This is a genomic window from Bacteroides sp. LFL-34 (genome assembly GCF_027257075.1).
GTDB lineage: Bacteria > Bacteroidota > Bacteroidia > Bacteroidales > Bacteroidaceae > Bacteroides > Bacteroides ovatus.
The window spans coordinates 1-115,343 of the sequence record NZ_JAPQKZ010000009.1 but is presented as its reverse complement, the minus strand read 5'-3'; the positions used below and the strand labels follow the sequence as shown (position 1 = coordinate 115,343).

The window sequence follows — 115,343 nt, the reverse complement described above, 5'->3', positions numbered from 1 at the left end:
GAGGAATTACCTTTAACTTTTCGTTATGATATGCAATTGATTTTACCGGAGATTCATGGCAAAATATTAGTAGACAACTATGGTTATAATGCTGATGGTTATCAAGATCAAGATCAAGTACTAAAAGATGGTATTCATATATATCCGTCTGATTATTTTGATTCACCACGATATAATACTATGAAGAATGTAGTATGTATTCATCGGGCACAAGGGGGATGGAGACCTAACTCCAATGCTGGTGAGTTTGATTATTCATCAACAAATGCTGCAAAGAAGAATTTGTATTATTATATTTTTCAGTTATATGATAAGTTGAACGGTTTTAGTTACAAATATTTAGGATTTGGTATATCAAAAGGTAAGCGATGAAAACTAAGATTAATATACTATCACCAGGAAGATTCCATGTGCTTGATTTAGCTCGGGAGTTAGACAAAAATGGATTTGATGTAAAATTCTATTCTTTTGTGCCCACTAAGCGTGCTATGCGTTTTGGGCTACCTAAGCATTGTTCTGCATCTATTTTTGTATTGATGTTGCCTTTTTTAGCTTTATGTAGAATTTTTAATCGAAGTCAACAGATCAAGCGATTGCGTATCAATGTCCAAGATTACATAACCGCTTGGATCATGCGCAAATCAGATGTGGTAATTGCTATGAGTGGTGATTTTGTATATGCACCTAGAAGAGCGAAAAAAAAGGGAGCATTAGTCATTTATGAACGAGGCTCTAAACATATTCTAGAGCAAAAAAGAGTAATGGAATCTATACCTTCAAATAAAGGGGTGAAACCTATTCCAGATGTGAATGTTAAACGTGAGTTAGAAAGCTATGTGATTGCTGATTATATTGCTATTGCCTCTAAACATGTTTATGAGAGTTTCATGATACATAACTATCCCAAAGAAAAATTGTTCGTTAATCCTTATGGAGTTGAACTTTCAGATTTCTATCCAGATATGACTCGACAAAGAAACTATGACGTAATAATGATAGGAGGATGGAGTTATAGAAAAGGGTGTGATTTAATTATTGAAGCAATAAATAGAACTGGTTACTCCTTCCTTCATGTAGGTGGACTTGTTGATATGGAGTTTCCTAAGATGCCGAACTTTACACATCATGGTATAGTTGATCAAAAAGAGTTGATCAATTATTATCATCAAGCAAAAGTATTTGTTTTGCCTTCAAGGGAGGAGGGATTAGCTATGGTGCAAGCACAAGCTGTCGCTTGTAATCTTCCTGTTGTTGGCAGTAAGGATTCTGGTGCAGAGGATTTAAAAAGATTTGTTGAGCAGCCAGATAATATCATTATTGTAGAAGAATTTACTGCAGAGGCTGTTGTCCATGCTCTACATGAAGCTATGGAACAATATGACAAGCTCGGTCTCACTATATATGCAGGAACAGCCAAGGAACAGTTAACATGGTCTTCTTATGGTAAAAGATATACAGATTTTTTAAAAAAAATATTGAAACATGAGAATACTCTCAATAGGCCCGATGGACGGGTTGAGTAATACTTGTTTGCATCGGCATTGGGCATTGACAAAATATGCTGGCCTAATTGATGTAGTAAATACATCTGGTGTCAAAAGTTCATTATGGTATAAGATATCCTATCACCTATTTTTATATGGTATTCCTATAAGGGTACCGGAAAGTAATCATGAGAATGATAATATCCGTTTTTTAGTGGATAAGAATCTTTATGATCTAGTTTGGGTCGACAAAGGGATTACGATCTATCCTGAAACATTACACTATATTAAGCAGAAGCAACCTAATGCAAAGCTTGTTAGTTATTCCCCTGATAACATGGCGCTGCGTCATAACCAGACACAGCAATATTTAGAAAGTGTACCTTTATATGATTATATTATTACTAATAAATCGTATATTTTAGATGATATGCGGCAGTTGGGTGCTAAAAATATTTATTTTGTGAATAATAGTTATGAAACAACCTTTCACCACCCCCGTGCATTAACAGAAGAAGATTATAAAAACTATGGTGCTGATGTCGGATTTATAGGAGCTTGGGAACAAGAGCGTTGTACCTCTATTCTTTATTTGGTGAATCATGGAATAAAGGTCAGAGTGTTTGGTGATGGTAAATGGAATGATTATAAAAATTATAACTCAAATTTGATTGTAGAAGGGGCTGGATTAAGAGGTGAGGATTATTGCAAGTCATTACAGGCGACTCGTATTAATCTTTGCTTTCTGCGGAAAATTAATTTTGATCAACAGACCACGCGTTCTGTTGAAATACCAGCTTGTGGTGGTTTTATGATGGCAGAACGAACAGCAGAACACTTGGCCATGTTTGAAGAAGGAAAAGAAGCTGCATTTTTCAGCAACAACGAAGAATTATTGGATAAATGTAGTTATTATTTGGCTCACGAACAAGAAAGAGCAGTTATAGCTGAACTTGGCTTAAAACGTTGTATAGCTTCTGATTATTCTAATAGAGGAATGATTCGTAATATTTTAAAGGCAATTTATGGCTCGTAAAAGTTCGGTACTTTTCATCAAGAAGTGGGGGAACAGGATTATTATTGTTGCCATTATTTTGGAAATGTTTTTTTGGCCTTCTTTGGAGAATCTAGCAGGATGTGGTATGACATGGATTTGTTGGAGTCTATTTAGAAAAATAGGACTCAATGAAACTATTATTAAAGAACACATTTTTGTTTGGCTGGTTTTTTTATCTATGAGTTTATATAGGATACTTCCCCTTTTGGCAACTTTGGTTGAGTTCAATTCTATTGGATATAATTTCAGAGTTCCATTTGATACTTATTTGGGGGAGACAGTATTGTACCTTTTTTCTGCTTTAGCATTTTATTGCGCTACACGATCTCACAATGCTTTGCGGAAGTTGAAAAGTCTTTTATATCGATATGGACTATATGATCGTGTGTCGAATAAGACTATTTGGATTTTAGGCTTGATGGGGTTAGCTATTCGTTTCTATTTGATGGGTACTCATGTACAGATTGGTGATGTGATTGGTAAAACATTAGCAGGTTTTTTATTTTTTCAATATGCTCCTTTAATATTATTTTTTCCTTCTTTATATAGTAATTCTCAAAAACAAAATGATATTGTTGTGAGAAACAGGTTGGCTACTTTTTATTTCATATTTATTATATTATTGGCTTTTTCGACGAATAGTCGCTATGCTATTCTTGAGCCATTTGGAACTTTTGCTCTTCTTTTTGTACTGTCTTATGTCCAACATAAAACTAGTACTCGGCAGTTAATAAATAAGAAATATATTATTTATGCAGCCTTGGCAATCATCTTTTTTGTTCCATTTGTTAGTGATGTTTCACTTGCAATGATTGCTAATCGAAATATTCGTAGTGAAGTATCTGCATCAGAATTATTAAAAAGCACGTTAAACACTTACCTTGATAGAGATAAAATGGAACTTTTGAGACGACTTAAGGAACAGAAGGGAGTTGAAGGTTTGAAAGAAGAAGAATGGACTGAAATATATGTTAGTAATTTTGCTTTAAATCGTTATTGTAATCTTAAGGTAACTGACAATACTTTATATCATGCAGAACGTGTAGGTTTTAATAATGAGGTAATGTATAATGATTATTGGAATAGGGTGTTGGGATTATTGCCTATGCCTATATTAAAGGAGTTGGGGATTAATTACAATAAAAATGAGATCTTCTCTCGTGGCGATTTGTTAAAATCATTGTCGTTGAATGTTCCAATATTTGCTTCTCTTCTGGTGACTAGTCATTTGGCTGATGGTCTTGCAACTTTTGGCTTCTTTTATTTTCCTCTTGAATGCCTTTTGATGTATTTAAGGTTTCTTTTTCTAGATACCTTTTTAATTATCAGAAATAATAGGGTTCAATATTCAATATTGGGTTTAATAACAATATTTTCTTTTTTGGCCATGTTCCGAAATGCTAGTGGTGGTTGTGATAGTTTGGGATATTTATTGAGGGGGTATTGGCAAGATGTTATTCTATTTATTATTTGTTTTTTTATTATAAAACGGATAAGTCGTTGATTTCTACTAATATTATTTACCATTTAACACAATCTAATAAAATCATAATATGATAGTAAGAAGTAAAGCACCCCTTCGCTTAGGTTTAGCAGGAGGAGGTAGTGATGTATCACCCTATAGTGATATGTATGGTGGACTGATTCTTAATGCTACGATTAATTTATATACTTATTGTACCATTGAAGAAACGAATGATGGGTTGATAACTATTGATAGTGATGATGCGCAGTGTCATGAGTCATATCCTTTAGAAAGATATTTGGAAATAGATGGTAATGCAAGTTTGATTAAAGGTGTGTATAACAGAGTTATAAGAGATTTTGATATTGTACCTCGTAGCTTTAAGATTACTACTTATAACGATGCTCCTGTTGGATCAGGTCTTGGTACCTCTTCTGCCATGGTAGTATGTATCCTTAAAGCGTTCATTGAATGGCTTACTTTACCGCTGGGTGACTATGAAGCTTCACGTTTAGCTTACGAGATAGAACGCAAAGATTTGGATCTTTCTGGAGGTAAGCAAGATCAGTATGCTGCCGCTTTCGGAGGATTTAATTTTATGGAATTTTTGAAGAATGATCTTGTGATTGTTAATCCATTGAAGATAAAACGATGGATAATAGATGAATTAGAGGCTTCTATGGTTCTTTATTTTATAGGTGCTTCACGAAGTAGTGCCGCTATCATTGACCAACAGAAGAAAAATACTTCTTCAGGTAATGAGAAGGCGATTGAGGCTATGCATAAGATTAAACAGAGTGCTATTGATATGAAGCAGGCATTATTGAAGGGGGATATGAAAGAGTTTTCTCGGATTCTGGGCGAAGGTTGGGAAAATAAGAAAAAGATGGCAGATAACATTACTAACTCTATGATTCAAGAGGTGTTTGATCTTGCTATTTCTGCTGGAGCAGTGGCTGGAAAAGTCAGTGGTGCAGGTGGAGGAGGATTTGTGATGTTGATGGTGGAACCAACTCGTAAAAAAGAGCTAATAAATGCATTGAAGAAGCTTAATGGGTTTGTGATGCCTTTTCATTTTACTGAAGGTGGTGCGCATGGATGGAAAATTTATTCAACCAATAAAGTTTAAATATGAGCAATCTTGATTTGTTAATAATGAGATATCCTCATTTGGAATGTTGCAAGGGTAATATTATAATAGCTTTCGAATTTATTAGAGATTGCTATAAAAATGGTGGTAAATTATTGGTTTGTGGTAATGGAGGAAGTGCTGCTGATGCTGAACATATTGTGGGGGAGTTGATGAAAGGATTTAAGAAAGCTCGTCATCTTGCTTCAATTGAGGTAGAAAAATTAGTGGAAATTGATAGCTTAATGGGGAGGACTCTAGCAGACAATCTTCAAGGTGCTCTTCCTGCAATAGCACTTGACGGTCATCCTGCTCTAACTACTGCCTATATGAATGATTGTGAACCAATAATTTGTTTTGCTCAACAAGTGTATGGATATGGTTGTAAGAATGATGTTCTATTTGCTATTTCTACATCAGGTAATAGCAGGAATGTGTTGTATGCAGTTGTTGCAGCAAAAGCAAAAGGAATGGTTGTAATAGGCCTTACAGGTGAGAATGATAGTAAGCTGTCTGCCATGTCTGATGTCTGTATTCGTGTGCCTAGTACAGAAACCTATCAAATTCAAGAACTCCATTTGCCAATTTATCACTGCCTCTGTCTAATGCTTGAAGACTATTTTTTTAATTCATAAATTACAATGTAATGGAAGTAATTATTTTAGCAGGGGGATTGGGGACACGTTTACGTTCAGCTATAGGCAATGAAATTCCCAAATGTATGGCTCCAATAGACAATAAACCATTTTTATGGTATTTACTTCGATATTTAACTCGTTATGATGTAAGTCGTGTGGTGCTTTCAGTGGGCTACTTACGAGAAGTGATATATAAATGGGTTGATGATGTGAGAGATGATTTCCCTTTTTTATTTGAATATGCTGTAGAAGAAACTCCTTTGGGTACTGGTGGAGGAATTAGAGAAGCACTGAAACATTGTTTGAATGATAATGTTGTAATTCTTAATGGCGACACATTTTTTGATGTTGACTTGGTTCGATTGATGAACGAGCATATACGCATGGATAGCTATTTAACTGTGGCGCTGAAATCTATGCGAAATTTTGAACGTTATGGAGCTGTGGAATTGGCAACTGATGGGCATATTATTGCTTTTCATGAGAAAACTTATTGTTCTGCAGGGCTAATCAATGGTGGAGTATACGTTATTGACCGTGTTAAGTTATCTATGAATGAATATCCGGAAAAGTTCTCTTTTGAGACTGAGGTTATGGAGAAACAGTGTGAGGTTGGTACACTCCATGGGATTACTTCTGATGGCTATTTTAAGGATATTGGTATCCCGTCTGACTATATTCAAGCCAATATTGATTTCAAATTATTGTTTTAAAATCATGTTATTAAAAGATATTGATATCACAGGCTATAGTACTATTTTGCTTGATCGTGATGGTACTCTTAACCGTCAACGTCAAGGTGATTATGTAAAGTGTTGGGAGGAATTTGAATTCCTTCCTGAAGTCTTAAATACATTAGCCCGATTTGCATTAACAGCCAAATATATTTTTGTAGTTACTAATCAGAGAGGGGTGGGCAAAGGGTACATGACAGAACAACAATTAAGTGATATTCACAGTCAAATGATATCTGAAATTGAAGCTGTTGGTGGGCGAATCGACAAAGTGTATTATTCGGTTGGAGTGAGTGATGAAGATTTAACACGTAAGCCAAATGTTGGAATGTGGCAACAAATATGTTTAGATTACCCGGATATAAATGTTGCTACTACACTGATGATTGGAGATGGGGATTGCGATATGGCCTTTGCTCATAATTGTGGAATAGATTTTATAAAAGTAGACCGTCAACAAGTGGTATTTATTAAAGAAACAACAGATTGATATGAAAATTGTTTTTTTTACGCGTTCCAAGGATAGTGCGATAAGTATTGGTAAGGCTTTTGCTGTATTAATAGATGAGATAAGTAAATCACAGCAGGTTAAAAGCTATTATGTGCCTTATGCTTCTTATAGTCTATATAAGATGTGGAGGAACATCTTATATGTCTATCGAAATAGGACGAAAACTGGTATAAATCATATTACTGGGGAGATTCATTTTTGCATGTTTGCTTTGATAGGGGTAAAATCTGTACTTACGGTGCATGATTTAGGATTCTATACCAATAAGCCTATGTCAAAAATAAAGAAAGCTTATTTATATCTGTTCCAACTCTATTTCCCTTTTTGTTTGGCTGACAAGATTGTTGCTATTAGTGACTTTACACGAGATGAAATCATTCGTTTGGTACCTTCTGTTGCTAATAAAGTGGTGAGAGCCAACCATCATAGTGTAGATGAATATATCTATACTCCTAAAATAACCATCAATAAAGATAAACCTGTTATTCTTCAGATAGGTACGGGATCTAATAAGAATCTTGAGACAACTATGCGTGCTGTAAAAGGTTTGAATTGCCATTTACGTATAATACGGAAGATGACAGAAACACAGGTTCAACTTGCTCAAGAACTTGGCATAGATTATAGTAATGATTGGAATCTTTCAAATGAACAGTTGGTTGCTGAATATCAAAATTGTGATATTGTATGTTTTCCTTCTATATACGAAGGATTGGGGGCTATAACTATTGAAGCACAGGCAGTAGGGCGTGCTGTTATCTCAACAAATAAGGAACCAATGCGTTCAGTTGCGGGAGGTGCAGCCATCCTTGTAAATAATCCTAAAGATGCAGAAGAACTTAGAAGTGCAATTTTGTCGTTAATTAGCAATGATTCATTACGTAACGACATAGTAGCGAAAGGATTGAAGAATGTTGAAAATTATAAAGTGGCAAGTTGTGCCCAACAGTATATAAATATATATAAAAAACTATGAAGATATTAGATTGTACTCTCCGTGATGGTGGTTATTACACCAATTGGGATTTTGATTCAAAGATAGTTGACGTTTATATTCAAGCTATGAATGTTCTGCCTATTGATTATATTGAGTTAGGTTACCGTAGTATCCCCACTAAGGAGTATATGGGAAAGTTTGGTTATTCACCAGTTTCAGTTCTTCGTCATATCAAAACTACTTGTATTAAGAAGATTGCTGTAATGTTAAATGAAAAAAATACGCGTCCTGAAGATCTGGATACCTTGTTGGTTCCTATTCAGGGATTGGTAGATATGATTAGAATAGCTGTTGACCCTAATAACTTTGATAGAGCAGTTATTTTAGCTCAATCTATTAAGACTTTAGGCTTTGAAGTGGGATTCAATACCATGTATATGTCTAAGTGGGATGATTATGAAGGCTTTTTATCAAAGTTGAATAAGATAAATAAGGTTGCTGATTTGTTTTGTATGGTTGATTCATTTGGTGGCGTATCACCTGAAGAATTGAAAGCAATCTTTCAAACAGTTAAGCAGAATACAACTTGTCCAGTAGGTTTTCATGGGCATAACAACTTGCAGCTGGGATTGGTAAATACTCTGACAGCTATTGAATGCGGGATAGATTATGTGGATGCCACAATTTTGGGGATGGGACGTGGTGCAGGGAACTTGAACATGGAATTGTTACTTACTTACTTGAACAAAGGAGGGTTGGAAGTTGATTTTAATGTGTTAGGTGATGTGATTACAGCTTTCCAATCACTTCATGATAAATATCAATGGGGTACAAACTTGCCTTATATGTTGTCTGGTGCCAATTCTATTTCTCAAAAAGAAGTGATGGATTGGGTAGCCAATCGTACTTATAGTTTTAATAGTATTGTTAGAGCTTTGGACAATAAACGAAATAAGGTCAAGGATAATGCGCATTATTCAGTGTTAAGAGCTGATAAAGTAGAGAAAGTATTGATTATTGGAGGGGGGAATAGTGTACTGGAACATCAGGAAGCTATAAAGGAATATATTCATAATAATCCTGATATGCCGTTACTTTTTGTTACGGCTCGGCATGCAGCTTTATATAATGAAGTTGTTAATAAGAAATATTATTGTTTGGTGGGAAATGAAGCCAAACGACTGTCGCAAAATATAAGTGGAACTGATTTTAAGGGTGAGTGCCTTCTGTCTCCTTATCCTCGGACAATGGGTACTGAAGTACCAGTATATGCGGAAAAGTGTACACAAGAACTTTCGCAGATATCTTTTACAAATACATACATGGATTCGTGTACTGCAGTTGCTCTTCAGACCGCCATTGAACTCCAGGCTGATAAAATTTATCTCATAGGTTATGATGGTTATCAAGGACAAGTACTCTCTGAAAAGGAAATGGATCTAACAAATGAAAACCGTACTCTTTTTTTGAGTTTTACAAATGTAACGGGTAAAATCCTGACCTCTTTAACACCCTCTTTATACAAAGAATTAAATGTAGAATCTATTTATCAATATTTGTAGGCTTGTTGTAAATTTATTTTCACTACTAATATTATCTATCAGTTACATTTTTAATCGAATTAATAAAACCATAACAATATGGATAAAATAGCTTTTTTCCTCCCTGCTCGAAAGGGTAGTGAACGTGTGAAAAATAAAAATACCCGTTCGTTTGCAGGCATTGAGGGTGGTTTGGTCGAAAATAAAATTAGGCAATTGCTTAGTACTAAACATGTGGATGAAATTATTCTTTCTACCAATGATGAAGTTTGTATGGAAGTGGCGCAGAAATTTACTTTAGATAGTCGCCTTCGCATAGTTGCCCGTCCTGACAATCTCTGCCTTAGTTCAACCAATTTACAAGATTTAATATGCTATGTGCCTACTATTACTGATGCTGATCACATTCTTTGGGGGCATGTCACTACTCCTTTGGCTGGTGCAAACGAATATGATAAAGGTATTGAACTTTATTTATCCAAACTTCATGAAGGTTATGATTCATTGGTTGGGGTAACTGAATTGAAGAATTTTCTATTGAATCGTGAGGGTAAACTTATTAATAATACTACGAACATTCCTTGGCCTAGAACGCAAGATTTGGAACCTTTATATGAAATTAATCATACCATGTTTCTGGCAAAACGAGAGGTGTATATAGAGCAGAAAAATCGTATTGGTGTGAATCCTATGCTACATGTGATGGATGAGATTCACTCCTTTGATATTGATTGGGAGGATGATTTTACTATTGCTGAAGTAATGTATAAAAATCTGTATCGATGAAGAAGGTAGTGACTTTTGGTGAAATTATGCTTCGTTTAGGAGCTCCTGATTATCTTAGGTTAACACAATGTCATCAGTTGGATATGACTTATGCGGGTGCTGAAGCGAATGTGGCGGTCTCATTGTCGAATTATGGCATAGCAGTGGATTATATTACCAGATTACCCGATAATCCTATTGCCGATAAATGTATTATGGAACTCCTCTCTCATCGTGTGGGTATAGATCATGTGATTCGTGGTGGTGAACGTATCGGAATTCTGTATCTAGAAACTGGATCAAATGCTCGTCCTTCACGCATATTTTACGATAGAGCAAATTCTTCTTTGGCTACTATTGAACTAGGAGTTATTGATTGGAAAGAAATTTTTAAAGATGCATGTTGGTTTCATTGGACAGGTATTACTCCTGCTTTGTCTGAAAATGCGGCTAAAGTATGTTTGGAAGCTATACAGGCTGCTAATGAAATGAATATTACAGTATCTTGTGATATTAATTACCGGGCTAACCTTTGGCATTATGGTAAAACTGCAGCTCAAATTATGACACGGTTAGTTGAAGGATGTGATGTTATTATTGGCAACGAAGAGGATTGTGAGAAGGTTTTTGGTATTAAACCTGAAAATTTTGATGCAGGCAAAACCAATGGCAAGGTGAATCAATCTGCTTTTGAATCAGTGTGTCATCAAATGATGAACAGGTTCACTCGTTGTAAAATAATGGCTGTAACACTTCGCGGTGCAATAAATGCAAATCATAATACTTGGCGTGGAATTCTTTGTGATGCAGGTACATTCTATCATTCTAAAATTTACGATATTACAGATGTTGTGGATAGAGTAGGGGGTGGTGATTCCTTTATGGGTGCTTTGATTTATGGTTTGCTAACTTATACTGACAATAAGCAGAAAGCACTTGATTTTGCTGTGGCTGCTTCATGTTTAAAGCATACCATTAAAGGAGATTATAATATAGTTACTAAACAAGAAGTTGAGAACTTGATGGATGGGGATGGTTCTGGACGTGTAAAAAGATAATTAGAATGGATTTTTGGTCTTTAATGATTATAAAGGATGATTGGATAATTTCCTTTGCTGAAGGGTTGCGCAATTTGAAAAGCAAAGTGAGTCCTGCTTTAAGTAAGGTAAGAAAACAAATGCAGGCATTGCCTTTGGAAGGTGAGGGCAAAGATATCTATGTGATATTGAATGCTCCTTCTTTGAATACTCAAGATTTGAGTATGTTGAAAGGTAAATGTACTATGTTTGTAAATCGTGGTTTTATGCATCCACTATATGAAGAATTACAGCCGACCTACCATGTTTTTGTTGATCCGAAAATGCTCAATGGAGTATGGCCGGTTTCATGGTTAGGTGAAATATTGAAAAAGAGTCCAAATACAAAAATATTAATGCCTTTATTGTGGAGCCAAAAGGAAATGTTTGAACCTTATAGAGCGCATATTATTTGGATAACTTGGAGGCTGCCATTTTACAATTTGGGCGTTTCTGGTGAGTGTTTTTCATTTGCTATCCAGCAGAAATATTCTCATATTTATTTCACAGGTTTTGATGCTACGGGTATTGGCCATGAGATGGTGAAAACTGCGGATAGTCATTTCTATGGTAACGATAAAGAGTTGGAAAATAAAACAACTACTCAATTTGTGATTGATTTGATGATGCATTCTCGCCATCTCCATGATTTGAATCGATTGTCTAATTATTGTAAAAAGCGTGGGATAAAGGTTATCAATATTACAAACGGTGGATTGTTGGATATGTTTCCACGTGAGTCGGTCTTACCTGTTTTTGAAAGCAAATAATGACACAATATCAAAGTGATAAAATTAAGATAATCTCTTTTCTCTCGATTATCTTGGTGCTCTATATTCATTCTTCTTTTCATGATTATCCTCATGAAATACAAGGTATGCTGTTCAATCATTATCTGCAGGTAACTATATCGCAATGTTTGGGGCAGTGTGCAGTTCCTATGTTCTTTGCTATCTCGGGTTATCTGTTTTTTCTTGGTGTAAAAGGGGTAGATGATGTATGGAAAAAAATGAATAAACGAGTATGGACAATCTTAATGCCTTTTCTTATTGCTGCATGGTTCTTGCCATTGTTTTATATCGTTATAGAAAATATACCTGTTGCTGCTATTTTTATGAATGGTGGAGGTTTTACAGAACAATTCACTTGGAAGAATTGGGCGAATATAGTAGAAGCTGTATATATTGAGGCCCCATATTCACCTAGCCCATGGGGATTTCATCTCTGGTTTATGCAGGATTTGATTATTATAATAATTATAAGTCCTTTGCTTTTCTATCTTCGTAAAGCTTTATTTCTTAATAAGTTAGCAGGAGTGATGATTTTGCTTTTTGTTAGTGCGTTATCTTTATCATTTATTCCTTTGCGTAGCATTTGCTGGTTTATGTTAGGTGATTTATGTTTATCAAAAGAAGGCAAATCTTTGAATTTTAAAATGGATATTGGGGTAATTGTATTCTTATTTGTCATTCTTTGTATTTGTCAAGCTAGCTTTGTAATATCAAATAGTGTTTTTACAATTTTAACTACTGCCTGTGGATTAGTTGCTCTGTGGAAGTGCTATGACCTTGTTGTCTCTTCTTCGTTCATATTGAAAGAGCACAAGTGGCTATTATTGGCTTGTAACTATACGTTTTTTATTTATCTATATCATGAACCTACCTTGAATATTGTTAGAAAACTGTTGGTTGTTCCGTTTGGACATAATTGTTTGAGCTTTGCTATTTCTTATCTACTATCACCTTGGATATTTACAATTATATGGGTCGGGGTAGGTGTATGCCTTAAGCGAATGATTCCTAAAGTCTATGGAATCTGTGTCGGTGGGAGGTAATATGTTTTGTTAGTTAATATTATATTTTCATGAAAATAATTCATTATATTCCCAGCTTAGATCGGGCATCGGGGGGGACAGCTGCTTATATGCAATTACTTGCTAAGGAGTTAGGAAAACTTGTGGAACTTCATGTGGTGAGTCATACCAGTAACAATCCTATGAAAATGGAAAACTGTGAGGTGCACAATGTGGCATCCATGTGCCATCCTTTAGAAATGAATCGTCAATGGACATTTTTGCTGCACGAGATACAACCTGATGTAGTGCATGTGAATTGCTGTTGGATACCGGCTTGTGCTTTCATACAAAAGTGGGTGCAGGATCTAGGATATAAAGTGGTACTTACTCCGCATGGAATGTTGGAACCGTGGATTATGAAGCGACATTATTGGACTCGTAAGTTACCGGCATTGTGGTTTTATCAAAAGGCGGCAGTGATGAGGGCGGATGTATTGCACGCTACTGCAGAGAGCGAGAAGGAGAATTTACTGAAGTTGGGCTATAACGATAGGATTAAGATCATTGCTAACGGTATTGATGTGGAGGATATAGAGATGAAGTCATCATGGAAGCGGAATAAGGAGATTCTTTTCTTGAGTCGTGTACATGTGAAGAAGGGGATTAACTTTCTTCTTGAGGCAGTTGCTCAATTGAGGGAACAGATAGAGGGGTACGTGATACGTATTGCTGGTGAAGGAGATGCTAGCTACATTGATGAGTTAAAGCAATTAACAGAACGTCTTGGTATATCGAAACTAGTCATCTTTGAAGGTGGTGTATATGGCAAGCGTAAATGGGAACTATTCCGTCAAGCGGATCTTTTTATATTACCTACACACAGCGAGAATTTTGGTATTGTGGTGGCAGAGGCATTGGCTAGTGGTACACCTGTGATAACAACAACGGGCACACCATGGAGTGAGTTAGAAAGTCGGCGGTGTGGCTGGTGGACGAAAGTAGGTACAGAGGCAACCGTACAAGCACTTCGTAACTTTTTATCGCTTACTGAAAATGAGTTGGAGATGATGGGATGTAATGGTCGTAAACTGGTAGAGGAGAAGTATTCGGTACGTAAGGTGGCAGAGGAATTTGTGGAAATGTATAAATCAATTTTATGAAAAAGGATTTGATGGAATTTAAAACTCCATATTCTAAGAGGAATAAATTTCGCAGATTGGTATGGAGTATGGTTTGGACTTGTCTTGCCCGTCCGTTTCCTCGCTCTATGGCAATGGGATGGAAACGTATGTTGCTTCGTGCATTTGGCGCAAAGATCGCATCTACAGCGATGGTGTATGCCACCGCCCACGTGTTTCAGCCGTGGCTGTTAATAATGGATGATTATGCTTGCTTGGCAGAGGGGGTAGATTGCTACAATACAGTATTGGTACGTATTGGACGTAATGCTACAGTTAGTCAACGGGCTTTCCTTTGCACGGCAGGGCACGATATTACCGACCCGCATCATCATCAAACAGATGCTCCGATAGTGATTGGGGATAGAGCTTGGGTGTGTGCCGAAGTTTTCGTTGGTCAAGGAGCAACGGTAGGGGAAGGGGCTGTATGCGCGGCCCGCGCAGTAGTGATTAAAGATGTAGAACCATGGACTATGGTGGGAGGAAATCCTGCCAAATTTATTAAAAAGAGAAAAATTAAGTGACTTTAATTGTAAATTATTACAACCAAATAGGGGGGGTAAAAACAGGGGCGTTATTCTCTTGAAATTCTTAGCCGCCTTATTGATTACCTATTCCCACATGGGGCTGTTGTTTCCTCAATATGGTGGGTTAGTGACGGGGGGGGCCATAGGTGATGGCTTGTTCTTTTTTTGTTCCGGTTTTACATTGTTTTTAGGAAGAACTGATAATTTTCCTAATTGGTACAAACGTAGAATAAATCGTATTTATCCTACTATAATTATGTGGGCTTTGCTCTCTAGTCTCTTTTTTGATTGGAACTGGTATGTTGAGGAATTAATTATTCCTCCTCGTTATTGGTTTGTTCCTTGCATCATGGTTTATTATGTTATCTTTTATATAATACGGACTTTTTTTATGAATCATCTAAAGTGGGTTTTTACGATTTTCTTTGTTGTCATAGCCTTGAGTAGTATTTGGCTGTTGGACTATACAAAATCTGTTATGTATGCGGATGTTTCTTTTATGAGGGTTTATTATTTCCTTTTTATGTTGCTAGGGGCTATGACAGCTATTAGTAAAAGGAAAGAACGTACTCCTCTGCGTGCAGGAGTATATACCATAATTTCGGTAGGGCTATATTATGTATGTATGGGAAGTTACAAATTGGATTCTACGTTATGCAGGTTTCAACTGATATCATTAATGCCACTATTATCTACTATCTACTGGTTGTTTGTGTTCTGTGATGCGGCGAAAGTAGCTCGTATATTTGATAAATCATGGATGGGTAGACCTGTCTATTTTATTTCAACTTTGACGCTTGAAGTATATATGGTGCAATACGCACTATTTACTGATAGGTTTAATGACATTTTTCCTTGGAATATACTCCTTACTTATATTGTAATATTTCTAATAGCATATTTTCTAAAATGCTCTTCCAATTTGTTTTCCTTGCTTTTTAAGGAAGATCGAATAACATGGGAGAAAGTATGCCAAGTGTAATCATCCAGTTTTATGAATAATTCTATTGCTGCCATCATTCTTACTAAGAATGAGGCAAAACATATTGTGCGTTGCATAGAGTCATTACAAGATGTGTGTGATGAAGTGATTGTAGTGGATTCTTTGAGTACGGATAATACGTGTGAACTAGCTGAAAGTATGGGTGCACGGGTTTATAAGAATCCATGGAAAAACTATGCCACGCAGTTTAATTATGGGGTGTATGAATGTGATATTCAGTCGGAATGGATTTGGCGCATTGATGCTGACGAGTTCTTAGAAGGTAACTTAGGTGATTCCATGAAGAGAACATTGGCGCAGTGTGATGTGGATGTAAATGGTGTTTATGTGCGCAAACGTATAGACTTCATGGGGCGTCCGTTATTACATGGAGGATGGTATCCATCATATCACTTAAAGGTGTTTCGTAAGGGACATGGTGACTGTGAAAATCGATGGATGGATGAGCATATCCGCCTCTTTGATGGTAAAGCGATTACTGTGAATGAAGGTAATCAGGTGGATGCCAATCTTAATAATTTGACTTGGTGGACGGAAAAGCATAACGGGTATGCAACTCGTGAAATGGCTGATATGCTGATGATGGAGTATGCTATGGATGCTAAAGCACAGGAAGTAGTTCCTAAACTTTTTGGGATGGAGGAGCAACGCAAACGTTGGCTAAAAATAAAATACATTAAGTCACCTCTTTTCATACGACCTTTTGTCAACTTTACTATCCGTTATATTTTGAAAGGCGGGTTTCTTGATGGAAAAGAAGGTTTCATTTGGCACATCTTACAAGGTTTTTGGTACAGAATGCTGGTAGATGCAAAGGTGTATGAATTGAAGAAGCAATGTGGGTGGAATGAAGAAATGATAAAGACATATTTGAAAGAGAAATTCCTATGATCTTTTAATATGTGTAGGGTCTTTGATGTATAATAAAATTTTATGAAAGTATCTATAATAACGTCGTGCTTTAATCGTGCGGCGACGATTCGTGATGCCATAGAGAGCGTATTGGCACAGGACTATAATGACATAGAGTTTATTGTTGTAGATGGGGCGAGTACGGATGGTTCGTTAGAGATTATTAGAGAATATGAAGGTCGTATCTCAACTATTATCTCGGAGCCTGATCATGGAATGTATGAAGCCATTAATAAGGGAATTCGTGTGGCTACAGGTGATGTAATCGGATTACTACATTCGGATGATTTCTTCTATGATAATGGGGTCATAAGCCGCATTGTGGAACACATGAAGACTACTCGAGCAGATTTTCTGTATGGTGATGGACTTTTTGTGAATCCTGATAATACAGACAAGGTAGTACGTAACTGGATTGGCGGTGATTATCGTTTATGGAAGGTACGTCATGGCTGGCTTCCATTACATCCTACTTGTTATATTCGCCGCGAGGTAATGATGAGACTAGGTCTTTATAACGAAAGTTATAAGATTGCTGCGGATAGTGAACTGTTGGTGCGTTATCTGATGACGGGCGGACTTTCTGTTACTTATTTGAAAGAGTATGTTGTACGTATGCGCATGGGAGGGCTTTCTACCGATAGTGCTAAGCGTAAGAAAATGTGGGGAGAAGACATTAGAGTGTACTCCTCTCACGGTCTATGGCCTACTCTGACTAAATTAGAGAAGATGGCATGGAAAGTACCACAGTTTGTGTTGGCATTATTGAAAGGATAATGGTAATTAAATGAGATTGATCGTTGATTTGTGTTGATCAACTAGCCACTTTCTAAAAATAAACTTCTGAAGATTATTAGCCTATAATATAACGAAATATGTAGGTCCCTAACTTCATGCTACACACATGAATCCCCTACATTCTGCAGGTTGGGAAAAATACAGCGGTATATTCCTGATCTGTCCCCTCATATTGGCAAAATGCTGATATGTATTCTAAATATATCAACTGTCTGTGAAGATCGTTGATATATTGTTTTTTTAATACCATGCTTATTGATTAAAGATAATATTCAGATTTCTAGTTTTGTATAATAGAAAGAATTAGAATATTTTTTATTGATTATCTATTGTGTTTTTGAAAGAAAATGCATTTCTTTGTAATATAGATAAAAGCAATTTATTATGTTGACTACTGTAGAATACTTATCTTTGCTTCGTGAGTATATGCGCAAGAATGCTGCTAAATATGGTATTTCTCGCATGGGGATATTTGGCTCCGTTGCTCGTGGTGAACAACATGAGGGTAGTGATGTCGATATTTGTGTTGAAATTGATAGACCTTCTATCTTTACTTTAGTTCATATTAAAGAAGAATTGGAAAAACTATTGAAATGCCCTGTTGATCTGGTTCGGTTGCGAAATAATATGGATGAATTATTGAGAGGGTGTATCAATAAAGATGGAATTTATGTGTAAAAGTCAGATAATAGAATCATTGCTAAAGAAAATTTTCCAAACGGTGGAAAGGATATTAGCGAACTCGGAAACTATTACTTCCCCTTCTTTTTATTTATTGACTCCATCCGGAATGGAAAGACTAGAGAGTACTTGTATGTTATTAATAGCCATCGGTGAAGGAGTGAAAGGTGTTGATAAATTAACAGATAAAAAGTTATTATCTTTCTATCCAGAGATGGATTGGAAAGGTGTAATGGGAATGAGGGATATAATCGCACATCATTATTTTGATTTAGATGCTGAAGTTGTTTATGACGTGATAAAACATGATTTGCCGAAGTTAAAAGATGTGTTGCAACAAATCATAGACGATTTGAAAATATCCAATCAAGCGATTGACTAAATGGTTTTTATCTCAAATTTCTAAAATACGCCCGTATCTTCCGCATAATCTTGATTCCCATCACTACGCCATCAAATACAGCCATACCGGTATTGAACGAACGCATGAGTGCATCCGCCTTGTTGGTTGCCGGAGCAAGCGGGGCGAATATTTCGCGTGTAGTAGCTGTCATGGCCTTTTTTTGAGCATGGATTTCATTTAAAAGCTTCTTTTTACGTTCGGCAATCTCTTCTAATGTAAATTTCTGCGGGGTCTGCGCATTCATAATTTATTTATTTGAATCAGTTAAAAATAAATTAGCGAGGAAGTTCACCATCGGAGAAATGATGAGCTGCTTGCGGAAAATAATAACCAGGGCGATGAGAACAACATTGATGCCTGCTATGATGGCGAAACTCGACATCAGACCGCCCACTAAAGGCTCCAATATATAAGCAAGAGCAAAAAGCAGATAAAACAGGGCAACCATGCCAAGGATAATAAGTACTAATATCATAATTAACGTGGAAAAAAGTATGGTTAACTTCTCCGTCAATTCTAATTTGGTATATTCTTTTTGAAGCTCCAGATATTTCTTGAACTCGAAAAACAACTGCTGAAAATTCTCAATACTTTTATCGTCTGCAAACATGGTCGCTCTGTTTTTAGTCTTTGGTTACTCACTTATTCTGCTATTTCTCCCTTCATCTCGGCAGCGATCTCGTCAACGAGAGTTTCCATTTCACTGCGATTAAGCTTGATTCCTTTTTTACGAAGAATCTCTGCGATTTTATGACGGGTATCTTCTCCCTTTTCAGGAGCAAATAAAATACCAAGGGCTGCACCTACGGCTGCACCACCCAGAAAAGCTGCTAAAACATTCAATCCTTTCATAATGTATAATGTTTAAAATGATTATGATACAACAAATATAACATTTTTATGGAAAGGTTGTTCGTGAAAACTGAAATTTTTTGCTACGTTTTATAATTCTTTTTTTCTTTTATGGTTTAATCTTATTTAACTGACTTTCGTAGCTAACCTTTGAAGGTTAAGGCGTACTTTTGTTTTCGAATATTGTAAATCAAAACATAATGGAAGCTAAGATTGTTTTTATAACTGGCGCCAGTAGCGGAATTGGTGAGGGTTGTGCCCGTAAATTTGCGAGGGAGGGATGGAATCTGATTCTGAATGCCCGTACCGTATCGAAACTGGAAGAACTGAAAGCTGAACTGGAAGGGGCGTATGGTGTCCGGGTTTATATATTGCCTTTTGATGTGCGCGACCGGAAATTGGCTGCCGCCTCTTTGGAATCATTACCCGAAGAATGGAAGGCGATTGATGTGTTGGTGAACAACGCCGGACTGGTGATCGGTGTGGATAAGGAATTCGAGGGTAGCCTGGATGAATGGGATATCATGATCGATACGAATATAAGGGGACTGTTGGCTATGACGCGTTTGGTGGTGCCCGGTATGGTGGAACGCGGACGCGGACATATTATTAATATAGGATCTATTGCGGGGGATGCCGCTTATCCGGGCGGAAGTGTGTATTGCGCAACGAAAGCTGCCGTGAAGGCTCTTTCGGACGGACTCCGGATTGATCTGGTGGATACTCCATTGAGAGTGACGAATGTCAAACCGGGAATGGTGGAGACAAACTTTACAGTGGTGCGTTATCGGGGAGATAAGGAAGCTGCCGATAATTTTTATAAAGGGATTCGTCCGTTGACGGGAGATGACATTGCAGAAACGGTTTATTTTGCCGCGTCGGCTCCTGCACATATTCAGATTGCGGAGGTACTTTTGATGCCTACTTATCAGGCAACAGGCACTATTTCGTATAAGAAGAAGCCGGAATAGACGTTTTTTTGACGGATTTCTTTGCCGGATGATAAAATTTCTATTATTTTGTTGCCCGAAACTAAATATAATAGACGAGAATATTGAATTATTAATTAAAACAGAGTATAGGATTATGAAAAAATTAGTCGTATTAGGAATGGGAGTATGCTTGGTGCTAGCATTTGCATCTTGTAAATCCAGCGAAAGTGCCTATAAGAAAGCTTACGAAAAAGCAAAACAGCAAGAATTGGCAGAACCGCAGGTGGAAGCTCCGGTAGAGGTTACTCCGGTGGTTGCAGCTCCTGTGACAACTACTAAAGTGGCAGATACATCCGGCGTTCGTCAGGAAAAGGTTACAGTGGTTTCCGGTAACGAAGGATTGAAAGATTATAGCGTTGTAGCAGGTAGCTTTGGTGTGAAAGCGAATGCTGAAGGCCTGAAAGATTGGTTGGACGGACAGGGATATCACTCTACGATTGCATTTAATGCTGATAAGGCAATGTATCGTGTGATTGTGAACTCTTTTGCTGACAAGACTGCTGCTGCTGAAGCTCGCGATGCATTCAAGGCTAAATACCCGAACCGTTCGGATTTCCAGGGTGCTTGGTTGCTGTATCGTGTATATTGATTTCTTTTTGGTAATATATATTGGAAAGAACGAACGTTTTTTTCCGAATAAGAAGGCGGTAACTGGGAAGTTACTGCTTTTTTATTGAAAATGAGTGGCTTTTTCGTTTAGATATTTTTATCTTTCTACTAAAAGAAGTTATAAATCATAGTGGGGAAACTTTTATAGCAAAGAAAGTTTTTACTTTTGTCAACTCTTAATTTGGAGGATGTTTTGCCTGAATGTGAATAGGGCATTAATTTAGAGATTGAATGGAACAAAAATATGTAATGGCTGCTATCGACGCGGCTCTAAAAGCAGGTGGAAAGATTCTTTCTATTTATAATGATCCGGCATCGGACTTTGAAATAGAGAGGAAAGCTGACAACTCTCCGCTAACTATAGCAGACAGAAAAGCGCATGAAGCGATTGTGGCTATTCTGAACGATACTCCTTTTCCTGTTCTTAGTGAAGAAGGGAAGCATTTAGGGTATGAGATCCGTCGAGGATGGGATACTTTATGGATTGTAGATCCGCTGGATGGAACGAAGGAGTTTATTAAGCGCAATGGAGAATTTACGGTAAATATCGCTTTGGTGCAGAACTCTGTACCTGTATTCGGTGTTATTTATGTGCCTGTTAAAAAAGAACTTTATTTCGGGATCGAAGGTGTAGGGGCTTATAAATGTTCCGGTATTGTCAGTTTGGAAGATGACGGCGTGGCATTGGAACAACTGATTGGGAAGTCGGAACAGATACCTTTGAAAGAGGTGCACGATCATCTGATCGTGGTTGCTTCCCGTTCGCACCTGTCGCCTGAAACGGAATCATATATTGCAGATTTGAAGAAGAAACACGGCAGTGTGGAGTTGATTTCGAGCGGAAGTTCAATTAAAATCTGTCTGGTTGCTGAAGGTAAGGCTGATGTATATCCGCGTTTCGCTCCGACGATGGAGTGGGATACGGCTGCCGGGCATGCGATAGCCCGTGCTGCAGGGATGGAAGTATATCAGGCTGGAAAGGAAGAACCTCTACGATATAATAAGGAGGATTTATTGAATCCGTGGTTTATCGTTGAGCCAAAAAGAGAACACTAAATAATGTTTATATGACATTTGAAATTGTATTTGTACTATTATCCCTATTAGGAATGGTAGCGGCTTTGATAGCAGATAAGATGCGTCCGGGCATGATACTTTTTTCGGTAGTGGTTTTGTTTCTGTGTGCCGGCATTCTGACTCCTAAGGAGATGTTGGAAGGGTTTAGTAATAAAGGGATGATTACCGTTGCTCTGCTGTTTCTGGTGAGTGAGGGTATTCGTCAGTCGGGCACATTGGGACAAGTGATTAAGAAGTTGCTTCCGCAAGGAAAGACGACAGTATTTAAGGCACAGTTGCGTATATTACCTTCGGTGGCATTTATTTCTGCCTTTCTGAATAATACGCCTGTTGTGGTTATTTTTGCCCCGATTATCAAGCATTGGGCTAAGTCGGTGAATCTTCCGGCTACGAAGTTTCTGATTCCTCTTTCTTATGTGACTATTTTAGGAGGTATCTGTACCTTGATCGGTACTTCTACCAATCTGGTGGTGCACGGTATGATATTGGAGGCCGGATTTGAAGGCTTTTCTATGTTCGAGCTCGGAAAGGTGGGTATTTTTATAGCTATTGCCGGAATCATTTATATATTTCTTTTCTCCAAACGTCTTTTGCCGGATGCACGTCCGGATACGGCTGTGCCGGATGAAGAAGTAGAAGAAGGGGAGAAGTTGCATCGGGTAGAGGCTGTTTTGGGTGCCCGTTTTCCCGGTATCAATAAAAAACTGAAGGATTTTAATTTCCAGCGTCATTACGGTGCGGAGGTAAAAGAGATTAAAACACGTAACGGACAACGTTTTGTGTCGAATCTGGAGGAAGTGGTACTTCACGAAGGGGATACATTGGTGGTGATGGCGGATGATACGTTTATTCCGACATGGGGGGAATCTTCTGTGTTTGTCTTGTTGACGAATGGGAATGAGCCGGATACTACCGGGAAGAAGAAGCGTTGGTTTGCTTTGTTGTTGCTGGTGCTGATGATTGTGGGTGCAACGGTAGGGGAGCTTCCGGTAACGAAGGAGATGTTTCCGGATATCAAGTTGGATATGTTTTTCTTTGTGTCTATTACTACTATTATTATGGCATGGACGAATCTGTTCCCTGCCCGTAAATATACTAAATATATTTCGTGGGATATTCTGATTACGATTGCCTGTGCCTTTGCTATCAGTAAGGCGATGGTGAACTCCGGCGTGGCGGATAGCGTTGCGAAGTTTATTATCGGATTGAGTGATGATTACGGCCCGCATGTGTTGCTTGCAATGGTATTTATTATCACGAACTTGTTTACGGAATTGATTACTAACAATGCGGCAGCGGCTTTGGCGTTTCCTTTGGCACTGTCAATCTCTGCCCAATTAGGAGTGAGCCCTACGCCTTTCTTTGTGGTGATCTGTATGGCTGCATCTGCCAGCTTCTCGACACCGATCGGTTATCAGACAAATTTGATTGTGCAAGGTATCGGTAACTATAAGTTTACGGATTTTGTACGTATCGGGTTGCCGCTTAATATTATCACTTTCTTAATCTCTATTATTCTGATCCCGTTGATCTGGAACTTTTAAATAAAATTGTAAATGGAAGAAAAGAACCATATATATCCGATATTTGACCGCATGATGACGCGGCAGGACAAAGAAGAGCTTTTGGGGCAACACAGTGTGATGATCTGGTTTACCGGATTGAGTGGTTCCGGAAAGAGCACGATTGCCATCGCATTGGAACGTGAACTTCATAAGCGTGGATTGCTTTGCCGTATCCTGGATGGGGATAATATCCGTAGTGGAATTAATAATAACCTGGGATTCTCCGAAACGGACCGGATGGAAAATATCCGTCGCATAGCGGAAGTGTCGAAGTTGTTTCTGGATAGTGGTATCATTACGATTGCTGCATTTATCAGCCCTAATAATGATATTCGCGAAATGGCTGCAAACATTATTGGTAAGGATGATTTTCTGGAGGTTTTCGTTAGTACTCCGCTGGAGGAATGTGAGAAACGTGATGTGAAAGGATTGTATGCGAAGGCACGGAAAGGGGAAATTCAGAATTTTACAGGAATTTCCGCACCTTTCGAGGTTCCCGAACATCCGGCTTTGTCACTGGATACTTCCAAATTGACTTTGGAGGAGTCGGTGAACCGTTTGTTGGAGCTTGTTTTGCCAAAAGTGAAGTGTATAAAATGAAATAAATATGGAAGAATATAAATTAAGCCACTTGAAGGAGCTCGAAGCCGAGTCTATTCATATCATCCGCGAGGTGGCGGCGGAATTTGAGAATCCGGTGATGCTTTACAGTATCGGAAAGGATTCCTCGGTGATGGTACGCTTGGCTGAAAAAGCGTTTTATCCGGGTAAAGTGCCATTCCCGTTGATGCATATCGATTCGAAATGGAAGTTCAAGGAGATGATTCAGTTTCGTGATGAATATGCGAAGAAGTACGGATGGAATCTGATTGTTGAAAGTAATATGGAGGCTTTTCATGCAGGGGTAGGACCTTTTACGCATGGAAGCAAGGTGCATACGGACTTGATGAAGACGCAGGCTTTGCTTCATGCGTTGGATAAGTATAAGTTTGATGCTGCATTTGGTGGTGCCCGTCGTGACGAGGAGAAGTCACGTGCGAAGGAACGTATTTTCTCTTTCCGGGATAAGTTTCACCAATGGGACCCGAAGAATCAGCGTCCTGAATTGTGGGATATTTATAATGCCCGCGTGCATAAGGGGGAAAGTATTCGTGTATTCCCGATTAGCAACTGGACTGAATTGGATATTTGGCAGTATATTCGCTTGGAGAATATTCCGATCGTTCCGTTATATTATGCTAAGGAGCGTCCGGTAATTAATTTGGATGGCAATATTATTATGGCGGATGATGACCGTTTGCCTGAAAAGTACCGTGACCAGATTGAAATGAAGATGGTTCGTTTTCGTACGTTGGGCTGCTGGCCTCTGACAGGGGCAGTGGAAAGTGGAGCTGCTACGATTGAAGAGATTGTGGAGGAAATGATGACTACGACGAAGAGTGAACGTACTACCCGTGTGATTGACTTTGACCAGGAGGGTAGTATGGAACAAAAGAAGCGTGAGGGATACTTTTAATTGTAACTAGTTATGGCAGATAATAAATTAGATATAAAAGCTTTTCTGGACAAGGATGAACAGAAAGACTTGTTGAGACTGTTGACTGCGGGTTCGGTAGATGATGGAAAATCAACGTTGATCGGACGCTTGTTGTTTGACAGTAAGAAACTGTATGAGGATCAGTTGGATGCACTGGAGCGTGATAGTAAACGTGTGGGGAATGCGGGCGAGCATATTGACTATGCGTTATTGCTCGATGGATTGAAGGCTGAACGTGAACAGGGTATTACGATTGACGTGGCTTATCGCTATTTCTCAACGAATGGTCGTAAGTTTATCATCGCGGATACTCCGGGACACGAACAGTATACCCGTAATATGATTACCGGGGGATCTACGGCTAACTTGGCTATTATCTTGGTGGATGCTCGTACCGGAGTGATTACCCAGACTCGTCGCCATACTTTCCTGGTGTCTTTGCTAGGAATCAAGCATGTGGTGTTGGCTGTCAACAAGATGGACCTGGTGGGTTTCTCGGAAGAGCGTTTTAACGAGATTGTGGCTGACTATAAGAAGTTTGTTGCTCCATTAGGTATTCCTGACGTCAACTGTATTCCACTTTCTGCATTGGATGGGGATAATGTGGTGGATAAGTCTGAACGTACTCCGTGGTACAAGGGGATTTCTTTGCTCGATTTCCTTGAAACGGTTCATATTGATAATGACCATAATTTTACGGATTTCCGTTTCCCGGTTCAGTATGTGCTTCGTCCGAATCTGGATTTCAGAGGATTCTGTGGTAAAGTTGCATCCGGTATCGTTCGCAAAGGGGATACGGTGATGGCGCTTCCTTCCGGAAAAACATCTAAGGTGAAGAGTATCGTGACTTATGACGGGGAATTGGATTATGCTTTCCCACCGCAGTCTGTGACCTTGACATTGGAGGATGAGATCGATGTGTCGCGCGGCGAAATGTTGGTGCATCCTGACAATCTGCCAACGGTGGATCGTAACTTTGATGCTATGATGGTCTGGATGGATGAAGAACCGATGGATGTAAATAAGTCGTTCTTTATTAAGCAGACTACCAATTTGAGTCGTACGCGTATTGATACGATAAAGTATAAGGTGGACGTGAATACGATGGAGCATCTGTCTCTGGAGAATGGTCAGCTGACTAAAGAGACGTTGCCTTTGCAGTTGAATCAGATTGCCCGTGTGGTGCTGACTACGGCTAAGGAATTGTTCTTTGATCCTTATAAGAAGAATAAATCTTGTGGCTCATTTATCCTGATTGACCCGATCACTAATAATACTTCGGCAGTAGGTATGATTATCGACCGCGTGGAAATGAAAGATATGAGTGACACGGAGGATATTCCGGTATTGGATATGGCAAAACTGGGAATTGCTCCGGAACATTATGAAGCGGTAGAGAAAGCTGTGAAGGAACTGGAACGTCAGGGCCTTGCAGTGCGACTAATAAAATAGATTGTTCAACAATAAATTGAAAACTGAAAATGACAGCATTCTGTCGTCTTTAATTTTTAATTCTTAATTTCTAATTAATAAAGTGGGATTACTCGAATTTAATAAACTTCCGATTAATACATTGGTAGGTGCCGACTGGAAGACATTCAAGGCTATCACCGCCGGGCGTGAAATTGACGCAGCCTACAAAGGTAAATACCGATTGACGAAGGCTGTGTGCCGATTGCTTTCTCCACTGGCGTCATTACAAGACAGGCGTTACGAGAAGTTGCTGGCTAATCAGCCATTGGAGCATGATCCGGTGTTCATTTTGGGACACTGGCGGAGTGGAACTACATTTGTACATAATGTGTTCTCTTGTGACAAGCATTTTGGGTATAACACTACTTATCAGACTGTATTTCCTCATCTGATGATGTGGGGACAGCCTTTCTTCAAAAAGAATATGAGTTGGCTGATGCCGGATAAACGTCCGACGGATAATATGGAACTGGCAGTGGATCTTCCCCAGGAAGAGGAGTTTGCTTTGTCGAACATGATGCCTTATACATATTATAATTTCTGGTTCCTGCCGAAATATCAGCAGGAGTATGCCGATAAGTATCTTTTGTTTGATGATATAACGGATGCCGAATTGAAGGTGTTTGAAGAGGTGTTCACGAAGTTGATTAAGATTTCTTTGTGGAATACCCAGGGAACTCAATTCCTTAGCAAGAATCCTCCGCATACCGGAAGGGTGAAGGAACTGGTGAAGATGTTCCCGAATGCTAAGTTTATCTACCTGATGCGTAATCCGTATACCGTATTCGAATCTACACGCAGTTTCTTTACAAATACGATTCAACCGTTGAAGTTGCAGGATGTCAGCAATGAACAATTAGAGGAAAATGTCCTTTCTATCTATGCAAAACTTTATCATAAGTATGAATCGGATAAGAAATTTATTCCGGAAGGTAACTTGATGGAAGTGAAATTTGAAGATTTCGAAGCGGATGCGATGGGAATGACGGAGAATATTTATCAGTCTCTTTCTATCCCTGGATTTACCGAAGCACGTACTGATATAGAAAAATATGTGGGCGGAAAGAAGGGATATAAGAAGAATAAGTATAAATATGACGACCGTACGATTCGTTTGGTAGAAGAGAACTGGGATTTTGCTTTGAAACAATGGGATTATAATTTATAAGAAGAAAAAGAAAGGAAAAGTATTGATGATTCAGAAAAGCGTTCATCGCCTGTTGATGACAGGTTTCGTTGCATTTATTTCTTCCTTGTCTTTGATGGCGCAACATAAAGTTGAAATGCTTCCTTTTGGGGACATGGATCAATGGGTGGACCGTCAGATAAAGGAATCGAGCATTATCGGTGGGAATACAAAGAATGTATATGCGATAGGGCCGACGACGGTAATTAAGGGAGATCAGGTTTATAAGAATATGGGCGGATCGCCTTGGGCTACTTCAAATGTGATGGCGAAAGTTGCTGGTATTACGAAAACTAATACTTCGGTATTCCCGGAGAAGCGGGGAGATGGATATTGCGCCCGTTTGGATACGCGCATGGAGAGTGTGAAAGTGTTGGGACTGGTTAATATTACGGTGTTGGCGGCTGGCTCTGTCTTTACCGGTTCGGTGCATGAACCGATTAAGGGTACTAAAAATCCACAGAAAATGTTGCAGACCGGTATTCCGTTTACCAAAAAGCCGGTGGCTCTTCAGTTTGACTATAAAGTGAAGATGTCCGACCGGGAGAATCGTATTCGCGCTACCGGTTTCAGTAAGATTACGGATGTTCCCGGAAAAGATTATCCGGCAGCTATTCTGCTTCTGCAAAAACGTTGGGAAGATGCCAATGGAAATGTGTATGCAAAACGGATAGGGACTATGGTGACTTATTACTATCATTCTACAGACTGGAAAAATAATGCGACCTATGAAATTATGTACGGTGACATCACGAATCGTCCGGAATATAAGTCGCACATGATGCGTTTGCAGGCGACTGAAAGTTATACGGTGAACAGTAAGGGTGAAAGCGTGCCTATTCATGAAGTGGTCTGGGGAGATGAAAATGATGTTCCGACTCATATGTGTCTTCAGTTCACGTCCAGTCATGGAGGAGCCTATATCGGTTCTCCGGGAAATACACTGTGGATTGACAATGTAAAACTGGTATATTAACTAAAGTATATAGACAAAGAATAGAAATAGTCAGTGATCTAATTTCATCACTGACTATTTTTTTTTGTTTTAATTCTTCCACAACAAACCCCTTCAGATGCCTTCTGAAGTTATATTACACTTTTATCGCTCTATAAAATTCTATGAATGAATGAAAATTTACGTGTTTTTTTGTTTGTGTTATATTAAATATCTATATTTGCACTAATTTTAGAAGAAAGGATGACGTTTATTGTCTCTTAGTCAGGTGTGGAACATTTGGGTTGTGTATCTAGCCTGTAAGACAATTGAAATATATTATTTACTAAAATAAATTGAGATGAAAAAGGGTTTATTGTTTATTTTATTGGCAGCAGTCTCAGTATGTCTGCCTGCACAAGAAAAAGAAAATGCAGCAAAGAGTTATAGAGTGGAAACAAATCGCTTTGGTGCTAACTGGTTTATTAGTGGTGGCGTTGGCGCACAAATGTATTTTGGTGACAATGATGGTAAAGCTGACTTCGGAAAACGTCTTGCTCCGGCACTTGACATTGCTGTAGGTAAGTGGTTTACTCCGGGTATCGGATTACGTGTAGCTTACAACGGGCTTCAGGCTAAAGGTGCTACTCCTAATGCTAATGGTCCGCTTGTAGACGGAGGACAGTATTCTAATGGCTACTACAAAGAAAAGTGGAATGTGATGAACTTCCATGGAGATGTAATGCTGAATCTTTCCAATATGATTTGTGGTTATAGAGAAGATCGTCTGTATTCATTCATTCCTTATGCAGGAGCTGGATTTGTACATTCAGGAAAAGGCGCAGGTTATGACGAACTGGGTATCAATGCCGGTTTGATCAACCGTTTCCGTTTGTCTTCTGCTTTGGATCTTAACGTTGAATTGCGTGGACTTTTGATGAAAGGCGCATTCGGCAATTCAGGTCCTGAAGGATTGGCTGGTCTGACTGTAGGTGTTACTTACAAGTTTAAGAAACGTGGTTGGGATGCTGTTCCTACTGTACCAATGGTTCCGGAAAGCCAGTTGAACGACATGAGAGACAGAGTGAACGCTTTGAAGGGTGAAAACGAATCTTTGAAACGTGACTTGGTTGAAGCTCGTAACAAGAAACCTGAAGTGATCGTTAAGAAAGAAGCTGGATTCGTTCCACGTCTGGTTGTTGTATTCAATATCGGAAAGAGTAACATCAGCAAGAGAGAATACATGAATATTGAAGCTATGGCTAAGGGTATCAAAGCAACTGATAAAGTGTTTACTATAACAGGATATGCTGATAAGGGTACTGGTTCTGCTGAATACAACATGAAGTTGAGTAAGAAGAGAGCTGAAGCTGTTCGTGACCTGATGGTTAATGAATTTGGTGTTCCTGCTTCTCAATTGAAGGTTGATTACAAGGGTGGTGTAGGCAACATGTTCTATGATGATGCTAAGTTAAGCCGTGTAGCTATTGTTGAAGAATAATATACATTTGAAATAATAGAATAAAAGAGACGTTTCCTTTCACGGGAAGCGTCTTTTTTGTATTTTTGTACCCCATGAGCAGAATAGTAGCAATAGATTATGGTAGAAAGCGTACTGGGATAGCTGTGAGCGATACAATGCAGCTGATTGCAAATGGATTGACGACGGTGCCTACGCATGAACTTCTGAACTTTATCGGTGAATATATAGCTAAAGAACCGGTGGAGCGGATTATTATTGGATTGCCCAAGCAAATGAATAATGAGGTTTCGGAGAATATGAAGAATATAGAGCCTTTTGTTCGTTCGCTGAAAAAGTGTTATCCGGACCTTCCGGTCGAATATGTGGATGAACGTTTCACTTCTGTTCTTGCACACCGTACTATGCTGGAGGCAGGTTTGAAGAAAAAAGACCGCCAAAACAAGGCATTGGTGGACGAAATAAGTGCTACTATTATTTTGCAAACATATTTGGAGAGTAAACGTTTTTAGTATAGGACATAGAATAACTTAATTTTTTAGTAGAGTATAAAAGTATGATTTTACCTATTTATGTATATGGTCAACCTGTATTGAGAAAGGTTGCAGAGGACATAACACCGGATTATCCGAATCTGAAAGAGTTGATTGAGAACATGTTCGAAACAATGGTACATGCGGACGGCGTAGGATTGGCTGCTCCACAGATCGGTTTGCCTATTCGCGTGGTTACGATTACATTGGATCCGCTTTCGGAGGAATATCCTGAATTTAAAGACTTTAATAAGGCTTATATCAATCCCCACATTCTGGAAGTAGGGGGTGAAGAAGTGAGTATGGAAGAGGGATGCTTAAGCCTTCCCGGTATTCACGAAACAGTGAAAAGGGGTGATAAAATTCGCGTGAAATATATGGACGAGAATTTTGTGGAGCATGAAGAAGAGGTGGAAGGTTATCTGGCTCGGGTGATGCAACATGAGTTCGATCATTTGGATGGTAAGATGTTCATTGACCATATCTCACCGCTTCGTAAGCAGATGATTAAAGGAAAGCTGAATACGATGTTGAAGGGAAAAGCGCGCAGTTCATATAAGATGAAACAGGTGAAATAAAGATAAAAAACGTTTATATCCCTGTTAAGTAAGCGAAAAGCATTATTTTTGCTTCGTTTACAAGCATAAAATATCAATGGTAAAAAGAATCTTAACAGTTTTATTACTGTTCCCAACGCTGGTGTGTGCTCAAATAAATACGGATCGGGTGATGACTATTGCCCGAAACGCTCTTTATTTTGAGGACTATGTACTTTCTATTCAGTATTTTAACCAGGTTATTAACGCTAAGCCTTATCTGTATGAACCTTATTTCTTCAGGGCATTGGCTAAACTGAATCTGGAGGATTTTCAGGGTGCTGAAGCAGACTGTGATGCAGCTATCCAACGCAATCCATTTGTGGTGGGTGCTTATCAGATTCGTGGTTTGGCAAGGATTCGTCAGAGTAAATTTGATGGAGCGATTGAGGATTATAAGAAAGCATTGCATTATGATCCGGAGAATATTACTTTATGGCATAACCTGACATTATCTCATATCCAGAAGAAGGATTATAATGCTGCGAAAGAGGATTTGGAAAGCTTGTTGAAGGTGTCTCCACGCTATACCCGTGCTTATTTGATGAGGGGGGAAGTGTCTTTACAACAGAAAGATACGATTGCTGCCTTGAATGACTTCAATAAGGCGCTTGAACTGGATAAATATGATCCGGATGCTTGGGCTGCAAGAGCGATTGTTAAATTACAACAGGCTAAGTATGCGGAAGCGGAAGCGGATTTCAACCGTGCTATTCCGTTGAGTGCTAAGAATGCTGGAAATTATATAAACCGTGCATTGGCTCGTTTTCATCAGAATAATTTAAGAGGTGCCATGAGCGATTATGATCTGGCATTGGATATTGATCCGAATAACTTTATCGGTCATTATAACCGCGGTTTGTTACGTGCACAGGTAGGAGATGATAACCGGGCTATCGAAGACTTCGACTTTGTTATCAAGATGGAGCCGGATAATATGATGGCTGTCTTTAACCGTGGTTTGCTGCGTGCGCAAACGGGTGATTATCGCGGGGCTATACAAGATTACACAACTGTTATCAATCAGTATCCGAACTTCCTGGCCGGATACTATCAGCGTTCGGAAGCTCGCAGAAAGATTGGAGATAAGAAGGGTGCGGAGCAGGATGAATTTAAAGTCATGAAGGCGCAGATCGACAAGCAGAACGGTGTGACGAACAAAGATGTAGCACAGAACAAGGATAAGGAAAATGATGAGGAAGGCGGAGAGAAGACCCGTAAGAAATCCGATAAGAATATGAATAACTATCGTAAGATAGTGATTGCGGATGATTCTGAAGCCGAACAACGCTATACAAGTGATTATCGTGGTCGTGTGCAGGATAAGAATGTAAATATAACGCTGGAACCGATGTTCGCTTTGACTTATTATGAGAAGATGAGTGACGTGAAACGTTCGGTGAACTTCCACAAATATATTGAAGACTTGAACCGTACGGGTATACTTCCGAAACGTCTTCGTATCACAAATATGGAAGCTCCATTGACGGAAGAACAGGTGAAGGTGCATTTTGCCTTGATTGATACACACACATCGGCGATTGTGGAAGATGACAAGAATGCTTCGAAACGTTTTGCCCGTGCGATTGATTTTTATCTGGTGCAGGACTTCTCGAGTGCGGTTTCTGATTTGACCCAGACGATCTTGCTGGATGGTGATTTCTTCCCGGCATATTTTATGCGTGCATTGATTCGTTGTAAACAGTTGGAATATCAGAAGGCTGAACAAGCTGTCGAAACAGATGTTGTTCCTGGCGATAATAAGCGTAAAGAGATTACCGCGGTAGATTATGAGGTGGTGAGAAAAGATTTGGATAAGGTGATTAATCTGGCTCCGGACTTTGTGTACGCATATTATAATCGTGCTAATGTTTCTGCCATGTTGAAAGATTACCGTGCCGCAATTATTGACTACGATAAGGCGATCGAGCTAAATCCTGATTTTGCGGATGCTTATTTCAATCGTGGACTGACTCACATTTTCTTAGGAAATAATAAGCTGGGCATTTCAGATTTGAGTAAAGCCGGTGAGTTGGGGATTGTTTCTGCTTATAATGTTATCAAACGTTTTACAGATCAATCGGAATAACATTCTTTTGATAAAAAATAGAAAACTCAAAAGATTTAGTTACTTTTGCGTTCAAATTATGAAAATATAACATCATCATATTATGATAAAGATAACATTTCCCGATGGCTCCGTTCGTGAGTATAACGAAGGAGTGAACGGTTTACAGATTGCTGAAAGTATCAGCTCGCGTCTGGCACAGGAAGTGCTGGCATGTGGCGTGAACGGCGAGACTTATGATTTAGGACGTCCTATTAATGAAGATGCTAATTTCGTTCTTTATAAATGGGATGATGAAGAAGGTAAGCATGCATTCTGGCATACAAGTGCACACTTGTTGGCGGAAGCTTTGCAGGAACTTTATCCGGGTATCCAGTTTGGTATCGGACCGGCTATTGAAAACGGATTCTACTATGATGTGGATCCGGGTGAAGCGGTAATTAAAGAAAGCGACCTTCCTGCCATTGAAGCTAAAATGTTGGAACTGGCTGCAAAGAAAGAAGACGTAGTCAGAAAAAGCATCGCAAAAACGGATGCTCTGAAAATGTTTGGTGATCGTGGCGAAACATATAAATGTGAATTGATTTCTGAACTGGAAGACGGACACATTACGACTTATACCCAGGGTGCATTTACTGACCTTTGTCGTGGTCCTCACTTGATGACGACTGCTCCGATCAAGGCTATTAAGTTGACTTCAGTGGCTGGTGCTTATTGGCGTGGTCATGAAGATCGTAAGATGCTGACTCGTATTTATGGTATCACGTTCCCGAAGAAGAAAATGCTGGATGAATATCTGGTGTTATTGGAAGAAGCGAAGAAGCGTGACCATCGTAAGATTGGTAAGGAGATGCAGTTGTTTATGTTCTCCGAAACTGTAGGTAAGGGACTTCCTATGTGGTTGCCGAAAGGTACTGCATTGCGTCTGCGTCTGCAGGAGTTCTTACGTCGTATCCAGACACGTTACGATTATCAGGAGGTGATTACTCCGCCAATCGGTAATAAGTTGCTGTATGTGACTTCGGGTCACTATGCAAAATATGGCAAGGATGCTTTCCAACCTATCCATACTCCGGAAGAGGGGGAAGAGTATTTCTTGAAACCAATGAACTGTCCTCACCACTGTGAGATTTACAAAAACTTCCCACGTTCTTATAAAGACCTTCCGTTGCGTATAGCTGAATTTGGTACGGTTTGTCGTTATGAACAAAGTGGAGAGTTACATGGTTTAACTCGTGTTCGTAGCTTTACGCAGGATGATGCGCATATCTTCTGTCGTCCGGAGCAGGTGAAAGATGAGTTCCTTCGTGTGATGGATATTATATCTATTGTGTTCCGTTCTATGGATTTCCAGAATTTTGAAGCACAGATATCTTTGCGTGATAAAGTGAACCGTGAAAAGTATATTGGTAGCGATGATAACTGGGAAAAAGCGGAACAGGCTATTATCGAGGCTTGTGCGGAGAAGGGCTTGCCTGCTAAGATTGAGTATGGAGAAGCTGCTTTTTATGGTCCTAAGCTTGACTTTATGGTGAAAGACGCTATCGGTCGTCGTTGGCAGCTGGGTACTATCCAGGTTGACTACAACTTGCCGGAACGCTTTGAACTTGAATATATGGGCTCTGATAATCAGAAGCATCGTCCGGTGATGATTCACCGTGCTCCGTTCGGATCAATGGAACGTTTTGTTGCTGTATTGATTGAGCACACTGCCGGTAAGTTCCCATTGTGGCTGACACCGGAACAGGTAGTTATTCTGCCGATCAGTGAGAAGTTCAATGAATATGCAGAACAGGTGAAGATGTATCTGAAAATACACGAAATCCGTGCGATTGTAGATGATCGTAACGAGAAGATCGGCCGCAAGATTCGTGATAATGAAATGAAGCGCATTCCTTATATGCTGATTGTCGGTGAAAAAGAGGCTGAAAATGGTGAAGTTTCTGTTCGTAGACAAGGCGAAGGTGACAAAGGAACCATGAAATTTGAAGAATTTGCTAAAATTTTGAACGAAGAAGTTCAGAATATGATAAATAAATGGTAACTTTGCAGCCGTTTCAAAATAAAATATTTAGTATAACAATAAAAAGATCAAACTAGGAAGTAAACGTTTTTAATGAAGAATGACACTCTAAAAGGGCAATACAGAATCAATGAACAGATTCGTGCCAAGGAAGTTCGCATAGTAAGCGATGATATTGAACCGAAAGTATATCCAATCTTTCAGGCTCTGAAAATGGCTGAAGAAAAAGAATTGGATTTAGTGGAAATTTCTCCTAATGCTCAACCCCCTGTTTGTCGTATTATTGATTATTCTAAATTTCTTTATCAATTAAAGAAACGTCAGAAGGAACAGAAAGCGAAGCAGGTGAAGGTTAATGTGAAGGAGATTCGTTTTGGTCCCCAGACAGATGACCATGATTACAACTTTAAGTTGAAACATGCTAAAGGATTCTTGGAAGACGGTGATAAGGTGAAGGCTTATGTATTCTTTAAAGGTCGTTCTATCCTTTTTAAGGAACAAGGTGAAGTATTGTTGCTTCGTTTTGCGAATGATTTGGAAGACTATGCAAAAGTGGATCAGATGCCGATATTGGAAGGTAAGCGTATGACTATCCAGCTTTCTCCGAAGAAGAAAGAAGCTCCTAAAAAGCCTGCAACGGCCGGAGCACCGAAACCTGCTGCTCCTGCACAAAAAGCAGAGAAGCCGGAAACGAGCGAAGAATAAGAAAAGGATGCGTAACGCGCAGGTATAGTGCGTTGCCATTATATATTTAATAATTTAAAAACAAGTAAGATGCCAAAGATGAAGACTAACTCCGGTTCTAAAAAAAGGTTTACCCTTACCGGAACAGGTAAAATCAAAAGAAAGCACGCTTTTCACAGTCACATTTTGACTAAGAAATCCAAGAAGAGAAAAAGAAATCTGTGCTACTCTACAACTGTTGATACAACAAATGTAAGCCAGGTTAAGGAACTCTTAGCAATGAAGTAATCAAAAGCGTAAAAGTATTATTAAAGTATTAACCGAATGCATTAGCCTGAAGTTCGCTGCGTGAAGTAGCGGCGCTAACATTCAAAAAAAGTAAAACTATGCCAAGATCAGTAAATCATGTTGCTTCAAAAGCAAGAAGAAAGAAAATTTTGAAATTGACCAGAGGTTACTTTGGTGCAAGAAAGAATGTATGGACCGTAGCTAAAAACACTTGGGAAAAGGGTTTGACTTACGCGTTCCGTGACCGTAGAAATAAGAAAAGAAACTTCCGCGCTCTTTGGATACAACGTATCAACGCTGCTGCACGTCTTGAAGGAATGTCTTATTCTAAATTGATGGGCGGTCTGCACAAAGCCGGTATTGAAATAAACCGTAAGGTTTTGGCTGATTTAGCTATGAATCACCCGGAAGCTTTCAAAGCTGTAGTTGCTAAAGCTAAAGCTGCTTAAGCATCAATAGTTTACGAGTTACAAAGTGTCAGTTACTAAGCTAGTAACTGACACTTTTCTTTTGTTAGGCGGATAAAAGGGAGTGAAAAAAATGTTAGTAGGTAAACAAATTCCTTTTTTTTCTTGTTAGTCTCATAGATTCTTATTACATTTGTGATACAAAAATATTAGCCGTATCGACTGGATCGGGAAACTCTTCAAATTAATCTGATGCACCGAGAAAGCTTCGTTCTTCAATGGCGGGCCACATCCTTCGGGACAGCTTTAAGCCGGTGGATTACAAAGAGGGCGAGCGCTCAAATCTTGTTCTATCAGAGTTTCATCACATCGTCGATGCGGCTTTTTTTATATACTTTTCTATGATATTTTATTTCTCCGGTACAGGTAATTCTAAGTGGATTGCAAATCAGCTTTCCAAAGAGCAAAAAGAAGAGTTGGTTTTTATTCCCGATGCGCTAAAGAATGAAGCATTGGAGTTTAGTTTGCAGGCAGATGAAAAGATCGGTTTTGTATTTCCTATCTATTCGTGGGCTCCTCCTGAAATCGTACTTAATTTTATTCGGCAACTCTCTTTAAAGGGGTATAAAAGACAATATTTGTTTTTTGTTTGTTCCTGTGGGGATGATACCGGGCTTACGCAGCAGGTGCTGGAGAAGGCTTTGAGTCATAAAGGCTGGAAGTGTCATGCAGGCTTTTCTGTGACTATGCCCAATAATTATGTATTGCTTCCCGGTTTTGACGTAGATAAGAAAGAATTGGAGGAGAAAAAACTGGCAGATGCTATTCCGACTCTCAATCAAATAAATGCTTCAATAAGTAGGAGAGAGGAGTTGTTTCTTTGTCATGAAGGGAGTATTCCTTTTATTAAGACGAGGATTATCAATCCTTTATTTAATCGCTTTCAGATGTCTCCCGGGAATTTTTATACTACGGATGCTTGTATTGGATGTAAGCGTTGTGAGAAGAGTTGTCCGGTAGGGAATATTATGATGATGGGCAGAAAGCCTGTTTGGGGGATGGATTGCACCTCATGCCTGGCATGTTATCATGTTTGTCCGCAGCATGCGGTGCAATATGGGAAAAGAACGAAAGATAAAGGGCAGTATTTCAATCCTAATTAATCTACTCGCCAATTAATCTACTCGTCTTTGATTTTAATGCAGCAATTGGATAAGTCTTCAATGATAGCCAGGCTTTCTACTCTGACGCTTTGCTCCTCAAGTTTTTTACGCCCATTTTGGAAGGCTTTTTCAATAATGAATCCCATTCCTACCAAGTTTGCTCCGGATTGCTTGATGAGGTCGATAATGCCTAATGCGGCATTGCCATACGCGAGGAAGTCATCCACGAAAAGAACATTGTCATTTGGAGTGAGGAAATCGGCACTGATAACGACTTCATAATCACGATCTTTAGTGAATGAGTGCACGGTGGTGCTTAGTGCATTCTGGATGGTTTTAGGAGACTTTTTCTTTGCAAATACAACTGGTAAATCCATCAGGTAGCCTGTCATGATAGCAGGGGCGATGCCGCTGGCTTCGATCGTCATAATCTTATTTACGTTTGTGGCTGCAAAACGGCGGACAAACTCAACTCCGATTGATTTCATCAGGACAGGGTCCATTTGATGATTAATAAAACCGTCTACTTTCAGGATACCTCCTTCGTAGCACTTTCCGTCTTGCAGAATTCTTTTTTTAAGTAATTGCATGCTGTATGATATTAATTAAATAATGTGCTAATATTCCATTCCGCATGGTGAACAGCGGTTGGTATATTAGCACATGGAAATTTGAATTGTTACTTGTTGTCTCTTAAGTCTTTTACTCGGACGGCTTTTCCTTCGCTTTGCGGGAGAGAGCCTTTTTTTACCAGTTTAACTTTGGGAGTTACCAATATTTCATCCTTTAATTGGCGGGTTATATCCTTGCGGATCTTCTCCAGTTCAATATAATTGTCAGTGGAAAGGTCGCTTAATTCTACTTCGACGATCATCTCGTCTTGGTTGTTGACTGTTTCCAGTGTAATCAGGTAATTGCTGCCTAATTCGGGAAATTGTACGAGTATCTTTTCTACTTGCATCGGGAAGATATTTACTCCCTTGATAATGAACATATCATCACTGCGTCCCTTGATACGATCAATACGGATGTGCGTGCGGCCGCAGGGGCATTTTCCCGGAAGAATACGGGTTAAGTCACGGGTGCGATAGCGGATTAACGGCATCATCTCCCGGTCGAGAGTCGTAAGTACTAATTCTCCGATTTCTCCTTCCTGAACGGGTTCTCCTGTTTCCGGATCGATAATTTCTACCAGATAACAGTCTTCCCAGAAGTGCATTCCGTTTTGTTCCTGACATTCGAAAGCAACACCGGGACCGTTCATTTCTGTCATACCGAAGCTGTTGTATGCTTTTACGCCCAGCATCTTTTCTATTTTCCGGCGTTGTTCGTCGGTGTGAGGTTCAGCACCGATAACCAGCGTTTTCAGTGTGGTTCCTTTGGGATCAAGGCCTTCTTCCTGAAAGACTTCGGCAAGGCGGATGGCATAGCTGGGGATAGCATGTAAAGCGGTAGTCTTGAAGTCGTTGATGAATTTAATCTGTCGTTTACTGTTTCCGGCTGCGGCAGGGACTGTCAGACAGCCCAGGCGTTCTGCACCGTATTGGAAGCCTAACCCTCCTGTAAACATACCGTATCCGGAGCTGTTTTGGAAGACGTCGGTCTTGCGTATTCCTACTGCGTACAGGCAGCGGGCTACCAGATTGGCCCAGGAGTCGAGATCGTGCTGTGAATGAACAATAACTGTCGGGTTTCCGGTAGTACCACTAGAAGAGTGAATACGTACACCATCATTGCTCATATCACCTGCTACCAGCCCGAAAGGATAGTGGGCACGCATATCGGCTTTGGTAGTAAAGGGCAATTTGCGGATATCGTCTAATGATTGTATGCTATCTGCAGTGATGCCATGTTTGCTGAAAACTTCTTTGTAATATGGGGAGTTTGCAGCTATATTGATTGTTTTCTTAAGCCGTCGAAGTTGTAATTCCTGCAACTTCTCCCGGCTCATGGTTTCTAGTTCTTCTTCCCAGTATTGTGTATTCATGATAATGCCTGTTATTACATTAGCTTTTCTGCAATTTCCTTGCCGGCAGCCAATGCTTTAAGATTCATTTCTACAATTGCTTCTCCCTTGCGCAGGAAGATTTCACGGATGCTGTCTTGTACTTTTCCGTAGTCGATGTCAAGGAATGGAATGGTTGCTCCCAGTAAGACTATGTTGGCAACGCGGGCGGAGCCTACTTCTTTGGCTACTTTGTCTACGTTCAACACAATTTTGTGAGGCAGCTTATTGATTTCTGCCATTACTTTGTCTGCTTCCGGATAATTGGGGATATTGACAAACGGAGTTTCGTTAGTCACTAACCAACCGTTAGGGCTAAGATAAGGGAGGTAGCGCAATCCTTCCATGGGTTCCAATGAAATGATAAGGTCGCATTTACCTGATGGGATCAAGTCTGAAGCAATCGGCTGGTCGCTGATACGGAGGTTGGATTGAACATCTCCTCCGCGTTGGCTCATTCCGTGCACTTCTGCTTGTTTCATATATAATCCTTCTTTCAAGGCAGCTTTGCCGATCACTGTAGCAATAGACAGAATTCCCTGTCCACCGACTCCTGATAATATAATGTCTTTCTTCATGGCTTACTTACTTCTTTTTTTGCGTGCTAATGTCTGGATACACTCTCTACGTGGAATAATGACAGATACACCACGGTATTCGATCTCTTCGCGAATGATTTGCTTCATCTCCTCATAGTTTTTCTTCAACGGAGTAACGACGCGGATATGAGCCGGATCTACTCCGATACCTGCACAGATCGCTTCGATACGTCCGGTTCCGGCAGAGTCCTGTCCACCTGTCATGGCGGTAGTTTCATTGTCGGAGATGACGATGGTTACACTGGCATTCTCGTTCACACAATCTAATAGTCCGGTCATTCCGGAATGGGTGAATGTGGAGTCTCCGATGACAGCTACAGCCGGGAAAAGACCTCCGTCAGCCGCACCTTTCGCCATCGTGATGGAGGCGCCCATGTCTACGCATGAGTTGATTGCATTGAAAGGAGCATTCGCGCCTAGCGTGTAACAGCCGATGTCGCTGAATACTTTATGAGATGGGTATTCTTCTTTCAGAACTTCGGTTAGTGTGATATACATATCGCGATGTCCGCAACCTTCGCAAAGTGCAGGCGGACGCATTTCTACGACAGAAGGAATGCCGAATTCCGATTTATTCTCTTTGCCTACGGCGCGGGCTACAGAGTCCGGATTTAATTCTCCATCCTGTGACAGAGTGCCATCCAAGCGTCCTTTTACTTTAACGCTGATGCCCAGATAACCTTTCAATTGTTTTTCTACAAATGGTTGTCCGTCTTCCAGAACGAGGATTTCGTCACAGGATTCAATCAATTGATGTAATTGCTTTTTAGGCAATGGATACTGGCCGATTTTAAGTACCGGATATTCGCAACCTTCAGGATAGTTTTCCATCAGATAGTTGTAGCCGATGCCACAAGCGATAATTCCTAACTTTTTGTTAGGACCATCTGTATATTTATTATAAGGTGATTCTTCCGAAGCTTTGATAAACTCGTCTTGGTGGGCAAGTAATACTTTGTAGCGTTTACGGGCATTTCCAGGTAACAAGATGAACTGACGAGGATCTTCGCTGAAAGAGATGCCATTCTGTGGCTTTTGCGCTTTGCGTTCTACTCCAGAGCGGGAGTGTGCAAGGCGGGTTACCATACGCATCAAGATAGGTTCGCCCAATTTTTCAGAGAATTCAAAACCACTGTATACCATATCATACGCTTCCTGCTGATTGCTGGGTTCGTACATGGGAATCAGTGAGAAATCTCCGTAGAAACGGCTGTCTTGTTCGTTCTGCGAAGAGTGCATACTGGGGTCGTCTGCTGCTATCACGATCAATCCGCCTTTCACGCCTGTGATGGCAGAGTTGACAAAACAGTCGGCAGCTACATTCATACCTACGTGCTTCATACAAACTAATGCCCGTTTACCAACGAATGACATACCCAACGCAGCTTCCATCGCTGTTTTTTCATTGGCGCACCAACGGTTGTGTATATTCTGTTCGGTCGTTATTGGGGCCATTTGAATATATTCCGTAATTTCAGTTGAAGGAGTACCAGGATAGGCATAAACACCTGAAAGTCCGGCATCCAGTGCAGCTTGTGCAATGGCTTCATCGCCAAGTAAGAGTTGCTTGCTCATATATATTTCTTTTATTTAGTGTTGATCACAGTTTGTTAATCTATCGGGCAAAGATAGGCTTTTCCGTTCGTTTTATCACAAATTTACTTGAAAATCTTTCTTTCATTCAGGGCTTTCCAGTATTTTCTTGCATTTGCCATGTGGTCAGCATAATTGGATGCAAAGTTGTGAGTTCCGGAAAAATCTTCTTTAGCACACATGTAGATATAGTTATGTTTGGTATAGTTTAATACGCTGTCTATTCCCTTTTTAGAAGGGATACGGATGGGGCCTGGAGGCAGTCCGGTATTTATGTAGGTGTTATAGGGGGAGTCGACTTTTAAATTTTCGTTGGTGATTCGGCGCAGACCGAAATCCTGTAGTGCAAATTTGATGGTAGGATCTGCCTGCAAAGGCATATCTTGATGTAAACGGTTGATATATAATCCGGCTACTATTGGCTTTTCTTCGTTGTTGTTGGTTTCTTCTTCGACGATGGAAGCAAGAGTGCTGACTTCTTCCGGTGTCATGCCGATAGCGGTGGCTTGTGCCAGACGTTCTTTGTTCCAGAAGCGTTCGTGCTCATTCTTCATTCGTTTAAAGAAATCGTCTACGCTCATGTCCCAATATACCTGATAGGTTTCCGGTATGAAAAAGCTGGGGAGTGTTATGGTTGTGTATCCCATTTGAGCCTGGAAAGTAGAGTCGAATAACTGGCTGGCGATTTCGGCAGAGTCTATCATGAGTTGTTTTCCAATGCTTCGTGCTAACCGGTCTAATGTCCGGACGCTTCCGATAGTAAGGTTCATAGGCTCCTGATAACCTCTGGAAAAACGGCTATATACATGATAAACATTGTCATTGGGGCGAATGGCATAACGACCGGTATGGATATTCTGATCGAAATCCTTGTATTTTGCCATCCACTGGAATCCGGTGAACTTATTGACATGCCCGAATTCTTTTATTTTATGGTAGATAGAATCGGCAGTATCATCCCGGTCTACATAAATATATACGGTTTTAGATGGGTGAAATTGGGGGGCAAACAGATAATAATAAAAGGTGCCTCCGGCAACTGCACAAAGGAGGAATGCTCCGATTAGAATTGATAGTAGAATATTTCTCTTTTTTTTCTTCATCTTTTGAGGTGTATTTAAAAAGTTCGTCAAAGATAAAAAGAATTTGGATAGGAGTGTTCTCTTTTTAGGATGAATCATAAGAAGACTATATCAAAAGTATGTTTTCTTTCGATGCGGTAATGAATCCATTCTTTCACGTTGCGTTTGCCTTGCTTGATTTATTCAGTTGCTTATTGTGCTGCTTGGCATTCATTGCAATTATCTTTTTGTTTCCAGCGTAGTTCCATTATTCCAATATATTGTGGGACTATTTTCTCGCAATATATGGGAATGTTTTCTCATAAAATAAGAGAATACTTTCCCACAATATGTGGGAATAAGACAATCTCTTGACGTTACAATGTGAAACCTTGAGAGTAATACAACAACTCCCTTTTATTGAAGTGCAAGTCTGTTTGTAACTAGAATGCCATTGGCATAGGGAAATGAATTCATTTCAGAGAAACGAGTTTTGCTACTTAGTTCGGCCAGAGGGAATAATTTGCATTTGCTTCTATTTTGTTTTCTATCTCATCGGGTAAAGGTGCGAAGAAATCCATATTAGTCAGGCTCTCGATGCTATCCACTGTGACTACATATGAAGATAGAGGTTCTACTGCCTGCTCATTGTTGAATAAGAAGCCGATAGCCCGTATCGGTTTGGCAAAAGGAGATAGGACTACTTTGAAAAACCGTTGAGGTACTACGACCTTATTTTTCCCAATCGTTTTAGGCTGTTTTTCAATAATAGGTCCACATATAATAATAATGGCACTATCTGCTATAGCCCAATTCCGGATTTTTTCTTCCAGATTTTTCCATCCTCTTCTATTTAACTGGGGATGTTGGGGACACATATTGCTGAAATAGAATGATTCTTTCATGGCTTCAGGACTCCATTTCATATCTGCAGCAGGCGCCATGTGTCCTTTGTCGTATCCTGAACGGGTGTAGTCAGTATTGGTTGCAATCGGGCCTGTCACTAATGGGTCGGCAATAAAACGATTGCCTCTTTTTTCTTTTCCTTTGGTTTCTTCCCGGGTTAATTCGTAAGAGACCCAGTTGGGTATTTTTAAATCTTTGTTATATGATACGGTATATCCGCTATGCCGGATTATTTGTTCTTGCCGGGGAACTAATGGTATGGGTGTCTCCAGATCTTTGCCAAGTGGAATTTGAAGGGAGATATCGGTTTGCGGTTCATTATTATTCTGGGTATTAATCTGTTGGCAATATAAATAGACGCCAAAAAGAATAGGAATGAGCACAATGATGGCGATGATACATCCTAATCTGTTATTGGAATGTGATTTCTTTTTGAATAGCTTTCTGTTTTTACCTTTTTTACTTCGATTCATTGGTTAGCTAGTAATGGCGGGTTTGTTTTATTCTTCTTTTCTCATGCTGAATTCACAACCGCAATATTGTTGGTTGTAGAAGTTATACTCTTTAATAATGGCGATACGTCGTTCGCTAAGTCCGCCTTTCCGCCAATTCTGTTCCCAGTATGTGACATCCGGGTATGAAGCGGTGGCATATTGTCCGGCTTCATTAATCTGCTCCAGACTTTTCCAACGACTGGAAGCAAGCGTTGTGGTTATTACGGAAAGGCCATGTTCATGCGCATAACGGGCGGTCTCCAATAAGCGTAGTTTAAAGCAACGTAGGCAGCGTCCTCCTCTTTCGGGTTCCTGCTCCATTCCTGCTATATGGCATCGCCAGTTTTCATGATCGTAATCAGCATCTATTATCTCCAATCCCAATGATTGGGCATAGCGTGTACATTCGTCTTTTCTTATCATATACTCTTCCAGCGGATAGATGTTAGGATTGCAATAATAGATAACAGGGGTGATGTGATGTTGCATCATACATTCAATAATGGCTGATGAACAAGGAGCACAACAGGTATGAAGTAAGACTTTATCGGCTCCTCCCGGAACTTCGAGTTGGAATTTCTTTTTCATGCTGTAAAGTTAATACATATTTACGATACGAGTCAATGGTTTATGCTTTATTCAGAATAGTTTTTTATAAAAATAGGAGGAAGGATATCTCCTTTATACTGTTTTTTATAAAATCTTGTTTATTGAACTAATTCACTAAATGAGTATGAATTAACTAATTAATCTCATCTTTTTTACTATTTTTGTCCATTCAAGTTTATAACAACTCAATAATGAATGAATTAAATTGCGGGCAAGGAGAGCAAAATGCAGGCCCGGAGAAGAAAAAAAGTACCTCGAAAATAGTGAAGAGAACTTTAGTTGTGGCTGCATTGGCTTTGGCGGTATATGTTGTATATTCCGTAGTTTATTTATTTGTCTCACCTGATCGTAATATTCAGCAGATCTATCTGGTTCCGGAAGATGCGGCATTTATTATTCAGTCATCGGCTCCGATTGAAGATTGGGAGAAGTTTAGTGGAAGCGAGACGTGGCAATGCCTGAAGAAAGCGAAATCTTTTGAGGAGGTGACGAAAAGTGTGGAGAAGCTGGATTCCGTTGTTAAAAGCAATAAGGTATTATTGTCGCTTGTCGGTGAACGGGATATGCTTATTTCGCTTCATAAGACTCGTGCCACAGAGTGGGATTTTTTGCTTATCTTGGATATGCAGAAGACATCAAAGATGGACTTATTGAAAGACCAGGTTGAAACCGTATTGGTTATGAGTGGTTTTACTGTGACTAATCGGATGCATAATAGCATTAATATCCTTGAAATGCGCGATTCCGAGACGAGGGATATTTTCTATATTGCTTTTGTCGATAATCATTTGGTTGGTTCATACACATCCGGACTTGTCGAGTCGGCTATTGATTCGCGTAATAAACCTAAAATCGGGCTTGATCAGTCTTTTATTGAAACAGAGAAGTTGGTTTCCGGTAAGGGACTTGTCAGAGTCTTTGTCAATTATGCGCGTGTACCTCAATTTATGTCTATTTATTTAGGTACAAGAAATGAGTACATTGATCTGTTTAGCAATTCCATGAATTTTGCCAGACTTTATTTAAATACGAATAAGGAGCGGATGGAAGTGAAAGGATATACATTGAAAAAAGATTCTGCCGATCCTTATGTCACTGCTTTGTTGAATTCGGGAAAACATAAAATGAAAGCACATGAGATTCTGTCCGGGCGGACAGCTCTTTATACGAATATAGGTTTCAATAGTCCGGTGACCTTTGTAAAGGAACTGGAGAATGCACTGTCGGTTCACAATAAACAGTTGTATGATTCTTATCAAAGTTCCCGGAAAAAGATAGAAGGGTTATTCGGTATATCTTTGGAAGAAAACTTTTTGAGTTGGATGTCAGGAGAGTTTGCTATTACCCAATCCGAACCAGGTTTGTTAGGACATGATCCCGAACTGATTCTGGCTATCAGGGCTAAAAGTATTAAAGATGCCCGTAAGAACATGGAATTCATTGAAAAGAAGATTAAGCGACGTACTCCAGTTAAGATTAAGACTGCTAATTATAAGGATTTCGAGATTAATTATGTCGAAATGAAAGGCTTTTTTCGCTTGTTCTTTGGAAAGCTATTTGATAAATTTGAGAAGCCATACTATACTTATGTTGACGATTATGTAGTTTTTAGTAATAAAGCTGCTTCTTTACTTTCCTTTGTAGAAGATTACGAGCAGAAGAATTTATTAAAAAATAATCCGGGTTTTGAAAATGCACTGTCATATTTAAAATCAAGTTCTACTATTTTCTTATATACAGATGTGCGCAAGTTTTATTCCCAGTTGAAACCGATGATGAATCCTGCTACATGGAATGAAATACAATCAAACAAAGACGTTTTGTATTCATTTCCTTACTGGACTATGCAGATTATAGGAGAGGATCAGTCGGCTTCTTTGCAGTATGTGATGGATTATAGCCCATATCAACTGGAAGAGGTTGACGTTGCTATTGCTACCGATGAAGATGATAAGGAAATGAACGAAGATGCAGAGACCGAAAAAGAGCAGATGAGCGAACTGAAACGTTTCTATATCGAAAAGTTTGAAGGAAACGTTTTACGGGAGTTTTATCCGGAGGGAGCATTGAAGAGTGAAGCGGAAGTAAAAGAAGGGAAACGCCATGGTCGTTACCGCGAATATTATGAAGATGGGACATTGAAACTTCGTGGAAAGTATGCAAATAATAAACCGAAGGGTACATGGAAGTACTATACCGAGGACGGAAAATTTGAACGCAAAGAAAAGTTTTAGATAACGTCAACAAAAGTTGATTTAAAAATTAAGCTCAAAAAATAATCGGATTCTTTTTGTTTTCTCAAATAAAGCTGTAATTTTGCACGCCGTAAACGAGAGACAAACGCCGCTATAGCTCAGTTGGTAGAGCAACGCATTCGTAACGCGTAGGTCGCCAGTTCAAGTCTGGCTAGCGGCTCTCAAATTAGAACGCTGATTATTAATTAATAATCAGCGTTCTAATTTTTACAGGATTCCCTATTCTTATTTTAAAAGGGAAATCCTGCGTATGTAATAGATGTGAAATATAAAAATGTAATCTATGTTGAGTCGTATTATTGTTTTAGTGGTTGCCGGAGTAGCCGTAGTCTATATCGTTCGCTTTATAGATAACTTTTTCTCCCAACGTAGAAGATAAAACTAGCTTTCAAACATTCTGCTGCGTGCGAGCATACAAGCGCCAACGATGCCGGCTTTGTCTTTCAGCTTAGATGTGATGATGGCTGAATCTTTATTAACCAGATTTAGAGAGTACTTGCGTACGGCTGTTTTTATGGGTTGGGTGATATAATCGCCGGTTAAAGATAAAGTTCCACCTATAATGACCAGTTCCGGGTTGAAGATATTGATTAGCCCGGCAATCTGTTTGCCTAGTTTCTGTCCGATTTCTTCTACAATTTCAATGCAAAGCAGGTCTTCTTTATTCACAGCGGCAATGATCTCATCAAGAGTGATCGGATTTTCCTCTGTGGCGATTCGTGTAGATAGAATGGAACTTTCCCCACTTTGAATACGCTCTAATAAGATACGATGAAGTGCCGATCCGGAAGCTTCCGTCTCCAAACAACCTTTTTTCCCGCAATGGCAGATTATCTCATTATCATAAGCACTCATGTGTCCAAATTCACCGGAGAATCCGGATTTCCCGGTATAAATCTTACCATCAATAATAATTCCGATACCTACTCCCCAGCTTACATTTACAAAAATGATATCCTTTTCTCCTTTTACGCAGCCTTGCATATATTCGCCATAAGTCATGGCACGCGTGTCATTATCAATGGTTACTTTATATCCCAATTTTTCGGATAATACATCCGCCAACGGCCTTTCCTCAAAATTGAATTGGCTGAAGCTATACCCTGATTCAGGATTTACACGCCCCGACACATTTACATTAATATTTAAGATCTTCTCTTTATTAATAGTGAGTTTCTTTATAAAATTGAGAATATGCTTGCATAACTCATTCATCCCTTCGATTGAGTTCTCAAACTTATAAGGTATATTCATTTTCAATTCTACCATATCGCCTTTGAAATTTATCAGTCCGATATTGACGGCGAATCTTTTGATGTCTACACCCAAAAAGTAACCGGATTCCGGATTAAGCCCATAGAGGTTGGGATGGCGTCCGCCACTAGTTTCCAATTTGCCATAATCATTAATATATCCGTCATCACACATTTCACCGATAAATTTGGTGACAGTCGGTACACTTAAATCCAGCTCTTTTGAAAGATCGGGAATTGTAGAACTTCCATTATATATATAATGTGTAATAATCCTCTTTTTGACAAGAGCACTTTTAGAGCCTTTTTCTATTTCTTTCAAGAATTGTTGGTTCATAACTATGTATATTTGGTAATTCACACAAAGATAATTAATTTTTTTATTAATACGTGGTTTTGAGACCTTGAAAATTAGAATATCTTGAATGTTATATTCCCTATATACTATGTAATGGATTTATATATAGGATAATGTAGCTATGGACGATTGTGGATATAATAAATGAAATAAGACGATTTGTGAGGTAATTCCCCCTTCTATTAATTAATAATGCGAGGAATAACGATTTTATTAATAAAATATTTTATTATCTATTGTTTATTTAATAAATATAGCTATATTTGTGCCGTGATATTATTAATAAAACTCTATATCCTTAAATGAATTTAGTATGAGAAACTATTTTTTAGGTCTGTGTTTATTATTTGCTTTGTGTTTTACGGCATGCTCTCATTCAGATGATTCTGTTGATGTGCTAATTATTGGTGGAGGCGCTAGTGGAGTGACTGCTGGTATTCAGTCTGCTCGAATGGGGGCTGCAACATTGATAGTAGAAGAAACAGAATGGCTGGGTGGAATGCTTACATCTGCAGGTGTAAGTGCTGTTGACGGAAACTATGATTTACCGGCAGGCTTGTTTGGTGAGTTTCGCGGACATTTGGCAGATTATTATGGAGGGCTTGATTCTCTAAAAACCGGTTGGGTGAGTGCAGTGTTGTTTGAACCTTCAGTCGGAAATAAAATTTTCCATGAAATGGTTGACGCGGAGAAAAATTTAAAAGTATGGCATAATGCTACTTTGGTAAAGCTGGAAAGAGAGAATGATGCTTGGATTGCTCAAATTCAGATGAAAGATAATACAATTAAAAAAATACATGCTAAAATATTGATTGATGGTACTGAATTGGGGGATATAGCAAAAATGTGCGGGGTGAAATATGATGTCGGTATGGAAAGCCGTCATGATACTAAAGAAGATATTGCTCCGGAAGAGAAAAATAATATAGTTCAGGATATTACATACGTAGCAATCTTGAAAGATTATGGTAAAGATGTGACTATTCCTTGTCCTGAAGGATATAATAAAGATGAATTTGCTTGTGCTTGTGCCAGTCATGTTTGTATCATGCCTAAAGAACCGGATCGTGTATGGTCTAAAGACATGATGATAACTTATGGAAAACTTCCTAATAATAAATACATGATTAATTGGCCGATAGAAGGCAATGATTATTATGTAAACTTGATTGAAATGACCCGTGAGGAACGTGAAGAAGCCTTGAAATATGCAAAACATTATACGATGTGTTTCGTTTATTTTCTGCAACATGAATTAGGTTTTAATACATTGGGCTTAGCTGATGATGAATATCCTACAGCCGACAAATTACCATTTATTCCTTACCATAGAGAGTCTAGGAGAATCCATGGGCTAGTACGTTTTGATTTAAATCATGCTTGTGAACCGTTCAGGCAGTCTCAACCTCTTTATCGTACTTGTATTGCCGTGGGGAATTATCCTGTGGACCATCATCATACGCGTTATCATGGATATGAAGAGTTGCCTAATCTTTATTTTCATCCGATACCGTCATACGGTTTACCTTTAGGAACTTTGATTCCGAAAGATGTTGAAGGATTGATTGTTGCTGAAAAATCAATATCTGTTTCTAATATAATTAATGGTACCACTCGTTTGCAGCCGATGGTTATGCAGATCGGGCAGGCAGCGGGAGCATTAGCAGCTCTTGCGGTGAAAGAAGGTAAAAATATAAGAGAAGTATCTGTTCGGGAAGTACAAAATGCGATTTTGGATGGAAAAGGATATTTATTGCCTTATTTAGATGTTGAGTTAGATCACCCAATGTTTAAGTCACTACAACGTATCGGCTCTACAGGTATATTAAAAGGTATAGGTAAAAGTGTTGACTGGTCAAATCAAATGTGGTTCAGAGCGGATACATTATTATTGGCAAATGAGTTGAAAGGATTGGGTGATGTTTATCCTTTTGTCAATAAGCAAGTATTCGAAGGTAATAATACCATATCAATTCAGAAAGCTACAGAGCTAGTAGGAGAGATTGCAGAAAAAGAAGGTATTGAGATGAAAGAGGGTAGGGTAGAAGAGATCTGGGATAAATTTGATTTGAAAGATTTTGATATGAATCGAAATATTTTGAGAAGTGAAATGGCAATTTTGATTGATCAGATATTAGATCCTTTCAATAATAAAAAAGTAGATATTATAGGGCAATATATTCAATAGGTAATAATAATATAAGTGTTAACTGCTGTTTTAATTAAACTAATATGAAAACATTAGATCGAAGAGGCTTTCTAAAAAAAGCCACATTGGCTGGCGCGTCAGCCTTGACTGTACCAACTTTGTTTGAATCTTGTACTTCAAAAGCTAGTGCCAGTACAGTAGTGGCAACTGATGGTTTGGAAAGTAAACTCATTGTTCCTAAAAACAATGGCTTAAAAATTACCGGAACTTTTTTGGATGAAATATCACATGATATTCCACATCAGAACTGGGGTGAGAAAGAATGGGACTTGGATTTTCAGCACATGAAAAATATAGGAATTGATACAGTAATAATGATCCGTTCTGGTTATCGTAAGTTTGTCACTTTTCCTTCTCCTTATTTATTGAAGAAAGGTTGTTATATGCCTTCCGTTGACTTGGTGGATATGTTTTTACGTTTAGCTGAAAAGTATGGAATGAAATTCTATTTTGGACTATACGATTCGGGTAAATACTGGGACACAGGGGATATGACCTGGGAAGTGGAAGATAACAAATATGTAATTGATGAAGTTTGGGAAAATTATGGTTCCAAGTATAAAAGTTTTGGAGGATGGTATATCAGTGGTGAAATAAGCCGGGCAACGAAAGGGGCGATTGGTGCTTTTCATGCATTAGGAAAACAATGTAAGGATATATCTAATGGATTGCCTACTTTTATATCTCCTTGGATTGATGGCAAAAAAGCAATCATGGGAACGACAAAAATGACGAGAGAAGATGCCGTTTCTGTACAACAACACGAAAAAGAATGGGATGAAATTTTTGATGGAATTCATGATGTGGTAGATGCATGTGCATTTCAAGATGGGCATATTGATTATGACGAATTGGATGCGTTCTTTTCTGTCAATAAAAAATTAGCAGATAAGTATGGTATGCAATGTTGGACAAATGCCGAATCTTTTGACCGTGATATGCCAATTCGTTTTCTACCCATTAAGTTTGATAAACTTCGGATGAAGTTGGAAGCAGCCAAACGTGCCGGATATGATAAGGCTATTACTTTTGAATTTTCTCATTTTATGAGTCCGCAATCAGCCTATCTGCAAGCTGGTCATTTATATGACAGATATAAAGAATATTTTGAAATAAAATAAATGTTATGAAGTCTACAATCAATTTTAGTTATCTTATATTCCTATCTGTTGTGGCAGCATTGGGAGGCTTCTTGTTCGGATATGATACTGCGGTTATATCGGGAACAATTGCCCAAGTGACTCAACTTTTTCAATTAGATGCACTACAACAGGGATGGTATGTAGGATGTGCTTTAGTAGGCTCTATCGTAGGTGTTCTTTTTGCTGGAATCTTAAGCGATAAGTTAGGAAGAAAACTTACGATGGTTATATCAGCTGTGTTGTTTTCCACATCAGCTCTAGGATGTGCTCTATCAGCCGATTTTGCCCAATTGGTAGTTTATCGGATTATAGGTGGAGTAGGAATAGGGGTTGTGTCCATTGTTTCTCCTCTTTATATATCAGAACTAGCTGTAGCGCAGTATAGAGGACGTTTGGTGTCATTGTATCAGTTGGCTGTAACAGTTGGTTTTTTGGGAGCTTATTTAGTTAACTATCAATTATTGGCATGGGCGGAGAGTGGTACGCAATTAAGTGTGGATTGGTTGAATAAAATATTTATAACTGAAGTATGGAGAGGTATGTTGGGTATGGAAACATTGCCGGCAATCTTATTCTTCATAATCATATTTTTTATTCCGGAAAGTCCCCGCTGGTTAATCGTACGTGGAAAGGAATTGAAAGCTGTAAATATATTAGAGAAAATATATAATTCAATTACAGAAGCGAAAAGTCAATTAAATGAAACGAAATCTGTGCTGACCTCTGAAACAAAATCGGAATGGTCTTTATTGATGAAGCCTGGAATTTTCAAAGCTGTTATTATCGGTGTGTGTATTGCGATTTTAGGACAGTTTATGGGTGTGAACGCAGTACTTTATTATGGCCCTTCTATCTTTGAAAACGCAGGACTTTCAGGAGGAGATTCTCTTTTTTACCAAGTTCTGGTAGGACTAGTCAATACTTTGACCACCATTCTGGCTCTTGTCATCATTGATAAGGTAGGCCGCAAGAAACTTGTTTATTACGGAGTTTCGGGAATGGTTGTTTCTCTGATTCTCATCGGCCTGTACTTCCTCTTCGGAGATTCCCTGGGAGTATCCAGCCTCTTCCTGCTCGTTTTCTTCCTGTTCTATGTATTCTGCTGTGCCGTGTCTATCTGTGCCGTGGTGTTCGTGCTCCTCTCGGAGATGTATCCCACCAAGGTTCGCGGACTGGCCATGTCGATAGCAGGATTCGCTCTGTGGATCGGAACGTACCTGATCGGACAGTTGACCCCCTGGATGCTCCAGAACCTTACCCCCGCCGGAACATTCTTCCTGTTCGCCCTCATGTGCGTGCCGTATATGCTGATTGTCTGGAAACTCGTGCCGGAGACTACTGGGAAGTCGCTGGAAGAGATTGAAAGATATTGGACCCGTTCGGAATAGTAAAACAAAAAGACCTTAATAACTTAATAATAAAAGATGTATGGATTTTAAGAAACTGGCAAATCAATACAAGGATGAACTCTTGGATAATGTTCTTCCTTTCTGGCTTGAGAACTCACAAGACCATGAGTATGGTGGCTACTTCACCTGTCTGGATCGTGAAGGAAAAGTTTTCGATACAGATAAATTTATCTGGCTGCAAGGTCGCGAGGTGTGGATGTTTTCCATGCTTTACAACAAGGTAGAAAAACGTAAGGAATGGCTTGATTGTGCCGTTCAAGGTGGTGATTTTTTAAAAAGATACGGACATGATGGAGACTATAACTGGTACTTTTCACTTGACCGTTCGGGTAGACCATTGGTAGAACCATACAATATCTTTTCGTATACATTCGCTGCCATGGCTTTCGGGCAATTAAGCCTTGCAACCGGTAATCAGGAATATGCTGACATAGCCAAGAAAACCTTCGACATTATCCTTTCCAAAGTAGATAATCCGAAAGGTAAATGGAATAAACTTCATCCGGGCACTCGTAATCTAAAAAATTTTGCCCTGCCGATGATACTATGCAATCTTGCTATGGAAATTGAGCATATTTTAGGCAAGGACTATTTGGAACAAGCGATGGATACTTGTATTCATGAAGTTATGTCTGTCTTCTATCGTCCCGAACTTGGTGGTATCATTGTTGAGAATGTAGATGTGAATGGTAATCTGATAGATTGCTTTGAAGGACGGCAGATTACCCCTGGCCATGCGATTGAAGCCATGTGGTTTATAATGGATTTAGGGAAACGCCTAAACCGTCCGGAATTAATCGAAAAGGCTAAGAATATCACTCTTACAATGCTTGAATATGGTTGGGATAAAGAATATGGAGGTATCTACTATTTTATGGATCGTAACGGTTGTCCTCCCCAACAACTGGAATGGGACCAGAAACTCTGGTGGGTGCATATTGAAACACTCATATCTCTTCTGAAGAGTTATCAATTGACCGGAGATAACCAATGTCTGGAATGGTTTGAAAAAGTACACGATTATACATGGACCCATTTTAAAGATAAAGAGCATCCCGAATGGTATGGATACTTAAATCGGAGAGGTGAAGTGCTACTACCACTCAAAGGAGGAAAATGGAAAGGATGTTTCCATGTACCAAGAGGGTTATACCAATGCTGGAAAGTATTGGAACAGCTATAAACAATAATGGATATGTTAACCAATCTATATTAATAATCTAAAAATTAATTCTATGACAGAGTTTAACTCAAAAATCAAGAAGAACTCTCGTATATTGAAAATATTTATGTTTTCAATCTGCGCGCTATTTGCATGTGCTATCAGTAGTCATGCACAGAGTTTAGTGAAAGGAACTGTTACTGATGGTATAGGAGAACCGCTACCAGGAGTAAGTGTTGTCGTAAAAGGAACTACTAATGGCACTATTACAGATGTAAATGGAAAATATAGCATTCAGGCCACCGCAAAAGACATTTTATCATTCTCATATGTTGGAATGTCAGATCAGGAAATAAAGGTAGCAGGTCAGACGACCATTAATGTGGTTATGAAAGATGATGTGGCAGCTTTGGATGAAGTGATTGTGGTAGGATATGGTACTGCCAAGAAGCAATCTTTAACCGGAGCCGTATCTGCGGTGAAAGGCGACGAACTGCTGAAAGCACCGGCAACCAATGTGTCGAGTCTTTTAGGTGGACGTTTGCCAGGTATTTCATCTGTTCAAGTATCTGGTGAACCCGGAGACGATCAGGCTACATTACGAGTTCGTGGCTCTATTTATAATGTTACTTATATAGTAGACGGAATGCCTCGTTCTATTAATGATATTGACCCTAATGATATCGAAAGTGTATCTGTTTTGAAAGATGGAGCTTCTGCAGCTGTTTATGGATTAAAAGGAGCCGGTGGTGTTATTATTATAACTACAAAAAAAGGTCAGGAAGGAAAATCCAAAATCACTTATAATGGTTCAATAGGAGCATCTATGAATGCAAACTTTCCGCAGTTTATGAATGGACCTCAATTTGCATATTATTATAATATGGCTGACATGATGGATAAAATGGCTAATGGAAGCATTTCAAACATTAGTCAATATAATCCCGTTTTTACAAAGGCGAATGTGGAAGCTATGTTGAATGGTGATCCTACTGACGGATGGGATAATGTTAACTATATTGATAAAGTATTCGGAACCGGTATTAATCAGAAACACAATGTAACAATACAGGGAGGTAGTGATAAGATGCGTTACTTTGCTTCTGTGGGTTATTTAGGTCAAAAAGGTAACATTGACAATTTCTCTTACAAGAGATACAATTTAAGAACTAATCTTGAGACTCAACTGGCTAAGAACTTCCAGTTAAGTTTAGGTATTGCAGGAAATGTCGGTAAACGTGAAACTCCGGGATATGCTTCAGGCGGTACGGATTCTAATTCCGAATTGGGTGAACAAGGTTGGTTGTCAGTAGCTCATCAGACTATAATGATGCATCCATATTTGCCGGAAACATATGACGGACTTTATTCTGCTACCACACAGAATAACACAAGTCTGCCCAACAGTCCATTGGCTGCCATTTATGAATCAGGATACAAACATACCAATAGCTTTGATTTACAAACTAACATCTCTTTACAATATAATGTACCTTGGGTTAAAGGCTTGAGCGTGAAAGTAACCGGAGCTTATGACTATACAACTTCTCATAATAAGAATTTGAATACACCTTACTCCACATATATACATAAAATGCCGACTTCGACAGCAGATTGGACTTGGTCTAAAGCAGACGATCCTCGCGGCACAGCAAATGGAATAAATTTAGGTGAAGGACAGTATAGTTCTCATCAAATGGTAGGCCAAGGAAGCATAAACTATGCAAGCTCCTTCGGAAAACATAATGTAGAAGGAATGGTATTAGCAGAAATCCGGGATTATAAAGAAAACAGTTTCTCCGGCTATAATAAGAACATGAGTTTCTCTGAACTACCAGAATTGAGCTTTGGACAACCGGCAGACTCTCCAATCTCGGGATACAGTGATGCAAACCGTAGTATTGGTTATGTTTTTCGTTTGAAATATGACTATGACAATAAGTATTTGGCAGAGTTTACAGGTCGATATGATGGTTCTTACAAATTTGCCGGCAATGTTAGTGGGAAACGTTGGGCATTCTTCCCGTCAGCGTCAGTAGCGTGGAGAATATCTAAAGAAGATTTTATGTCTAGTCTGACATTTCTGGATGATATGAAGATACGTGCATCTGTCGGTTTATTAGGAAACGATGCAGTGAGTCCGTATGCTTTCCTTAGTACTTACAATTTGATGGATGGTAACAAAAATGCATACCAAACAATTCTGAATGGAAAAGTAATGCAAGCATTACGCGCCTCTGTAATTGCCAATCCTACTCTAACTTGGGAGAACACCTTAACCTACAATGCAGGATTTGACTTTACGATGTGGAATGGTCTGTTGGGAATGGAGTTTGACGCATTCTATAATTATACCTATGATATTTTGACAGCAATGGGAGGCGATTACCCCCCATCTATGGGAGGATATTATTATACTTATGCCAACTATAATAAGGTCGATAGCAAAGGCGTTGAAGTAACGGTGAGCCATCGTAATAAATTAAACTTGGCAGGTAAGCCATTCTCCTATGGCGCAAGCTTCAATCTGACATTTGCAAGAAACCGTTATCTCCGTTATCCAGATAGTCCGAACACAGTAGAGTGGAGAAAACGCACAGGACGTAGTGTTGATGCTTCTGTTGTGTGGGTTGCAGATGGCTTATTCCGTTCGGAAGAAGAAATAGACAATTCAGCCTGGTATGGCACTCGTCCTAATGTCGGTGATATCAAATACAGAGATTTAAATGGTGATGGTAAAATAGACGAAGATGACAGAACACGTGTTGGACGTGGCAATCGTCCCGAATTAACTTACGGTTTGAACCTGAATTGTGCCTGGAATGGATTCGATTTAAGTGCACAATTTACTGGAGGTGCACTGTTCGACGTATCATTGACGGGTACTTATTATAATGGTTATGACGACAACACTGTATGGACACAGGCATTTAAAGAAGGTGCCAACTCACCATTATATTTAGTTCAGAATGCATATACAGTAGAAAATCCGAATGGAACATTCCCACGTCTTACGCTAGGTAATCAAGGACATGGAGGAGATAATGGATTAGCTTCCACTTTCTGGTTGCGTAACGGTAGATACCTTCGTCTCAAATCCGCACAATTGGGTTACACATTCCCCAAGAGATGGATGAGTCCTGTCGGCATTCAGAATCTTAGAATTTATGTAGAAGGTTCTAATTTATTTACGCTCTGCGGTCTTCCTGATGGAATCGATCCTGAATCTCCGGGAGTAAATAACGGATACTATCCTCAACAACGCACCATTATGGGCGGTATCACTTTGACTTTCTAAACCTTTAAAAGTTCTATTATGAAAACAAAAGTATTAAGTATCATATTGTTGGGAGCCTCTTTAGGGCTTGGCTCATGTAGTGATTATCTGGACATGACTCCAACAGACAGAGCATCAGATAAACTTGTATGGAGTAAACTCGATTATGCAGAACAGGCAGTCAACGATTTCTATCGCTATATAGATTATTTAGGAGTCTATCGGGACGGACAATGTTTAGCGGGAATGACAGAGGCTTTGACAGACCAGCTTAAATATGGTTCCTATAATTATATGTCCAAATGTCAGATTCCTAGTGAAATAGCTTATGGAGGTTCTGTTCTCACAGTGAATTATGTTAGTACTTACCTGGGCAACTGGACGACAATGTACGAATATGTGCGTCGTGTCAATGAAGGTATCAATAAATTAAAGAAATATGCTTCATTTGGTCAGACTGATGAAGAACGCTTGGAAGCTGAAATGCGTTTCTTCAGAGGGTATCTCTATACTGATTTATTGAAACGTTATAAAGAAGTGATTATATACGATGAAGATTTGGATAATATAAAAAAGGATATGCCGGTTAGTTCGGAAGCCGACGGATGGAACTTTGTATATAACGACTTAAAATATGCCGGTGAACATTTGCCTGTTGATAAAACTCCTAACGGACGTCTTACTAGCGGAGCAGCTTATGCAATGTTATCAAGAGCCATGTTGTATGCAGAAAGATGGGATGACGCTCGCATCGCAGCTGAAAAGGTGATGGGAATGGGTTATGAGCTAGAAGCAAAAGAAGACTATTCAAATGCTTTTAAAGCAGGAAGCAAAGAAGCCATTTTACAATATTGTTATGATAAGAGTTCCACTGTGACTCATGACTTTGATGGATATATGGTTCCTGGAGGTGATAAAGCACTGGATGGCAATTCCATGACTGGTGGATTCGGTACTCCGACACAAGAGATGGTTGAATCGTATGAATATGCAGATGGTAGTGGCTTCCCCGATTGGAGTGCATGGCATACTGCTGAAGGTACTACAACGACTCCTCCTTATGATAAACTAGAACCACGCTTTAAAGCTACCATTCTTTATAATGGAGCAACATGGAAAGGCAGACCGATAGAATCTTTCGTAAACGGTACTGATGGTTGGGCTGCATGGAAAACAGATGCCAAACCGGAAGGACGTTCTACTACCGGGTATTATTTACGTAAACTGGTAGATGAAGCTCATAATTTTACTTCCATACAAGCCAGTACACAGCCATGGACAGAAATTCGTTACGCAGAGGTATTACTGAATCATGCAGAAGCATGTTATCATCTGAATGGCTATACGGATAAGGCAAATAAAGACATAAAAGATATTCGTAACAGAGTGGGATTGTCTTACACAGACAAAAGTGGGGATGATTTAATGAAAGCCATCCGTCAGGAACGCAAAGTAGAACTTGCTTATGAAGGACATTATTATTGGGACATGCGTCGTTGGAAATTATCTGCGACAGCATTTACCGGTATTCGTCTTCATGGAATGAAAATAGAGAAAAATGCAAATGGGTCTTTCACTTACATTTATACAGAATGTGATGATAAAGATCGTAATTTCCCGACTAAGATGTATCGTTTCCCAATGCCACAGGCAGAGTTGGACAATAACGGTGCGGTAACTCAATATGCAGAATGGCAATAAATCTAAAATGAAAACATTATGAAAAAGAATATATTATATCTATTATTAGGGATTTTGGCTCTCACGAGTTCTTGCCAGGATCCGGAATATGTGCTTCCTACTGCGGACAGACAGGGAATCACGAGCTTGACTGCACTCTTTACTTCTGGGCCATACGTGGATAAAGAGGCTGTGGTATATACTATTGCAGATGCTTCTGTAGATAAGTATGTAATTCCTATGCCATGGTATTATCCGGAAAATAGTGATAATGAAACTTCAGAATATATGAAAGCGATGAGGATTCAGGCAAAGTTGGCACCAAACTGTACTATTGAACCGGTTCTTTCAATTCTCGATCTGACTAAAGAGAATTATTTCACTTATACAGACGCTCAAGGATATAAGAAACAAATCTGCATCACAGGCGAAAGAGTTAAGTCTACTAAGTGTCAGTTATTAAGTTTCTCAATACCGTCTGAAGACATTACAGGTATTATTGATGAAGACCACAAAACTGTATCTTTAATCTCTGCGGAAGATTTATCTTCTTGCTTGGCAGATTATTCACTGTCGGCTCATGCGACCATGTCACCGGATCCTAAAACAGAGCCTCTTAATTTTAATTCACCTGTTGAGCTTACAGTGATTGCTCACGATGGAGTGACAAAGCAAACTTATACTATTCAAAAAGCAGTACCGGATAAGATTCCTTACGGATATAGAAAAGGTAGTGAGACAGAATTATTTAAATTGGATATGGGAGTTATCGGCTTACCTTGGACTGGAGCAAATGCACCTTCTTTAGCTGTTTCCGGAAATAATCTGGTAGTTTGCTTGGGTGATGGTACCACAACTCCTGCATATTACAATGCATCTACGGGAAATAAGATTGGTAATGTAACTTTGGGTAGTGTGAGTGTTGCATCTTTAGGATGTATGACAAGTGATAGTAGGGGAAATATATTATTAGCAACGAAGGCTACTAATGGCAAGTCTTTCTCAATCTATAAGACTTCTTCTGTTACGACTGCTCCAACTTTATTGACTACTTATACTAATAATACAGGGTTAGATATGGGTACGAAAGTGTCTGTTCAAGGAGATATTAATACTAATGCCTCTATTATTGCTACTTGTGACGGAACAGCCAGTTCAGGTTCCAATAAGTTTGTTCGTTGGATTATAACAGACGGTGTATTGGGAAGTCCTCAAGTAGTAACAGTGAATGGTGTAGGTAATTGGGGAGCTCCCGCATCAAACACTAAAGTTGTGACTAAAGGAACTACTGCTCAAAGTGATTATTTTTTGTCATACTATGATTCTAACATTCTTTATTGGGTGAATGGAACAAATAATAATGCAAGTAAATCTCTGGAAGACTCCGACAATGGTAATTCTTGGGCAATGAATAACAACTGTCTGGATACAAGAAGCTTTAATAATGCACAATATCTTGTATTGGTATGTACAGCTCATTTCCCGCAATGGGGTGGAACTCCATGCTTATATATGTATGATGTAACGTCAGACGGATCATTCACTGGTACAATATCTACTTCAGATGCTCTGTCATTCAATCCTTCACTTTCCTCATACAATTCATCCGATGGTGTAGCTGCAACAGGTGATGTATTGCTTGCTCCGACAACAGATGGATATAAGCTCCGTGCTTACTACGTGGATAACAACTGTAAGGTTATCGGAGGATATGAGTTTGATTGTATCGACAAATAATTAATTGATCTCTTTATCTCATATATGATGAGAAAATACCCATTCATCATATATGGGATAAAGAAATCTGTAAATCATTTAAAGGAGTAGCTATATGTCAACAAAGAAAAAAATGTTATGGTTATTATCATTACTGCCTTTTTTCATAGCATGTGGTGATGATAACACTGATATCCCGGATTGGCCATGGGCGGAGCCGGAGACTCCAACTGAACCTGTTGAAGCCAATCCTGATATTGTAAATTTAGGCTGGGCCAATGTGAAAAGCACTTATGGAACCTTGCCTGAACATATCAACGTATATAAATCACCAGAAACACTGGAAGGCAAAAAAGCGATAGCTTATATTGCGGTAGGTGATATGAGTAAGGCAGCATTTGGTGTATTAGGAGAAAAGACTGGATTGAAAAAGCCAAAAGAATTTTATGAAGAGAACAACTCCACAATTGTAATCAATGGAGGTTTCTTCTATGAGGGGTCATTAAGCCTAATATGGCGTAACGGTGAAATGGTGTGTAAGAACAATGATGTAACAGCAGAAGATTGGACTAACGGTCCATTCTGGTATCCTGTATTAGCTGCATTCTGTGAAATGAACGATGGCTCATTCAAATCAATGTGGACTTACACAACACTATCCAATGTTACTTATTGGTATTCGGAGCCCTCACCGGTAAAATCAGAAACAACTCCTAATGAAAATTTTCCGTCTACAGGAACTGTCTTAAATGCTAAAACAGGAATAGGCGGTGGCCCCGTACTTCTGTTGGATGGAAACATAAAGAATACATACGAAGAAGAAATTTTATCAGATATTGGCGCCACGGTGAACAGACCTCGTTCGGCTATTGGTATCACCAATGATAAGAAAATGATTCTTTTTGTGTGTGAAGGAGATGGAATGACAACGGGAGTTGCCGGTATGACCACCGAAAATGTAGCTAATATCATGAAAACACTGGGATGTACGGATGCTATCAATTTGGATGGCGGTGGTTCCAGTTGCATGTTAGTCAATGGGCAAGAGACTATCAAGACAAGTGACTCCAGCGGAGACGAAAGATCCGTAGCATCAGTAGTCACTCTTAAATAAAAAATGTACTGCGGATATATCAGGCAGTATATACCTAATAAAACAAGTATGATATGAGAAAATTTCTAAAAATACTAATACTGACTTTCTTGGGAGCAGTTACAATAACCTCCTGTAGTGATGATTCTGATGGAATTCCCGGATGGCCGTGGAACGATAATTCGACAGAAAAGCCGGACGAGCCGGATGTTGCAGAAGCTAAGCCACGATATATTTGGATTGATGCGGCTGCTAATTTTCCTGACTATGCCAATAGTAAGGAAAACATAGCCAAAGATATGGAAAAGATAAAAGCGGCAGGATTCACTGATATTATTGTCGATGTACGTCCCACTACAGGAGATGTATTATTCAATACTAATGTTGTAGATCAGGTGAAACGTATGGATGTATGGGGTAATTCCGGATATAGTTATTATGAAAGGACGGAAACTTGGGATTATTTACAGGCATTTATTGAGGAGGCTCGTATACAAGGATTAAAAGTGAATGCTTCTATCAATACATTTGTAGGAGGCTATTTATGTCCGTATAATTTAGGACATGATGGAGTCTTGTTCCGTGATGAATCAAAAAAAGGATGGGCTAGTGTAGCTAATCTAGCTGACGGGCTAACCAATACGATGGATTTGTTGGACGATGAAACCGATTATGGAGCGAAATTTTTCAATCCCGCTAATGATGATGTACAAAACTTTGTTTTACAGTTGTTGGCCGACTTGGCTAAATATGATTTGGATGGCATCATATTGGATCGTTGTCGTTATGATGACTATGGCTTAGAAAGCGATTTTTCAGATATTTCCAAACAGAAGTTCGAAGAATACATCGGTGAAACTGTAGCAAACTTCCCGGCAGATATTATGGCACCCGGTACGGATGAAATACCTTCTGACCAGCCTGTTTATTTTAAGAAGTGGTTGGAATTCAGAGCGAAAGTTATTCATGATTTCATAGTAAAGGCACGCGAGAAAGTTAAATCTGTCAATAACAATATCAAGTTTGGAGTTTATGTTGGTGCCTGGTATTCAACATACTATACATCAGGCGTGAACTGGGCCAGCCCTAAATACAACACCTCCGCTTATTATCCGAAATGGGCTACTTCCGATTATAAGAATTATGGATATGCGGACCATTTGGACTATATCTTTTTGGGTGCTTATGCTTCCGTGAACAATATATATGGAAGTGGCGAATGGACCATGGAAGGTTTTTGTAAGAATGGACGTGAACTGTTACAAGGAGATGTACCTTTTGCAGGCGGACCAGATATCGGTAACAGTACCGGATGGACTGACGGAGGACAATCTGCAAAAATTCCGGATGCTATTGATGCTTGTATCAGTAATAGTGACGGCTTCTTTGCCTTCGACCTTTGCCACGTTAAGAAATACGACTATTGGAACGCTTTTAAAACAGGCTTTGATAAATATCTGGAATCTATCGAAGAATGAGGTTTGAACTAACCAACTAATTATGAAAATATATTTATTACAATTCTTTTTATTAATAGGTCTGGGCTTGAATTTACAAGCCCAGATTCCTTCTAACCCTATTCGCGGGAAAGTAACCTGTAATGGGACAGGAGTCCCGGGGGTAGTAGTGACCGACGGAATAGACTGTGTGTTGACTGACCAACAAGGCCAATATACTCTCCCCCCTAATAGGAATGTGCGTTTCATTTATTTATCCACTCCTTCCGGATATTTACCGAAAACAGAACAAACAATACCTTTATTCTATCAGAAGCTGAATCCGGCCAAGCAAGATATTTACGACTTCGAATTGGTAAGAAATCCGCAAAATGAGATCAATCATTTGTTTTTGGTGCAGGCAGATGCGCAGGTTACTTCCGAAGATGACGTAAAGGCTTATGCTAAATATCTGCAAGATATGAAAGAATATATTCGTCCGTATATGGGCAAAAAAGAAGTATTCGGCATAGATTGTGGGGATATCGTAGGAGATACTCCTTCTTTATATCCTTCCTATATAGATACGGTATCATCATTAGAGATTCCCATCTATCGGGCAATTGGTAATCACGACATGACGTATGGAGGGCGTACTTTTGAATATTCTTATCGCACTTTCGAAAGTTATTTCGGTCCTATCTACTATTCATTAAATAAAGGTAATGCTCATTATATCGTGCTTGACAATTGCTTTTATGTCAACCGTGATTATCAATATATAGGTTACATTGATGAACGTACTTTCCAATGGCTGGAGAAAGACCTCTCTTATGTGCCCAAAGACAAACTTGTCTTTGTAGTGATGCATATTCCTTCCAGTCTTCAGAAGAAGCTAAGATATAACACGCTAGATCAAGATGAAACGGTCAATACAGCTGCACTATATAAATTATTGGAAGGTTATAATGCCCACATCATTTCCGGACATACACATTTTAATGTAAACGTATGTTTTAATGACTCATTAATGGAACATAACACAGCTGCCGTATGCGGTACTTGGTGGCGTGCAGATATTAATGTGGATGGTACTCCGAGGGGATATGGGGTATATGAAGTAGACGGGAACCAAGTGAAATGGCTATATAAAAGTGCAGGCTACCCGAAAGAGCATCAATTACATGTATATCAGGCCGGATCATCTGACGAGTACCCTTCCGATATTATTGCTAACGTATGGAACTGGGATGAACAGTGGAAAGTGGAATGGTATGAAAACGGAAAGCGAATGGGAGAAATGCAACGCTACAAAGGATATGATCCTGCAGCCAAAGCAATCTGTTCTGACAAAGAAAAGGTGAAATATGAATGGATTTCCCCAGTTCTTACCGAACATCTATTTCATGCTACTCCCCGTAATAAAAATGCTAAAATAGAAGTGAAAGTAACAGATCGCTTCGGCAATGTGTATACTGAAGCTGTCGAAAACAAATAAGAATCATATGTTGAAAGCCAAATATTTTATATTATTGATATGCTTCTCCTTTCTCCTGAAAACAGAAGCGAAAGTAACCCTTACTTCCATTTGGGGGGATAATATGGTGTTACAGCAACAATCGGAAGTTACTTTTTCCGGAACAGCGACTTCGGGAAAACGTGTGCAGGCTACCGCTTCATGGAATAATAAAAAAATCCAAACGAATGTTGATGCAAAAGGTGAATGGAAACTTTCTCTCCAAACACCGGTAGCTGGAGGTCCGTATAGTATTACGTTCTCGGATGGAGAGGACCTCACATTGCAGAATATTTTAATAGGAGAAGTCTGGTTCTGTTCCGGACAGTCGAATATGGAAATGCCAGTGAAAGGATTCCGTGGACAGCCTGTGTTTGGTTCCCAGCCATACATTGTATCTGCTAATCCCAAACGTCCACTGCGTCTCTATACTGTAAAAAATGCCTGGAGTACCATTCCACAGGAAGCTGGGGTGGACGGAGAATGGAAAGAAGCCTCTCCGGAAGATGTTGCTGATTTCAGTGCAACTGCCTATTTCTTTGGCAATCAGTTACAGCAATCTTTGGATGTTCCTGTCGGTCTGATACATTGTTCCTGGAGCATGTCAAAAATAGAGGCTTGGATGAATAAAGAGACTTTATCGGGCTTTCCGGAAATAGCATTGCCTGATGTAATACAGAGAGAGTTCGGGTGGACGGCAGGGACTCCTACATTATTGTGGAATGCAATGGTGAATCCATGGAAAGGATTTCCTGTTAAAGGAGTGATTTGGTATCAAGGTGAAGCAAACACACCCGATCCCGGATTATATAAGAGATTATTTCCTGCAATGGTTTCTCAATGGAGAACATTCTTCAACAATCCCCAAATGCCATTTTATTACGTACAGATTGCACCATGGAAATCGGAAGGCAATGATAAACTGGATTGGGCTTGGTTCCGCCAGTGTCAGTTGGAGTTGATGTCAGCTGTTCCAAATGTTGGAATGGTGACCACAGGTGATGCCGGGAGTGAAAACTTTATTCATTCGCCCTATAAGATAAAGGTCGGTGAACGACTGGCTTATTGGGCATTGGCAAAAACGTATCATCGTAAAGGTATTCAATATTCCGGTCCTATATACAAATTCCACCGGGTAAAAGGGAACGTAGTAGAAATAGACTTTGAACATGGTGAAGAAGGATTGACACCGGAAAATCAAAACGTGAAAGGATTTGAAATAGTGGGGACGGATGGTATATTCCGACCGGCCAAAGCGGAAATTATCAGTGGTTCTTCTACTGTAAAGGTCTGGAATGATTCGATCAATGACCCCATAGAGGTACGTTATTGTTTCCGGAATTATATGTTGGGAGAATTATGCAATAATGCGGCTATTCCTGCTTCTCCTTTCCGGATTGTAATCAAAAAGAAACCTGCGTTAATGTGGTTCGATGCCGAAGCTAACTTCGAACGTTTCAGCCATAAAGACTCGATTGACTATTATTTGGAGAAAATCAAATCAGTAGGTTTCACTCATGCAATAGTGGATATACGGCCCATTACGGGAGAAGTACTTTATCAAAGTCAGTTTGCCCCACAAATGAAAGAGTGGAAAGGCGCAAAGGCCGGGAATTTTGATTATTTGCAATACTTCATTAAAAAAGGGCACGAATTGGGTCTTGAGGTTCATGCTTCATTAAATGTATTCTGTGCCGGGCATAATTATTTCGATCGTGGAATGGTATACAGCGGACATCCGGAATGGGCATCCATGGTGTATACTCCCGAGAAAGGTATTATTCCGATTACGGAAGAAAAACATAAATATGGTGCTATGATCAATCCTTTGAACGAGGAATATCGTACGCATATTCTAAATGTACTGAAAGAAGTGGTGACCAAATACTCTGATTTGGACGGTTTGATGCTCGATCGTGTACGTTATGATGGTATAACAGCCGACTTCTCACCGCTGTCACGTGAAAAGTTTGAAGCATATATAGGTAAGAAAGTGGCGAAGTTCCCCGAAGATATTTTTGTTTGGAAGAAGAATACGGATGGAAAGTTTATCACACAACCGGGAAAGTATTTCCAGAAATGGATGGAATGGAGAACGAAAAACATTACTGATTTTATGGCATTGGCACGTAAGGAAGTGAAAGCCGCCAATCCAAAAGTTTCTTTCGGCACATATACCGGAGCTTGGTATCCGTCTTACTATGAAGTGGGAGTTAATTTCGCCAGCAAAAAGTATGATCCGGCTAAAGACTTCAGTTGGGCCACTCCCGAATATAAAAATTACGGATACGCGGAACTGATCGATTTGTATGCAACCGGAAATTACTATACAGACATAACGATAGAGGAATACAAGAAAACGAACCGCAACATCTGGAACGAGACTGATTCGCAGGCTCAAGCCGGTACATGGTACTGTGTAGAAGGTTCCTGTCAGCACTTGCGTCAGATTCTTAAAGACAACAAGTTTATGGGCGGCATCTTGGTGGATCAGTTCTATGATAATCCGGGGAAATTATCCGAAACAATAGAGATGAACCTTCGTCGATCGGATGGACTAATGGTATTCGATATAGTACACATCATCCAAAAGAATCTTTGGAAAGAAGTAGAAAAAGGAATGCGCGAGGGGGGAGCTTTATGAACAACAGAGCTTTAGCTTTAGATGCCTTACGGGGATATGCAATTATTACGATGGTGCTTTCGGCTACCATCGTAACGCATGTTCTTCCCGGTTGGATGAGTCATGCTCAAACGCCTCCGCCAGATCATGTGTTTAATCCTCTGTTGCCCGGTATTACTTGGGTAGATCTTGTGTTTCCTTTTTTCCTGTTCGCTATGGGAGCCGCGTTTCCTTTTTCCATAAGGAAGCGTGCTGAAAAAGGTGATTCAAAATTAAAACTTGTTTATGAAGCTGTCAAACGGGGGATTCAGTTGACTTTCTTTGCTATTTTCATCCAGCATTTTTATCCGTATATGTTAAGTTCTCCGCAGGATATCAGAGCATGGCTGCTGGCTATACTCTGTTTTGCTGTTCTATTTCCCATGTTCATGCGCATTCCTTTGAAAATGCCGGATTGGGTACATATTTCAATAAAAGTGGGAGCTTACATTGTCGCTGCCATTATGTTGGCTACCACTTCTTATGCGGATGGGAAAACATTCAGTTTATTCTCCAGCAACATTATCATTTTGCTGTTGGCTAATATGGCTATTTTCGGTTCTATCCTTTACATTTTCACAATGCATAATCGTTGGATGCGTTTAGGAATTCTGATATTGCTGATGGCTATGATAGTAGGGAGTACGGTTGACGGTTCGTGGACACAGAGTGTATTTAATTATACTCCTCTGCCGTGGATGTATCGGTTTGATTATTTGAAATACTTATTTATCGTTATTCCCGGCAGTATAGCCGGGGAGTATTTAGCGGAGTGGATGAAAGCATATCAAAAAGAGACGGATGATTATGCTACATCTCCTTATCGTAAAATGAGTATTATGTTGATGATATTATCCGTTGTTATCATCATTAGCAATCTTTACGGTCTATACACTCGTAATTTGGTTGTCAACCTTGTGTTTACTGTTTTATTGTTATTAGCTGGTAAGTGTATATTTCCACGTAAAGTGGATGGAATAGCTTTATTATGGAGAAAGTTGTTTAACGCAGGGGCATATTTACTTCTTCTGGGTTTGTGCTTTGAGCCTTTCCAGGATGGTATTAAAAAAGATCCAACTACTTTTAGTTATTTCTTTGTCACTTCCGGACTGGCTTTTCTAGCTCTTTTATTTCTAAGTATCGTTTGTGATTATTTCCGGTGTGTGAAAAGTACTCGTTTTTTGGTGATGTCCGGTCAGAATCCGATGATAGCTTATGTGGTCGGCGATTTGTTGATTATGCCATTGGCTAATATACTTGGAATTGCTTCATTATTATCTTATTTTCAACAAAATGCCTGGTTGGGATTTCTTCAGGGAGCAATCCTTACTTCTTTAGCTGTTTTAGTAACTATGTTCTTCACAAAAATCAAGTGGTTTTGGAGAACATAAATATCAATGTGATTATTTTATATTAAATTAGTTGACATACTGTCGTTTTTTCTTTGATTCTACTATTTTCCACTTTTTATGAATGAAAGAAAGTAGAGCGAGTAAACAATAAAATACGGTATTTATATGCATAATTACGAATAAAAGAACCGGCATTTGCATATAAATTACCGTATTGTTTGTGAAAAATACACGGTTGATTGTAATGAAACGTACGGTTAGTTTTAAAGAAACACACGGTTGGCTTTAAAGAAACGTCACGTACATTTAAAAGGAAGCATATTCTGCTCGTAAAAACATGATTTATTGATTTATTAGAAGTGCTTTGATGAATTTGTTTTATTAAACAAAAAGCACGAAAAGATTGATAAATATATTCACTATGTAATGCATGATATTAAATAGAAATGATTGTGCTCTATAAAGGAAGGATTTCTTTAATTTCTGAATAATACTAATGCTTAATCTACGCGATTCTTTTCTATGTCCAGTTAACAAGCTGAATAAATTCAATTATAGCATCATTCAAATACCAAAATGATATTTTACCATTTTGATATTTGGAGATTTGTTTTTACCGATATAACATATAAAAAGCCATCTATTAGGAGTATTAAAAATAGTGACGCTATGTCAATAGGATAGCGTTGCTATAAGCTTCATATAGTGACGCTATACCGAGCCGATAGCGTCACTATTTTATTTGATTGCTTTCTTAATGATTGGACAAACTAAATCTGCATATCTCATCATGCCTAAATCTGTGAAATGAATACCATCAATTGTGGCTTCTCCATCTTCTCCCAGCATATTCTTTGAAGAGATTAAAATGATATTTTTCTCATTTTCCTTTTTTAGCCGATTGAATATCTCCTTTAATGTGTCATTCTTTCTTTGCACTTCTTTAGCTATTCTCTCATCATAAAGTGTATGAGTGAAAATAGGATCTTCTATAAAAATAACTGGCGTATCCGGATGTTTACTACGAATGATACGATAGAATGTCTCCATGCGTTCTTTCATCTGTTCTACAGAAGCATTAGGCACAAAGTCCAAAACAAAAACACTGGCATCTACCTCGGCTATCACTTTGGCAACTTCTAAATCTAAAAGTGCATTTCCACTGAATCCCAGATTGATACATTCACGGTTCAGTCTTCTTGATATAATGTTTGTATGTGCCATTCCGGGACGTGAAGCACAACCTCCTTGAAGAATACTGGTTCCATAAAATACAATCGGCTTCTGGCGAATCGGATAATCAATTAAAGGCTGATCGATAGTAGCTAACGAATCAATCCCTATAGATAGGGAAACCAAACCGTCATAGAGAGGAAGATAAAGCATATATTCTCTCTCTTCCGGTTGCATGTTAGCAATGATTGTTGCTTGATTTGTTTTTCCATTTGGACGACCACTGTTTACAAAACGCCACTCCCCATTCTTCTGAAGACAATAAAGGTCTAAGCCTTTTGCACCTGTGTCAGTCATGTGATTCATATGAAAATTGATAAGAGCTTCCCATTTTGCAGCTATCGTGGTAGAATTACTGCGAAAACGTATCGCCATTCCGGCAGAATTACGACTTAAATTCCATAACGGAGCACGGGAGATATTCTTCAATGAATCCGGAAGTCTTTCATATCGTGCTCCGGTGGCTTCGGTGGCTTTTCCTAATAGAGGGAACTTTGATGCATCATGATATACTAGTTGGGCATATATATGACACATCAAAAAAAGCATTATAAAAACACAAATTCTTCTTTTCATATTTTGAATATTATTGTTTTAAGTTCTCCAAAAGCATTTTATTCGGGTAAAGAACATAGTTACCAATACTGATAATGCCGTTAATACTACCCCTCGTAAAAATCCCATCCATGCATTCTCATTGAAATAAACAAGCAATGATGCAATTCCTAATAAATTGATTACGGGCATAATCAACAGATCTCCTACTACATAGGCCATCATGGGATTTTGTCCGGGCATTACAAGAAAACGGGTACTCTTTACACAACGAAAATAATCACATATCACATTTAAAAGCAATAAAGCCATAAATGCCAGACCTGAAGTGAGAAATAAATAACTCAAAGTGGCGGGATCTTTTTTTATACCTCCCTGAAAAGGTTCAAAGCATAATCCCAAAACAACTAAGAAAGCTCCGGCTGTAAAAAGTTCTCTCCAAAGCTTTATAAATCCTGTGCCCTTTCTCAATAAAAAGACTCCACTTATCAGCAACGGAATATTTATTATCAGGTTCAAGACTGTACAATGTGTATAAAGTCCTGCCAAATTTACAATAATTATAGCTAATGTCAAAAGAATCATTACGATAGCTTTCCATTTATTTGTAGATTCAACAGACGAATCATTGTGCTGCTTCAGCCACTCCATCAAATACTCTCCGGCGATGCTTCCCGGAATCACGATAAGGAGATATTGTAAATACTCAAAATGAAAAGCCCAAGGTAGAGGTGTGTAGGTGTATATAGCTTGTGTCCAGGAATTGTCAACCTGTCCACTTAATAACAAAGCCATCAATATTAGTAATACACCTATTCGTGCCCGGAGATTTTGCATTGTGAAAATATATATGACCGAACCAAAAACAGCCATATTTGCCAGCAGTAATATGATTATGTTGTTGAATGATACATCAAAAGTTCTTTCATTTGCATATTGAGTTGTCAGTAACAAGACAATGGCTATTACATAGGCCGTTACCTTGATAACTGTACGCATCCAATCTGGCATTTTCAGAGGGATGCGAATGAACATAGGAAATAGTATAATAAAACAAAGAATGGATAATAACCAGGCACGCACGTCTTGTGGATTACTTAAAACATACGGATAAAAATGTTGAATAAAAATAGCAAAGAAAGTCAATTGCACACCTCGCTTGATAGCTTCATATACTAATCGTAACTTAGTATCCCCTTTCTCAAATCTTTTTTTGATCGAGAAAGGGAAAGCAGCACCCATTGCAAACAGGAAGAATGGAAAAACAAGATCCACCCAGGTGATTCCCGATAAACTGGCATCGAAAGCTCTGTCCGGAGGAGGAGTTTGTGCGTGATACATCCATCCGGGTAGAGAATTCCATGCAACAGTTGCCGAAAGCACCATCGTGATGATGGCATAACCTCGTAGGGCATCTAAAGCATAAGCACGTTTATTCATATATCTATGGATTGATTGTTTGAATATATTCTTTGCCAAAACGGTCGGTTACTTTAACCGTTATATGAGCATCTTTATTTTTAGGAGTTGCCCGAAACATATGTTGGGTAGGTCTTGGGGTAATCCATGTATATACCATCTTTTCCCGGTCCGAACATACTACTGATGCGTATGGATCTAAACCAGTATATCGTGTCATGTTTCCCATCAACTGACCGTCTTCCAGCCATTCCACTTTCCACAGTTTATCCCAGTTCCATACATTAGCAATAATATCTGACGGATGTTCCTTAGAAGCTCCTACAGGATAAGAACGAAATTGATGTTCTTTGGGATATCCGGAACTTTTGTAATACCATTTTACATCGTTATCATTTACTTCATATATGCCATAACCACGTGGAGTACCATCCAGACAAATATCCGCTTTCCACCACGTACCACAAACTGCAGCCGTATTATGTTCCATCAGATTCTCATCGAATACGACATTAAGATTGTAATGAGTATGTCCTGTGATAAGATGTGCTTTGTAGGGTTTCAACATCTGATGCAGTGCACCTGCGTTGACCATCTGATTACCAATCATATCATAGTTATACAAAAAAGCTTCTTGTTTTTCTGTTTGGCGGGAAGGGATATGCATAATGAAGAATACGAGTGCCCCTTTCGGTACGTATGATAAATCCTTATCAAGCCATGCAAATGTTTTCTCATCCAGATAACCCATATAGAAATAATCACGTCCGATAAAGAAATTATTGTCTACTACAATATAATGGGCATTTCCCTTATTAAAAGAATAGTAAGAAGGACCAAAAGTATCTTCAAAAGTCTTGTAGGAAGTTTCATGCGTGCGACCGTCATAATTCATATCATGATTGCCAACTACACGATAGATAGGTATATCCAGTTGATCGGCTCTTTTCAAATAATCGGGATATAATTCTTGATGATCGCCTACAATGTCTCCACAATCAATTCCAAAAACTTCTGTTGTTGCATAAGAAGAGAGAAGTTGTTTGCAATCGTCGACTACATGTTGATAAATAGCCAGTTCGTCTCTGGAAGTAACTTGTATATCAGATTGAGCTACAAAAACATGGGAAACATCATCTTTGGGATTCTTCTTCAGATTAAAATTATAGTTTTGCTTTTTAGAATAATCAATAGGTAGATAGAAAGAAGGGATAGTTCCTTTCCGGTCTGTCAGATAGCCTGAAGGAGTACAAATATATACAAAACGACTGTCTCCCAAAGTGGGGATACTATATTTCCCAGAAGTGTCGGTCTGCACACATATATGACCGTCGGTAACCATTACTCCCCCGATTCCTTTACCTTCGCAGGTAACTTTGCCTTTGATAATGTTGATAGAGGCTTCCGCCTGAACTGAAAGGTTCAGGCAGAAATACATTAAAAGAAATAAAAACAAGTGTAGTTTATTCGTTCTCATATTGAAGTATACTTTATAATTTTATCGAATGATTTCTTTTGCGTATTTTTTATAGATTTGGCGGGCAAGTTTTATTCCGTCACCGCCTTCGTTGTAGCTGATTCTGTTACTCGGATTTACCCATTCGTTTTCATACATCCGTGATTGATTAAAGAATTCTTCTTCATCAAAATTCTTCTTCTTTTCAGCAGCCTCGATTACTTCATTTATAAAATGATCCCACCGAACAGAATAATATTGATTGGTTAGACCTGCCCATGATCGATTAGCATAGTCGGTCAGGTGATAGCTATCTCCCCAAATGGTAATCAGAGAACGGGCATTCATTTCATAATAGTTTTTAGAAGCGGCATCATGTCCCATATCACGAGCATCAGTGATCCATTTATGCAATGAGAAAGTTGGATGACAGCTAACGAGTTTATCAAGGTCAGCAAGAATCTCTCTCATCTTATTCCCTCGGTTTTTCATCATCGGTATATCTCCCGCTTCATATGCAAGGGTGAACTCATCACGGACTACATTAAAATAATTCCCTAAAACTTGTCGTCCAATATTGACCAAATCAAACTCATAGCTATCTCGTTGACAGTCTTTTACTGATAACAGTAATCTCCATGCTTCAACTAAATCTTTGGGTTGATATTCAATCGTAGGTTTGGTAGTCCAGTGTCCATTTCCTTTCAAACAAGGGCGCGCATTGGTGAGTGTGCCTTGTCCCACTTGTGCCGGTTGAACGTACACTTTATTTGCTAGTATTTCCCATGCTTTTCTCGCTTCGGGAGATATCTTGCCAATTCGTCTGTCTGCCAGTTTAAAGAACCATTCTTTATCTGTTTGACCTCCATTCCATGCTTTGTCAAGAACAAATTCATACATAAACTGATTCAGGTCTATGCCTTCGAGAGTGGAACCTACTCCTTTAAGATTACTGCCGCCATTCTTTAAAGCATCTGCCAATCGTTCGCTCACCAAATTTACCGGACCTGACAGAAAGGAATTGCCACCAAAATTGCCCAGATAACACCAAAGATAAGGTTGACCGAAATAACTGTCTGTCTGTTTCCAGATTTCTGTATATTCACAGAAATAGTCTAATAGAATCAATCTGTCTTGAGGCACAGAACGAAGATAGGATTTGATACGTGGAGTGGTCCAATGCTTGATGTCAGCATAAAACAACCATGTCATTTGTAGCCATACTGCTTCCGGATCTACAGCAGCCACAGACTCGTAGATGTGCTTAGCCATCATTCCCAAAGAATCGGCATCCCATGAAGGAGGATCTATTTCATTGAACGGATCGATGCCATAGATATGGTTTGTGCCATATAAACGAGTCTGTTCGGTAAGATATTCTTTTTGTATGATCGCATACAAAGAATCCATAGGATTAAGGAAAGTGCAACGATATTGATCGGCAAATCCTCCCCATTCGCTTACTCTGGTTGTTTTTATATTGGGATAAACCCGTTTCAATGCTGCCGGTACATGCCCGGCAAAAGCCGGCAATACAGGTCGCATATTAAACTCACGTTCACGGGCAACAATCTGTTCCTGCAACGCTGCCTGACTTGACAACCACTCTTTAGGTAAAGGACTTTGCCAACCATCCAAGTTACACATTCGATGCCATGGAAGATGTGCAGGACCTGTAAAATATCCCCGTATTTCTTCATCTGTCAATCCCAGTTTACTCCAAACTTTATACCAGATAGCTTCCTGACCGGTAATAGCTAGAGGCATATTGATTCCATTTAAAGCCATCCAGTCGATAAAATGTTCCCAATCACTCCATTTCCACCAAGTCATTGAATACCCGAACGTACAATAGTTTAGAAAGAAACGGGTTGGGACATTTGCCTTAACAGTGACTTCTGTTGATATGGAAGGGAGAGTTTTAGGTAATTCTATCGGATCATCCTTATACCATGAAATAGTGGTCAGACAGTAGTTTTTCAAATAATGATTCAAACCTACAGCCATAGAGTTGGCGTTATTTCCGGAAATAATAATTTTATTCCCTTCACTTTTGATGGTAAAAGTATCTGCAGAAGTATCATTCAACAGACGAAAATCAAAAGATGAAGCCTGTTGAGGAAACAACCGTTGTGTCATTTTATGCATGGTAGTGATATTAGTATCTTCCGCACGTATTTGGCAGACAACAACTAGAAAAAGGAGTATACTTAGTATTTTCTTCATAATCATATTATTGTTTGATAAAACGAATAGCACATCCACCGCTTGTTGCCAGTTTGACATGAAGCATGTCGGAAGCTGTTACTATTTTCTCTTCATACTTGAAAGAAGTCGGATTCGTTTTCCATTCCGCATCGTCACCGTCAACATATATTTGAGCAGTATACTTTGAGTCCGCATCCAAAAAGTTCAAAAGAATATCTAGCTCTCTTGCATTTTCGTCTGTGATGCAGCCTACATACCAATCGCTGGTGTTACGGTCTTTCCGCGCAAAGACGGAATAATCACCAATTTTGGCATCTACTACATAAGTTTTATCCCAGTCGGTAGGTACATCCTTAATGAAATCGAACGCTTTGATGCCTTTGTAGTTTTCTGGTAAATCCGAGGCCATTTGTAAGGGGCTGTAGATCACGACAAATAGTGCTAATTGCTTGCAAAGTGTAGTATTGACACGAGTCCCCGGATATGCTTCGTTAGTAAAGTTGAAAGTTCCGAATGTGAAGTCCATGGGCCCGGCTAATCCTCTGGTAAAAGGAATAACAGTTGTATGTTCCGGCGGATTTCCTCCATCGGGAGACCATGCATTGTGTTCCTGTCCGCGCACACCTTCCTGGGTCATAAGGTTAGGCCATGTGCGCTCAATACCGGTAGGCATAACAGGCTCGTGGTTGTCAATAGCTATTTGATATTTGGCAGCAGTTTCTATCACTTTCCGATAGTGACGTACACCATACTGACCGTCGTGAGCTTCTTTAAAGTCCATCAGACGATTCACATATCCCGTTTTCACGACATGCACTCCATATTGTTGATAGAAAGCGAAGGCTTTGTCCAGTTGGTTCTCGTAGTTGCGGGTAGCAGCTGCTGTTTCATGATGTCCAATCAATTCTACGCCTTTCTCACGGGCATAATCAGTGATTGCCTTAATATCAAAATCCGGATAAGGTTTGGTGAAGTCTAAAGAATCCCCGTGTTTCATCCAGTTTCCTTCCCAGCCGACATTCCATCCTTCTACTAACACACCGGAGATACCATTCTCTGATGCAAAGTCTATATATTTCTTTGTATTAGCAGTGGTAGCACTGTGTTTAGGACCATAATACCATGTTCCTTTACCCAAATGCATTTCCCACCATATACCGATGTATTTCCCTGGCTTTATCCAGGAAGTATCTTTAATTTTGGAGGGTTCGTTGAGATTCAACATCAAATAAGATGTAACCAGATCACCCGGTTTATCAGCAATAACAACTGTTCTCCAAGGGGTAACAAATGGAGCTTTGATATACGCTGCTACTCCATTAGACCAAGGAACTAATGAAGCGCAGAGTGTGGTAGAATCCTTGACTGTCAGATTCATTTTGGGATAATCTGTCAGGTTAGCTTCGTGAATGGCAAGATACTTTCCTTCCGCAGTTTCCATTGTTAGAGGAGTGCGTACAGTATCCAGTTCATTTATGGGAGAGAATGTTGCTATACATTCATAATATGGATCGGATGCGGGAATCCACCAAGCTTTATGTATACGCGGCATTTTAAACTCTGTTGCTTCGCTCATAATAACTAATGAATCCATGGATTCCTGTTGCGGAAACTCATAACGATATCCGATACCATCATTAAAGAGACGGAATATTACATTAAGTTTACGTTTTCCTGCTACCTCTTGAAGTAGTACTTTCAATTCATTATAGTGGTTCCGTACATATCGGCTCTCTCCCCAAGGTTGTTCCCAAGTTTCGTCCAAGGAGGAACGTTCGGTGCCTTTAATTACAAAATGGTTCAAGCTATCTCCATGTTCCAGGATAAACCCTAATTTAGAAGGGAGTATCATGGTTTCATTCTCTTTATTTACTGCGTATGATATTGTATTATCATTCTCTGTGACTGTTAGTTGTATCTTACCATCCGGGGACTTTAGTACCAGATTATCAGTTTGGCTACAAGCTGAAAGGAGGCTGGTGATTCCCAGAATATAAAATATTCTCCTTAATACAGTTAATCGATTCATCTTCTTTCCTTTTTTATATTTTTGCTTATTTAGGTTGCTGCATTTTACGGGTATATACATTACCGCAATGATCTGTAACTTCTACACGTATTTCGGAATCCTTCATTTCAGGAACCGCATAAAACAAGTGTTCAGTAATGTCTGCTCCCAAATACTTATGTTTAAATGTAGAACTGTTTTTATCACAGTATTCATAAATAGCAGGGTCGTATCCGGAAAAACGAGTCATTTCTCCTCTGTCAATACCGTTTTCATACCATTTCACTTTCCAGGTTGGGTCGTAATTCCAGACATTTGCCACCACTGCTTCCTTTTTATTTCGACTGGCACCTACCGGATAAAGTTCAAATTGATAGTCCTTATCTCTTCCTACGCATTTGTAATACCAGTTAACTTTACCTCCGTCAAATTCGTAGACGGCATATCCACCCGGAGTTCCATCACAAGCCCAGGGAGCTTGCCAAAACAGTGTTGACAAGGGGGCGTGCACGTGTTCGTAAAGATTGTCTGCCAACACATAATTTTCATTATAGTGTTCATGTCCTGACATGATATGAGCATTATAAGGTTTTAGCAACTCATACAAATGAGAGCGGTTATTCATTACTTTCATAGTAGACTCCTTTCCCCATTCCTTTCGGCGTGCTTCTCTTGAATAGGTAGGGATATGTGTAGCAACTACTACTGTGGATCCCGGAGTGACTTGTTTCAAATCCTGTTCCAACCACTGGAGTTGTTGTTCGGTAAGATAACCAACATACAAATAGCTTTTTGCAATAAAGAAAATATCATCGAGAACAACATAATGCACATTTCCTCTATTGAATGAATAGTAAGTGGGACCATAATAAGATTTATAAGTAGTACGTGCATGTTCATTGGAACGTACATTTAAATCTAAGTCATGATTTCCAATTACATAGAAGAAGGGAATTTCCGTTTCGGCTATTGCATCTATCATGGGCGCAAAATAGCTGGGCTTTTTATTGATGTCACCAATAATATCTCCACACACTATTCCATACGCAGGGATTCCCTGATAACTAGTTGCCAACAGCTCTTTCACATCTTTTGAGGCCTCCCGTACTTGTGGCATTTCTTCGTCAAAATACACTTGTGGGTCAGCCCATACAACCAAAACGTGCTTTTGGTTATTCGTAGATGATTGTGTCAGCTCAAAATCAAAATGTACTTTCTTTGAAGGTTGAGCAGGCACTTTTTGAAAGAATACAGGGACTTTACCTTTCATCGGAACGTCATAGCCATCAGGAAGGGTAATATAGATGTATTCTGCATCAGAGGTACTTGTCATAGAGTATCGTCCTTTTTTATCTGTAAGGACAATCTGCGTACCATCTGTCACAGGTACATTAGCCACTCCCTTACCTCCGGACAGTACTTTCCCGTAATAGACTACGGGAGTAGTTGCAGCCTGTACACTAACGCAGGAAATACTCCATTGGAACAGACATAAAAGTAATAATAGTCTTAATTTCATTCTTTAATCCTTTCTATTTTAATCAAACGCGTAAGAGGCTTGTTTATTTTATATATTTGAGTTATCAACTGGGCTATTTCAGCCTGCCAGGCTTCACGTATCTGCGGAAACATGGCTTGAGTATAATTGGTATATAAATACTTCACCAGATAATGACTTTCCCGTTCCGCTTTGGCAGCATCAAGAGCAGCTTTATTATCTGCAAAAAGTAATCCTCTATGTTTAAAAAAGACATACTGCATAGCCATATACTGACGTAAACGTTTTTCTATGGCGCACCTTTCTTCATTCAGATACATGATAGACAGACTCTGTTGGTATTGGGGCGTACATGTTATTTCTGCCAGATTAACTCCTTTACTCAATTCGTCGCCACTCCAACAGCCAATTTCTATTCCATCAATAGTAACCCGGAAAATGCCATGCAAATCAGTTACTTTCATTATTTCCTGATTCATTTCCTGCATAAAGGGAATTTGTCTGATAGCATCCCGAGCTGTACCTTTCGTTCCCCAGCGAGGAATCGTGTCGATAGGGAAAGGCAATGAACGGGATAAATATCTGAAAGATATTGTGTCATTTTCATTCTTTATATGAGATATTCGGCAGTTTCGCTCTTCCATTGCTTTCCTGTTAGTGGCATTGATTTGGAAAGAAGCGATTTCCTGTCCTGCAAGTCCCTGTGCTTTCAGGAATAAGTATGCCATTACCATATGACCGTCTTTATCAGGATGAATCCGGTCACCGCCACAGAAAGTAGCTGTAGAATCAGATAGCTGAATCTGCTTATTCAACCCGCACATCACAGTATTGAAATTGACAAATCCCCATCCTCTCTTTTGGGCAACTTCTGCCTGCATTTCAATAATTCGTTTGATCGTCTCATTCTTTCCGTGTAGTGCTTCTACTCCTTTCAATTTCACATTCTCATCATAGGGAGGAGAACCTAGAAGTACTACGCTTTTTATTTTTTTGTCAGCAAGAATCTGCCGTTGCAGTTTTTCAAACTCTGTGTGAGCATACTCTACCTGCTGATTCGCATACTTATCATATCCGGGCTTATTATATCCGTCGAATCCGGAATCATTCATCCCGAAAGAACAGATCAAATAGGTCGGCTTTTTGATTTTAATATCTGAATCGAAACGATAAACCATGTGGCTCACACAATCACCACCAATTCCTCCATTATACATACGAAGAGGTAAATTGGGGAAGTGCGTCATGTAATACAGCCATATATAAGAATGATAATGCCCTCCTTCCGTTATACTATTTCCAAGAAAAACAATTCTGTCATTTGCTTTAAATGACGGAATTTGCTGCGCACTTACAGGAAACGATAAAATGCAACAGGTATATAATATAAATAGTATTTTCTTCATTACTAAACCTTTTTATTCAACTGGAGTAAGAATTGCTGCCCAACCGCCACCTTTAGCCATGGTGATGTTAATTAGTTCATCTTTTGAAACCATTACTTCTTCTGTTTTAAAATCCGAGGCGTAAACGTCTGCATTCACACCGTCTTTGAAAATTTCCATTTTATATTTGGATGCTTCAAGGAAATCCAGTTTCACTTCAATATTACGGGCATTCCAGTCTGTTAAACCTGCCAAATACCAATTCTTACCATTCTTACGGGCAATAACTAATTGTTCTCCGATTTTAGCTGTTATAGCTTTAGTATCTTCCCAAATGGTAGGTATACGGGAAATAAAAGAGGCAAATTCTGGAGCTTTATAATAATTTGAGGGAGAATCTGCTAACATTTGTAACGGGCTTTCATACACTACATATAAAGCTGCCTGATGGGCGCGTGTACCTAGACTGATCGGATGTACGAAATTGATGTAAAAGTCTTCCGCTGTTGCATTGTTTACTGCACCGGGAGTATAATCCATCGGACCGGCTACCATTCTTGTAAACGGAAGAATCAAGTCATGTACCGGATTAATATCTCTTGAATCCTTATCGTGCTCTAATCCAAGTACACCTTCAAAAGTCATCACATTGGGATATTTCTTCTGTAAACCGGAAGGTTTGAAAGATCCATGGAAATCAACGAGTAATTTACGCTCCATTGCGGCTTTTCCTACCCGTTCGTAGAAATTAACCATATATTGATCCGAACGTTGCATAAAATCTACTTTTATACCTTTGATTCCCCATTTTTCATAAACATCCAGAATTTCGTCCAATTCTTTATCAAGTGGGTTCCATAAAGTCCATAATACAAGACCTACATTTCTTTCCTTTCCATATCGTACCAGTTCCGGTATATCCAATCCGGGTATTGGCTCCTTAATATTCCAGGTTCCGGCTGACCAACCTTCATCTAATAAAATATATTCAATTCCGTATTTTGAAGCGAAATCAATGAAATATTTATAGGTATCCGTATTCACACCTGCCTTAAAATCTACCCCGTATACGTTCAATGTACTCCACCAATCCCAAGAAATCTTTCCGGGTTTTATCCAGTCTGTGTCTTGAGTAACAGATGGAGAGGCTAATTGATACACTAAGTTATTTTCAATAACCGCTTTGTCGTCTTCGTTAATCATTAACACACGCCAAGGGAAAGTTCTTGTTCCTTCAGTTTCAGCAATGTAAGAGGCTTTCTCCAATAATACTTCGTCACGGTCGGCACCTTCCTTTAAGGCACTTTTTAAAACTACAGGAGGAAATTCACCGGATAGCGTGTTATTACGATCACCCGTTAAAAATAGATTGGGATAATCGAAAAGATCGGATTCCATAATAACAACTTTCGTTCCTTTAGGAGTAGAGAGGTAAATGGGTAGATAGCCTTTCATATCCTTAGTGAGCGAGGAGATGTTTAATTCATCAAAAATGGCTTCGCAGTGTGTGAGGTATTCTTGATTCTTTTCTCTTGGCCAATATAGCTTACACCCTTCAGTCCAGTTCTGTTCAATAGTTTCGGTATTAATAATAACTTTAGGTTGCTTTAATGAAGTCTCAAAACGATAAGCGGCTCCATTGTTATATACTCTGAAGACTATTGCGTAGTTACCTTTACAAGTCAGAGTTAACTGGTTATATTGATCTTTGATAATTCTTTGTTTAAGTGGAATGACAGCTGTTTGCTCCGAATTTACTTTAAGTGTTTTAGCTTTTATTACTTTCGGATTTACTCCCGGTTGTTCAGTCTGCCCTTCAATATCCATCTGCATCAGACTGGGATTTAGTATACGTTCACCATTGTAATTAATACTCCAACTCAATTGTTTTCCGGCTGTTACCGTCACCTTGATTTTTCCATCCGGTGAACTTACAGTGTAGTTTTTGGCTTGAGTTACTATGCATGTGCATAAAATAATGTGTAATAATATAAGTACTCGTTTCATTTTATATATTATATTTTATTGAATATTCTCTATTTAAAGACTCTCTGCTCGTTGAATTCCTTCTTTAATGGGTGTCCATTGATTGAATTCTATTACTTGCACAATGTCAAACACCATTAATCCTTCGGATTGGGAAAGACAGACATAAACAGCATCTGCTATATTGTCCTTATGATTTAAAGCATACAAAGTGCCATAGACTTTACATGCTCCATGAACAATGCGTTGTGCACGCGCTATTCCATATTCTATGGATTCGGGATCGTTCAATCCAAATATTTTGGTTAAATAAGTTCCACATAGAAAGGTGTCTAACAATCCGGCAAAACCTGTATTTTTATATTCAGGTGAAGCCCAACTGTATTCTTTGGAAAAATCGTATTCGGTGGATGCCCAATTTTGTCCTTGCCCATAAATAGCATGAATCCATGAGGCAGCCCAATATTCTAATTGAATATCCGGTTTAATGTTTTTAATTTCTGTGCGCACCCGTTCTACAAAATTACGTATGACCATAGAGCGGAACTCCCACCATTTCTTGTAATAAGTCCCTGTCCGTTTAGTGCCATCTGTATTCCAAATGAAAATATCATCCGGGAACCGATCTAATTGCTTTCCGATGTATTGTTCGAAAGCCGTTTTTGTTGCCTCCGAAAAATCACTTTCATCTCCCGGATAACGGCAATAGTCTAAGGCAAAACCATCAAAATTGTAATTTGTAACTAACTCTTTTATAAAATTCAGACAAAAGTCTTGTACTTCCGGTAAAACTGGGTTTAAAAAGGCGGAGACTTTTGTTTTATCGTCCTTAATATCTATCAAACCCTGATCTTTGGTATATTCCAAACAAGTTTTTCCATCCCATGTATCATCACGGTACGCCATACCATTTTTAGAAGAAGGTAGGCCTGCCGTAAATATAGTAGCAGAGACCGTAACTTTAAGTTCACGTTTATGAGCCTCATCAATAAAAAATTGAAGATAATCCCAATCTCTTTCGATATGTGTATCGGCAAGATCGGTCAATGGGGTTAAATAGGAACTTTTAAACAGGGCATCGCCTTGTACAGGACGCACATCGACTACAATTTTATTAAAACCTGTTGATTTGGCGAGATCAAGATAATATGTGATATTCTCTTTTTTTGAGAAACGTTCAAAATTTGCTTCTGCATCAAACCAGAGCATTTTTTCTTTTTCAGGAGTTGGTTCTTCCGGAATGACAGGAGTGGGAGGATTTGGCTCGGGAAGCTCGGATTCTACAGTCTTTGTAGAACAACTACTAAATGATAGAAGAAAAAAGAATAATAAAATGCTTGGAATGTATTTCATACTTTATTGTTTTTATTTCCCGACTTCAGGCTGATATTTAGAAAAAAATACAGTCTGAAATCGAGAATAATAAGAAAGCTAAATAAAATAAATTTGTTATCCTAAAGATCTTTCGACCGTTATTTTAAAGCTACTGCCGTAGTTATAGCACGTTGGGCACCAGCACTTGGCTTTATCACCGGTTGACCGTTGACCAACATACAAGTTGAACCACCACCATCAAGATTCATAGCATCTACACAACCTAAGCTCTTCAGGACATTAGCCATCATAGCCATATTCATACCTTTTACACCTTCCGTTACACTGCGGCCTTCACAAACGAAAAATATCACCTTATTATTGGCTGTTACTCCGATAGCGGTTCTTGGATGATAACTTTCGGGAGCAACTCCACTTTCTTCATCAAAAAGTTCTTCAATAAAAGTATTTCTCACACTTCCGTCTTTCAACAGGATCGGTCCACCTCCAATCGCCGTTTCTGCATTTAATTTCACGCCTCTCGTCGGAAAATAAGCCGAAGGTGCAGGTTGAGGCTCATAACCGGACTTATTGGGAGAAGGTTGTTCATAGGTATATGTCACACCATCAGTTGTTGTATAAGCCCAATCTGTGGAGAAATAGCCATTCTTTGACAGCTGAAAGATACCTCGTGTAGGATAATAACTCTTTTGAGAACGTATTTCCTCCTGCGAGTTCACAGCTAAGACCTCTCCTTCACGGCATAGCAAACTGACAGACTTACCTGCTCCCATTACAAAATATCCACCATTCATAATTATCGGATATTTTTGTTGTTCTGCTTGCCAGATTTGATTGGGAGTCTTAGAATATATCAGGTCTCCTATAGTCGCAAAATTAGCTTTTGACATATCCGCAACAGCAATAAAAGCTATGGCTTTCATGCCTTCCAGTTCTGACGGAGATTTGTATACACTTATGTATTCAGGTAATGTGCCAAACTCTGTTGTCTGTTTAACCCAGCCTAATGTTGTCGGATCAGGATCCGGCATTACCACCTTTTCATTATCATCATCTGAACAACTTGTCGCAGACATGGCGGCAATCATGAAAAGAAGCCAATATTTTGATATATTTTTCATTATCATATCGATTTGATCGTAAATATTTATTTCTAGTTATCTTTGTGCTTCCGCACGTTCTATACCTTTTTGGATATCATCCCACAGATTCATTTCAATAACCTGTACTATGTCGAATATCATCAATCCTTCCGATTTCTCAAGACAAAGACTTACTGCATCGGCTATATTGGTTTTATGATTTAAAGCATATATCGTTCCGAATACTTTGCAATCATTACCAACCAATCTCTGTGCACGGGCAATACCATACTCTATAGATTCCGGATCATCCATGCCATAGATACGCTCTAAATACGTTCCACATAAGAAGGTATCCAGATAAGGTGCAAATCCTGATTCATTGTAGGCTTCCGATCCCCACGGATAATTTAATGAGAAATCAGATTTTGGACTGGCCCAATTCTGCCCTTGTCCATAAATACCATGAATCCAGGAAGCGGCCCAATACTCTAGCTTTACTTTATTATTGATAGAATGAATTTCTTTACGTACCTCTTTCACAAAACTAGTGATAACATTAGCCCGGAATGCCCACCATTCTTTATAATAAATTCCAGGATTTTTCGTTCCATCGGCATTCCAAGTGAAAATATCGTCTGGAAAGTTCCGGACTTTTTTTCCTAAGTAATGTTCAAAAGCTTTACGACTGTCAGCAGAGAAGTCACTATCATCTCCCGGATATCGACAATAATCTAATGCATAAGCATCAACATCATAGTTTCTCACTATTTCACGAACAATACTTAAAGCAAATTTGCGGACATCTTTACGAACCGGATTTAAAAAAGCTCCTACTTTTTTCTTATCCTCTCTGATGTCAAGCATCTTTCCGTCAGGTGTATATTCCAAGCATGTTTTCCCATCCCAACGTGACTCATCATAGACCAGACCTTCGCGGGTAGCGGGATGTCCGGACGGAAACATTGCAGTGGAAACAGTGACTTTTAATCCTAACCGACGAGCTTCATTGATAAAATACTGCAGGTAATCCCAGTCACGATGAATTACTTTACCATTCACTGTTGTAAGTGGAGGTAGAATTTTACTTTTATACAGTACTTCCCCGTATATAGGTTTGACGTCTACTACCACTTGATTGAATCCTACTGATTTAGCTTTTTCCAAATAGTAAGAAATAGAATCTTTAGAGGCAAAGCGTTCAAAATTAGCTTCTGCATCAAACCAAAGGTATTTAGGTTGTTCTTTGCCCCTGTTCCCGGCAAAGGAACAGGTAGCAAATAACAATAGAAAAAACGATATAATGCTTTTATTCAACATATTTCAATTCTATATAATTAGGAGTATGCCTATTTCTCGTATTTTGTAAGTTCATAACAACGAATACCTACACCATAACCGTAATAGAGATATAATGATTCTCCGTCATCACTTGGTGAACAAGTAGTCCAGATACAAGAGTTGGTAGTCCATGGCTCAATTGTTTCTGTGATAGGTAATGAATGATTACTAGACGGGTCTAGCAGGTGCAGTCCAACCCAGCCCCAACCACAAGTTATGGTTGCTCCGTACCATCTGCCATTAAATGGAATACCTCTACCGGAAATAAGTACATGATTTCCCCAGCCAGCGTATCCTTTCTTATTCCACATGTCTATATATGGACCTGTGATGCTGCTAAATGCCCCTGCCGTATTTGCTTTATAACCGATTTCCGGTCCCATTACACCTCCGGCATTCACTGCGTCTATTACGTAAAATGGTGGGTTATCCGACATGCCGAGTACAGCCACAATCTGTCGCCAGTTACTATCATTACTGGGACGACCGGTAACCAAGGTTGAAGTGCCTGTATATGTACCATTCTCAAATTTGTAAACTGCATGTGTACCTACACCATCAGGTTTAGAATCATAAACATATCCCACTTTGTCAATATCACCGATTGCAGAAACTTTATTTGCTCCGGGAGTTACATTAGCAACCTTTTGTGGAGCTCCCTCAACAGTAGTCCATCTGTATAATCCTACATTTTTTACTACACCGATCAAATTACCGGCGTCATCATTGACTAACTGGCACAAAGAAGCGTCTATTCCTGTCACATTCAAAGTCTTATCTACTTTCTGCCCTGTATATTTATCATAGAAATTAAATTGGGTGTCTATTATATAATTACCAAACACTGCACCGAAACCATCTTTGTTTTTATTAGATGGAGTGGGTACACTAATTTCCCATTTTTTGAAAAAATATTCAAAACCTTCTCCATCATTTACTTTTCCGCCATAAGTCCATTTTACGGTCCAGTCAGTGGTTGTGCCATCTTGCGCCTTCACTGTGTAATGTACATCTTTTGAAAAATCTTGAGGTACATCGGGGGTAGGTGTAACTGTTGCATATGGAGAGATAAAGAAAGAACAAGTAACTCCATTGAGTTTGCTCAAATCTAAGTCCGGAGTAATCTTAAATTCAATAATGTTACCATCCTTAACGGTACCCTGTTTATAATTACCCTCGCCCAATCTAACTTTGAATCCGGTTATATCAGTGTCAGAGTATAATGTTGGATTATCCGAGCATGCGGAAAATGCAACCATTGTTGCCATGACAGCAACTTGAAGCCAATTATGATATTTTATTTTCATAACATCTACTTTTTTAATTATTTGGGTGTTTAGCAATCAAAGTATACTCCTTTTGCGTTCCATCACCTGCTACAATAGTTAGTTTAAATGGAGTAGATAAATCTTTAGCACCAGTCAATGAAGGATAAGCAAATGCTGCTACAGGCAAATTGGCTGTTATATATAATTCGCTCAATTTCACTTTTGCCGGAAGTTCGAAAGTTATATTTCCATTCTCTGATATGACCCCATCATAAGTAGTACCATCTTCCGGAGAATTAGCACGAACCATAATGGATATGATATCACAATCAGAATGATAATGGATATCATCATGCTTTTCACAAGAAGAAAAGGAAAAGCTAAATGCTATCATTAATATGATGTATGTAATTACTTTAAAATTTTTCATAACTATAATAATCTTTTAATATTACCAAGGAGCATTATTCTCACATAACGGATTATTCTGTAATTCATCTACAGGAATAGGTAGCAAGTAATAGCGTTCTGGAAAGAAGCGGTTTATATTGTCGTCACATGACACTTGTTCATAAGTATAAGAATTATCATCTTTTTTGGTTATTTTTGTTCCATGTGCCTGTTTTCCATCAATAACTTCGCCAGCCAAACGCCATCTGCGTAAATCCCAATAACGGAATCCTTCAAAGGCCAATTCACAAATACGCTCCTTACGTAATAGTTTCATAAATGAGTCTTTATCCGGTGCTTCCTGTGTTGTACGTTCCGGTAGGTCAACACGTCTTCTTACTTCATTGAGAGCTTCCAAGGCATCATCCTGATTTTTAGCATAATCCTGTTCTGCCAGAGCTTCAGCCAGATTTAACAAAACCTCCGCATAACGCATTTCAATCCAAAACTGATCGCTTCCCTTATCATCAAATTCGGTATTGTTTTCTTGTAGATATTTTCTGATGAAATATCCGGTAACAGTTTGTTTTTCTCCCGGATTCATATTATCTCTGTAAGCAGCAAAACCGTTTTCAGCGTCTACATAGGTATAAATAGTCTTTTCTTTCCAAGTAGCCCCATTATATATAATGGATGCATAGAAACGAGGTTCACGACCTACATAAGGATCTTTGGCCATGGAGCCGCTCCACGAGAAAGGAGTTCCGTCAGCCATATCATAAGAATCAACCAGTTCACTTGTCGGGACAGCTCTTCTTATTCCTTGTTTACCGTCAGGAGCAAAATAGCGATCGAAATAATGGGGCATATCCGGAATTTTGTATGCTATGGAGAAAATAATTTCTTTATTACCTGCCACTTTAAATACATCTTTATATTCATCCATTAAGTCATACTTATTGAGCTTTTTAATCTCATCAGCAGCGGTAATAGCAATATCCCAACGTTTTGCAAAGAGTGCTGTACGACACATATAGGCATACGCTGCTCCTTTAGTCAAACGCCCATCCCATTTGCTGTCCCATTCTTTCGGAAGGTGTTTGGCTGCGAATTCCAGGTCCTTCAGAACAAAATCCCATGATTCGGCTTCAGTTGCTCTTGCTTTTGCTTTTTCCCCTTCTGAATCAACTCCATTTGTTTCGTCACGAAGAATAACTCCTCCGAAAATTCTAATCATACGTGCATAATTCACAGCGCGAATAAAACGAATTTCAGCAATACGAGTATTGAGAAAATCTTCATTAAACTTACTTCCATAGATACCGGCATCACGCAAAAATACATTTTCTCTAAATATGTCAGTATAAAGTCCCCACGATGACATCGGATTATTATCTGATGTTATTGTGTTTTGCTGCAACAGAATCTTGTTATGAGCACTCCATGTTTGTGGAACTCCATTTCCATACTTAACTAAATCTGTATATCCATCGGTTAAGGATAAAGAAGAAAAGTTGGATAAGCCATTGAGAGGCTTATATAAGTAAGTCACATACATATCTAAAGAAGATTCCGAGCTCCAGGCTACTGTTTCTGAATATGAGTCTGTGGGATCTTTCTCCAACAAATCATGGCATGAGGTTAGAAACTGTGACGTAAACATCAGCCCTATCCCTAATAGATATAATCTTTTTATTTTCATAATTATTGATTTAATTAGAATGTGATATTTAATCCAACACTATAATTCTTTTGTTGGGGATAATAACCATTATTTATAATAGCCATTTCAGGGTCGCAATATTTGAATTCTGTGAAAGTAAACAGATTGGTGCCTGCTACATATACACGAACGTTAGATAGTCCAATATTGGCTTTCGCAAGTATTTTTTTAGGAATTGTATAACCAAACTGTAAATTCTTCAAACGCAAGAAATTACCATTTACCAACCACCAGGAAGAGGTATATGCATTATTTCCATTATGAATGGCACTTAATCTGGGATAACGGGCACTCGTATTTTCCGGTGTCCATGAATCTTCTACCAGATAATAAGGAGCATTTCCTCCCGAGTAGAATGGTCGTGTATAGACCGTATTGTCCATTGAACCATGATTATAAGTACCATTCAACGTATAACTAACAATAGCAGCTCCTTGCCATAATGCACTCAAATTGAACCCTTTCCAGTTGAAGTCCATAGACAGAGAGTAGTTTAACTCTGGTAAAGTGCTGTGGCCGATTTTAACTTTATCCCCATCCTGCGTAATTTTACCATCTCCATTGATATCCTCATACATGATATCTCCTAAACGTTGAACTCCATTACCAACAAAAGGACGGTTATCCAATTGCTCTTGTGTTTGATATAAGCCTATAGCTTTATAGCCATAAATTTGTCCTAAAGGTTCACCTATGTTTGTCCGGTACCAAGGAGTACTTTCACTTTCAATCCGCGACAGAACTTTATTTCTAGCCCACGCTACACTACCGGTTATACTATAATAAAAATCATTAACGTGGTTTTGGTGCTTCAATACCAATTCAAAACCGCGATTGTCGATCTTACCCGTATTTCCTTTTTGAGCATAATTTCCTCCTAATGAAGGAGGGAAACCGCCACTCCGGCTTTCTTGTATATCTTTTGTCAGCTTATAAAATAAATCGAATTCTACTCCCAATAATCCATTCCACATTGTCAGGTCAGCACCAATATTGTAACTGCGGGTAGTAGACCAGGTTAAGCTGGAAGTAATAGAGTTGGATGCACCTAATCCTGCATAAGGAACTCCTCCGAATATATACGCATTCTTCTCTACCTTAAAAATGCTTCTATGCAAAAAAGCATCTGTATTATCACTACCCAATTCACCGACAGAAGCACGCAACTTTAACAGGTTGATAGAAGAGAAATTGTTTTTTATGAAGTTTTCTTCAGAGATTACCCATCCTAAAGATACAGAAGGGAAGAATCCCCATCTTTTATCTTTTGCGAATTTATAGGATCCATCTACACGAAAAGCAAATTCTGCAAGATATCTTTTATCGAAAATATAATTGAAACGCCCTACATAACCAATAGTAGCTTTATCGCTATGACTACCTGTAGGATTGGATATAAATTCAGTACCTAATGAAAGATCAACCGGATCATTAAAATTATAGCCGCCCATCTTTCCTGTCATTGTAGAGCCTTTCAGTTGTGTCTGTTCATATAAGAATAGGGCTGAAACTGCATGCTTGCCAAAGGTATTAGCATACTCCACACTCGGGCGGACCATAAATCTTCTGAAAGAAGATGCAGATTTAGTGTAATTACCTTTCTCGCTTGTAGAAGAGGCACGCATTAAATTATATGATTTAGAATCTGCACTATAAGCATTAACATTGTATCCTACCAAGAAACCGTTATCTTCCGAATAACTAGTATCATAAACTAAACCGAGAGAAGCTTTCAACCCTTTTACCCAAGGAAAGGCATAACTAATTTTCATTGTACCATCAAACTCATGTCTTTGTTTTTTCTGAAATCCGCTATTCCTTAAAGTAGCGAGTGGACTCTGTGTGGTGGAACTACCAGGACCAATCCAAGCTGTATATTCTCCTTGATAATAAATAGGAATAATAGGGGCTGAATAAACAGCCTGCTGAATGGGATTTTGTTCAGCCTGTGCGCTTGTGCTAATTCCGGGCCAGTTCTTTTCTTCATAAAAGCCAGAAATATTAAGTTCGAACGTTAAATCTTTGGTAATATTACCTTCTACGTTAGAACGGACATTGTAACGATCATAATTCACATTTTCGATGATACCGGATTGATCCAACATGCCTATACTGGTGAAGAAACGGATATTCTTGTTACCACCGGAAGCTGAAATATTATGTTGATGTGTGAAGCCATAATCCTTAAAAACTTCTTTTGTCCAGTTTGTATTTCCATATTTACCTTCCGGATCATAGTTGTTAGCCACTTTCGTCTGAATATCAGCTCCATAATATGGCCCGTTACCATCAAGTTCACTTGCCTTATTATACCAATAAATATAGTCAGGACCATTTAGCATTTCAGGCATGGCTGTATTTTTCTGGAAAGTAACAGAACCGTCATACGAAAGAGTTACTTTACCTTCAGTACCTTTCTTGGTCGTTACCAGGATTACTCCATTTGCCGCTGCCAAACCATAAACGGATGCTGTAGCTGCATCTTTCAAAATAGATATGTTTTCTACATCATTAGGATTCACAGTATTCAACATACGTTCAACGCCATCCACTAATATCAGAGGACTAGAATCTAAAAAAGTACCTAAACCACGGATGTTGATAGATGTCTGGTCGTTTCCGGGAAGACCGGAACGTTGAACACTCGTTACCCCCGGTAACTTACCTGTCATCATATTAGAAAGGTTAGCTTGAGGAGCCATCATCAACTCTTTAGAGCCTACTTGAGAAACGGAACCTATTAAGAATTTCTTTTTTTGAGTTCCATACCCCACCACTACAACTTCATCCAATGCTTGTGCATCTTCTTGAAGTCTAATAGTAATTTCTGAACGACCATGTAAAGCAACCTCTTGAGTCTGATACCCGACAAAGGAAACTACTAAAGTCGATTTTAAATCCTGTACATTTAGGCTAAACTGTCCGTCAATATTGGTAATAGTACCGTTGGACGAATTCCCTTTTACACTAACAGTAGCACCGACAAGCGGCTCATTGTTTGAGTCATACACTGTCCCTTTCACGTTCGTGTTTTTTTGAGCATGAACGTTTAAGAAAGAAAGCGAACAGATGAATAAGGCTATAAACCTTATACTCCATGTGATTTGTTTCTCCATATTAAATATTAATGTTAATAAAACAAGATAGTTATTTATAATTCATCAAATCTTCTAATGTTTTCCAGCACTGATACAGTCCTCTTGGCACATGGAAGCATCCTTTCCATTTTCCTCCTTTGAGTGGTAGCAATACTTCGCCTCTTCGGTTCAAGTAGCCATACCATTCAGGATATTCTTTATCCTTGAAATGCTCCCAAGTGTAGTCATGTACCTTTTCAAACCATTCCAAGCATTTTTTGTCTCCCGTCAATTGATAGCCTTTCAGCAGGGAAATAAGCGTTTCGATATGGACCCACCAGAGTTTCTGGTCCCACTCCAATTGTTGGGGAGGACAACCGTTACGATCCATAAAATAGTAGATACCTCCATATTGCTTGTCCCAGCCATAATTAAGCATCGTGAGAGTAGTCTCTTTGGCTTTCTCTATCAATTCCGGACGATTCAGACGCTTGCCTAGATCCATGATAAACCACATCGCTTCAATGGCATGTCCCGGGGTCACCTGACGGCCTTCAAAACAATCGACCAAATTACCGTCTATGTCCACGTTTTCAACAATGATACCTCCGAGTTCAGGACGATAGAAAACTTCCATCACTTCATGGATACAAGTATCCATTGTTTCCCGCAGATACGTTTCATCCAATAAATGCTCTATCTCCAGTGCCAGGTTACAGAGGATCATTGGCAAGGCAAAGTTCTTCAGATTACGGGTACCCGGATGAAGCTTATTCCATCTCCCTTTCGGATTATCCACTTTGGAAAGGATTATGTCGAAAGTTTTCTTGGCAATGTCCGCATATTCCTGATTACCGGTTGCAAGGCTCAACTGTCCGAAAGCCATGGTGGCGAATGTATACGAGAATATATTATACGGTTCTACCAATGGTCTACCCGAACGATCAAGGGAAAAATACCAGTTATAGTAACTATCATGTCCGTATTTTTTTAGAAATTCACCACCTTGAACGGCACAATCCAGCCATTCCTTGCGTTTTTCCACTTTATTGTAAAGCATGGAGAACATCCACACCTCACGACATTGCAGCCAGATGAACTTATCCGTATCGAACACTTTTCCTTCACGGTCCAGACAGGTGAAATAACCACCATACTCGTGGTCTTGGGAGTGTTCAAGCCAGAAAGGGAGGACACTGTCCAGAAGTTCATCCTTGTACAGACTTGCCAGTTTCTCGAAATCCATACTATTATTTCCATTATAGATTGGTATGGGCAATTCAGCAGTGAAAGAGATGTCTGCTGAATGACCAATGTTGTTCTTACTATCCATATTTATAAGATGTTAGTTTATTGTTATTAAGGTCTGTTTTATATTTATTCCGAACGGGTCCAATATCTTTCAATCTCTTCCAGCGACTTCCCTGTAGTCTCCGGCACGAGTTTCCAGACAATCAGCATATACGGCACGCACATGAGGGCGAACAGGAAGAATGTTCCGGCGGGGGTAAGGTTCTGGAGCATCCAGGGGGTTAACTGTCCGATCAGGTACGTTCCGATCCACAGAGCGAATCCTGCTATCGACATGGCCAGTCCGCGAACCTTGGTGGGATACATCTCCGAGAGAAGTACGAACACCACGGCACAGATAGATACGGCACAGCAGAATACATAGAACAGGAAGAAAACAAGCAGGAAGAGGCTGGATACTCCCAGGGAATCTCCGAAGAGGAAATACAGGCCGATGAGAATCAGAGAAACAACCATTCCCGAAACTCCGTAATAAACAAGTTTCTTGCGGCCTACCTTATCAATGATGACAAGAGCCAGAATGGTGGTCAAAGTATTGACTAGTCCTACCAGAACTTGGTAAAATGAAAGTTAACTGTTTGCATAGCTGTATTATGGTAGAAAAGTTTTATCTTTATCGCGTTAAACTAACTAATACCCCCATTATGAGAAGAATTTTTTATTTACTTTTCCTTGTCTTATTAGGCTATTCTTTTGACGTAAAAGCTTCAGACACAGTGTTTATCCATGAAACACAAATCCCGGTTTTGATAGAGCGGCAGGACAATGTTCTGTTCTATATCCGGTTGGATGCAAAGGAAAGCAAGATGCTCGATGAAGTTGTTTTAGATTTCAGTAAAAGTACCAACTTAGCGGATGTCCAGGCAATCAAACTCTATTATGGAGGAACAGAGGCCTTACAAGATCAAAACAAAAATCGCTTTGCCCCTGTAGAGTACATATCCAGCCATCGACCGGGTGCGACATTGGCGGCTAATCCTTCCTATTCCATAAAATGTGCAGAGGTCGGACCATCGGAAAAAGTTGTATTAAGAGGTAATTACAATTTATTTCCAGGTGTCAACTTTTTTTGGATCAGTTTGCAGATGAAAACAGATGCCTCTTTGCATACTAAAATAGTCTCTGATTTACATGCTGTAAAAGTGGATGGGAAAGAACTCTATTGTAAATTTATTTCCCCGAAAGATATTACTCACCGGATGGCAGTCGGAGTTCGTCATGCTGGTAATGACGGTTCTGCTTCCTTCCGTATTCCCGGATTAGTGACAACCAATAAAGGAACATTATTGGGAGTGTACGATGTCCGATATAATAGTAGTGTCGATTTACAGGAATATGTAGATGTGGGTTTGAGTCGTAGCACTGACGGAGGGAAGAGCTGGGAGAAAATGCGTCTTCCGCTTTCATTTGGTGAGTATGGCGGTTTGCCTAAAGCACAGAATGGGGTAGGAGATCCCTCTATTTTGGTAGATACTCAAACGAATACCGTCTGGGTGGTTGCCGCATGGACACATGGTATGGGTAATCAACGTGCCTGGTGGAGCTCCCATTCGGGAATGGATATAAACCATACCGCACAGCTGGTATTGGCAAAGAGTACAGACGATGGTAAAACATGGTCGAAACCGATCAATATAACAGAGCAGGTAAAAGATCCGTCCTGGTATTTTCTCCTTCAAGGACCCGGACGTGGAATAACGATGAGCGACGGCACATTAGTATTTCCAACGCAGTTTATAGACTCTACCCGTGTTCCGAATGCAGGAATCATGTATAGTAAAGACCGGGGGAAAACGTGGAAAATGCACAATATGGCACGAACAAATACAACGGAAGCACAAGTTGCGGAAATAGAACCGGGAGTATTGATGCTGAATATGCGTGACAATAGAGGAGGAAGCCGGGCTATTGCCATAACGAAAGATTTGGGAAAAACCTGGACAGAACACCCGTCTTCACGTAAGGCACTTCAGGAACCGGTATGTATGGCCAGTCTGATTCATGTCGATGCCAAGGACAACGTTTTGAATAAAGACCTCCTGTTGTTTTCAAATCCGGATACGACTAAAGGGCGCAATCATATAACAATAAAAACAAGTCTGGATAAAGGACTTACCTGGTTGCCCGAACATCAAATCATGCTCGACGAAGCAGAAGGATGGGGATATAGTTGCCTGACGATGATTGATAAAGAGACAATCGGTATTCTATATGAGAGCAGTGTGGCACACATGACTTTTCAGGCGGTGAAATTAACAGATTTGTTAGGAATGAAATGATAGATATAATAGCGGTTAAACTATCCGATATGATAAAAGAATAAAACCGTATATTTATCGTGGCGTGCAAAAACAACATATTTTGTTAAATTATCAGTGAAATTTGCTGAAAAAATAATATCTTTGAATCCGTTAATATCTAATGCCCCACTATGATGATTAATTTGATCGGAAAAAAGGCTCAAATAGCATGTGAACTACTATGCTGTTGCAGTATGGCATATGCACAGAGCAATGACAATTCCGAAGTTGTCGTTCTAAATACAGGCTGGGAGTTTTCCCAGGCAGGGACGGAGCTGTGGCGACCGGCACAGGTTCCGGGCACCGTTTATCAGGATCTTATCAACCATAAACAACTTCCCGATCCTTTTTATGGCATCAATGAACAAAAGATTCAGTGGGTGGAAAATGAAGACTGGGAATACCGGACTGCTTTTACAGTTACCCCCGAACAACTGAAACGGGATGACGCCCAATTGGTTTTTGAAGGTCTTGACACATACGCCGATGTATACCTCAATGGAGCATTGTTGCTGAAAGCCGATAACATGTTTGTCGGTTATACCATACCTGTCAAGTCCCAACTCCGTATCGGAGAAAACCTTCTTCACATCTATTTTCATTCCCCCATCCGGCAGACACTGCCTCAATATAACTCGAACGGATTCAACTATCCGGCAGACAACGACCATCACGACAAACATTTAAGCATATTCTCCCGTAAAGCCCCTTACAGTTATGGCTGGGACTGGGGAATCCGCATGGTGACCAGCGGCATCTGGCGTCCGGTGACCATCCGTTTTTATGACGCAGCTTCTATCAGTGACTATCACGTAAAGCAACTCGCACTGACCGACCAGCTCGCAAATCTGTCTAATGAATTAGAAATAAACAACATACTCTCCCGGCCACTTCAGGCAGAGGTGAGAATCAATACCTCATTCGAAAGAAGTGCAGAAAAAAGCATCAGCCAGGCAATCACCTTACAGCCCGGAATCAATCATGTTTCCATACCTTCCGAAGTGGCATCCCCCGTACGTTGGATGCCGAATGGATGGGGAAAGCCCGCCCTGTATGATTTCTCCGCTCAAATCATAGTAGAAGATAAAGTCGTAGCCGAGCAATCGCACCGGATAGGACTGCGTACTGTTCGCCTCGTTAATGAAAAAGATAAAGACGGAGAATCCTTCTATTTTGAAGTAAATGGTGTACCTATGTTTGCCAAAGGAGCCAATTACATCCCCCAGGATGCACTCTTGACTAACGTCACTACCGAACGCTACCAAACCTTATTCCGCGACATCCGCGAAGCGAACATGAATGTCATTCGTGTATGGGGAGGTGGAACGTACGAAGATGACCGTTTCTATGACCTGGCAGATGAAAACGGAATACTGGTGTGGCAAGACTTCATGTTTGCCTGCACTCCCTATCCGTCCGACCCCACCTTTCTGAAAAGGGTAGAGGCGGAAGCCTGCTATAACATCCGTCGCCTTCGCAATCATGCTTCCCTGGCGATGTGGTGCGGCAATAACGAAATACTGGAAGCCTTAAAATATTGGGGATTCGACAAGAACTTCCCGCCCGAAATCTATCAGGAAATGTTTCGAGGCTACGACAAACTGTTCCATCAGCTCCTTCCAGCCAAGGTTAAGGAACTGGATGCCGACCGTTTCTACATACACAGCTCCCCGTATTTTGCCAACTGGGGGCGTCCTGAATCCTGGGGGATAGGAGACAGCCATAACTGGGGAGTCTGGTATGGTCAAAAAACATTCGAGTCACTCGATACAGACCTGCCCCGTTTCATGAGCGAATTCGGTTTTCAGTCCTTCCCGGAAATGAAGACCATCTCCACTTTCGCCGCTCCGGAAGATTATCAGATAGAATCGGAAGTGATGAATGCTCATCAGAAAAGCAGCATCGGCAACGCCCTGATTCGTACCTACATGGAGCGCGACTATATCATCCCCGAAAAATTTGAAGACTTTGTCTATGTCGGACTAGTGCTGCAAGGACAAGGAATGCGTCACGGACTGGAAGCACACCGCCGGAACCATCCTTACTGTATGGGTACCCTGTATTGGCAACTGAATGACAGCTGGCCGGTAGTATCCTGGTCGAGCATCGACTATTACGGTAATTGGAAAGCCCTGCATTACCAAGCCAAACGAGCCTTTGCTCCAATCCTCATCAATCCTATCCGGCAAAACGACAGCCTCAATATCTACCTGATTTCCGACTGTCCGGACACCAAAGACCACCTGATGTTGGAAATGAAAGTAACAGACTTTGACGGAAAGAAACAAGGCAAGCCTATACAACTCAACACATTGACAGTTCCGGCTAACACTTCCCAATGCGTGTACCGTATAAAACCCGACACCTGGCTATCACCGGAAGAACAGCAACGCTGTTTCATGCAACTGACACTGAAAGACAAGGCAGGAAACACCCTTGCCGAAACCGTATACTTCTTTAGAAAAACAAAAGACCTGCTTCTGCCTGAAACAACCGTTTCCTGCAAGATGAAACAGAAAGACGGCATGTGTGAACTGACATTGTTTTCTCCCGCTCTTGCAAAAGATGTCTTTATTGAAATTCCTTTGCAGGGAGCCCGTTTCAGCGACAACTTTTTCGACCTTCTTCCCGGAGAACGTAAAACGGTCGTCATCACTTCTCCCCAAATAAAGAAAGGAGAGGAGCTGCCTTTGACAATCAAACATATTCGTGAAACTTATAATTAATCTATTTAATAACTTAACACTTAATTTTTTAGTTTATGAAGCAACTCTTTAAATTAACCGGATGTCTGGCACTAGCAGGACTTTTTGCCTCTTGCCAATCGGCGCAACAGGAAGCCAACTACCAGATCATCCCCATGCCACAAGAAATTGTAACCGCTCAAGGAAGTCCCTTCATCCTCAAGAGCAGTTTGAAAATTCTCTATCCGGGAGGAAACGAGAAGATGCAACGCAACGCAAAATTCCTGGCAGACTATCTGAAAACGGCTACCGGAAAAGATTTCGCTATTGAAGCCGGAACAGAAGGTAAAAACGCAATCGTACTGGCATTAGGCACGGAGAACGAAAATCCGGAATCCTACCAGATGAAAGTTACCGGTGACGGAATCACGATTACCGGTCCTACGGAAGCCGGCGTATTCTATGGCATCCAGTCCCTGCGCAAATCATTGCCTGTGGCTGTCGGTGCGGATATTGCCATGCCAGCCGTAGAAATCAATGACGCTCCCCGCTTTGGCTATCGTGGCGCGCATTTCGATACCAGCCGTCATTTCTTTACCGTGGATGAAATAAAGACCTACATCGACATGCAGGCTTTACATAACATGAACCGCCTCCACTGGCATATCACCGACGATCAAGGTTGGCGTCTGGAAATCAAAAAATACCCGAAACTGACTGAAATCGGTGCTAACAGAACAGAAACAGTCATCGGACGTAACTCCGGCGAATACGACGGCAAACCTTACGGTGGATTCTACACCCAGGAACAAGCCAAAGAAATTGTAGATTATGCAGCCGAACGCTACATCACCGTTGTTCCCGAAATCGACCTTCCGGGACACATGCAAGCTGCCCTTGCCGCTTACCCTGAACTGGGTTGTACCGGTGGCCCGTACGAAGTATGGAGACAATGGGGTATATCCGAAGATGTGCTTTGCGCCGGAAACGACCAAGTATTGAAATTCTTGGAAGATGTTTATGGTGAATTGATTGAAATCTTCCCATCACAATATATTCATGTAGGGGGCGACGAATGCCCGAAAGTAAGATGGGAAAAATGTCCGAAGTGCCAGGCACGTATCAAAGCATTGGGATTGAAGTCAGATCAGAGCCACAGCAAAGAAGAACGTTTGCAAAGCTTTGTCATCAACCATATTGAGAAATTCCTGAACGACCACGGACGTCAAATCATCGGTTGGGATGAAATCCTCGAAGGCGGACTTGCTCCGAATGCTACCGTGATGTCATGGCGTGGTGAGAAAGGTGGTATCGAAGCTGCGAAGCAGAAACACGATGTCATCATGACACCGAACACCTATCTGTATTTCGACTACTACCAAGCTAAAGACATCGAAAACGAACCGTTCGGTATCGGTGGTTATCTGCCGATGGAAAGAGTGTATAGCTACGAGCCGATGCCGGCTTCTCTTACTCCGGAAGAACAGAAATACATCAAGGGAGTGCAAGCCAACCTCTGGACAGAATACATCGCTACCTTCCCGCATGCACAGTACATGGTATTGCCTCGTTGGGCTGCTTTGTGTGAAATTCAGTGGTCCAGCCCCGAAAAGAAAAACTATGCCGACTTCCTGTCCCGTCTTCCACAACTGATTAAGTGGTACGATGCAGAAGGATACAATTACGCTAAACACGTATTTGACGTACAAGCCGAGTTTGACCCGAATCCGGCAGAAGGAACAATGGACGTTACCCTGTCTACCATCGACGGTGCCCCTGTTTACTATACATTAGACGGCACAGAACCTACTGCCGCTTCCTCCGTTTATGAAGGAGTATTGAAAATCAAGGAAAATGTAACCCTGTCCGCCAAAGCCATTCGTCCCAACGGCGAAAGCAAGATAGTGACAGAGAAGATTGATTTCAGCAAATCCAGCATGAAGCCGATTGTAGCTAATCAGCCTATCAATGAACAATACCTGTTCAAAGGAGCTTCCACTTTGATAGATGGTCTGAAAGGAAATAGCAGCTATAAGTCAGGCCGTTGGATCGCTTTCAACGGAAACGACATGGATATGACTATCGACCTCCAGCAACCTACTGAAATCTCAAGCGTGGCAATCTCTACCAATGTAGCAAAAGGGGACTGGGTATTTGATGCCAGAAACCTGTCCGTAGAAACTTCAGATGATGGCAAGACCTTCAAAAAGATTGCTTCCGAAGAATATCCGGAGATGAAAGAGACAGACAAAGACGGAATCGTTGAGCACAAACTAACCTTTGCTCCTGTGACCACCCAATACGTGAGAGTCATTGCTTCACCGGAGAAATCACTTCCGGCATGGCATGGAGGAAAAGGTAAAAAGGCATTTTTATTTGTAGACGAAATCAAAATTGATTAATGAATATAAGAAAAGAATACCCTAAAGTTTGTCTTTTCTTATGGATATTGGGGATGTGCTTCCATGCACATCCCATTCTGGCACAGTCCTTCATACCTGTCCCATTAAAAATGGAGCAGGGGACGGGCTCTTTTTTACTGTCAGAAAAGACTAAACTTTATACAAACCTGCAAGGTGGAGAAGCGGAACTCTGGGAGAATTACCTGAAAGCATTACCTGTTCAGCTGAAAGAAGCGAGAATGAAAGACAGGAAACAGATGCTTTTCTTATTGATAACCCCCAAGACCCCCCAATTGCCATCACCGGAAAGCTATACACTCTCCGTCACCTCTCAACGAATCGAGATCCGGGCAACTTCGGGAGCCGGATTATTCTATGGAATGCAAACCCTGTTACAGCTGATGCAACCGGCAAGCACAGGCAGCTATTCCGTACCCTCTGTCGAGATAGAAGACACCCCTCGTTTTGCTTATCGCGGACTGATGCTGGACGTATCCCGTCATTTCTCTACCAAAGAGTTTATAAAGAAGCAGATAGACGCATTGGCATATTACAAAATCAACCGTTTGCACCTGCACCTGACCGATGCGGCAGGCTGGCGGCTTGAAATCAAGAAATACCCTTTACTGACCGATTTTGCAGCCTGGCGTACAGACCCCACCTGGAAGAAATGGTGGAACGGCGGACGTAAATACCTCCGTTACGATGAACCCGGAGCTTCCGGCGGCTATTACACCCAGGACGATATTCGTGAAATACTGGAATATGCCCGTCAGCATTACATCACGGTGATTCCGGAGATTGAAATGCCTTCCCATTCGGAAGAAGTGCTGGCTGCCTACCCGCAGCTATCCTGTTCGGGAGAACCTTACAAGAACTCCGATTTCTGTGTCGGTAATGAAGAAACTTTCACCTTTCTGGAGAATGTACTGACGGAAGTCATGGAACTTTTCCCTTCCGAATACATTCATGTAGGAGGTGATGAGGCCGGCAAATCGGCTTGGAAGACCTGTCCGAAATGTCAGAAGAGAATGAAAGACGAGCATCTGGCCAATGTAGACGAGCTGCAAAGCTATCTGATACACCGTATCGAAAAGTTCCTCAACAATCACGGACGCCGTCTCTTGGGATGGGACGAGATTCTGCAAGGAGGTATCGCGCCCAATGCAACCGTTATGTCGTGGCGTGGAGAAGAGGGTGGTATTGCTGCCGTCACCTCCGGCCATCATGCCATCATGACACCGGGTGCATACTGTTATCTGGACAGCTATCAGGACGCCCCGTACTCCCAGCCGGAAGCTATCGGTGGCTACCTGCCATTGAAGAAAGTATATGCCTACGATCCTGTCCCCGCTTCCTTAACTGCGGAGCAGGCAAAGTTAGTCTATGGTGTGCAGGGTAACCTATGGGTGGAATATATCCCCACTCCCGAACACGTGGAATATATGATTTATCCCCGTATGCTGGCATTGGCGGAAGTAGCCTGGTCGGCTCCGGAACGTAAGTCGTGGCCCGATTTCCATACCCGCGCACTGTCAGCAGTGGCCGATTTACAGAAAAAAGGATACCATCCTTTCGATTTGAGCAAAGAAATCGGCAGCCGTCCCGAATCTCTTCAACCAGTCAGCCATTTGGCGCTCGGTAAAAAAGTGACCTATAACTCCTCCTATAGCCCCCATTATCCCGCACAAGGCAACACAGCCCTGACAGACGGCATACGTGGTGACTGGACTTACGGTGATGGTTCATGGCAAGGATTTATCTCGGACAACCGTCTCGATGTGACGATTGATATGGAAAAAGAAACCCCTATCCATTCCATCACCGCCGCTTTTATGCAAGTGGTCGGCGCGGAAGTATTCCTGCCGGAGACAGTGATTATTTCCATTTCCGATGATGGAATTAACTTCACGGAGTTGCAAAAACAACACTTTGAAGTGAGCAAAGAAACCCCTATCCGGTTTACGGATATTTCATGGCAGGGAGAAGCCAAAGGAAGATACGTACGTTACCAGGCACAGGCCGGAAGCGAATTCGGAGGGTGGATATTTACGGATGAGATAATCGTGAAATAGACATTGTCAATATCATTTATGAATAAAAGAGGGAATCTATTCAACCAGATTCTCTCTTTTTTTGTTATATTTGTATTATTACCTTAAAAACTAAGAATATGGTACAACACGCTAGACTCATTTTCTACACCCTTCTTCTTCTGGTAATCCCGTGCGAGAGCACCTTGGCGCAGAAGATTCCCGTCACGCCCATAGACTCATTGATAACTGTTGGATATGCCACCGGAAGTTTGAAAACCCTCTCCGGTTCCGTAGAGAAGATTACGGAGACACAGATGAATAAAGACCAGATAACGAACCCTTTGGAAGCAATCCGCGGACGTGTGCCGGGCTTGACTATCCAACGCGGGTCAAATGGTCCGGCAGCCTTGGATGCAGTACGCCTGCGGGGAACTACCTCACTGACCAGTGGCAATGACCCTTTGATAATCGTCGACGGAGTATTTGGTGACTTGAGTATGCTCACCTCCATTTACCCTACGGATATTGAGAGCTTCACCATTCTGAAAGACGCTTCCGAAACCGCACAATACGGTTCACGAGGAGCTTCCGGTGTGATCGAGGTCACCACTAAAAAAGGAATGAGCGGCAGAACACAGGTAGCCTACAACGGTAGCTTCGGAATTTCCACCGTCTACAAGAATCTGAAAATGCTGTCCGGCGATGAGTACCGCCGTGTCGCCTCGGAACGCGGGATTTCCATTCTGGATAAAGGAAATAACACCGATTTTCAGAAAGAGATTGAACAGACAGGACTACAACAAAACCATCACATCGCCTTTTATGGCGGTTCCAGTGAGTCCAGCTATCGCGTTTCTCTTGGTTTCATGGATCGTCAGGGAGTGATTCTGAATGAAGACATGAAAAACTTCACTTCGAATATGAACATGAATCAGAAAATGTTCGACGGCTTCCTGAACTGCGAGCTGGGAATGTTCGGTTCCATTCAGAAGAATCATAATCTGGTGGATTATCAGAAAACGTTCTATTCGGCAGCCACATTCAACCCCACCTATCCCAACCATAAAGACCCCGTCACCAATTCTTGGGATGGAATAACGACCGCCAGTCAAATCACCAATCCATTGGCATGGATGGAAGTGCAGGACGATGATGCCACTTCGCACATCAGCACGCATGCCCGTCTGACTTTCAATCTACTGGAAGGGCTGAAACTTAACCTCTTCGGTGCCTATACCTATAATATCGTGGAAAATTCGCAATACCTCCCCACCTCCGTCTGGGCGAACGGCCAGGCTTACAAAGGAACCAAAAAGCGAGAATCCTTGCTGGGCAACATGATGCTGACCTATAAGAAAAACTGGAAAAAACATTTCTTTGACGTGTTGGCACTCGCCGAACTTCAAAAAGAAACCTACACGGGATATTATACAACAGTAAGCAATTTCAGCACCGACAAATTCGGGTATAATAATCTTCAGGCAGGCGCACTCCGTTTGTGGGAAGGCACTAATTCTTACTACGACCAACCCCGTCTGGCATCCTTCATGGGACGTTTCAACTATACATACGCCGACCGCTACGTACTGACGCTGAACGCCCGTACAGATGCTTCCTCCAAATTCGGGGCGAACCACAAATGGGGATTCTTCCCCTCCGCATCTGCCGCATGGGTGATTAGTGAAGAAGAATTTATGAAGCAGTTGCCGATGGTGGATAATCTGAAATTCCGTATTGGCTACGGTCTGGCAGGTAATCAGAGTGGGATTGACTCATACACTACATTGAACCTTGTAAAGCCGAACGGTGTAGTCCCCGTCGGAAACTCCGCCGTCGTATCTTTAGGAGACTTACGGAACACGAATCCCGACCTGAAATGGGAAGTGAAACATACCTTTAATACCGGTATCGACGTAGCTCTTTTCGGCAACCGCCTGCTGCTTTCCGCCAACTATTACAACTCCCGAACCACAGACATGCTTTACCTTTACAACGTAAGCGTACCGCCTTTCACCTATAACACCTTGCTTGCCAACATCGGTTCCATGCGCAACTGGGGTACGGAAATCGCCATCGGCATCACCCCCTTGAAGACCAAGGATATGGAACTGAATATCAATGCCAATATCACTTTCCAGCGCAACAAACTGCTCTCATTAAGCGGTATGTACAACGGCGAAATGCTTTCTGCTCCCGAATATAAAAGTCTTGCTGGCCTCGACGGAGCCGGCTTTCATGGAGGATACAACCACATCGTATATCAGATGGTGGGTCAACCGTTGGGCGTGTTCTATCTTCCCCACAGTACGGGACTGGAATCCGACGGAAACGGCGGATACACCTATGGCATCGCCGATCTGAATGGCGGAGGTGTCAGCCTTGAAGATGGTGAAGACCGCTACGTGGCAGGACAAGCCGTACCTAAAACGATTCTTGGCTCCAACATCAGTTTCCGCTACAAGCGTTTCGACCTGTCTTTGCAGGTTAACGGAGCTTTCGGACATAAAATTTACAACGGAACCTCCCTGACCTATATGAACATGAATATATTTCCCGACTATAACGTAATGAAGAAAGCCCCGAAACAGAACATCAAGGATCAAACCGCCACCGACTATTGGTTGGAAAAGGGAGATTATGTCAACTTCGACTATGTGACGCTGGGTTGGAACGTGCCGATTGAGAAAGTGCAGAAACTGAAGAAATATGTCCGCTCCCTGCGTCTGGCATTTACAGTCAACAACCTGGCAACCATTTCCGGTTATTCGGGACTTTCACCCATGATTAACAGTTCAACAGTGAACTCCACTTTAGGCGTGGATGATAAACGGGGATATCCGTTGGCGCGGACGTACACACTGGGATTGAGTATTAACTTTTAATGGAGGAGGAGATGATGAAACAATATATGAAAAATAAAAGTCTTTTTTTGCAGAAAGAAGAACTGCTTTCAAGGATAGCGGAACTGTTTTCAAAGAAGATCTTACGTCCTTCGGGAGTGCTGGTATTCCTTCTTATAACGTGCCTGGGTTTATTCTCATGTAGTAAGTTTTTGGAGGAAAATCCGAAAGATAAGTTACCCGAAGATGACGTTTACAATACAATCTCGGAAGTATATCTCAATGCAGTAGCTTCGCTTTATACATACGTAGGCGGTTATAGTGATAGTCAGGGATTGCAGGGAACGGGTAGGGGAGTCTACGACCTGAACACCTTTACCTCCGACGAAGCCATTATCCCCACCCGTGGAGGTGACTGGTATGACGGTGGTTTTTGGCAAGGACTTTACCTGCACGATTGGGGAATAGAGAATGATGCCATTCAGGCTACATGGGAATATCTCTATAAAGTCGTCATGTTAAGTAACAAATCACTGGAACGGATAGACAAATTCGCCGAAACTCATTCCGCTACGGAACTGCCGGCATACCGTGCCGAAGTACGTGCCATGCGGGCTATGTATTATTATTACCTGATGGATTTGTTCGGACGCATCCCGCTAGTTCAATCCTCTTCCGTAGCAATGAAAGATGTAGTGCAAAGTGAACGAAAAACGGTCTTTGACTTTGTTGTCAAGGAATTGCAAGAGGCGGCTCCTTTGTTGAGCGATGCACATAGCAACCAGTCCGGCCCTTACTATGGCCGTATCACTCGCCCCGTGGTAACTTTCCTACTGGCCAAACTGGCTTTGAACTCCGAAGTTTATACAGACAATGATTGGACGGACGGACAACGCCCGGATGGAAAAAATATAAAGTTCACAGTGAACGGCAGCGAACTAAATGCCTGGGAAACAGTTATCTACTATTGTGACCAACTCAAGACTATGGGCTACAAACTGGAACCGGAATACGAAACGAATTTCTCTATATTCAACGAACCGTCCGTAGAGAATGTCTTCACTATCCCGATGAACAAAACTCTGTACACCAACCAGATGCAATATCTCTTCCGTTCCCGCCACTATAATCACGCCAAGGCTTACGGACTAAGCGGTGAGAACGGTCCCAGCGCCACCATTGAAGCCCTCGAAGCTTTCGGTTATGAAACCGCGGAACAAGATCCCCGTTTTGATATTTGCTATTTTGCAGGAATTGTCCACGACCTGAAAGGAAACATAATCAAACTGGATAATGGAACGGTACTGGAATATCTGCCCTGGAAAGTATCTCTGGATATAACAGATACCCCATACGAACAAACCGCAGGAGCCCGCATGAAAAAGTATGAAGTCGACCCGACTGCCACAAAAGACGGTAAGTTGATGGAGAATGACATTGTATTGTTCCGCTATGCAGACGCTTTGTTGATGAAGAGTGAAGCGAAAGTCCGGAACGGAGCAAACGGAGATGAAGAACTCAATGAAGTTCGTAGCCGTGTCAACGCTTCTCCCCGCACTGCCACTTTAGAGAATATCCTTGCCGAACGTCAGCTGGAACTGGCTTGGGAAGGATGGAGACGACAGGACTTAGTCCGCTTCGGGAAGTTTACAAGAGCTTACAGCAGCCGTCCGCAACTACCGGATGAGGCAAGTGGATATACAACTGTATTCCCTATACCGGAGAAAATACGGGTGATGAATGAGAGGTTGAAACAGAATCCGGGGTATTAGGAAGAAGATAGTAGTAATCAAAATAAAAAATCCTCGATTTTCATCCGGAGAATCGAGGATTTATATTATTTGTTGCAGCAATCGAATTACTCAATCAAAACGAAATCATATTTTTCAAATTCACTCCCATTGATTATTATAGCAATTTGATGAAGCCCGAGATGGAATTTTCTCGTCGTAACCACGCGGAAAGAGTGCTTTCGCGTTATTCGTGTGGTAGAATTCCCGGTATATTCTTTTTCGCTGATTTTATGAACTTTCTTCGTCAGCGTTCCATTTGCTTTTTGGTAATAAATACCATATTCAAGCCGTATTTTGATTGTCTTATTGCTATGATTCAACAAGTTAAAACCAAACTCCAACGAATCACCGACTTTAACCTTAAGACTTGAAATCTGAAAATCCTCCATACTAATATTATTTCTGATAGAATCAAAGCCAAACAACTCCATCACCTCTGGAATCCCTTGTTTTAAGAGCGTCCGGCAACCGTGTTTAATAATCCAGTCTACCTCTTTAGATTCCCCCTTCCATTTCTTTGCCAAATCAATGACAATTTCCGGATTATCTTTCGCAATATCATTCAAATTATTGGCAACGCTCAACCGTACAAATCTTGCCGGATCATTTTTAAGATTCTCTAAAATAGGAATAATAGGTGTCGGGTCTTTCTTCAGATTCGGCAAAGCCATCGCCCAAGGCAAACGCGGACGGCAACCTTCTGACGAAAGCCGCCTGACTCCCCAATGCTCATGTTTCGACCAAACCAACATCTGCTTCATCATTTCATCCGGATATTTTATTATAAAAGGATGAGTCACAAATTCGCAACTTGTGAACTGTGTGATTTTCTCTATCGCCTTGACAGACGTTTCATAATCATCCAACCCATATTGCTCGACATAATTATTCAGAATCACCCCATACTCCAGCATCAATCCAAACTTCGTATCGTCTATCACCGAAAAATCAGGCCGCGTACTTTTTACATGATCCAACAACTCAAGAATCTTAGCGATCGCCTCTTTGTAATCTGCCGGCAAAAACTTTTTCAGAATGCTAGTGATATGTATCCAGCGCTGTTTTAGTTCCCTGCCTTCCCATTCATCATCCATTATTTGAGAAACAAAACCGTGAGCATCAAAATCATCGATAACAAGTCTCAAATCTTTCGTAAACAGATCGAAAAATTGCTTGTTGTACATATTCTTAAAAGGTTCTGCCATACTTGAAGTCTATATTTAGTATCTATTTATTTGCTACACAAATATATGTCTTTTTTTTAAAAGGACAAGCCCTAAAAACAGAAGTGAGCCACAAAAAAGATTGCAGCTCACTTATACCTTATATATTATAGCAAAAAATTAATCGAAGAAACTCTTGAACTTCTTGAAAATCTTCTCCTTCACCGACGTGTTAGGTTTGAAGTTGTCCGAAGCCTCCATCTTTTCGAGTGTGCTCTTTTCCTCTTTATTGAGCGCTTCCGGCACATAGATACTGATGTTGACGAGTAAATCCCCCGTTCCGTACCCGTTCACATTCGGCAATCCCTTGCCGCGCAAACGAAGCACCTTACCTGGTTGAGTACCCGAATCAATCTTCACTTTCACTTTGCCGTCGATAGTCGGAATTTCCACAGCTCCGCCCAGAGCAGCAGTCGGGAAACTAAGCAACAGATTATAAATCAAATCATTCTCGTCGCGAATCAAGTCCTGATGCGGTTCTTCCTCTACGAGAATCAGCAAGTCGCCTGCCACACCATTGTGTTTGCCGGCATTTCCTTTGCCACCCATAGAAAGCTGCATACCCTCTGCCACTCCGGCAGGGATTTTCACCGACACCACTTCTTCACCGTAAATGATTCCGTCGCCACCACACTTCTTACATTTGTTCTTGATAATCTTACCCTCACCGCCACAAGTAGAACAAGTGACGCGAGTCTGCATAGTGCCCAGAATAGTCTGCTGGTTACGGATCACGGAGCCGCTACCCTTACAAGTAGGACAAGTCTCCGAACCGCCGTCACCTTCGGCACCCGTGCCATGACACTGGTCACACGGCACATATTTTTTGAGTTTAAATTTCTTTTCTACTCCGGTAGAGATCTCCTTCAACGTCAGCTTCACTTTCACACGAAGGTCACTGCCGCGATACCGGCGTTGCTGTGAACCGCCACCGCCAAATCCGCTAAACCCTCCGAAGCCTCCCCCGAAACCGCCGCCGCGGCCACCAAAGATGTCGCCAAACATAGAGAAAATGTCATCCATCGACATCCCCTCGCCACCGAAACCACCGAACGGACCGCCATTGCCTGCCGCACCGCTCACTCCCGCATGACCGAACTGATCGTAACGCGAACGCTTTTCCGGGTTACTCAACACGTCATAAGCCTCGGCCGCCTCCTTAAATTTCTCTTCTGCCTCCTTATCCCCCGGATTCTTGTCAGGGTGATACTGGATTGCTTTCTTACGGTACGCTTTCTTAATCTCCTCTACTGTGGCTGTCTTCGTCACCTCCAATATTTCGTAATAGTCTCTTTTTTCTGCCATGCTTCTTTAAAAATTATGAGTTTTATGGGTTGCGAATCCTTATTCCCCTACTACCACTTTGGCGTGGCGCAACACTTTGTCGTTCAGTGTATACCCCGTCTGCACACAATCCAGAATCTTACCTTTCTGTGCTTCCGACGGTGCGGGGATTACCGCGATAGCTTCATGGAAATCAGTATCCAGCGGTTGGTCTTTCGTCTCGATGACTTTCACACCATTTTGAGCCAGAACAGCCATAAATTTATTGTAAATCAGTTCCACCCCTTCTTTTACGGCATTGACATCCGTTGCCGTTTCCATCGTCTTGATGGCACGTTCGAAATCGTCCACTACCGGAAGAATACTGCCAAGACTCTTTTCGCCACCATTCAGGATCAGTTCGGCCTTCTCCTTTAAAGTGCGTTTACGATAATTGTCGAACTCGGCAGACAAGCGCAGATATTTATCCTTTTGCTCTTCAAGCGCTTCTTGAGCCTTTTCCAGTTCCTTTTCCAACTCCTCTTCATGAGTCAGCGGAGCGGTTCCCTCTGCTTGTTCGTTTTGCGGTTGGTCTTCCGCAGGATTGTGAGTTTCCTCCACATTCAGTTCCTCTTCCTTCACTTTTTTTTCTTTCGGATCCATCTTGGTATTTACTATTTTATTATTTACTATTTAGAAACACACGTTATCTATGCAAGATACCGCTTATAAACATACCGGACTGACCGGATGTCACAGATTTCGTCTGCAAAAACTTTGCCAAGTTGGCCGTTTTGCCAAAAAACGCAGCAAAGGTAACACTTTTATGTCAGATTGGCACATATCAGATAGCTCATAATTCATTTTAAATGTCTACCTTTGCACGCTCAAATAGTAAATAGTAACTAGTAAAATAGTAAATAATAAGATGATTACAGTTTCGAACGTATCGGTTCAGTTTGGTAAAAGAGTGTTATTTAATGACGTAAACCTGAAGTTTACGAGTGGTAATTGTTATGGTATTATCGGTGCGAACGGTGCGGGAAAATCTACGTTTCTTCGTACGATTTACGGAGATCTGGACCCGACAACAGGTACGATTGCGCTCGGACCGGGCGAACGTCTCTCGGTGTTGAGTCAGGACCACTTCAAGTGGGACTCATATACCGTCATGGATACCGTCATGATGGGACATACCGTGTTGTGGGACATCATGAAGCAACGCGAAGAATTGTATGCAAAAGAAGATTTCACAGACGAAGACGGACTGAAAGTATCCGAATTGGAAGAAAAATTTGCCGAGTTGGACGGATGGAATGCGGAAAGCGACGCAGCCATGCTATTGAGCGGACTGGGCGTGAAAGAAGATAAGCATTACGTATTGATGGGTGAATTGAGTGGTAAGGAAAAAGTACGTGTCATGCTGGCGCAGGCATTGTACGGAAATCCGGACAACCTCTTGCTCGATGAGCCTACCAATGACTTGGATATGGAAACAGTGACCTGGTTGGAAGAATATCTTGCCAACTTCGAGCATACCGTATTGGTGGTAAGCCACGACCGTCACTTCCTCGACTCTGTATGTACACACACCGTAGACATCGACTACGGAAAAATCAATATGTTTGCCGGTAACTATAGTTTCTGGTACGAATCCAGCCAATTGGCTCTCCGTCAGCAACAGAACCAGAAGGCGAAGGCTGAAGAGAAGAAGAAAGAACTCGAAGAGTTTATCCGCCGTTTCAGCGCGAACGTAGCGAAGAGCAAGCAGACAACGAGCCGTAAGAAGATGTTGGAGAAACTGAACGTAGAAGAAATCAAACCTTCTTCACGTAAGTATCCGGGCATCATCTTCACTCCCGAACGCGAGCCGGGCAACCAGATTCTGGAAGTTTCCGGATTGAGCAAGAAGACGGAAGAAGGCGTAGTGCTCTTCAACGACGTGAACTTCAACGTAGAGAAAGGTGACAAGGTGGTATTCCTGTCACGCAATCCGCGCGCGATGACTGCTTTCTTCGAAATTATCAACGGAAACATGAAACCCGATGCAGGTACTTTCAACTGGGGGGTAACCATCACCACTGCTTACCTGCCGCTGGATAACACTGATTTCTTCAATTCCGACCTGAACCTGGTAGACTGGTTGAGCCAGTTTGGAGAAGGCAACGAGGTATATATGAAAGGCTTCCTCGGCCGTATGCTTTTCTCCGGCGAAGAGGTATTGAAGAAAGTAAGCGTACTCTCCGGAGGTGAGAAGATGCGTTGTATGATTGCCCGTATGCAGCTGCGCAATGCCAACTGCCTCATTCTGGACACTCCGACCAACCATCTGGACTTGGAATCTATCCAGGCATTCAACAACAACCTGAAGACGTACAAAGGAAATATCCTCTTCTCGTCTCATGACCACGAATTTATTCAGACCGTTGCCAACCGCATCATCGAACTGACACCGAACGGTATCATCGACAAGATGATGGAATATGACGAATATATCACTTCCGACCATATTAAGGAATTGCGGGCGAAGATGTACGGAGACAAATAAGTGACCGGACGAATAAAAGCCCCTGACTCCCATACATGAAGTCTGATGAATAACCAATTTAACAGCAACCTATTCTCAACAATGGGTTGCTGTTCTTTTTAGCACTATGGAAATAAAATATTTTGAAAACAGAGAAGATTGGCGAAAATGGCTGGCAGACAACTTTGAAAACGCCAATGACGTTTGGTTTGTATTCCCCTCCAAATCTTCGGGCGAAAAAAGTGTTACATACAACGACGCTGTCGAAGAAGCCCTTTGCTTCGGATGGATCGACAGCACCATAAAGGCGCTCGACAAAGAACATAAAATCCAGCATTTCACACCCAGAAACCCTAAAAGTTCCTACTCGCAAGCCAACAAAGAGAGACTGAAATGGTTGCTGGAACATAATATGATTCACCCTGATAGGGAAGATAATATACGAAAAGTATTGTCAGCCCCTTTTGTCTTCCCGAATGATATTATCGGAAAACTGAAAGAGGATAAAACAGTATGGGAGAATTACCAACAATTTTCCGATGCGTATAGACGTATCCGAATTGCATACATTGAAGCTGCCAGAAAACGGCCCGAAGAATTTGAAAAGCGATTGAACAACTTCATCAATAAAACGAAGGAAAATAAAATGATAAAAGGATTTGGGGGAATTGAAAAATACTACTAATCCCTATGTCTGTAATTGTAACTTTGATTGTAATAACAGGACAGAAGTATTATGCGCATAATTGATATTCAATTCTCTTTCTCGAACGTAGTTATTTTTCTGCCCTTCACCTTTCTTCCAGATTCCTGATAAATAGTGTGTTTACGGGTGAAGGGGCGCTCTTACACCGTCTTTTTACCGTAAGCGTCTCCGCGATTCTATCTTGTCGGCCTTTTTTCATTCTTATATTTTTGCTATGTATAAAAATGAAGCATTATGGATTTAGCAGAAAATCGATTTGGAAAAACTTGGAAACATTTCCTTGAAGTATTGAAAGTAGACTACAATTGTTCTTTAGCCGATGTTTGCCGCGATCAGCATACCACTTTTGGTGGTATGAGTTCCTGGATGTCCAGACGGGGCTATAGCGTTAAACAAGCCAAGGCAG

General features: G+C 40.2%; 90 protein-coding genes, 1 tRNA gene and 1 pseudogene (1 of these 92 running past the window's edge). 61 read left to right on the top strand and 31 right to left on the bottom strand.

Annotation, left to right across the window (positions count from 1 at the left end; translation table 11 throughout):
• The 21 genes from N5O98_RS07390 to N5O98_RS07290 all read left to right on the top strand — a co-directional run.
• Window positions 1-372 carry the end of a glycosyltransferase family 32 protein gene (locus tag N5O98_RS07390; protein ID WP_004309154.1) on the top strand. 441 nt of this gene lie to the left of the window's left edge, so the window shows 372 of its 813 coding nt (coding positions 442-813); its start codon lies beyond the left edge, outside the window; the stop codon is at window positions 370-372.
• Window positions 369-1,523: a glycosyltransferase family 4 protein gene (locus tag N5O98_RS07385; protein WP_004309153.1), complete on the top strand. Its 1,155-nt coding sequence runs from the start codon at window positions 369-371 to the stop codon at window positions 1,521-1,523. Before N5O98_RS07390 ends, N5O98_RS07385 begins: the two co-directional genes overlap by 4 nt.
• Window positions 1,483-2,520 carry a CgeB family protein gene (locus N5O98_RS07380; RefSeq protein WP_004309152.1) on the top strand — a complete coding sequence of 346 codons (1,038 nt, stop codon included), beginning with the start codon at window positions 1,483-1,485 and terminating at the stop codon, window positions 2,518-2,520. Before N5O98_RS07385 ends, N5O98_RS07380 begins: the two co-directional genes overlap by 41 nt.
• A complete protein-coding gene (locus N5O98_RS07375; RefSeq protein WP_074911506.1) occupies window positions 2,510-4,045 on the top strand; it encodes a hypothetical protein in 1,536 nt (511 codons plus the stop codon). Before N5O98_RS07380 ends, N5O98_RS07375 begins: the two co-directional genes overlap by 11 nt.
• A 49-nt stretch (window positions 4,046-4,094) precedes the next feature.
• A complete protein-coding gene (locus tag N5O98_RS07370) occupies window positions 4,095-5,135 on the top strand; it encodes a GHMP family kinase ATP-binding protein (RefSeq protein WP_004309150.1) in 1,041 nt (346 codons plus the stop codon).
• Window positions 5,136-5,137: 2 nt separating this feature from the next.
• Window positions 5,138-5,770 carry a D-sedoheptulose-7-phosphate isomerase gene (locus tag N5O98_RS07365; protein WP_004309149.1) on the top strand — a complete coding sequence of 211 codons (633 nt, stop codon included), beginning with the start codon at window positions 5,138-5,140 and terminating at the stop codon, window positions 5,768-5,770.
• A gap of 11 nt (window positions 5,771-5,781) precedes the next feature.
• Entirely contained in the window at window positions 5,782-6,486 is a 705-nt protein-coding gene (locus N5O98_RS07360; RefSeq protein ID WP_004309148.1) for a nucleotidyltransferase family protein, read from the top strand.
• Between the two features lie 4 nt (window positions 6,487-6,490).
• On the top strand, window positions 6,491-6,997 hold the full coding sequence (locus N5O98_RS07355; protein WP_004309147.1) for an HAD-IIIA family hydrolase: 507 nt from the start codon (window positions 6,491-6,493) through the stop codon (window positions 6,995-6,997).
• Window position 6,998: 1 nt separating this feature from the next.
• Entirely contained in the window at window positions 6,999-7,994 is a 996-nt protein-coding gene (locus N5O98_RS07350; RefSeq protein WP_004309146.1) for a glycosyltransferase, read from the top strand.
• Entirely contained in the window at window positions 7,991-9,517 is a 1,527-nt protein-coding gene (locus N5O98_RS07345) for an aldolase catalytic domain-containing protein (RefSeq protein ID WP_004309145.1), read from the top strand. Before N5O98_RS07350 ends, N5O98_RS07345 begins: the two co-directional genes overlap by 4 nt.
• A 78-nt stretch (window positions 9,518-9,595) precedes the next feature.
• Window positions 9,596-10,282: an acylneuraminate cytidylyltransferase family protein gene (locus N5O98_RS07340; RefSeq protein WP_004309144.1), complete on the top strand. Its 687-nt coding sequence runs from the start codon at window positions 9,596-9,598 to the stop codon at window positions 10,280-10,282.
• Window positions 10,279-11,319: a sugar kinase gene (locus N5O98_RS07335; protein WP_004309143.1), complete on the top strand. Its 1,041-nt coding sequence runs from the start codon at window positions 10,279-10,281 to the stop codon at window positions 11,317-11,319. The genes N5O98_RS07340 and N5O98_RS07335 overlap by 4 nt, the downstream gene beginning before the upstream one ends.
• A gap of 5 nt (window positions 11,320-11,324) precedes the next feature.
• Entirely contained in the window at window positions 11,325-12,107 is a 783-nt protein-coding gene (locus tag N5O98_RS07330) for a hypothetical protein (RefSeq protein WP_004309142.1), read from the top strand.
• Window positions 12,107-13,171, top strand: coding sequence for an acyltransferase family protein (locus N5O98_RS07325; RefSeq protein ID WP_118161131.1), 1,065 nt, complete (start codon window positions 12,107-12,109; stop codon window positions 13,169-13,171). Before N5O98_RS07330 ends, N5O98_RS07325 begins: the two co-directional genes overlap by 1 nt.
• Window positions 13,172-13,200: 29 nt before the next feature.
• Window positions 13,201-14,292 carry a glycosyltransferase gene (locus tag N5O98_RS07320; RefSeq protein ID WP_032856161.1) on the top strand — a complete coding sequence of 364 codons (1,092 nt, stop codon included), beginning with the start codon at window positions 13,201-13,203 and terminating at the stop codon, window positions 14,290-14,292.
• Window positions 14,293-14,303: 11 nt separating this feature from the next.
• On the top strand, window positions 14,304-14,834 hold the full coding sequence (locus tag N5O98_RS07315; RefSeq protein WP_022199700.1) for a putative colanic acid biosynthesis acetyltransferase: 531 nt from the start codon (window positions 14,304-14,306) through the stop codon (window positions 14,832-14,834).
• 58 nt (window positions 14,835-14,892) lie between these two features.
• Window positions 14,893-15,819 (top strand): acyltransferase family protein, encoded by a 927-nt coding sequence (locus N5O98_RS07310; RefSeq protein ID WP_074910956.1) that lies wholly within the window; start codon window positions 14,893-14,895, stop codon window positions 15,817-15,819.
• A gap of 12 nt (window positions 15,820-15,831) precedes the next feature.
• Window positions 15,832-16,731, top strand: a complete 900-nt coding sequence (locus N5O98_RS07305; protein ID WP_004311441.1) for a glycosyltransferase family 2 protein — start codon at window positions 15,832-15,834, stop codon at window positions 16,729-16,731.
• 42 nt (window positions 16,732-16,773) lie between these two features.
• A complete protein-coding gene (locus N5O98_RS07300) occupies window positions 16,774-17,529 on the top strand; it encodes a glycosyltransferase family 2 protein (RefSeq protein WP_004311442.1) in 756 nt (251 codons plus the stop codon).
• Window positions 17,530-17,934: 405 nt separating this feature from the next.
• The gene (locus N5O98_RS07295; protein ID WP_004311443.1) at window positions 17,935-18,228 is read left to right on the top strand and encodes a nucleotidyltransferase family protein; all 294 of its coding nucleotides are present in this window, start codon (window positions 17,935-17,937) and stop codon (window positions 18,226-18,228) included.
• Window positions 18,221-18,613 carry a HepT-like ribonuclease domain-containing protein gene (locus N5O98_RS07290; protein WP_195664306.1) on the top strand — a complete coding sequence of 131 codons (393 nt, stop codon included), beginning with the start codon at window positions 18,221-18,223 and terminating at the stop codon, window positions 18,611-18,613. The genes N5O98_RS07295 and N5O98_RS07290 overlap by 8 nt, the downstream gene beginning before the upstream one ends.
• Before the next feature lie 7 nt (window positions 18,614-18,620).
• On the opposite strand, the gene N5O98_RS07285 is transcribed toward N5O98_RS07290, so the two are convergent.
• The 3 genes from N5O98_RS07285 to N5O98_RS07275 are packed head-to-tail and all read right to left on the bottom strand — an operon-like array spanning window position 18,621 to window position 19,486.
• A complete protein-coding gene (locus N5O98_RS07285) occupies window positions 18,621-18,878 on the bottom strand; it encodes a hypothetical protein (protein WP_004297510.1) in 258 nt (85 codons plus the stop codon).
• 3 nt (window positions 18,879-18,881) lie between these two features.
• Window positions 18,882-19,244, bottom strand: coding sequence for a phage holin family protein (locus N5O98_RS07280; RefSeq protein WP_004297511.1), 363 nt, complete (start codon window positions 19,242-19,244; stop codon window positions 18,882-18,884).
• Window positions 19,245-19,276: 32 nt separating this feature from the next.
• Window positions 19,277-19,486, bottom strand: coding sequence for a YtxH domain-containing protein (locus tag N5O98_RS07275; RefSeq protein WP_004297513.1), 210 nt, complete (start codon window positions 19,484-19,486; stop codon window positions 19,277-19,279).
• A 200-nt stretch (window positions 19,487-19,686) separates the two neighbouring features.
• On the opposite strand from N5O98_RS07275, the gene N5O98_RS07270 reads away from it, so the two are divergent.
• From N5O98_RS07270 to N5O98_RS07185, 18 genes are all read left to right on the top strand, one after another.
• A complete protein-coding gene (locus tag N5O98_RS07270; RefSeq protein WP_004307255.1) occupies window positions 19,687-20,457 on the top strand; it encodes an SDR family oxidoreductase in 771 nt (256 codons plus the stop codon).
• A gap of 115 nt (window positions 20,458-20,572) precedes the next feature.
• Window positions 20,573-21,067, top strand: coding sequence for an SPOR domain-containing protein (locus N5O98_RS07265; RefSeq protein WP_004311445.1), 495 nt, complete (start codon window positions 20,573-20,575; stop codon window positions 21,065-21,067).
• A gap of 251 nt (window positions 21,068-21,318) precedes the next feature.
• Window positions 21,319-22,143, top strand: coding sequence for a 3'(2'),5'-bisphosphate nucleotidase CysQ (gene cysQ / locus N5O98_RS07260; RefSeq protein WP_008644080.1), 825 nt, complete (start codon window positions 21,319-21,321; stop codon window positions 22,141-22,143).
• 11 nt (window positions 22,144-22,154) lie between these two features.
• On the top strand, window positions 22,155-23,708 hold the full coding sequence (locus tag N5O98_RS07255) for an SLC13 family permease (RefSeq protein WP_004311447.1): 1,554 nt from the start codon (window positions 22,155-22,157) through the stop codon (window positions 23,706-23,708).
• A gap of 12 nt (window positions 23,709-23,720) precedes the next feature.
• Window positions 23,721-24,329, top strand: a complete 609-nt coding sequence (cysC, locus tag N5O98_RS07250; RefSeq protein WP_022199533.1) for an adenylyl-sulfate kinase — start codon at window positions 23,721-23,723, stop codon at window positions 24,327-24,329.
• 7 nt (window positions 24,330-24,336) lie between these two features.
• Complete coding sequence (gene cysD / locus N5O98_RS07245; protein WP_004297523.1) at window positions 24,337-25,245, top strand: sulfate adenylyltransferase subunit CysD; 909 nt, start codon at window positions 24,337-24,339, stop codon at window positions 25,243-25,245.
• 12 nt (window positions 25,246-25,257) lie between these two features.
• Window positions 25,258-26,718: a sulfate adenylyltransferase subunit CysN gene (gene cysN / locus N5O98_RS07240; RefSeq protein WP_004307251.1), complete on the top strand. Its 1,461-nt coding sequence runs from the start codon at window positions 25,258-25,260 to the stop codon at window positions 26,716-26,718.
• A gap of 82 nt (window positions 26,719-26,800) precedes the next feature.
• Window positions 26,801-27,907, top strand: a complete 1,107-nt coding sequence (locus tag N5O98_RS07235; RefSeq protein WP_004311448.1) for a sulfotransferase family protein — start codon at window positions 26,801-26,803, stop codon at window positions 27,905-27,907.
• 25 nt (window positions 27,908-27,932) lie between these two features.
• The gene (locus tag N5O98_RS07230; RefSeq protein ID WP_022199531.1) at window positions 27,933-28,901 is read left to right on the top strand and encodes a PCMD domain-containing protein; all 969 of its coding nucleotides are present in this window, start codon (window positions 27,933-27,935) and stop codon (window positions 28,899-28,901) included.
• Window positions 28,902-29,220: 319 nt separating this feature from the next.
• Window positions 29,221-30,360 (top strand): OmpA family protein, encoded by a 1,140-nt coding sequence (locus N5O98_RS07225; RefSeq protein WP_004311450.1) that lies wholly within the window; start codon window positions 29,221-29,223, stop codon window positions 30,358-30,360.
• Between the two features lie 74 nt (window positions 30,361-30,434).
• Window positions 30,435-30,851 carry a Holliday junction resolvase RuvX gene (gene ruvX, locus N5O98_RS07220; protein ID WP_022199530.1) on the top strand — a complete coding sequence of 139 codons (417 nt, stop codon included), beginning with the start codon at window positions 30,435-30,437 and terminating at the stop codon, window positions 30,849-30,851.
• 44 nt (window positions 30,852-30,895) lie between these two features.
• Entirely contained in the window at window positions 30,896-31,450 is a 555-nt protein-coding gene (gene def, locus N5O98_RS07215; RefSeq protein WP_004297529.1) for a peptide deformylase, read from the top strand.
• Between the two features lie 76 nt (window positions 31,451-31,526).
• Window positions 31,527-33,557 (top strand): tetratricopeptide repeat protein, encoded by a 2,031-nt coding sequence (locus N5O98_RS07210; RefSeq protein WP_004319106.1) that lies wholly within the window; start codon window positions 31,527-31,529, stop codon window positions 33,555-33,557.
• A gap of 82 nt (window positions 33,558-33,639) precedes the next feature.
• Entirely contained in the window at window positions 33,640-35,580 is a 1,941-nt protein-coding gene (gene thrS / locus N5O98_RS07205) for a threonine--tRNA ligase (protein WP_004297531.1), read from the top strand.
• A gap of 72 nt (window positions 35,581-35,652) precedes the next feature.
• Window positions 35,653-36,264 (top strand): translation initiation factor IF-3, encoded by a 612-nt coding sequence (gene infC, locus N5O98_RS07200; protein WP_004307244.1) that lies wholly within the window; start codon window positions 35,653-35,655, stop codon window positions 36,262-36,264.
• A 69-nt stretch (window positions 36,265-36,333) separates the two neighbouring features.
• Window positions 36,334-36,531 (top strand): 50S ribosomal protein L35, encoded by a 198-nt coding sequence (gene rpmI, locus N5O98_RS07195; RefSeq protein ID WP_004297539.1) that lies wholly within the window; start codon window positions 36,334-36,336, stop codon window positions 36,529-36,531.
• A 98-nt stretch (window positions 36,532-36,629) separates the two neighbouring features.
• Window positions 36,630-36,980, top strand: coding sequence for a 50S ribosomal protein L20 (gene rplT / locus N5O98_RS07190; RefSeq protein ID WP_004297540.1), 351 nt, complete (start codon window positions 36,630-36,632; stop codon window positions 36,978-36,980).
• Window positions 36,981-37,339: 359 nt separating this feature from the next.
• On the top strand, window positions 37,340-38,101 hold the full coding sequence (locus tag N5O98_RS07185) for an EFR1 family ferrodoxin (protein ID WP_118161158.1): 762 nt from the start codon (window positions 37,340-37,342) through the stop codon (window positions 38,099-38,101).
• 17 nt (window positions 38,102-38,118) lie between these two features.
• Here the strand turns inward: N5O98_RS07185 and xpt are convergent, their stop codons facing one another.
• The 7 genes from xpt to N5O98_RS07150 form a co-directional block, all read right to left on the bottom strand.
• Window positions 38,119-38,691, bottom strand: a complete 573-nt coding sequence (gene xpt / locus N5O98_RS07180; protein ID WP_004297542.1) for a xanthine phosphoribosyltransferase — start codon at window positions 38,689-38,691, stop codon at window positions 38,119-38,121.
• A gap of 89 nt (window positions 38,692-38,780) precedes the next feature.
• The gene (locus tag N5O98_RS07175; protein WP_004297543.1) at window positions 38,781-40,088 is read right to left on the bottom strand and encodes a phenylacetate--CoA ligase; all 1,308 of its coding nucleotides are present in this window, start codon (window positions 40,086-40,088) and stop codon (window positions 38,781-38,783) included.
• A 14-nt stretch (window positions 40,089-40,102) separates the two neighbouring features.
• The gene (locus tag N5O98_RS07170; protein WP_022199528.1) at window positions 40,103-40,684 is read right to left on the bottom strand and encodes an indolepyruvate oxidoreductase subunit beta; all 582 of its coding nucleotides are present in this window, start codon (window positions 40,682-40,684) and stop codon (window positions 40,103-40,105) included.
• Between the two features lie 3 nt (window positions 40,685-40,687).
• Window positions 40,688-42,280 (bottom strand): thiamine pyrophosphate-dependent enzyme, encoded by a 1,593-nt coding sequence (locus N5O98_RS07165; protein ID WP_022199527.1) that lies wholly within the window; start codon window positions 42,278-42,280, stop codon window positions 40,688-40,690.
• Window positions 42,281-42,363: 83 nt separating this feature from the next.
• Window positions 42,364-43,401: an endolytic transglycosylase MltG gene (gene mltG / locus N5O98_RS07160; RefSeq protein WP_022199526.1), complete on the bottom strand. Its 1,038-nt coding sequence runs from the start codon at window positions 43,399-43,401 to the stop codon at window positions 42,364-42,366.
• 458 nt (window positions 43,402-43,859) lie between these two features.
• Window positions 43,860-44,738: a DNA/RNA non-specific endonuclease gene (locus tag N5O98_RS07155; protein WP_004311464.1), complete on the bottom strand. Its 879-nt coding sequence runs from the start codon at window positions 44,736-44,738 to the stop codon at window positions 43,860-43,862.
• Between the two features lie 27 nt (window positions 44,739-44,765).
• A complete protein-coding gene (locus N5O98_RS07150) occupies window positions 44,766-45,347 on the bottom strand; it encodes an epoxyqueuosine reductase QueH (protein WP_004297549.1) in 582 nt (193 codons plus the stop codon).
• Window positions 45,348-45,559: 212 nt separating this feature from the next.
• Between N5O98_RS07150 and N5O98_RS07145 the strand changes: the two genes are divergently transcribed.
• Entirely contained in the window at window positions 45,560-47,602 is a 2,043-nt protein-coding gene (locus N5O98_RS07145) for a toxin-antitoxin system YwqK family antitoxin (RefSeq protein ID WP_118161130.1), read from the top strand.
• Between the two features lie 108 nt (window positions 47,603-47,710).
• A tRNA-Thr gene (locus N5O98_RS07140) sits at window positions 47,711-47,783 on the top strand.
• Window positions 47,784-48,004: 221 nt separating this feature from the next.
• Here the strand turns inward: N5O98_RS07140 and N5O98_RS07135 are convergent.
• Window positions 48,005-49,213, bottom strand: coding sequence for an ROK family transcriptional regulator (locus N5O98_RS07135; protein ID WP_004307234.1), 1,209 nt, complete (start codon window positions 49,211-49,213; stop codon window positions 48,005-48,007).
• Window positions 49,214-49,547: 334 nt separating this feature from the next.
• Between N5O98_RS07135 and N5O98_RS07130 the strand changes: the two genes are divergently transcribed.
• The 12 genes from N5O98_RS07130 (at window position 49,548) to N5O98_RS07075 (ending at window position 69,927) form a co-directional block, all read left to right on the top strand.
• Window positions 49,548-51,422: an FAD-dependent oxidoreductase gene (locus tag N5O98_RS07130; RefSeq protein WP_004307233.1), complete on the top strand. Its 1,875-nt coding sequence runs from the start codon at window positions 49,548-49,550 to the stop codon at window positions 51,420-51,422.
• Window positions 51,423-51,466: 44 nt separating this feature from the next.
• Window positions 51,467-52,564, top strand: a complete 1,098-nt coding sequence (locus N5O98_RS07125) for a DUF4434 domain-containing protein (protein ID WP_004311470.1) — start codon at window positions 51,467-51,469, stop codon at window positions 52,562-52,564.
• Between the two features lie 5 nt (window positions 52,565-52,569).
• The gene (locus N5O98_RS07120; protein WP_004319085.1) at window positions 52,570-53,973 is read left to right on the top strand and encodes a sugar porter family MFS transporter; all 1,404 of its coding nucleotides are present in this window, start codon (window positions 52,570-52,572) and stop codon (window positions 53,971-53,973) included.
• Between the two features lie 40 nt (window positions 53,974-54,013).
• The gene (locus N5O98_RS07115; RefSeq protein WP_004307229.1) at window positions 54,014-55,177 is read left to right on the top strand and encodes an AGE family epimerase/isomerase; all 1,164 of its coding nucleotides are present in this window, start codon (window positions 54,014-54,016) and stop codon (window positions 55,175-55,177) included.
• A 52-nt stretch (window positions 55,178-55,229) separates the two neighbouring features.
• On the top strand, window positions 55,230-58,454 hold the full coding sequence (locus tag N5O98_RS07110; RefSeq protein WP_004308392.1) for a SusC/RagA family TonB-linked outer membrane protein: 3,225 nt from the start codon (window positions 55,230-55,232) through the stop codon (window positions 58,452-58,454).
• Window positions 58,455-58,472: 18 nt separating this feature from the next.
• Window positions 58,473-60,134 carry a RagB/SusD family nutrient uptake outer membrane protein gene (locus tag N5O98_RS07105; protein WP_004308393.1) on the top strand — a complete coding sequence of 554 codons (1,662 nt, stop codon included), beginning with the start codon at window positions 58,473-58,475 and terminating at the stop codon, window positions 60,132-60,134.
• An 18-nt stretch (window positions 60,135-60,152) separates the two neighbouring features.
• Window positions 60,153-61,850, top strand: a complete 1,698-nt coding sequence (locus N5O98_RS07100) for a DUF5018 domain-containing protein (RefSeq protein WP_004308394.1) — start codon at window positions 60,153-60,155, stop codon at window positions 61,848-61,850.
• A 94-nt stretch (window positions 61,851-61,944) separates the two neighbouring features.
• Window positions 61,945-62,943, top strand: coding sequence for a phosphodiester glycosidase family protein (locus tag N5O98_RS07095; protein ID WP_004307225.1), 999 nt, complete (start codon window positions 61,945-61,947; stop codon window positions 62,941-62,943).
• Window positions 62,944-62,996: 53 nt separating this feature from the next.
• Complete coding sequence (locus N5O98_RS07090; protein WP_004297568.1) at window positions 62,997-64,400, top strand: alpha amylase family protein; 1,404 nt, start codon at window positions 62,997-62,999, stop codon at window positions 64,398-64,400.
• 22 nt (window positions 64,401-64,422) lie between these two features.
• Window positions 64,423-65,856: a calcineurin-like phosphoesterase C-terminal domain-containing protein gene (locus N5O98_RS07085; protein ID WP_004308395.1), complete on the top strand. Its 1,434-nt coding sequence runs from the start codon at window positions 64,423-64,425 to the stop codon at window positions 65,854-65,856.
• Window positions 65,857-65,863: 7 nt separating this feature from the next.
• A complete protein-coding gene (locus tag N5O98_RS07080) occupies window positions 65,864-68,518 on the top strand; it encodes an alpha amylase family protein (RefSeq protein WP_004308396.1) in 2,655 nt (884 codons plus the stop codon).
• The gene (locus N5O98_RS07075) at window positions 68,515-69,927 is read left to right on the top strand and encodes a DUF5009 domain-containing protein (protein ID WP_004307221.1); all 1,413 of its coding nucleotides are present in this window, start codon (window positions 68,515-68,517) and stop codon (window positions 69,925-69,927) included. The genes N5O98_RS07080 and N5O98_RS07075 overlap by 4 nt, the downstream gene beginning before the upstream one ends.
• 699 nt (window positions 69,928-70,626) lie before the next feature.
• Here N5O98_RS07075 and N5O98_RS07070 read toward each other — a convergent pair.
• From N5O98_RS07070 to N5O98_RS06990, 17 genes and pseudogenes are all read right to left on the bottom strand, one after another.
• On the bottom strand, window positions 70,627-71,697 hold the full coding sequence (locus N5O98_RS07070) for an SGNH/GDSL hydrolase family protein (protein WP_004308397.1): 1,071 nt from the start codon (window positions 71,695-71,697) through the stop codon (window positions 70,627-70,629).
• 18 nt (window positions 71,698-71,715) lie between these two features.
• Window positions 71,716-73,116, bottom strand: coding sequence for a DUF5009 domain-containing protein (locus N5O98_RS07065; RefSeq protein ID WP_004308398.1), 1,401 nt, complete (start codon window positions 73,114-73,116; stop codon window positions 71,716-71,718).
• A 4-nt stretch (window positions 73,117-73,120) separates the two neighbouring features.
• Window positions 73,121-74,572, bottom strand: coding sequence for a calcineurin-like phosphoesterase family protein (locus N5O98_RS07060; RefSeq protein ID WP_032855801.1), 1,452 nt, complete (start codon window positions 74,570-74,572; stop codon window positions 73,121-73,123).
• A gap of 21 nt (window positions 74,573-74,593) precedes the next feature.
• Window positions 74,594-76,777, bottom strand: a complete 2,184-nt coding sequence (locus N5O98_RS07055) for an alpha-N-acetylglucosaminidase (protein WP_050428077.1) — start codon at window positions 76,775-76,777, stop codon at window positions 74,594-74,596.
• A 7-nt stretch (window positions 76,778-76,784) separates the two neighbouring features.
• Window positions 76,785-78,788, bottom strand: a complete 2,004-nt coding sequence (locus N5O98_RS07050; RefSeq protein WP_004308402.1) for a glycoside hydrolase family 97 protein — start codon at window positions 78,786-78,788, stop codon at window positions 76,785-76,787.
• Between the two features lie 25 nt (window positions 78,789-78,813).
• Window positions 78,814-80,286 (bottom strand): calcineurin-like phosphoesterase C-terminal domain-containing protein, encoded by a 1,473-nt coding sequence (locus N5O98_RS07045; RefSeq protein WP_004308403.1) that lies wholly within the window; start codon window positions 80,284-80,286, stop codon window positions 78,814-78,816.
• Window positions 80,283-81,671 carry an SGNH/GDSL hydrolase family protein gene (locus N5O98_RS07040; protein WP_004308404.1) on the bottom strand — a complete coding sequence of 463 codons (1,389 nt, stop codon included), beginning with the start codon at window positions 81,669-81,671 and terminating at the stop codon, window positions 80,283-80,285. The genes N5O98_RS07045 and N5O98_RS07040 overlap by 4 nt, the downstream gene beginning before the upstream one ends.
• A 12-nt stretch (window positions 81,672-81,683) precedes the next feature.
• Complete coding sequence (locus tag N5O98_RS07035; RefSeq protein ID WP_004308405.1) at window positions 81,684-83,657, bottom strand: glycoside hydrolase family 97 protein; 1,974 nt, start codon at window positions 83,655-83,657, stop codon at window positions 81,684-81,686.
• Between the two features lie 33 nt (window positions 83,658-83,690).
• Complete coding sequence (locus N5O98_RS07030) at window positions 83,691-84,989, bottom strand: family 10 glycosylhydrolase (RefSeq protein WP_022199525.1); 1,299 nt, start codon at window positions 84,987-84,989, stop codon at window positions 83,691-83,693.
• Between the two features lie 119 nt (window positions 84,990-85,108).
• Window positions 85,109-86,092 (bottom strand): phosphodiester glycosidase family protein, encoded by a 984-nt coding sequence (locus N5O98_RS07025; RefSeq protein ID WP_004308408.1) that lies wholly within the window; start codon window positions 86,090-86,092, stop codon window positions 85,109-85,111.
• Between the two features lie 36 nt (window positions 86,093-86,128).
• Window positions 86,129-87,373 (bottom strand): alpha amylase family protein, encoded by a 1,245-nt coding sequence (locus N5O98_RS07020; protein ID WP_004308409.1) that lies wholly within the window; start codon window positions 87,371-87,373, stop codon window positions 86,129-86,131.
• A 29-nt stretch (window positions 87,374-87,402) separates the two neighbouring features.
• Entirely contained in the window at window positions 87,403-88,701 is a 1,299-nt protein-coding gene (locus tag N5O98_RS07015) for a DUF5018 domain-containing protein (protein WP_004308410.1), read from the bottom strand.
• 13 nt (window positions 88,702-88,714) lie between these two features.
• Complete coding sequence (locus tag N5O98_RS07010; RefSeq protein ID WP_004308411.1) at window positions 88,715-89,092, bottom strand: hypothetical protein; 378 nt, start codon at window positions 89,090-89,092, stop codon at window positions 88,715-88,717.
• A gap of 21 nt (window positions 89,093-89,113) precedes the next feature.
• A complete protein-coding gene (locus N5O98_RS07005) occupies window positions 89,114-90,754 on the bottom strand; it encodes a RagB/SusD family nutrient uptake outer membrane protein (protein ID WP_004308412.1) in 1,641 nt (546 codons plus the stop codon).
• 14 nt (window positions 90,755-90,768) lie between these two features.
• Window positions 90,769-93,891 carry a SusC/RagA family TonB-linked outer membrane protein gene (locus tag N5O98_RS07000; protein WP_004308413.1) on the bottom strand — a complete coding sequence of 1,041 codons (3,123 nt, stop codon included), beginning with the start codon at window positions 93,889-93,891 and terminating at the stop codon, window positions 90,769-90,771.
• A 31-nt stretch (window positions 93,892-93,922) separates the two neighbouring features.
• Window positions 93,923-95,098 carry an AGE family epimerase/isomerase gene (locus N5O98_RS06995; RefSeq protein WP_032849060.1) on the bottom strand — a complete coding sequence of 392 codons (1,176 nt, stop codon included), beginning with the start codon at window positions 95,096-95,098 and terminating at the stop codon, window positions 93,923-93,925.
• 131 nt (window positions 95,099-95,229) lie between these two features.
• Window positions 95,230-95,727 (bottom strand): annotated as a pseudogene (locus tag N5O98_RS06990) (MFS transporter); the annotation flags it as partial.
• An 80-nt stretch (window positions 95,728-95,807) separates the two neighbouring features.
• Between N5O98_RS06990 and N5O98_RS06985 the strand changes: the two are divergent.
• From N5O98_RS06985 to N5O98_RS06960, 6 genes are all read left to right on the top strand, one after another.
• The gene (locus tag N5O98_RS06985) at window positions 95,808-97,442 is read left to right on the top strand and encodes a sialidase family protein (RefSeq protein WP_008651699.1); all 1,635 of its coding nucleotides are present in this window, start codon (window positions 95,808-95,810) and stop codon (window positions 97,440-97,442) included.
• 152 nt (window positions 97,443-97,594) lie between these two features.
• The gene (locus N5O98_RS06980; protein ID WP_118161062.1) at window positions 97,595-100,189 is read left to right on the top strand and encodes a beta-mannosidase; all 2,595 of its coding nucleotides are present in this window, start codon (window positions 97,595-97,597) and stop codon (window positions 100,187-100,189) included.
• 35 nt (window positions 100,190-100,224) lie between these two features.
• A complete protein-coding gene (locus N5O98_RS06975) occupies window positions 100,225-102,549 on the top strand; it encodes a glycoside hydrolase family 20 protein (RefSeq protein WP_004308805.1) in 2,325 nt (774 codons plus the stop codon).
• Window positions 102,549-104,624 carry a glycoside hydrolase family 20 protein gene (locus tag N5O98_RS06970; RefSeq protein WP_004308804.1) on the top strand — a complete coding sequence of 692 codons (2,076 nt, stop codon included), beginning with the start codon at window positions 102,549-102,551 and terminating at the stop codon, window positions 104,622-104,624. The genes N5O98_RS06975 and N5O98_RS06970 overlap by 1 nt, the downstream gene beginning before the upstream one ends.
• A gap of 98 nt (window positions 104,625-104,722) precedes the next feature.
• Window positions 104,723-107,467: a SusC/RagA family TonB-linked outer membrane protein gene (locus N5O98_RS06965; RefSeq protein WP_008775980.1), complete on the top strand. Its 2,745-nt coding sequence runs from the start codon at window positions 104,723-104,725 to the stop codon at window positions 107,465-107,467.
• Window positions 107,468-107,478: 11 nt separating this feature from the next.
• The gene (locus tag N5O98_RS06960) at window positions 107,479-109,197 is read left to right on the top strand and encodes a RagB/SusD family nutrient uptake outer membrane protein (protein ID WP_004308802.1); all 1,719 of its coding nucleotides are present in this window, start codon (window positions 107,479-107,481) and stop codon (window positions 109,195-109,197) included.
• An 86-nt stretch (window positions 109,198-109,283) separates the two neighbouring features.
• On the opposite strand, the gene N5O98_RS06955 is transcribed toward N5O98_RS06960, so the two are convergent.
• From N5O98_RS06955 to N5O98_RS06945, 3 genes are all read right to left on the bottom strand, one after another.
• Complete coding sequence (locus N5O98_RS06955) at window positions 109,284-110,423, bottom strand: DNA alkylation repair protein (protein WP_004308801.1); 1,140 nt, start codon at window positions 110,421-110,423, stop codon at window positions 109,284-109,286.
• 138 nt (window positions 110,424-110,561) lie between these two features.
• On the bottom strand, window positions 110,562-111,746 hold the full coding sequence (dnaJ, locus tag N5O98_RS06950) for a molecular chaperone DnaJ (RefSeq protein ID WP_004307195.1): 1,185 nt from the start codon (window positions 111,744-111,746) through the stop codon (window positions 110,562-110,564).
• Window positions 111,747-111,785: 39 nt separating this feature from the next.
• On the bottom strand, window positions 111,786-112,367 hold the full coding sequence (locus N5O98_RS06945) for a nucleotide exchange factor GrpE (protein WP_004297892.1): 582 nt from the start codon (window positions 112,365-112,367) through the stop codon (window positions 111,786-111,788).
• A gap of 265 nt (window positions 112,368-112,632) precedes the next feature.
• On the opposite strand from N5O98_RS06945, the gene N5O98_RS06940 reads away from it, so the two are divergent.
• Both N5O98_RS06940 and N5O98_RS06935 read left to right on the top strand, forming a co-directional pair.
• Window positions 112,633-114,252 (top strand): ABC-F family ATP-binding cassette domain-containing protein, encoded by a 1,620-nt coding sequence (locus N5O98_RS06940; protein WP_004297887.1) that lies wholly within the window; start codon window positions 112,633-112,635, stop codon window positions 114,250-114,252.
• 106 nt (window positions 114,253-114,358) lie between these two features.
• Window positions 114,359-114,916 (top strand): YdeI/OmpD-associated family protein, encoded by a 558-nt coding sequence (locus N5O98_RS06935; protein WP_004297886.1) that lies wholly within the window; start codon window positions 114,359-114,361, stop codon window positions 114,914-114,916.
• The last annotated feature ends 427 nt before the right edge of the window (window positions 114,917-115,343 follow it).

Coding starts and splice junctions, on each gene's coding strand:
- cysN (WP_004307251.1), top strand. CDS start 25,258: ATGGCAGATAATAAATTAGATATAAAAGCTTTTCTGGACAAGGATGAA.
- N5O98_RS07130 (WP_004307233.1), top strand. CDS start 49,548: ATGAGAAACTATTTTTTAGGTCTGTGTTTATTATTTGCTTTGTGTTTT.
- cysQ (WP_008644080.1), top strand. CDS start 21,319: ATGGAACAAAAATATGTAATGGCTGCTATCGACGCGGCTCTAAAAGCA.
- N5O98_RS07110 (WP_004308392.1), top strand. CDS start 55,230: ATGACAGAGTTTAACTCAAAAATCAAGAAGAACTCTCGTATATTGAAA.
- def (WP_004297529.1), top strand. CDS start 30,896: ATGATTTTACCTATTTATGTATATGGTCAACCTGTATTGAGAAAGGTT.
- N5O98_RS06995 (WP_032849060.1), bottom strand. CDS start 95,098: ATGGATTTCGAGAAACTGGCAAGTCTGTACAAGGATGAACTTCTGGAC.
- N5O98_RS07115 (WP_004307229.1), top strand. CDS start 54,014: ATGGATTTTAAGAAACTGGCAAATCAATACAAGGATGAACTCTTGGAT.
- N5O98_RS07080 (WP_004308396.1), top strand. CDS start 65,864: ATGTTGAAAGCCAAATATTTTATATTATTGATATGCTTCTCCTTTCTC.
- N5O98_RS07055 (WP_050428077.1), bottom strand. CDS start 76,777: ATGAAGAAAATACTAAGTATACTCCTTTTTCTAGTTGTTGTCTGCCAA.
- N5O98_RS07100 (WP_004308394.1), top strand. CDS start 60,153: ATGAAAAAGAATATATTATATCTATTATTAGGGATTTTGGCTCTCACG.
- N5O98_RS07085 (WP_004308395.1), top strand. CDS start 64,423: ATGAAAATATATTTATTACAATTCTTTTTATTAATAGGTCTGGGCTTG.
- N5O98_RS07380 (WP_004309152.1), top strand. CDS start 1,483: ATGAGAATACTCTCAATAGGCCCGATGGACGGGTTGAGTAATACTTGT.
- N5O98_RS07145 (WP_118161130.1), top strand. CDS start 45,560: ATGAATGAATTAAATTGCGGGCAAGGAGAGCAAAATGCAGGCCCGGAG.
- rplT (WP_004297540.1), top strand. CDS start 36,630: ATGCCAAGATCAGTAAATCATGTTGCTTCAAAAGCAAGAAGAAAGAAA.
- N5O98_RS07015 (WP_004308410.1), bottom strand. CDS start 88,701: ATGAAAATAAAATATCATAATTGGCTTCAAGTTGCTGTCATGGCAACA.
- N5O98_RS06955 (WP_004308801.1), bottom strand. CDS start 110,423: ATGGCAGAACCTTTTAAGAATATGTACAACAAGCAATTTTTCGATCTG.
- N5O98_RS07340 (WP_004309144.1), top strand. CDS start 9,596: ATGGATAAAATAGCTTTTTTCCTCCCTGCTCGAAAGGGTAGTGAACGT.
- N5O98_RS06940 (WP_004297887.1), top strand. CDS start 112,633: ATGATTACAGTTTCGAACGTATCGGTTCAGTTTGGTAAAAGAGTGTTA.
- ruvX (WP_022199530.1), top strand. CDS start 30,435: ATGAGCAGAATAGTAGCAATAGATTATGGTAGAAAGCGTACTGGGATA.
- N5O98_RS07330 (WP_004309142.1), top strand. CDS start 11,325: ATGGATTTTTGGTCTTTAATGATTATAAAGGATGATTGGATAATTTCC.
- thrS (WP_004297531.1), top strand. CDS start 33,640: ATGATAAAGATAACATTTCCCGATGGCTCCGTTCGTGAGTATAACGAA.
- N5O98_RS07070 (WP_004308397.1), bottom strand. CDS start 71,697: ATGAAAAGAAGAATTTGTGTTTTTATAATGCTTTTTTTGATGTGTCAT.
- rpmI (WP_004297539.1), top strand. CDS start 36,334: ATGCCAAAGATGAAGACTAACTCCGGTTCTAAAAAAAGGTTTACCCTT.
- N5O98_RS07105 (WP_004308393.1), top strand. CDS start 58,473: ATGAAAACAAAAGTATTAAGTATCATATTGTTGGGAGCCTCTTTAGGG.
- N5O98_RS07325 (WP_118161131.1), top strand. CDS start 12,107: ATGACACAATATCAAAGTGATAAAATTAAGATAATCTCTTTTCTCTCG.
- N5O98_RS07370 (WP_004309150.1), top strand. CDS start 4,095: ATGATAGTAAGAAGTAAAGCACCCCTTCGCTTAGGTTTAGCAGGAGGA.
- N5O98_RS07010 (WP_004308411.1), bottom strand. CDS start 89,092: ATGAAAAATTTTAAAGTAATTACATACATCATATTAATGATAGCATTT.
- N5O98_RS07275 (WP_004297513.1), bottom strand. CDS start 19,486: ATGAAAGGATTGAATGTTTTAGCAGCTTTTCTGGGTGGTGCAGCCGTA.
- N5O98_RS07210 (WP_004319106.1), top strand. CDS start 31,527: ATGGTAAAAAGAATCTTAACAGTTTTATTACTGTTCCCAACGCTGGTG.
- N5O98_RS07315 (WP_022199700.1), top strand. CDS start 14,304: ATGGAATTTAAAACTCCATATTCTAAGAGGAATAAATTTCGCAGATTG.
- N5O98_RS07030 (WP_022199525.1), bottom strand. CDS start 84,989: ATGAAATACATTCCAAGCATTTTATTATTCTTTTTTCTTCTATCATTT.
- N5O98_RS07175 (WP_004297543.1), bottom strand. CDS start 40,088: ATGAATACACAATACTGGGAAGAAGAACTAGAAACCATGAGCCGGGAG.
- N5O98_RS07005 (WP_004308412.1), bottom strand. CDS start 90,754: ATGAAAATAAAAAGATTATATCTATTAGGGATAGGGCTGATGTTTACG.
- N5O98_RS07065 (WP_004308398.1), bottom strand. CDS start 73,116: ATGAATAAACGTGCTTATGCTTTAGATGCCCTACGAGGTTATGCCATC.
- N5O98_RS07290 (WP_195664306.1), top strand. CDS start 18,221: ATGTGTAAAAGTCAGATAATAGAATCATTGCTAAAGAAAATTTTCCAA.
- infC (WP_004307244.1), top strand. CDS start 35,653: ATGAAGAATGACACTCTAAAAGGGCAATACAGAATCAATGAACAGATT.
- N5O98_RS06935 (WP_004297886.1), top strand. CDS start 114,359: ATGGAAATAAAATATTTTGAAAACAGAGAAGATTGGCGAAAATGGCTG.
- N5O98_RS07150 (WP_004297549.1), bottom strand. CDS start 45,347: ATGAAAAAGAAATTCCAACTCGAAGTTCCGGGAGGAGCCGATAAAGTC.
- N5O98_RS06970 (WP_004308804.1), top strand. CDS start 102,549: ATGAATATAAGAAAAGAATACCCTAAAGTTTGTCTTTTCTTATGGATA.
- N5O98_RS07285 (WP_004297510.1), bottom strand. CDS start 18,878: ATGAATGCGCAGACCCCGCAGAAATTTACATTAGAAGAGATTGCCGAA.
- N5O98_RS07090 (WP_004297568.1), top strand. CDS start 62,997: ATGAGAAAATTTCTAAAAATACTAATACTGACTTTCTTGGGAGCAGTT.
- N5O98_RS07305 (WP_004311441.1), top strand. CDS start 15,832: ATGAATAATTCTATTGCTGCCATCATTCTTACTAAGAATGAGGCAAAA.
- N5O98_RS07230 (WP_022199531.1), top strand. CDS start 27,933: ATGATTCAGAAAAGCGTTCATCGCCTGTTGATGACAGGTTTCGTTGCA.
- N5O98_RS07385 (WP_004309153.1), top strand. CDS start 369: ATGAAAACTAAGATTAATATACTATCACCAGGAAGATTCCATGTGCTT.
- N5O98_RS07000 (WP_004308413.1), bottom strand. CDS start 93,891: ATGGAGAAACAAATCACATGGAGTATAAGGTTTATAGCCTTATTCATC.
- N5O98_RS07165 (WP_022199527.1), bottom strand. CDS start 42,280: ATGAGCAAGCAACTCTTACTTGGCGATGAAGCCATTGCACAAGCTGCA.
- N5O98_RS07170 (WP_022199528.1), bottom strand. CDS start 40,684: ATGAAGAAAGACATTATATTATCAGGAGTCGGTGGACAGGGAATTCTG.
- N5O98_RS07060 (WP_032855801.1), bottom strand. CDS start 74,572: ATGAGAACGAATAAACTACACTTGTTTTTATTTCTTTTAATGTATTTC.
- N5O98_RS06985 (WP_008651699.1), top strand. CDS start 95,808: ATGAGAAGAATTTTTTATTTACTTTTCCTTGTCTTATTAGGCTATTCT.
- N5O98_RS06945 (WP_004297892.1), bottom strand. CDS start 112,367: ATGGATCCGAAAGAAAAAAAAGTGAAGGAAGAGGAACTGAATGTGGAG.
- N5O98_RS07375 (WP_074911506.1), top strand. CDS start 2,510: ATGGCTCGTAAAAGTTCGGTACTTTTCATCAAGAAGTGGGGGAACAGG.
- N5O98_RS07300 (WP_004311442.1), top strand. CDS start 16,774: ATGAAAGTATCTATAATAACGTCGTGCTTTAATCGTGCGGCGACGATT.
- mltG (WP_022199526.1), bottom strand. CDS start 43,401: ATGAAGAAAAAAAAGAGAAATATTCTACTATCAATTCTAATCGGAGCA.
- N5O98_RS07295 (WP_004311443.1), top strand. CDS start 17,935: ATGTTGACTACTGTAGAATACTTATCTTTGCTTCGTGAGTATATGCGC.
- dnaJ (WP_004307195.1), bottom strand. CDS start 111,746: ATGGCAGAAAAAAGAGACTATTACGAAATATTGGAGGTGACGAAGACA.
- N5O98_RS07020 (WP_004308409.1), bottom strand. CDS start 87,373: ATGTTGAATAAAAGCATTATATCGTTTTTTCTATTGTTATTTGCTACC.
- N5O98_RS07095 (WP_004307225.1), top strand. CDS start 61,945: ATGTCAACAAAGAAAAAAATGTTATGGTTATTATCATTACTGCCTTTT.
- N5O98_RS07350 (WP_004309146.1), top strand. CDS start 6,999: ATGAAAATTGTTTTTTTTACGCGTTCCAAGGATAGTGCGATAAGTATT.
- N5O98_RS07360 (WP_004309148.1), top strand. CDS start 5,782: ATGGAAGTAATTATTTTAGCAGGGGGATTGGGGACACGTTTACGTTCA.
- cysC (WP_022199533.1), top strand. CDS start 23,721: ATGGAAGAAAAGAACCATATATATCCGATATTTGACCGCATGATGACG.
- xpt (WP_004297542.1), bottom strand. CDS start 38,691: ATGCAATTACTTAAAAAAAGAATTCTGCAAGACGGAAAGTGCTACGAA.
- N5O98_RS07365 (WP_004309149.1), top strand. CDS start 5,138: ATGAGCAATCTTGATTTGTTAATAATGAGATATCCTCATTTGGAATGT.
- N5O98_RS06980 (WP_118161062.1), top strand. CDS start 97,595: ATGATGATTAATTTGATCGGAAAAAAGGCTCAAATAGCATGTGAACTA.
- N5O98_RS06965 (WP_008775980.1), top strand. CDS start 104,723: ATGGTACAACACGCTAGACTCATTTTCTACACCCTTCTTCTTCTGGTA.
- N5O98_RS07025 (WP_004308408.1), bottom strand. CDS start 86,092: ATGAAAAATATATCAAAATATTGGCTTCTTTTCATGATTGCCGCCATG.
- N5O98_RS07075 (WP_004307221.1), top strand. CDS start 68,515: ATGAACAACAGAGCTTTAGCTTTAGATGCCTTACGGGGATATGCAATT.
- N5O98_RS07125 (WP_004311470.1), top strand. CDS start 51,467: ATGAAAACATTAGATCGAAGAGGCTTTCTAAAAAAAGCCACATTGGCT.
- N5O98_RS07035 (WP_004308405.1), bottom strand. CDS start 83,657: ATGAAACGAGTACTTATATTATTACACATTATTTTATGCACATGCATA.
- N5O98_RS06960 (WP_004308802.1), top strand. CDS start 107,479: ATGATGAAACAATATATGAAAAATAAAAGTCTTTTTTTGCAGAAAGAA.
- N5O98_RS07270 (WP_004307255.1), top strand. CDS start 19,687: ATGGAAGCTAAGATTGTTTTTATAACTGGCGCCAGTAGCGGAATTGGT.
- N5O98_RS07155 (WP_004311464.1), bottom strand. CDS start 44,738: ATGAATCGAAGTAAAAAAGGTAAAAACAGAAAGCTATTCAAAAAGAAA.
- N5O98_RS06975 (WP_004308805.1), top strand. CDS start 100,225: ATGAAGCAACTCTTTAAATTAACCGGATGTCTGGCACTAGCAGGACTT.
- N5O98_RS07045 (WP_004308403.1), bottom strand. CDS start 80,286: ATGAAATTAAGACTATTATTACTTTTATGTCTGTTCCAATGGAGTATT.
- N5O98_RS07255 (WP_004311447.1), top strand. CDS start 22,155: ATGACATTTGAAATTGTATTTGTACTATTATCCCTATTAGGAATGGTA.
- N5O98_RS07120 (WP_004319085.1), top strand. CDS start 52,570: ATGAAGTCTACAATCAATTTTAGTTATCTTATATTCCTATCTGTTGTG.
- N5O98_RS07280 (WP_004297511.1), bottom strand. CDS start 19,244: ATGTTTGCAGACGATAAAAGTATTGAGAATTTTCAGCAGTTGTTTTTC.
- N5O98_RS07185 (WP_118161158.1), top strand. CDS start 37,340: ATGATATTTTATTTCTCCGGTACAGGTAATTCTAAGTGGATTGCAAAT.
- N5O98_RS07135 (WP_004307234.1), bottom strand. CDS start 49,213: ATGAACCAACAATTCTTGAAAGAAATAGAAAAAGGCTCTAAAAGTGCT.
- N5O98_RS07225 (WP_004311450.1), top strand. CDS start 29,221: ATGAAAAAGGGTTTATTGTTTATTTTATTGGCAGCAGTCTCAGTATGT.
- N5O98_RS07345 (WP_004309145.1), top strand. CDS start 7,991: ATGAAGATATTAGATTGTACTCTCCGTGATGGTGGTTATTACACCAAT.
- N5O98_RS07355 (WP_004309147.1), top strand. CDS start 6,491: ATGTTATTAAAAGATATTGATATCACAGGCTATAGTACTATTTTGCTT.
- cysD (WP_004297523.1), top strand. CDS start 24,337: ATGGAAGAATATAAATTAAGCCACTTGAAGGAGCTCGAAGCCGAGTCT.
- N5O98_RS07335 (WP_004309143.1), top strand. CDS start 10,279: ATGAAGAAGGTAGTGACTTTTGGTGAAATTATGCTTCGTTTAGGAGCT.
- N5O98_RS07050 (WP_004308402.1), bottom strand. CDS start 78,788: ATGAATCGATTAACTGTATTAAGGAGAATATTTTATATTCTGGGAATC.
- N5O98_RS07040 (WP_004308404.1), bottom strand. CDS start 81,671: ATGAAGAAAATACTATTTATATTATATACCTGTTGCATTTTATCGTTT.
- N5O98_RS07265 (WP_004311445.1), top strand. CDS start 20,573: ATGAAAAAATTAGTCGTATTAGGAATGGGAGTATGCTTGGTGCTAGCA.
- N5O98_RS07320 (WP_032856161.1), top strand. CDS start 13,201: ATGAAAATAATTCATTATATTCCCAGCTTAGATCGGGCATCGGGGGGG.